This is a genomic window from Streptomyces sp. GQ60 (assembly GCF_059758875.1).
In genome coordinates this window covers 227542-339127 of the sequence record NZ_JCAXEG010000007.1, presented here as the reverse complement: position 1 = coordinate 339127, position 111586 = coordinate 227542, and the positions used below count along the sequence as shown (strand labels likewise).

Genomic DNA, 111586 nt, shown 5'->3' with positions numbered 1-111586 from the left:
GGATTCGCCGGGGGCGTACGTGGCCAGGGACGTCCTGCTCTCCGGGCTGCCGAAGGTGGTCGCGAAGAAGGCGGGCGCGCCCGCGAACTCGGCCGTCGTCATCGACGTGCACGGGGCGCTGGAGTTCATGCGGACCGTACGGGTCGACGCGGAGGGCCGCGGCACCATCGACAAGGCACCCTCGCTGGGGCCCGCGGTGACGCTGACCCTGGACTGGGAGACGTACGTCCGCCTCGCGGCCGGCCGGGTGCGTCCGCACACGGTGGCCGACCGGGTGAAGGTGGAGGGCGACCCGGCACTGGCCGAAGCCATCCTGGCCAACTTCTCCGTGACTCCGTAGACCGGAGAAACCTTGGTGTGGTCCGTGGTGTCGTCCGCTGCCGTACCGGCAGCGGACCGGTTCGATTGGTTTTCCGACGTGGTGGCGCAGCAATTGGTGTCGACGTCGATCAGGAGTGAGCACGCGCGGGACTTCCAGGCGGAGGCCGCCGTGCTGGACCTGGGCTCCGTGCAGGTGTCGAAGTTCGGCTACGCCCCGCTGCGCGCCCGGCGCACGGCGGCGCACGTCCGCAGCAGCGACCCCGAGCAGTACCAGTTGGGGCTGGTGACCAGCGGGTCCATGTGGATCGCGCAGAACCGGAACGAATCGGGGCCGTTCTCGGGGGACCTGGTGCTGTGGGACACCTCGCACCCCTTCGAGTCGGCCGTCCCGGGCACCGAGCCGGTCCGGGCCGTGATCCTCTCGCTCCCCCGCACCGCGCTCCCGCTGCGGTCGGAGCGGGTGGACCGGGTGCTCGCCGAGCGGATCCCCGCCGACCGGGGGATGGGGGCGATCCTCGCGCAGTACATGCGCTCCCTGGCCGCGCACGGGGAGGAGTGCGCGCCCGCCGAGCTGGAACAGCTGGGCTCCGTCGCCCTCGACCTGGCCAGTGCCTGCCTCGCCGGGCAGATCGGGTCCGATGACGAGTTGTCCGAGGAGAGCCGGACCCGGGCGCTGCTGGCCCGGATCGACACCTTCATCGGGCACAACCTCGGTGATCCCGAGCTGACCCCGTCCCAGGTCGCAGCCCGGCACAGCCTTTCGCTGCGCCGGCTCCAGCTCCTGTTCCGGGAGCGCGGGGAGGGCGTCGCGGCCGCCATCCGGCGGCGCCGGCTGCAGCGCTGCCGCGAGGACCTCGCCGACCCGGGGCAGCCGACCGTGCCCGTCCACACCGTGGCCGTGCGCTGGGGATTCACCAACGCCTCGGTGTTCAGCCGCCTGTTCCGCGATACGTACGGGGCCAGTCCCAGCGAGTTCCGCCGCGCCGCGGTGGAGGAGGCCGCGGCGGCGGGAGCGGCCGGTGCCCCGGCCAATGGCACAGTCGGGCCTCCGACCTAGGCCGCTGCGCGCATTGTCAACGGTCCCTGCGCGCAGTGCACACGCGGCCGCGCGGGGCCCTCATAGGCTCGGCACGCGTTGGCCGGAACCCGACTCCGCGGAGCGGACGGACGAATGGGTGGGAAAGGACGGGGGTCTGTCCCACCCGGTCCCGTCCTCCGCGGTACGGGGCCTGCGCGCATGCCGGGCCGGCACCGGACGTCACCGGGCCGGCCGCGGGTCGGCAGGGGTGCCGACGGGGGCGCCGGCCCCGGAGGCGGCCACGGCGGTGGCGGCCGGGACCGGGGCCGACGGGGTGACCGGGGCGACCGGAGCCGCACCCGTCCCCGCACGCTCGCGTTCGCGGGCCAGGGCGCGGCCGCGCAGGCGCAGGATCTGGGCGAGGCCCAGGAGTTCGAGGACGAAGACCGACGAGAACGCGATGCGGTAGTTGTCCCCGGTGGCGTCGAGCAGCAGGCCCACCACCAGCAGGGTCGTCATCGAGGCGATGAATCCGCCCATGTTGGTGATTCCGGAGGCGGTGCCCTGACGTTCCGCCGGGTTGGCGGGCCGGGCGAAGTCGAAGCCGATCATCGACGCCGGTCCGCACGTGCCCAGCACCAGGCAGAGCGCGATCAGCAGCCACATCGGCGCGTGGTCCCCGGGGTAGGCCAGGACCGAGCCCCAGAGCAGGGCGGTGAGGCCGACCGTGCCCAGGGCGAGCGGGATCCGGGAGGACTGCCTCCGGCCGACGATCTGGCCGTAGACCAGGCCGAGCGCCATGTTCGAGGCGACCACCAGCGTGAGCAGCCCGCCCGCGGTGGTCCGCGAGAGCCCCTGGGCCTCGACGAGGAAGGGCATGCCCCACAGCAGCAGGAACACCATCGCCGGGAACTGCGTCGTGAAGTGCACCCACAGGCCGAGCTTCGTGCCCGGCTCCCGCCAGGAGTCGGCGATCTGGCGCCGTACGAATCCCCCCGCGGCGGAGCCTCCCGCGCCGGAGTCGCCCGCCCCGGTGGCCGCCCGCGGCGCGGGCTCGTGTCCCTCCGGGTGGTCGCGCAGGAACAGCACGAGCGGGACCAGGACGACCAGTCCCGCCGCCGCGCTGCCCGCGAACGCGGGCACCCAGCCGACCCCGTGCAGCACGGGGGCCAGGACCAGCGTGGAGATCAGGTTGCCGGCCATCCCGACCAGGCCGGCCAACTGCGCCATCAGCGGGCCCCGGCGAGCCGGGAACCAGCGGGTGCCGAGCCGCAGCACGGAGATGAAGGTCATGGCGTCGCCGCAGCCGAGCAGCGCGCGGGCCGCCAGGGCCATCCCGTAGGAGGGAGAGAGCGCGAAGCCGATCTGGCCGGCGGTGAAGAGCACGGCGCCGAGGGTGAGCACCTTCTTGGTGCCGAGGCGGTCGACCATCAGGCCGACGGGTATCTGCATGCCCGCGTAGACCAGCAGCTGGAGCAGGGAGAAGGCGGACAGCGCCGAGGCGTTCACGTGGAAGCGGTCGGCGGCCTCCAGCCCGGCGACGCCGAGGCTGGTGCGGAAGATGACCGCCACGAAGTAGACGGCGACGCCGATCGACCAGACGAGCACCGCCTTCCGGCCGCCCGGAGGGTCCTTGAAGACCGTCGTCCCGGGGAAGGCCGCGGGGGCGGAGCTCATCGGGCGGACCCCCGCACCAGTTCCCCGACCCGGCTCACGTGGGCCCGTACGGCCGCGGCGGCCGTGTCGGCGTCGCCCGCGCGCAGGGCGTCGAGGATCTCCCGGTGCTCGGCCAGCGTCCGCTCCACCCGCTCGGGGTGCGCGTGCAGCAGGGCCACGCCCATGCGGAGCTGGCGGTCGCGCAGTTGGTCGTAGAGGCGGCAGAGGATCTGGTTGCCGGCACTGCGCACGATCTCCGCGTGGAAGGCCCGGTCGGCGGCGATCATCGCGCCGAGTTCGCCCGCCGCGGCGAGCCGGCGCTGCTCCTCGACCAGTTCCGCGAGCCGCTCCAGCAGCCCGGCCGGGGCGGGTACCGCCCGGCGGACGGTGAACTCCTCCACCAGCAGCCGGGTTTCGATCACATCGGCGATCTCCTGGGCGGAGACCGCGAGGACGAGGGCGCCCTTCTTCGGGTACAGCTTCAGCAGTCCCTCGGTCTCCAGCCGCAGCAGCGCCTCACGCACCGGTGTGCGCGAGACCCCGACGGCGACCGCGAGCTCGCCCTCGGTCAGCAGCACCCCGCCCTCGTAGCGGCGGTCGAGCACGGCCTGCTTGACGTGTCGGTAGACGCGTTCGGCAGCGGTCACGGCGGTACTGGCGGGCGGCATGCGCACAGCATAGATACAAGACAGGTGCAACCCGGGAGCCCGTCCACGATGTGGACCGTCCCCTGTGGACCGTCACGATGTGGACCCTCACCGCACCGTGACGTCCAGCACGAACTCGTCGTACGCGGCCTCGTCCGGATACGGCGGACGGACCTGCGCGAAACGGATCCTGGCCCGGCCCGCCACCCGCCCCCGTACGAGGTACACCCGCTCCACCGTCGCCCCGGGAGGCGGCTCCGGCGGGGCGGCGGCCGGCGGCCCCTCCGACACCGAGACGGCGTCCGTGTCGCCCGTCACCCGCCAGGTCCACACGTAGCCGCGCGCACCGCGCCCGGTGAGCCGCAGCTCGTACGCGTCACCGGGCGCGAGCACCACCTCGCGCACCTCCACGCGGACTCCTCTCCTGTGGAAACGGCCTACGCCGGGCCGATCACCGCCCCCTCGTGCCAGCCGGCGCCGTCGCGCCAGTAGTGCTGGAGCAGGCGGTCGGTGCGCAGGACGATCACCTCCAGGTTGAACCCGAAACTGCCCTGGAGCATCCCGGTGACCGCCAGCGCGTCGTGGCCGAAGACCGCGGAGCGCTGCCAGGCGGCGCCGCCGGCGTTGCCGCGCCACCAGTGCTCGACGCGGCCGCCCGGGCCCGTCACGCACAGCTCGTAGTTCCCGGCGGTGTCCTCGTCGGCCGCCCCGTACTGCGCCTCGATCAGGCAGGGCGCCGAGGTGATGCCGGAGGCGAAGATCTCGCCGGGGCGCCAGACGAACCCGTTCGGGTCGTCGCGCCACCACAACTGCATCCGGCCGTCGGTGCGGGTGGCGACCAGGTCGAGGTGGCGGGCGCGGGTCTGCACCAGGGCCGGGCCGAAGTGGGCGATGCCGGAGGCGAAGCGACCGCCGTCGTTCCAGGTCCAGGGGGCGCCGTTGATCCGCCACCAGTGGTTGAGGCGGCCGTCGGCGGTGCGGACGACCACCTCGAAGTTGCCGGGCGCCCCGTAGTCGCTCTGGATGAAGGCCGGGGTCGAGCCCACCGCCGCGTCGCCGGGGCCGAAGGCGCCGCCGTCGCGCCAGGCGCCGCCGAAGTGCTCGTAGTACCAGTGGCGCAGCCGGCCGCCGGTGGTGACGTGCAGCGACTCCATGTTCCGGTTGTACGTGGTCCCCGTGAAGGCGGGCTGGCCCGAGGCGTCGGAGGCGAAGCTCTGGGCGGGGGTCCAGGCGAAGGGGGCGTCGCCCTCGCGCCACCAGTGGCGCAGGGAGCCGGCCGCTCGGCCTGATCCGCCTGATCCGCCTGATCTGCCTGATCCGCCTGATCCGCCTGATCCGCCTGATCCGCCTGATCTGCCTGATCCGCCTGATCCGCCTGATCCGCCTGCTCCGCCTGATCCGCCGAGGGCCGCCAGCTCGAAGTTGCGGTGGGCGCGGCCGTTGCCGCTCTCGTAGACGTTGCCGGTGTGCAGGCGGCGCTTGCTCCACGGGTCGATGTTGGTGTCCTGGAGCCCGCACTTCGCCCAGTCGTCGATCCGCGCCTCGCCGTACGCGATCCGGCCGTACCCGCCGACGTGGTGGCCGGTGCCCCAGGAGTTCTTGAACAGCCAGCAGCCGGCCGCGTCGTCGTAGCCGGTGATCAGGACGCAGTGGCCGCCCCCCAGGCGGTCGCTGGTGCGGTGGTAGACCCCGGAGCCGAGGCCGAAGAAGTCCTCGTACACGTCGAAGCAGGCGGTCAGCGGGCCCACCGTGTCCAGCCACACCTTCTGCTGCTCCACGTCGCCGAGCCGCACGTGGCCCCCGGTGATGCGGACGGTCCGCCCGGAGCGGTCCCAGCTCGGCGTGTACTCGGTCCGCCAGGCCTCCCGGCGGTCGACCGGGGTACCGGGGGGCGGCGGCGAGTACGGCCAGCAGCCCGGGTCCGCGAGCCCGCCGTTGGTCCGGATCCAGTCGAGGGCGGCCTCGGGGCTGCCCGTCTGCCCGCAGGGGGCCTTCATCCCGTCGTGCAGGTCCCCCTCGGACCGCTCGGCCCATACGTGGTGCTCGATGCGGGCCATCGACTCGACCAGCCCGGCCGCCCCGAACGCCCAGGAGGCGCTGCACGGCCCCTGGTCCTTCACCCGGGTGAGCCAGGGGCGGCCCCACCGGCTGCGCCAGTCCACGGCGGAGGGGCGGGCGGCGGCGGCACCGGCTCCCGTGGCCCCGCCGGTGCCGGTGCCCGTGCCCGCACCGGTGCCCGTGCCGGGGAGCAGCCCGTGCGCCGCCCTGCGCCGGGTGAGGTGCGGATTGCCGCTGACCCGGCCCACGAGGCTCCGCAGGTCCACCGGCGGCGCGGCCGCGGCAGGGGTCAGCTCCGCTGCCGCCGCCGTGCTCGCACCCAGGCCCAGGGCGGGCCTCGGTACCGGATCCCCGTCGGCAAGGTGCTCGCTCACGGACCACCGCGCCCCGCGCGCCGCGAGCAGGGCCCGCAGCTCCCCCGCCGTCTGGACACGCCCCTCCGACTGCTCCGGCATTCCGGCCCCCCAACGCACCGTACGGATCCGAGCCCCGGGAGCGTCCACCTGGGCCGGGGGCGCGTCAAGGGGGTCCGTACGGTCGCGCGGCGGCACACCGGTCGCACGCGGACGCCGCCGCTGGGTGACCGGGGCCGCGGGGGGCGCGTCCCTTCTTGCGAAGATCGACGCCATGACGATCCCGCTCTGCGTGGACCGGATCCTCGGCGACCGTTCCTTCGCCGAGATCGGTGACCCCGTGCTGGCCGCCGCCGACGCGCGGCGCGGCCTGCCGGCCGTGGCGGGCGCCCGCTCGGCCCGGCGGCTGTTCCGGTACTCCTGGGAGCCCGGCGAGACACACTTCGGCGGTCCGGGCATCGAGGCCGCGGACGGAACCCTGGTTCACGCCGGAACCGTCCACCACGGCCAAGGGCTCCAGCCCGGGGGGTCGTTCGTCGTCCGGCGCGAGACGGCCGACGGCCGCCCGCGGTGGGTGTTCCGTACCGACCGGAAAGCCACCGCACTGGACGCCGACGCGGCCACCACCGGCCGCTTCCTCATCGGCACCGGCGACGGCCGCATCCTCGAATGCTCCGCCGCGTAGCGACCCACGTCGGCCGGATCCAGGGGCGGGCCGCCGGTCGGCACGCGGGCGCCCGGCCGGGCGCTGCCGCTCAAGGGCGGGCAGCGCCGGGCCGGGGGGCGGCAGCCGCTACTGGACGGGCAGCGGGACCGGGAGCGGCGGGGCCGGGACCGGGAGCGGGGGCAGGCCCGGGAGGCCGAGGCCGGTGAGCAGGGCGACCAGGGCTGCGACCAGGTCGGTCACCACGTCCGTGGCCTTGGCCTTGGCGTCGGTGGAGCAGCCGCAGGGGCCGGCGGCCTTGGTGAGGCCGTCGACGGAGCCCTTGAGCTTGTCGACGGCACCCGTGGCCAGGTCGAGCGGGCCTGCGGCGGGCTTGGCCTTGGGGGCGGAGACGGGGAGCGCCCCGGGGAGCGCAGGCGCCGCCACCGGGAGCTTCGGGGCGTCGACGGGCAGCTTCGGAGCCTCGACGGGCAGCTTCGGCGCATCCACCGGGAGCTTCGGCGCATCCACGGGCAGCTTCGGCGCATCCACCGGCAGCTTCGGCGGGTCCACCGGGAGGGCGGGAGCGTCCACCGGCGGGAGCGGTACCGGCAGGGCCGGGGCGGCGGGCAGGCTCTTCTTCAGCTCCTCGATCGCGGCGGCGATCTTCTCCTTGAAGGCGGCCAGGTCCGCCTCCGGGATCTTGCCGTCGGGGGACTTCAGGACGGCCGCCAGCAGATCGGTGATGGGTTTGAGCAGCCCGCCGACCCCGCCCAGCGACTGCACCTGCGCGAGCAGGGCCTCGGTACCGGGGATGGCCTTCCCGGCCGGTGCGGCCGCCACGAACGCGGCGGCGGCCTGCGGCTTCGCGGACGACTCCGCGGCCGCCGACGCCAGACCGGGGGACGCGGTCAGCAGGGTCAGGCAGAGGGCGGCGGGGACGGTGTAGCGCGTGATGCGGTGCAACGTAGCTCTCCTGTCGAGGAGCCCCGACATGGGACGTGCCGGGGCGTGCCGTGCAGTGGGACGTGCAGTGGGACGTGACATGGGACGTGTCCCAGCCCACTCACCGACACCCCGTCAGGCCCCGCAACCCGAGCCCCCGCACCGCCCCCGCGGACACGCCGCGCAACCGGCCTACGTACGCCCTTGACCTGCGTCTACGCCGTCACCCTCGGGCGATGCCCCGTCAGGCGGGTCCCTCCCAGCGGATCTCGCCGTCCTGGACCCGGTCCGTGGCGGTCAGCCCGACCCGCGCCGCGACGGCCGCGGACGCGGTGTGGCCGGGGTGGATGTGCGCGACGACGGTGCGCACCCCTGCCTGCGCCCCGAGCCACTCCACCATTGCCCGGGCCGCCTCGACGGCGATGCCGCGGCGCTGCCAGGGCGTACCGACGACCCAGGCGATCTCCGCGGCCTCCCCGGCCACGGTCGCCTGGACCGTGCCGGTCAGGCAGTCCTCGGCGTCGAGCCGGACCACCCAGTTGCACCAGGAGACGGCGGGGTCGGTCGAACCGGCGACCAGTCGCGCGTAGCGCGCACGCAGGGCCGCCTCGGTGAGCGGCTCGCCCCCGATGAAGCCGTGCAGCTCCGGGTCGCCCAGCACGACGGCCATCTCCTCGGCGTGCGAGGCCTCCAGCGGCAGCAGGGTCAGCCGCCCGGTCCGGATGATCACCCCGCCTGCGCCGCCGCGAAGTCGGCCCACGCGGTGGCGGCGACCCGGATGATCGGCCCGTCACTCCGCTTGCTGTCCCGGACGGCGACGGTGCCGACGATGTTGGTGGCCACCTCGACGCACTCAGAATCGGCCTGGTCGTCGCTATAGCTGGACTTCACGAACTCGAACTGGTTCACGGGCTTACGTACCTTTACTGATGGCGTCGATCAGGTTCACGGAGTCATGCGGCGAGAGACTCAGACGGGACACCCGTGCGAAGGCCCGGCTGAACGCCTCGTTGCCTTCCGACCCCTCCACCCAAACCTTAGCCGCGGCCGTCTCGGCGTAAGCGACGTCCAATGCTCCCGGTTCCGCGAACGAAATGATGTTGAACGAGCCCGAGGCTCCGTGGTGCGCTCCCGCCCGAAAGGGCAACACCTGTACGTGGACGTGGGGCAGCCTGGCCATCTCGGCCAGGTGACGGAGCTGCCCGCGCATCACCTCGGGGCTGCCGATCTGCTGGCGCAACGCGGCCTCCCACACCACCGCGTGGAATTCGAGTGGTTGCTCGCCCCACAGCCGCGCTTGGCGCTTGACCCGAGACGTAACCAGCACCTCGATCTCGTCGGGGTGCGACCAGTTGGACGTGACCCCCAGCGCCCTCATGTACTCGGGGGTCTGGAGCAGTCCAGGGACAAGGGCCAGCTGCCACGTACGGATCCGCTTGGCGACCTGCTCCATCGCGATGTACTCGCCCAGCGTGCCGACGAGGTGCATCTGCTGCCACCAGCCCTTGGCCTTGCGCCGCTCCCGGTCCAGCTTGGCCAGCGCCAGCAACCCGGCGACGGCCGACTCGTCCGTCTCCCCGTAGAGCTTGCACAGGGCGACGATGTCCGGGTCCCGGAAGGGAACCCAGCCTCGCTCCATCTTGGCGACCTTGGCCGCCGTGGCGCTCAGCACCTGCGCCGCTTGCGGCTGCGTCAGGCCCGCCGCGTCCCGCAGGCGCAGCAACTCTCCGCCCAGCCGGCGTGCCAGCACCGTGGATACCCGGTTGTCCGTGGGCACTTGATCCACCTCCCTGTACCGGATGCAGTCAACCGCGCCCGGCCCGAACCGCACAACTACTCCTTGGGGATAGATATCTCCGGTAGAGGTTGCACCCATCCACCCGCTCCCCCTACGGTCGGTAACGAACTACTCACCGCACAGAGTCAGTTGGCGGAAGCGCACCGGGCTGTCCACAAGACGGCACCGGCATGCCACCGCCCGTACCGGAGGTGCACAGCCATGGAGCGTCACGACGTACGGAACTACCCGCCCCGCCAGGACTCCGTACCCGCCGCCCGCCGGCACACCGCGTGGCTCGCCGTGGCGTGGGGACGACCCGAGCTGGCGGCGGACGCGGCGCTGCTGACCAGCGAGCTGACCACCAACGCGCTGCTGCACGGCTCCGTGTGGGACCGGTACCTCCGGGTCGAGGTCCGCCTCACCGGAGCAGTGCTCCGCATCGAGGTCACCGATCCGAAGGGAGAGCGCCGGCCCGAACCGCGAGCGGCGGTCGCCGACCACGACCAGTTCGGGCGCGGGCTGCACATCGTCAAAGCCCTCTCGGCGCACTGGGGGTGCACGGACCGGATCGTCGGCAAGACCGTGTGGGCGGAGCTGGCCCACAGCGGAGGGCACAAGACCCCCCGTTAGGGTGATCCACATGGATGGGTGGACGGCGCCGAGTTCCATCGAGCGCGAGCTGTACGAGGCCAAGGCGCGCGGGGACTGGCCGGGGTACCTGGACGCCCTCGCCCAGAGCGAGCTGTTCCTGCCGCAGTCGCGGGCCCAGGTCGACGCCGAGCCCACGAAGGCGCGCTTCCACCCCACCCCCGACCGGCGCTGCCTCGTCGTCCACACCCGTGGCATGCTGCCCGCGCCCGACCCGCACACCGTGTACCTGCCCAGGTCGCTCGCCTGGTTCGCGAACGCCTGGGACTCCGCCGACCCCCCGCACCTCGCCGTGAACCCGGGCTCCCCCGCCGAGGCCTACCTCACGACCACCCCCGCCGACCTCGCCCGCTGGCGCGCCCACTGGGACGCCGCGGCCCCGGTCTGGGGCCTCGCCCCCGGAGCCGTGCACTCCCTGCACGTCGGCGGGCCGCTGCACGGGCCGGCCGCGCACGGGCTGGCCGTCGGAGCCCATCTCGCCGTCACCAACGGGGAGTTCTGGAACGCCCTGGCCTACCACGGCAACGGCTACGCCCGGGAGCGCGAGCGCCTGCGCCGGGACTGGGACGTCACCGACTCCGCGAGCTGGCACGAGGTCCTGCGCGGCCTGCTCTCCGCCGGGATGGTCAGCCCCGTCTGGGAGTTCGCGCTGCGCGTGCGCCGGCTCCTCGCCTCCGACTTCGCCGGTCCCGTGGACGTGGAGCACTGGCGGCACGCCGCGGCCGGCGCCCTGCGCCGCAGCGCCGAACGGGAGGCCGAACCGCGGCTGACCCCCGAGGGCGTCACCCTCGCCGCGCCCCGGCCGACCGCCGAGGTGGAGGGCGAAATCACGGGCGTGCAGCGGCTGATCGGGCGGATCGCCCGCTACGAGCAGCGCTTCCGCGCCGACGGGCTGCTCCCCGAGGACGGCTGGGTCCGCTCCGTCGAGGGCTGGGACCACGGCCGGGCCTCCCAGCTGGCCCGCTGGGGGCTCGCCGCCCGCTACGGCACCCTCGCCGAGGCCGAACGCGGCGTACTGGCCGCCGGGGCCGCGGCGCGCGCGGCCTACCGCTCGTGGGAGGAGTTCTCCGCCGGGTACGCACTGGCGCGGTGCCTGCACTTCGACGAGGAGGAGTTCGGCGAGTGGTACGCGGGCTCCCTGGCCACCCACCTCACCCTGACCACCGACCCGGCGAGCCCCTGGCGCAACATCCCCTGGCGGGCACCCGAAGGAGCCACTTGACGCTGCCCGGTCCGCTGCGCTGAAGGCGACGGCCCTCGGCTCACGGCCGGGATTCCGTGGCGGCCTTGTCGGAGTCGCTGCGCAGGACGCAGAACTCGTTGCCCTCGGGGTCGGCCAGGACCGCCCAGCCCGAGCCGTCGGGGTTCCGGCGGTCGGCGACCAGCACGGCGCCGAGGCCCAGCAGCCGCTCCACCTCCCGCTCTCGCGAGGTCTCGGGGCGCAGGCACAGGTGGATCCGGTTCTTGACCGTCTTGGCCTCGGGCACCTGGTTGAAGTACAGCGCCGGGCCCTCCACCAGCAGTACCTGAGTCTCCCGGTCACCCGGCCTGGCGTCGGGATCCACCGGACGGCCCGTGACGCCGCTCCAGAAGCGCGCCAGCCCGTAGGCATCCGCACAGTCGATCGCCACGTTCTGCACTACTGAAACCATGCGCCCCAGCCTTGCCGATCACCGCTCAGGACGCCACCGGTTCGTGGCGCTCGTCACGGCTCCGCGGGAGCCGGGCGAGGGTGGCCGCGCGGAGCAGCCATTCCACCGGTCCGTACCGGTGCCGGGCCATCAGGTGCTTGCTGAGGACGAGTTGGCAGCCGTACAGGGCCAGCGCGCCGAGTACGACGGCGGTCGCGCCGAGGCGGCCGTAGAGGGCGAGGCCGTAGGCGGTGAAGGCGAGGGCCATGACCAGGGACTGGCTCAGGTAGTTCGTCAGGGCCATCCGGCCGGCGGGGGCGAGGAGCAGCGCCGTGCGCGCACCCCGGGCCGTCTTCATGAAGAGGAGCATTCCGCAGACGTACGCGGCGGCGAGCGCGGGCGCCGTGACCGTGCCAACGACCGGGCCGACGAGGGTCCACCGGGGACCGAGCGCGCCGGAGGCGGCCACGGCCATGAAGAGGCTGCCGGGCAGCCCCACGGCGACGCCGAGCACGCAGACGCGGCGCATCCGGGCCGCGTGCCGTCCGGTGTCAGCGAGGAGGCGGCGCTTGCCGCAGTACAGACCGGTGAGGAAGGCCGCCAGGACGAAGCCGCCCATCAGCGGTACGGCGAGGAGCGCGTCGGGCAGTTGCCCGAGGTTGGCCCGTACGACGGACGCCGCGTCGCCCCGGTAGTCGGCGGTCAGGCCGGCGAAACCGGCGGTGAGCTCGGCGTCCAGGCCGGCCGCCTCGGCGTCCGACACGAACAGCGAGGCCAGCCCCAGGAGGAGCATGAGCCCGCTCGCGCAGCCGTACACGATCCGGGCGGCCCGCAGGGCCGACTGCGGCGAGCAGCTGCGCGCGGCGATCAGGATCAGGCCGAGCAGCGCGTAGGTCATGAGGATGTCGCCGACGTACAGCAGTACGGCGTGCAGGAGGCCCAGGACGAGCAGGCCCAGCGAGCGGCGCAGCAGGCGGGGGACGGCGCTCGCGCCGTCACGTGCGGCGGAGTCCTGCTGGAGGGTGAAGCTGTAGCCGAAGAGGAACGAGAACATCAGGTAGAACTTGCCGGCCACGAAGACCTGCACGGCGCCCTCGACGGTCCGGTCGAGCGGGGAGGTGTCCGGGTCGACGGCGGGTCCGAGGCCGTACGGGCCGGCCATCATCAGCGCGTTGACCAGCAGGATGCCCAGGAGCGCGAACCCGCGCAGGGCGTCGACCTCCGGTATGCGTGTCGGCCGGTCCGTTCGTTCGTGCGCAGCAGCCGTCGTGGGCACCGCTTCCCCCCAGGTGGTCGTGGGCTCTCTTGTGGAGACGGCAGCCCGGTGCCTCAGGGCCGATGGCCCGTCACTCGCGCGCGTACGCCGAGAAGGGGCGCACCCCCGGACCCCGCCGCACGGCGACGACCAGGTCCTCGTGCACGAGCAGGGCCGCCAGCTCGCCCTGCACCCGGTCCACGTCGACTCCGGTGTCCATGCTCTCCTTCTCGTCGCCGGTGGCGGCGTCGAGCACCCGAAGGTCGTCGAGGCCGTTCTTCCGGGAGCCGCGGTCGGCGAGGACGGTCACCCGCCCGCCGGTCACGTCCAGGGCGCGCAGTCCGCCCGCGATGCCCACGTCCCGCAGCCAGACCTGGTTGCCGCTCGCGAGCAGGGGGCGAAGCCGTCGCCCCGCACCCTGACGGCCCGACGGCCGCCGCTCCAGACCGGATCGCGTACCGACGGTCGTGCGCGTTGCCATATGGATCCCCACCCCTGGCTCTGACGGTCGAACCCCGCCAGATCAGGGCACAGTTGATCAACGCCGCCGTCTCCGCGCCAAACCCGCTTGGGGGCGGTCCGGCGCCCCGATTACCGTTCCCCCCATGACTCTTGTGCTGAACGACGCCGTACGAAAGCTCCTCGATGCCCCGCACCCCGCCGTGCTCGTCACCCTCAACCCGGACGGCGGACCGCAGAGTTCGGTGGTGTGGGTGACCCGGGACGGGGACGAGATCCTGATCTCCACCGTGCGCGGCCGCCGCAAGGAGCGCAACATCGCGCGGGACGCCCGGATCGGCCTCACCGTCTTCGACCTGTCCGACACCAACCTCTACGCCGAGATCCGCGGCACCGCCACCGTCACCGAGGACACCGGCCGGGCCGTCGCCGTCCGCCTCGCGGAGGAGTACGAGGGCCCGGGCGCGGGCGAGGCCTACGCGAACGCCCCGGCCGAGGACGTCCGGGTCGTCATACGCCTCGCCCCGGCCAAGGTGATCGGAAGCGCGGCCCGCTGAAGCCCTTGCGCAATCCCCTACGGAAGCCCCGGCCGCAGCGCCGCCCAGGCGTCCACGGCCACCGCCAGGGGGTCGGTCGCCGCGAGGTACGGCCGCGCCGGTTCGGTACAGCCGATCAGGTTCTTGATGCGGCGCAGCCGGAGGATGTCGGGGCGCGGCAGGTCCCGCCAGACCCGTGCCTGCGCAGCCGCCTGCGCCGGGGTCAGCTCGAAGCGGGCCAGCACGTCCCGGCACAGGGCGGCGGGGTCCCGGTCGGGATCCCCGTCCTCGCCGGGCCCGAGGTGTCGGATCAAGTAAGCGTGCACGTAGGGCCGTTCCTCGGGCCGGTCCAACCGGTCGAGGGCGGCCAGCGCGACCCGGGCCCAGCGCAGCCGCACCCCGTCGGGCAGCTCCTCGTTCTGCATCGAGAACGTGGCCAGGGACCGCAGCGTCTCCGAATGCGGCTCCTCCAGCAACGGCGGCCCGGTGGCCAGCCAGTCCTCCAGGTCGGCCAGCGCGTGCCCGTCCGGCGGTACGCACGTCAGCACCTGCCCCCGCGCCAGCAGCGCGACCACGGGCCCCGTGAGGTGCACCTTCGCCACGTGCCCGGCGTCGAAGGACCCGACCGTGCGCCCGTACCGCTCGATCCCCCGCAGCCTGGTCCGCAGCTCGCCGGTCGCGTACACCTGCCCGGCCCGCGCCACTCCCCCGATGCACCGCACCACGCACACTCCGCCCGTGGCATCGGCCGCCTCGACGGCACACACCTGCAACTCCGCGAAGGACACCCCGCCCCACCCCTCTCCCGGCGGGGAGGCTACCTCCGGAAGCCTCCGCGCGCGGTCACTTCCGGCTACGCCGGGCCCGCACGCCGGATGCCTCGTCGTGTCGTGATCCGGGCACGGCACGTCACCGCCAGGTGGGTGTCGACGATCTCGCCGGTCTCCAGGTCGATGCGGCCCTGGAAGTCACCCGCGTTGCGCGTGGCCATGAGCAGGAGCGGCCGCCCGCCCTGCGCGAAGGCGTCGTAGAAGCCGTGCACGTCGCTCGCCTCGTACGTCAGCTCGCGCGGCGGGCGCAGCCGGAACCGCTCCGAGCCGTCGGCCCCGTAGACCACCGCGTTGTCCGACGGGGTGAAGGGTGCGGAGTCCAGCGTCTCCACGACGAGGACCACGCTGTGGCCGTCCTCCCGCCAGGCCAGGACGGAGCGCGGGGGCAGCGCGTACACCTTCTCGACGTCCCCGCCGGGGCCGCTCCAGCGGACGGTGGTGTCGCCGGAGGACCAGCCGGGCACGGTGTCGGCGGGCAGCTCGGCTTCGACGTCCGCGATCGCGTGCAGCACGTCGCCCTCCTCTTTCCCGGCCCGGGGCCTCCGGACCCCTCGTGTTCAGGCCCCCTGGGCCGCTTCCAGGACCAGGCGGATCTCGGTGACCTCGTAGCCGGCCCGGGTGAAGGCCGCGGCCATCGGGGTGTTCACGGTATCCGTGGTGGCGGTGATGCGGTCGGCGGCCTGCGCCGCGTGGAAGCGGGTGATCTCGGCGAGGATCTCGTCGATGAGGCCCCGGCCGCGCTGTTCGGGGACGACGCCGAGGTAGCCGACGTTGCGGTGGTACGGGGTGGCCGAGGGGATCGCCAGGCCCGCGAGGGTGCCGTCCGGCAGGTGGGCCAGGCGCCACCAGGAGCGCTCGCCGGGGCAGTCGGTGTAGAACTCGATGTCGTCGCGCGCCAGTTCCTCGGCGTCGCGCGTGCGGAGCTCGTCCTGCGTGTGCAGGTCCAGGCTGCCCTGCGAGAGGCGGACGAAGGCGTCGAGGAACTCCTCGTCCGTGCCGTCGCGGAAGACGAGGCGGCCGGTGGGCTCGGCGGTCCCGGCGGCCGGGGTCCACTCGAAGCGGAGCCGTTCGATCGCCCGGGTCAGGCCCGAGGCGGTGGCGGCCTCCTGGCGCCAGGCCACCGCGTCGGCCAGGCCGTCCGGGGCGGTGCGCCAGTCGCGCGGGAGCGAGATGTTGTAGACGGGGAGCGCACCGAAGGCCTGGTGCCCGGCGTCGAGCAGCCCGGCGGCGACGGCGGCCGGGTCGGCCACGGAGCTCCGTACCTGAAGGCAGTCGAGGGCGATCGGGCGCTCGCTGTCGGCGCGGCCCCACCACAGGGCGCGGCCGAGGATCTCGCCGTTCCCGTCCTCGGCGAACCAGGTCCACTCGGGGCGCATCTGGTGGGCGGCGAGCTCTTCGCGGATCTTCTCGGGGGTGAGGGCGGGGACGGGGCCGTCGGCCGGGTAGGCGAGGGCGCGGTCCATGTCGGAGGGGTCTGCGGTGGCAGCGCGGAAATGCATTGGCCGATGATCACACCGCCGCGGAATCGCCCACAAGGGCATTTCACCGCGTCGGAGCGAGCGCGTGGCAAGCGGAACCGGGCGAACCGGGACCGGCCCCCCGGGCAAGTGCCAGGGGGCCGGTCCGGGCCGTCGGGACCAGGTGGTCAGACGGCGTGGTGCACCGTCAGGACCAGGTGATCAGGCGGCGGGGGTGCTCCAGGACGGCGGCGATGTCCGCGAGGAAGCGGGAGCCGAGTTCGCCGTCGATGAGGCGGTGGTCGAAGGAAAGCGCCAGGGTGGTGACCTGGCGGGCCTTGACCTTGCCCTTGTGGACCCACGGCTGGAGCTTGATCGCGCCGACCGCGAGGATCGCGGACTCGCCGGGGTTCAGGATGGGCGTACCGGTGTCGACGCCGAAGACGCCCACGTTGGTGATGGTGATGGTGCCGTTCTGCATGTCGGCCGGGGAGGTCTTGCCCTCGCGGGCCGTGGCGACCAGCCCGGACAGGGCCTGCGACAGCTCGCCGAGCGTCTTGGCGTGGGCGTCCTTGATGTTCGGGACGATCAGCCCGCGGGGGGTGGCCGCCGCGATGCCCAGGTTGACGTAGTGCTTGAGCACGATCTCCTGGGCCGCCTCGTCCCAGGACGCGTTGACGTCCGGGTTGCGGCGGATCGCCACGAGGACGGCCTTGGCGATCAGGAGCAGCGGGTTGATCCGCAGACCGGCGAGGTCCGGGTCCTCCTTGAGCTCCTGGACCAGCTTCATCGTGCGGGTCACGTCGAAGGTGATGAACTCCGTGACGTGCGGCGCGGTGAAGGCGGAGCCGACCATGGCCTGGGCGGTGACCTTGCGGACGCCCTTGACCGGGATACGGGTCTCGCGGGCGGTGCCGGGCACCTCGGCCGGGGCCTGTACCGGAGCCGCCTGGGCTGCCGGGGCCGCCGCCGGGGCCACCGGGACCGCGGGAGCCACGGCCTGCGGGGTGACGGCCGCCGCGGCCGCCGCGTGCACGTCCTCGCGGGTCACGACCCCGCCGTCGCCGGTGGGGATCACCGCCGCCAGGTCGATGCCGAGGTCCTTGGCGAGCTTGCGCACCGGCGGCTTCGCCAGCGCCTTGCCCGCGCCGCCCTGGGCGGGGACCACGGGAGCGGCCGGAGCCGCCGGAGCGGCCTGGGCGATGCCCGTGCCGTTCTGCGCGGCGACCGCCGGCTGCGGCGCGGCCTTGCGCGGGCGGCGCTTCGTAGAGGCGGTGGAGACTCCGTAGCCGACCAGGACGGGCTGGCGGGCCGCCGGGGCCTCGGGCTCCGCCGCAGCGGCGACCGGTGCGGCGGCGGGAGCCGCGGCGACGGCCTCGGCCACTGCCGGAGCCTCGCCGCCGGGGGCCGTCTGCACCGAGATGATGACCTGGCCGACGTCGACCGTGACGCCCTCCTCGAAGAGGAGCGCGTGCACGACCCCGTCGAAGGGGATCGGCAGCTCGACGGCCGCCTTCGCCGTCTCCACCTCACAGACGACCTGGCCGTCGGTGACGGTGTCACCGGGCTGGACGTACCACTTGAGGATCTCGGCCTCGGTGAGGCCCTCGCCCACATCGGGCATCTTGAATTCGCGGATCGTCATCGCAGGGCTCTCCTCAGTACGCCAGCGAGCGGTCGACTGCGTCGAGCACCCTGTCCAGGCCCGGCAGGTACTCGTCCTCCAGGCGGGCCGGCGGGTACGGGGCGTGGTAGCCGCCCACGCGCAGCACGGGCGCCTCCAGGTGGTAGAAGCACCGCTCCGTGATGCGAGCGGCGATCTCCGAACCCACCCCGAGGAACACCGGCGCCTCGTGGACCACCACGAGCCGGCGGGTCTTCTCCACCGACGCCTGGATCCCGTCGAAGTCGACCGGGGACATCGAGCGCAGGTCCACGACCTCCACCGACTTGCCCTCCTCGGCGGCGGCCGCGGCGGCCTCCAGGCAGACCTTCACCATGGGGCCGTAGGCCGCCAGGGTGATGTCGGTGCCCGTACGGGCGACCCGCGAGCCGTGCAGCGCGTCGGGGATGGCCTCGGTGTCGACCTCGCCCTTGTCCCAGTAGCGGCGCTTCGGCTCGAAGAAGATCACCGGGTCGTCGCTCAGGATGGCCTGCTGGAGCATCCAGTAGGCGTCGCTCGCGTTGGACGGCGAGACCACCTTCAGGCCCGGGACGTGCGCGAACAGCGTCTCCGGGGACTCCGAGTGGTGCTCGACCGCGCCGATGCCGCCCGCGTAAGGGATGCGGATGACCACGGGCATCTTGATGGTGCCGAGCGAACGCGCGTGCATCTTGGCGAGCTGCGTGACGATCTGGTCGTACGCCGGGAAGACGAACCCGTCGAACTGGATCTCCACGACCGGCCGGTACCCGCGCAGGGCCAGGCCGATCGCGGTGCCGACGATGCCGGACTCGGCGAGCGGGGTGTCGATGACCCGCTCCTCGCCGAAGTCCTTCTGGAGTCCGTCGGTGATGCGGAAGACGCCGCCGAGCTTGCCGACGTCCTCACCCATGATCAGGACCTTGGGGTCCTCTTCCAGGGCCTTGCGCAGGGAGTCGTTGAGCGCCTTGGCAATGGTGAGCTTCTGTACGGCCATGACGGTCACTCCCCGCCTTCGAAGGACGCGAGGTAGGCGGCGAACTGCGCGCGCTCCTCGTCGACGAGCGCGTGCCCGTCCGCGTAGACGTTCTCGAAGATCGCCATCGTGTCGGGGTCGGGCATCGAGCGCACGACCTCGCGCACCCGCTTGCCGAGCGCCTCGCTCTCCACCTCCAGCTGATCGAAGTACGCCTCGTCGGCGCCTCCGGTGGCCAGCAGGTGGGCCTTCAGGCGCAGGATCGGGTCCTTGGCCTCCCAGGCCGCCGTCTCCTCGTCGCGCCGGTACTTCGTCGGGTCGTCGGAGGTCGTGTGCGCACCCATCCGGTACGTGAAGGCCTCCACCAGGGTGGGCCCCTCTCCCCGGCGGGCCCGCTCCAGCGCCCAGCGGGTCACCGCGAGGCAGGCCAGTACGTCGTTGCCGTCCACCCGGACGCCCGGGAAGCCGAAGCCCTGCGCGCGCTGGTAGAGCGGCACGCGCATCTGGCGCTCGGTGGGCTCGGAGATGGCCCACTGGTTGTTCTGGCAGAAGAACACCACGGGCGAGTTGTAGACCGCCGAGAAGGTGAAGGCCTCCGCCACGTCGCCCTGGCTGGACGCGCCGTCGCCGAAGTAGGCGATGACGGCCGAGTCGGCGCCGTCCTTGGCCACGCCCATCGCGTACCCGGTCGCGTGCAGCGTCTGGGAGCCGATGACGATCGTGTACAGGTGGAAGTTGTTGGTGGTCGGGTCCCAGCCACCGTGGTTCACCCCGCGGAACATGCCGAGGAGGTTGGTCGGGTCGACCCCCCGGCACCAGGCCACACCGTGCTCGCGGTACGTCGGGAAGACGTAGTCGTCGTCGCGCAGCGCCCGGCCGGAGCCGATCTGAGCGGCCTCCTGGCCGAGCAGCGAGGCCCACAGGCCCAGCTCGCCCTGGCGCTGGAGGGCGGTCGCCTCGCCGTCGAAGCGGCGGGTCATGACCATGTCGCGGTAGAGACCGCGCAGGTCATCGGTGGTGATGTCGGCGACGAAGGGGGCGAATTCCGCGACGTCGGGATTCTCCGCGACGTCGACGCGCACCCCCTCGGGCGTCAGCAGCTGTACGAGCTGGGGCTCGGCGTCATGCGTCTTCGCGGTGGCAGCGGCGGGCTTGGCGGCGCTTGTTGCGCCGGCCGGCCGCTTGGTGCCGCTGCTGCGTCGCGGCTTGCGCGCGGCAGTGCTCTCCACGGTCACGATTGCTCCTCCGTCGGTCCGGCTCCCGGGTTCTCCGGGGACCAGTGCGGCTCACCTGGATCTCTGCCCGCGCACGGGGTGGGTGCGCTTCGGGTCTGGGATTCAGGCGTGACAGGTGCCCCGGCGAGTGCCCTGCGCAATGCACGTTACCCAGTGCGTCGCATAACTGCGAAACCCCGTTTGACCTGCGATTTTGCTTGGATTTCCAAGTAAATCGGCGGAACCGGGAACAACCACTGGTCACAGCCTTGCAGGGGGCCGGAACAACGGCACGTTATCCCGCGCGACTCCGGCAGGGAAGGGGTGAGTGTGTGAAACTGAGTTCGTGCGCGAAAACGGAAAAATCAAGGTATTCCTCCTGGACGACCACGAAGTGGTGCGTAGGGGTGTTCACGAGCTGTTGTCGATGGAATCGGACATCGAGGTCGTGGGCGAGGCCGGTACGGCCGCCGACGCGCTGGTCCGGATCCCCGCCACCCGCCCCGACGTGGCCGTTCTCGACGTCCGGCTGCCCGACGGCAGCGGGGTGGAGGTGTGCCGCGAGGTGCGCTCCCAGAACGAGGACATCAAGTGCCTGATGCTGACCTCGTTCGCCGACGACGAAGCGCTGTTCGACGCGATCATGGCCGGCGCCTCGGGCTACGTGCTCAAGGCGATCCGCGGGAACGAGCTGCTCAACGCGGTGCGTGACGTGGCGGCCGGCAAGTCCCTGCTGGACCCCGTCGCCACGGCCCGGGTGCTGGAGCGGCTGCGCGACGGCAAGAACGGCAAGGGCGACGACCGGCTCTCCAACCTCACCGACCAGGAACGCAAGATCCTCGACCTGATCGGCGAGGGCCTGACGAACCGCGTGATCGGCGAGCGGCTGCACCTGGCCGAGAAGACGATCAAGAACTACGTCTCCAGCCTCCTGTCCAAGCTGGGCATGGAGCGCCGCTCCCAGGCCGCCGCGTACGTGGCCCGCCTGCAGGCCGAGAAGCGGAACTAGCGGAAATCCGATTCCCCGCATTCGCTACACAGCGTTGCGCCCCGTGGTGCACGATTCCACGGGGCGCGCTGTTTAATTCGGGACCAACGTCCCCGATGTGCGGGGCGGGCTCCTCTTTCCCGGCAGGGTGTCGGTAGCGGACAGTGGAGGGCATGTCCCCAGAGGAACTCCACGCCATCGAACTGCTGCGCCGCGTGCCGTACGGCCGAGCCGCCACCAGCATGCGCGCGCTGCCCTTCCTCGCCGTCGCGCGCCACATCGTGGTGAACGGCACGGTCGTCCTGAGAATGCACGCCGGTTTCGGCTACCACCAAGCCTGCAACGGCAGCGTCGTCTCGTACGGAGCCGACAACTTCAACTCCGGCGAGTCCCAGCTGTGGTCGGTGCAGTTCACCGGCACCGCGAACGTCGTCGAACCCACCACCGCCGAACTGGAGCTGTTCGGACCCGGTCCGCACTTCGTGGACGGCGCGGTCTTCGACCCCGTCTACATGCGGATCGAGCCGCAACTGGTCACCGTCCACACCCTCGCCGGCAATCTGGACCGGCAGTACCAGCACGCGCTCTGACCGACCCGCGCGGGACTTTGGTCCCGCGGAGAACGGCCCGGCGGCCCCTGTCGATGACAGGGGCCGCCGGGCCGTTCTCATGACCTCGGGACTACGGTCGGTCGTCCCCGCCCCGGTCGCCCTCGGGCGTCTTCGACGGGCTCTGCGAGGCGGTCTTCGACGGGCTCGGCGTGGGCGTGGGGGTCGGCGTGGGCGTCGAGGTGAGCGTCGGCGACGGACTGGGCGATGGCGTGTACGAGTAACTCGGCGACGGAGTCTTGCTGCGGGTCGCCGGCGCCGAGTAGGAGTACGAGCTCTCCGGCGCCGACTGGGACGTCGCGGTCTCCGGCGCCGGACTCTCCGGCGCCGTGCCGGCCGAGGAGGATGCGGAACTCGCCGGCGGGGTCACGCCGCCCGTGCCGGGGGACTTGTTGCCGCCGAAGCCGTTGACCGCGTACGCGGCACCGCCCGCGACCGCGAGGACGGCGAGGACCGCGAACAGCCACAGCTTCCAGTTGCCGCCGCCGGAGGAGCGCTCGCCGTACCCGTCGTACCCGCCGGTCCCGCCGTGGCCGTTGCCGCCCCCGCCGGGGTAGGCGGAGCCGTCGTCCGGGTTCAGCGGCGGCACCATCGGCTGCTGGAACTGCGAGGTCGAGGAGTGCGAGCCGTACGGCGGCTGGCCCTGGCCGGGCGTCGCCATCGCCGTGGTCTGCGCCGGGCCGCGGCCGTGCGGCAGCGCCATGGTGACCGGGCCGGTGTTCCAGGTGCCGCTGTTGGGCCCCTGGTCGTGCAGCATCTGCAGGGCGTACTGGACCAGCCCGCGCATCTCCTCGGCGCTCTGGAACCGGTCGTCCGGGTCCTTCGCGAGGGAGCGCATGACGAGCCCGTCGAGCTCCTGCGGGATGTTGCCGCCCTCCGGCAGCTGCGAGGGCGGGATCGGCGCGTCCTGCACGTGCTGGTAGACCACCGAGAGCGGGGTCTCCCCCGTGAACGGGGGACGCAGGGAGAGGAGTTCGTAGAGCAGGCAGCCCGTCGCGTACAGGTCGGAGCGGTGGTCCACGGCCTTGCCGAGGGCCTGCTCGGGCGAGAGGTACTGCGGCGTGCCCATGACCATGCCGGTCTGGGTCATCGTCGACTGCGCGCCGTGCAGGGCGCGCGCGATGCCGAAGTCCATCACCTTGACCGCGCCGGTCTCCGTGATGATCACGTTGGCGGGCTTGATGTCACGGTGCACGATGCCGTGCTGGTGCGAGTACGCGAGCGCTTCGAGCACACCCGAGGTGATGATCAGCGCCTGGTCGGGGCCCGGGGCCTCGGCGCTGATCAGCAGGTCGCGGATGGTGCGGCCCTCGACCAGTTCCATGACGATGTAGGGGACGACGTTCGGGCCGACCCGGTCCTCACCCGAGTCGTACACGGCGACCACGGCATGGTGGTTGAGGCCGGCGACCGACTGCGCCTCGCGCGTGAAGCGGGCCTTGGACACGGGGTCCTCGGCGAGGTCGGGGCGCAGCAGTTTGACGGCGACGGTCCGGCCCAGCCGGACGTCCTCCGCGGCGAAGACCTCGGCCATGCCGCCCCGGCCCAGACGGTGGGTCAGCCGATAGCGGCCGTCACCCACCAGGCCGCCCGCGCCCCAGTGCTCAGGACCATCTGCCATCCCGGCGCCGCTTCCCTCGGGTTCGGGTGCCATCAGTCCTCACCGTCGTCTGTCTCGGCCGCCGCTCAGCGGATGGGTCCTCATCGTGTGCTCCGACGAACGCTACAGCCTCGGAACCGGTCACCGTTCGGACGCGGACCCGCCGTCGGCTGCCTGTGGACCCCCTGTGGCCTTGTGGTCACGGAACGGGAACCTGGCTTGACGTGTGCTTGCCCTCCGGCAGACTGAGGCCGACATGCGCTCAGCCAGAGGCGTAGGGACACATCCCGAGGGGAAGCAACAGTCATGAGCCAGGACGGCACCCAGGGCCAGTACGCGGGCGGCTCTTTGGCCGGTGGCCGTTACCAGCTAAGGGACTTGCTCGGCGAGGGAGGCATGGCCTCCGTTTACCTCGCCTACGACTCGGCGCTCGACCGCCAGGTCGCCATCAAAACGCTGCACAGCGAGCTCGGGCGGGAACAGTCCTTCCGCGAACGTTTCCGCCGTGAAGCGCAGGCTGTAGCAAAACTGTCGCACACCAACATCGTCTCGGTATTCGACACCGGTGAGGGAGTCGTCTCCTTCGCGAACCCCTCGGCGGCCGACGGCGCGGTCATGCCGTACATCGTCATGGAGTACGTCGAGGGGCAGCCGCTCGGCTCCGTCCTGGACGGCGACATCAGGCAGTACGGGGCCATGCCGGCCGACAAGGCGCTGAAGGTGACGGCCGACGTGCTGGCGGCTCTGGAGAGCAGCCACGAGATGGGCCTGGTCCACCGCGACATCAAGCCGGGCAACGTCATGGTGACGCGGCGCGGGGTGGTCAAGGTCATGGACTTCGGCATCGCGCGGGCCATGCAGTCGGGGGTCACCTCGATGACGCAGACCGGCATGGTCGTCGGCACCCCGCAGTACCTCTCCCCCGAGCAGGCCCTCGGGCGGGCCGTGGACGCCCGCTCCGACCTGTACTCGGTGGGCATCATGCTCTTCGAGCTGCTGACCGGACGGGTCCCCTTCGTCGCCGACTCGGCCCTGGGCATGGCGTACGCGCACGTGCAGGAGGAGCCGGTCGCGCCCTCCTCCATCAACCGCTCGGTCACCCCGGCGATGGACGCGCTCGTGGCACGGGCCTTGAAGAAGAACCCGAACGAGCGTTTCCCCACCGCCGCCGCCATGCTCGACGAGGTCGCACGGGTGGCCGGCTCGGGGCACACCGGGGCCCCGGTCATCGTCCCGGGCGCGCACCCGACGAACAGCGGCGCCGGGCTCGGCTCGGCCGTGTTCCCGCCGGTGGACTCCGGTCTGCAGGCCCCGCCGCACTCGGTGCAGCAGCCCTACCAGGCGCCGCACACCCCGGTGCCGTCCGCGTACGCGCCTACGCCGCAGCCGATGGCGCAGCCGGGGCCGCAGTCCGGGGCGTACGGGTACCCGCAGCAGCACCAGCAGGCGCCGACCCCGGCGCCGTACGGGGTGGCGACCCCGCCGCCGTACGCGGTGTCGCCGCAGGCCGGGCAGACCGGTCACGGTGCGGCCGCGGGCGGGCGGAAGAAGAGCGTCCCGGTCCTGGTGGGGGCCGCCGTGGTGGCCCTGGCGGCCATCGGCGGGCTGATCGCCGCGCTGGACCTGGGCGGAGACGACAAGGACAAGGCCGGGCCGAACAGCCCGAGTTCCTCCTCCTCGGCATCCGCCCCGGCGAAGGCCGGGCACAAGGGGCCGGACCTCTCGCGGACGATCGAGGAGTCCAAGTGCAAGGAGCCCCAGAAGCACCACAGCCAGGCCGGCAAGGTGAACGCGCCGGACTTCCGGTACCTGAACCAGGTCTCGGTGAAGGCGTGCATCCGGGCCGGCGGCTGGAAGTACGAGGAGAAGCCGCAGGACGAGGCGGTCTACGGCGAGGGGACCATCGTGCAGCAGACCCCCGAGGGGGGCGACCCGATCGACCCGAGCAACACCACCTTCACCCTGTGGATCTCCACCGGCGACCCGGAGTGATCCGCGCGGTCGTGCCCGCGGGGCGCGACCCGCGGGGGTGAAGCGGAGTTCGGGTCCGGATCCGTGAAGAAGCCGACCTTCTAGGTGGGGCCGCATCCCGAACGGCCCGTACGGGATGCCGGTTTTGTCCGGTTATGTAAATCTGAGTCCGTGACCTACGCCCGCGCGCTGCGCTGGACCGCCGGGGCAGCGTTGGCGACCGCCACGCTGCTGATCACGGCGCCCGCGCACGCCGCGGCCCCCGCCCCCCGCGCGGCCGTGGCCGGGCCCGTGGCGGACGTGGCCGCAACCGTGGCGGACGCGGACGCACCCGTGGCGGACGTGGCGGACCGGGCCTTCGAAGACCTCGCCGGCAGCGCCGCCGGGGCCGGGCGGGAGCGGCCCGGACGGCCGGTGGGCGAGCCCGCCAATCCCGAGACCGTGCTCGCCGCTCGCCCCGTACCCGCACACCCCCGCACCGAGCCGGTACCGCCGGTTCCCGCGACGCCCTCCGAGCCCCCCGTGATCGGCGCGCTCGGCACGGAGCCGAACGAGCGGGCCGCCGACCTGGCCGCGCACATACTGCCGCTCGGAACGGGATTCACCCTGATGGGACTGGGTCTCGGATTCATGGGAATGCGCCTGCGCCGGGGCAGGTAGCTCCCGGGTCCCCCTTGAGGAGTAGGCCCCAGGATGGTTGCGGAGAGCTGCATACTCGGTATACATACTGAGTATGTCGATCCGCCACGGCCTTCTCGCCCTGCTGGAACGGGGCCCCCGGTACGGCTCCCAGCTGCGCACCGAATTCGAGTCCCGCACCGGTTCCACCTGGCCTCTCAATGTCGGGCAGGTCTACACCACGCTCGCCCGGCTGGAGCGCGACGGCCTCGTCGCCCCCGGCGGCGAGGACCCCGCCGGGCACACCCTGTACGCCATCACCGAGACCGGCCGCCACGAACTGCGCGAGTGGTACGAGCGTCCCGTCGACCGGGCCAACCCGCCCCGCGACGAGCTCGCCATCAAGCTCGCCATGGCCGTCGGCGCGCCCGGCGTGGACATCCGCGCCGTCATCCAGGCACAGCGGCACGCCACCGTCCAGGCCATGCAGGACTACACCCGGCTCAAGGCACAGGCGCTCGCCGCCATCGAGAGCGGGCGCTCCGGCGAGCGCGACGACATCGCCTGGCTGCTCGTCCTGGAACAGCTGATCTTCCAGACCGAGGCCGAGGCCCGCTGGCTCGACCACTGCGAGTCCCGGCTCGTACGGCTGGCCGCGCGCGGGGAGCGCGCGCCGGCCGGGGCCGAGCCGCCCGGGGGCCCCGGGGCCCCCGCGGGCTCCGCGGCCACCACCGTCCCGACCACACCCACGACCACCGACCGGTCTCTTTCCCGTACCGCCCGCACGCGGCGGGTCTGAACCACCGCTCCACGTCCCAGGGGGGAACCCTTCATGCCCGACCAGCCCGTATTGCAGCTGGACCAGCTCGTCCGCATCCACGGCAGCGGCGCCACCGAGGTGCACGCCCTGCGCGGGATCGACCTCTCCGTGTACCCCGGCGAACTCGTCGCCGTCATGGGCCCCTCCGGGTCCGGCAAGTCCACGCTGCTGACCCTCGCCGGCGGACTCGACACCCCGAGCAGCGGCAAGGTGATCGTCGAGGGCACCGACATCACCACCGCGACCCGCAAGCAGCTGGCCGCCCTGCGCCGCCGCAGCATCGGGTACGTCTTCCAGGACTACAACCTGATCCCGGCCCTCACCGCGGCCGAGAACGTCTCCCTGCCGCTCGAACTCGACGGGGTCTCCGCCCGCAAGGCCCGCGTCTCGGCCCTCTCGGCACTGGAGGAGATGAACCTCGGCCAGCTCGCCGACCGGTTCCCCGACGAGATGTCCGGCGGCCAGCAGCAGCGCGTGGCCATCGCCCGCGCGCTGGTCGGCGACCGCCGCCTCGTCCTCGCCGACGAGCCCACCGGCGCCCTCGACTCCGAGACCGGGGAATCCGTACTCGCCCTGCTGCGCTCGCGCTGCGACGCCGGTGCCGCAGGGATCCTGGTCACCCACGAGCCGCGCTTCGCCGCATGGGCCGACCGCGTGGTCTTCCTGCGCGACGGCAGCGTCGTCGACGAGACCCTGCGCAGCCAGGCCGACTCCCTGCTCTCCGGGCAGGCGGCCGCTCAGTGATCTCCTCGTACCACTCCTGGATCGCCGCGATCCGGATAGCCCGCCGCGACGCCTGGCGCTCCAAGGGCCGCAGCGCCCTCGTCCTGGCCATGATCGCCCTGCCGATCGTCGGCGTGAGCGCCCTCGACCTCACCGTGCGCAGCTCGGAGCTCTCCCCCGAACAGCGCGTCGGCCGGGTACTCGGCGCCGCCGACGCCAAGGTGACCGACCCCCACATGGGCACGGCCCTCTACCAGAGCCCCGACGCGCAGAGTTACGCCCCGGTCGGCGGATACGAAAAGTTCGAAGGGAGCCCCGGCGGCCGGGACGAAGCCGCCGCCGCGCCCGAGCTCCCGGCCGGCGCCCAGTCCGTCAAGGACAGCAAGTCCTACGCCAAGGTCCGCACCCGGTACGGGATCCTGGAGACCGAGCTCCGCGAGGTGGACCCCGCGAGCCCGCTGGTCAAGGGCCTGTGGACGCTGGAGCGCGGCCGGCTGCCGCAGGCTCCCGGCGAGATCCTCGCCACCGGGGCCTTCCTGGAGGAGTCCGGGTACTACCTCGGCTCCAGCGTGACCCCGCGCGAATCGACCACCTCGTACAAGATCGTCGGCGTCTACGAGCTGCCCGACAACCTGCACAGCGCGCAGCTCCTGGCCCTGCCCGGCACCCTGCTGGCCCCGCTCGACCGGGACCTGAAGGCCGCCGGCGGCTCGGGAACGACCCCCCAGGACGCGTACCTGGTGAAGGTCGGCGGCGAAGGTTTCACGTGGAACATGGTCAAGGAGACCAACGCCAAACAGCACCTCGTCGTCGAATCGCGCGTCGTGCTGCTCGACCCTCCGGCCGACTCCGACGTGCCGCTCTACCAGCAGGAGCCCGGGAACATGTGGCAGCCCGGAGCTGCCATCGGGGCCACCGAACTCGCCATCGTCTCCACCGTCGTGGGCCTCGCCATGCTGGAGATCTGCCTGCTGGCCGGACCCGCCTTCGCGGTCGGCGCCCGGCGCTCGCGCCGCCAGCTCGGCCTGGTCGGCGCCAACGGCGGTGACCGGCGGCACATCCGGGCCATCGTGCTCTCCGGCGGCCTCGTCATCGGCGCCGCGGCGGCCGTCACCGGCACCGCCCTCGGCATCGCCCTCACCGTCGGGCTCCGCCCGGTGCTGGAGGACACGATCGGCCAGCGGTTCGGCCACTTCGACGTCCGCCCGCTGGAACTCCTCGGCATCGGCCTGCTCGCCGTCCTGACCGGGCTGCTGGCCGCCATCGTCCCGGCCGTCAACGCCTCCCGGCAGACCGTGCTGGCCTCCCTCACGGGCCGCCGCGGCGTGCGCCGGGCCAACCGGGTGCTGCCCGTCCTCGGCCTGATCGCCATCGCGGCCGGGGCCGCCATCGCCCTGCTCGGCTCCGTCTCCAAGATGGGCTCCACCGTCGTCGCGGGCGGCAGCGCCATCGCCGAACTCGGCGTCGTCGCCCTCACCCCCACCCTGGTGGGCCTGTTCGGCCGGGCCGGCCGGTGGCTCCCGCTGTCGCCCCGCCTCGCGCTGCGCGACGCCGTCCGCAACCGGGGCCGCACCGCGCCGGCCGTGGCCGCCGTACTGGCCGCCGTCGCCGGCACCGTCGCCGTGGCCACGTACCAGCACAGCAGGGATATCCAGGCGCGGCACGAGTACGTCGCCCAGCTCCCCTACGGTGCCGGGCTGATCGAGACCAACGAGTACACCGCGTTCCGGGACGTGCCCGCGATGCGCGAGACCCTGTCGCAGCAACTCCCGGTGGACGTCCGGGCCGACGTGGACCGGATCACCGTCGGCAAGCCCGGGTGCGCCCCGTACGGGGAGGACCCGGGATGCGGGCGGGCCGAGATCATCATCCCGAAGGAGCAGCGCTGCCCCCTCTACTCGGCCGAGAACGGACCCAGTTCGTTCACCCTGGCCCAGCAGAAGGAGCTGCGCAACGACTGGCGCTGCCAGAACGACCGGTTCGGCATCCAGCACTCCGTGGTCGTCGCCGACGAGAAGCTGCTGTCCGTCCTGGCCGTCGAGGACCCGGGCGCCGCGGCCGCGCTGAAGGCGGGCAAGGCCCTCTCCTTCAAGAAGCAGAACGTGCGCGAGGACAAGGTCACCGTCCGGCTGATCACGGGCCGGGGCGAGCCCGCCCCCGGCTCCGCGCCCGATGAGCCGGCCCCCGGCCAGGACAAGGTCTTCGCCGCGTACCAGGCACCCGAGTCGGTGGAGGGCTACGGCCTGGCCCTGGTGCTGCCGCCCTCGGCCGCGAAGAGCGCCGGCATCGCCACCGTCCCCTTCGGCTCGTACTTCACCCTCGACGGGGCCGCGAGTTCCGAGCAGCGCCAGCGGCTCGACGGCGCCCTGGACAAGCTGGGCCTGGACACGAACGTGCGGATCGAGAAGGGCTACGAGGGCAATGACAGCCTGGTCATGCTCGTCCTGACCGTCTTCGCGGGCCTGGTCACCATCGGCGCGGCCGGCATCGCCACCGGCCTGGCCCAGGCGGACGCCGAGGGCGACTTGAAGACCCTGGCGGCGGTCGGCGCGCCGCCGCGGGTGCGGCGCACGCTCAGCGGCTTCCAGTGCGGGGTGGTCGCCCTGATGGGCGTGCTCCTCGGCTCGGCGGCCGGGATCCTGCCGGCGGTCGGGCTCCGGCTCACCGAGCGGCGGGCCGCGGCCGACCTGGTCCGGTCGGGCATCGAGAACGGCTACGCGGCGGCCTCCGAGGCCATCCCCTACGTCCCGATCGCGGTGCCGTGGACCACGCTGGCCGGTCTGCTGATCGTCGTCCCGGTGGGCGCGGCGCTGCTGGCGGCCCTGGTCACCCGCTCGAGCGGAGCGCTGGCCCGCCGCGAGGTCTGACGCGTCCGGCGCCGACGGGTGCCCAGTTGGTGCCCCCGCGCAGGGTGGATCACGCCCGTGCGGGGGCACACCGTGTGAATACGAAGGTGTGCGAGAGAATGACGGCATGGAGATGCCGAGGAGTGAACGGTCGCAGGACAGCCCCCCGCACGGCCTGATCGTGGGGCAGGACGGGATGCCGGTCGGCGGCGCCGATGACGAGTCGCGCGAGGTCCCGGTGACGGAGATGGTCGAACAGCCCGCCAAGGTCATGCGGATCGGCAGCATGATCAAGCAACTCCTGGAAGAGGTACGCGCCGCACCTCTGGACGAGGCCAGCCGGGTCCGTCTCAAGGACATTCACGCAGCGTCGGTGAAGGAGCTGGAGGACGGCCTGGCTCCCGAGCTGGTCGAGGAACTGGAGCGGCTCTCCCTTCCCTTCACGGAGGAGGCGATCCCCTCCGAGGCGGAACTGCGGATCGCCCAGGCGCAGTTGGTGGGCTGGCTGGAAGGCCTGTTCCACGGCATCCAGACGGCCCTGTTCGCGCAGCAGATGGCGGCGCGGGCCCAGCTCGAACAGATGCGCCGAGCCCTCCCGCCGGGCTCCTCCCACGAGGACGACGAAGACGGCCCCCACGGCGCCATCCGCTCGGGCCCCTACCTCTAACCCACCCCGCCCACACCCCTCCGGGGCCGCCCCCGGGCGGCCCCGCAGCCATGTGCGGAGCCCCGGCCCTTTCAGCCGTCCGGCGTTTGAGGACCGGGGGCCAGGCCTTTCAACCCTCCGGCGCTCGAGAACCGGGGCCAGGCCATTTCAGCCGTCCGGCGTTCGAGGACCGGGGCCCGGCTTTTCAGCCTCCGGCGTTCGAGGACCGGGGCCCGGCCATTTCAGCCGTCCGGCGTATGAGGACCGGGGTCTGGGGCGGAGCCCCAGGGGGTCCGGGCGCAGCCCGGTACCCCTTCCCAGCCCCGCCGGCGTTTGAGGCGCGGGTCAGGGCAGCGCCCTGGGAACGGTGGAAGGGCGGGTAGGGGACTCCGCCCCGCGCAGCGGACCCGCAGCCCCCGCCCCCGCCCCCGGGCGACCGGGTAAGAACCCGGTAAACCCCGCAGCCCCTCCGTCCCCAACCCCCCCTCATACTGAGGGAATGACCTACGACGCCATCGTCCTGGCAGGCGGCGCCGCAAGCCGACTGGGCGGAGCCGACAAACCCGGCCTCCTGGTCGGCGGCCGCCCCCTCCTCGACCGCGTCCTGGACGCCTGCACGGACGCCCGCACCACCGTCGTCGTCGCCGGCCGCAGGCCGACGGCCCGGCCCGTGCACTGGGCCCGGGAGGACCCCCCCGGCGGCGGCCCCCTCGCCGCGCTGGACGCCGGGCTGCGGCACACCACGGCCCCGCTGGTCCTCGTACTCTCCGCCGATCTGCCGTTCCTCGACCGGGAGACGGTCCGCGCCCTGCTCGGGACCCTCGACGCGCCCGAACACCACACCCGGGACGGAGCCCTGCTCCGGGATCCGGGCGGCCGCGACCAGCCCCTGGTCGCCGCGTACCGCGCGGAGCCCCTGCGCAGGGAAATCGCCCTGCTGGCCACCGAACACGGCTCGGTGAACGGCCTCCCGCTGCGCGTCCTCACCGCCGAACTCGACCTCACCCCGGTCACCGCGGCTGCGCCACTCGCCTCCTTCGACTGCGACACCTGGGACGATCTCGCCGCCGCCCGCGCCCGAATCAGAGAGCATGGAACCGTGCTGGAGCAATGGATCACCGCCGTCAAGAACGAGCTGGGCATCGACGTCGCCGTCGACACCAAGACCCTGCTCGACCTCGCCCGTGACGCCGCGCACGGCGTCGCCCGGCCCGCCGCCCCGCTGACGACGTTCCTCGTCGGCTACGCGGCGGCCCACGCCGAAGCCACCGGCGCCGACCCCGCGCAGGCCGTGGCCGAGGCCTCGCGCAAGGCCGCCGAGCTCGCCCTGCGCTGGGCCGCGGAGGGCGAGGCCGCGGAAGCCGCCGGGTCCTCGCAGGCCACCGGCCGCGAAGCGACCGGCCCCGAAGCGACCGGCTCCGGATGACCGCCGACCCCGGCACCGACGCCGACCGCGCCCTGGACCAGGCCCTCGCGCTGGTCAGCCGCGACTCCCGTTCCGAAGCCGCCGGCGGTGGCGGTGGTGGCGGCGGTGGCCACCGCGCCGCGACCTGGCTCCGGGCCCGGGAGACCGCCACCCGCGCCGGTGCGGCCGTCCGCGGCCGCACCCACCGGGTCCCGCTGGCGGCCGCCCTCGGCGAGGTACTGGCCGGGCCCCTCGACGCCCTGAGCGACCTGCCGTCCTTCGACACCTCCGCGATGGACGGCTGGGCCGTCGCCGGGCCCGGCCCCTGGACCATCCGCCCCGGCGAGAGCGCACTGGCCGGGAGCGAGCGCCCCGCGCCCCTCGCGGACGGCGAGGCCGTACGGATCGCCACCGGCGCCCGGATCCCCGCGGACACCACCGCCGTGATCCGCAGCGAGCACTCCCGCGAGGCCGGCACCCTGCTGTACGCCGAACGGCCCGTCGCCACCGGCCAGGACATCCGCCCGCGCGGACAGGAGTGCCGCTCCGGCGACCTGTTGCTGCCGGCGGGCTCGCTGGTGACCCCGGCCGTCCTCGGCCTCGCCGCCGCCGCCGGGTACGACGAGCTCACCACCCGGCCCCGGCCGCGCGTGGAGATCCTGGTGCTCGGCGACGAGCTGCTCACCGAGGGACCTCCGCACGACGGCCTCATCCGCGACGCACTGAGCCCCATGCTGGGCCCCTGGCTGAGCCGGCTCGGCGCCGAGGTCATCGCCGTCCGGCGGCTCGGCGACGACCCGGCGGGCGCCGAAGCACTGCTGGCCGCCGTCACGGGCTCCACCGCCGACGTGGTCATCACCACCGGCGGCACCGCCTCCGGCCCCGTCGACCACGTCCACCCCGTGCTCGCCAAGGCCGGCGCCGAACTGCTCGTCGACGGGGTCGCGGTCCGCCCCGGACACCCGATGCTACTGGCCCGCCTCGGCGACGGCGCCGACACCCGCTACCTGGTGGGCCTGCCCGGCAACCCGCTGGCCGCCGTCTCCGGGCTGCTCACCCTCGCCGATCCGCTGCTGCGCGCCCTCGCCGGACGGCGTCCGCGCCCCCGGTACGTGGTGCCCGTGGAGGGCGACGTACCGGGCCCCCCGCACGACACCCGGCTCGTTCCGGTCCTGCTGACCGAGGACCACGCCGTACCGCTGCGCTACAACGGGCCGGCGATGCTGCGCGGGGTGGCCGCCGCGGATGCGCTGGCCGTCGTACCCGCGAACGGGGCACGATCCGGACAGGAGTTGGAGATCCTCGATCTCCCGTGGGCCTCGGGGGGATGTTTCACGTGAAACTTCACGGATCCGACGCGATGGCACGTGGCGCCGACGAGAAGCTCGTCTCGCGCCGCATCAAACTGCCCAAACGCATCATCGAGAAACCGCTCCGCCAGGTCTCCCGGCGCCTGCTGATGGCGCTGTTCGTGATGGCCCTGACGGTTCTGATCGTGTGGATCGACCGCGAGGGCTACCACGACAACGCCAACGACCAGGTCGACTTCCTCGACTGCGTCTACTACGCGACCGTGACCCTGTCCACGACCGGCTACGGCGACATCGTCCCGTACAGCGACAGCGCGCGGCTGGTCAACGTCCTGCTGATCACCCCGCTGCGCGTGCTGTTCCTGATCATCCTGGTCGGCACGACCCTGGAAGTCCTCACCGAGCGCACCAGGGAAGAGTGGCGGCTCAGCCGCTGGAGGAAGAACTTGCGTGAGCACACGGTCGTCGTAGGCTTCGGCACGAAGGGCCGCTCCGCCCTCCAGACCCTGCTGGCCACCGGCCTCAGCAAGGAGCAGGTCGTCATCGTCGACCCCAGCGCCAAGGTGATCGACATCGCCAACGCGGAGGGGTACACGGGGGTCGTCGGCGATGCCACGCGCTCCGAAGTCCTGCTGCGCGCAGAGATCCAGAAGGCCCGTCAGATCGTCATCGCCACCCAGCGCGACGACACGGCGGTCCTGGTCACCCTGACGGCCCGCCAGCTCAACCGCGGCGCGAAGATCGTGGCGGCGGTCCGGGAAGAGGAGAACGCGCCGCTGCTGCGCCAGTCGGGCGCGGACGCGGTCATCACGAGCGCGAGCGCGGCCGGACGGCTCCTCGGGCTCTCGGTGCTCAGCCCGAGCGCGGGCACGGTCATGGAAGACCTCATCCAGCAGGGCAGCGGGCTCGATCTGATCGAGCGTCCGGTGAACCGCGGGGAAGTCGGCAAGTCGGTCCGGGACACCGACGACCTGGTCGTCAGCGTCCTGCGCGGCCACCGCCTGCTCCCGTACGACGATCCGCACGCGAGCCCCCTCCAGCTCACCGACCGCGTGATCACCATCGTCCGCGCGGCCCCGTCGGCCACCCCGCCGGTGGTGCTGGGTTCGGCGGACTAGGCCGTCCCTTTCGGATCGTGCCGGGTCCGGCACCGGAGGCTACCGCCCGGGCGGTAGCCTCCGGCCATGCATGCGATCACCATCGAACAGCCCGGCGGCCCCGACGTCCTGGTGTGGGCCGACGCACCCGACCCGGTGGCCGGTGACGGCGAGGTACTCGTCGAGGTGGCGGCCGGCGCCGTGAACCGCGCCGACGTCCTGCAACGGCAGGGTTTCTACAACGCGCCGCCCGGCGCCTCGCCCCATCCCGGCCTGGAGTGCTCCGGGCGGATCGCCGCGATCGGGCCCGGGGTGTCCGGCTGGTCGGTCGGCGACGAGGTGTGCGCGCTGCTCTCCGGCGGCGGGTACGCGCAGCGGGTGGCCGTCCCGGCGGGCCAACTGCTGCCGGTACCGGCGGGTGTGGACCTGGTGACGGCGGCGGCCCTGCCGGAAGTCGTCTCCACGGTCTGGTCGAACGTGTTCATGGTGGCCGGTCTGCGCCCGGGCGAGACCCTCCTGGTGCACGGCGGATCGAGCGGCATCGGGACGATGGCGATCCAGCTCGCGAAGGCCGTGGGCGCGCGGGTCGCGGTCACGGCGGGCGGCAAGGAGAAGCTGGCGCGCTGCGCCGAGCTGGGCGCCGACATCCTGATCGACTACCGCGAGCAGGATTTCGTGGAAGAGCTCCGGGCGGCCACGGACGGCGCCGGGGCGGACGTGATCCTGGACATCATGGGCGCGAAGTACCTGACCCGGAACGTGGACGCGCTGGCCGTGAACGGCCGCCTCGCCATCATCGGGCTCCAGGGCGGGGTCAAGGCGGAGCTCAACCTGGCCGCCCTGCTGGCGAAGCGGGCGGCGATCACCGCCACCACGCTCCGGGCGCGGCCCCTGGAGGAGAAGGCCGCGATCGTCGCGGCCGTACGGGAACACGTGTGGCCCCTGGTCGCGGCGGGCCGGATCCACCCGGTCGTACACGCGACGTACCCGATGAGCGAGGCCGCGGAGGCCCACCGCGTCATGGAGTCGAGCACCCACGTGGGCAAACTCCTGCTGACGACCTGAACCATCCAGCCCCGCCGACGTTTGAGGCGCGGGGTCTGGGACGGAGCCCCAGGGGGTCCGGGCGCAGCCCGGTACCCCTTCCAGCCCGCCCGGCGCTTGAGGACCGGGTCCGGGCGGAGCCCGGGGAACGGGCGAAGGGCGGGTAGGGGACTCCGCCCCGCAGGGCAGACCACCCGCACCCGCCCCACCCGCGGAGCTACAGGCTGCGCAGCAGCACCGAAGGCGACTCGACGCAGTCGGCGACGTACCGCAAGAAGCCGCCCGCCGTGCCACCGTCGCAGACGCGGTGGTCGAAGGTCAGCGACAACTGCACGACCTGACGGACCGCCAGCTCCCCCTGGTGCACCCACGGCTTCGGGATGATCCGCCCCACACCGAGCATCGCCGCCTCGGGGTGGTTGATGATCGGCGTGGATCCGTCGACCCCGAACACCCCGTAGTTGTTCAGGGTGAAGGTGCCGCCGGTGAGATCGGCCGGGGCCAGCTTCCCCGCCCGGGCCAGCTCCGTGAGCCGGGCGAACTCGGCCGACAGCGACTCCGCGCTGCGCGTGTGCGCGTCCCGGACCACCGGCACCATCAGGCCCCGCTCCGTCTGCGCGGCGAAGCCCAGGTGCACGGCCGGCAGCCGGACGATCTCGTTCGCCGCCAGGTCCACCGTGGAGTTGAGCTCCGGGTGGCGGGCCAGGGCCGCCGTGCAGATCCGGGCGAGCAGCGCGAGCACCGAGATCTTGGGACCGCCCGCGGCGTTCATCGCAGCCCGGGCCGCCATCAGCTCGGTGGCGTCCGCGTCGACCCAGCAGGTGGCGTCCGGGATCTCGCGCCGGCTGCGCGACAGCTTGTCCGCGACCGCCCCGCGCACCCCCTTGAGGGGGATCCGCGTGGCGCCCTCCGGCGCGGTGGAGGCGGCAACGGGGACGACGGCGGGGGCCGCGGCGGCCGGCGCCTGCGCCGGTGCGCGAAGCGCCGTCTCGACGTCCGCGCGCAGGATCAGGCCCTCGGGGCCCGATCCGCGCAGGGCGCGCAGGTCCACCCCGTTGTCCCGGGCCAGCTTGCGCACCAGCGGGGAGATGACCGGCACCGGCCCGGCGACGACGGCCGGTGCGGTGGCCGCCGGTGCCGTGACCGCCCGTGCCGCGGCGGGTGCCGTGACCGCCGGGACCACGGCCGGAGCCGGACCCCCGGGAGCGGCCCCCGGCGCGGCGGAGCCGGGTCGCACCCGCCTCCGACGCGCCGGACGTGAGTGATCCGTGCCGTAGCCGACCAGCACGTTCCCCGAGCCGGAGGAGGACTCCGCGGGCTCGTCCGCGACATCGGCGGGGTCGGCGGCCGTCCCCACGGCCACGGTGATCAACGGGGCGCCGACGGGCAGTTCGGTCCCCTCCTCGCCGAAGCGGGCGGTGACCACACCGCCGTACGGGCAGGGCACCTCCACCATCGCCTTGGCCGTCTCGACCTCGACGACGGGCTGGTCGATGGCGACGACGTCGCCGACCGCGACCAGCCAGCGGACGATCTCCGCCTCGGTCAGCCCCTCCCCCAGGTCCGGCAGCTTGAACTCCATGACCTGCGGCATCAGTTCTCCCACTGCAGACGGGCCACGGTGTCCAGGATCCGGTCCACGCCGGGCAGGTGGTGCTTCTCCAGCATCGGCGGCGGATACGGGATGTCGAAGCCGGTGACGCGCAGCACGGGCGCCTCCAGGTGGTGGAAGCACCGCTCCGTGACCCGGGCGGCGATCTCCGCGCCCGGTCCGCCGAAGCCGCCGGACTCGTGGACCACCACCGCGCGCCCGGTCCGGCGTACGGAGGCCACGACGGTCTCCTCGTCGAAGGGGACCAGCGAGCGCAGGTCGACGACCTCCAGGTCCCAGCCCTCCTCGCGGGCCGCCTCGGCCGCCTCCATGCACACCGGAAGGGAGGGCCCGTAGGTGATCAGCGTCGCGCTCGTGCCGGTCCGCCGGACGAGCGCCTCGCCGATGCCGGGGACCACCGCGGGGGCGTCGGGCGACCAGTCGGCCTTGGACCAGTACAGCCGCTTCGGCTCCAGGAAGATCACCGGGTCGTCGCTGGCTATCGAGGCGCGCAGCAGTCCGTACGCGTCCTCGACCGTCGCCGGGGTCACGACGGTCAGCCCGGGCGTGGCCACGTAGTACGCCTCGGAGGAGTCGCTGTGGTGCTCCACGCCGCCGATCCCGCCGCCGTACGGCACCCGGATCGTGATCGGGAGCGGCATCGCGCCCCGCGTGCGGTTGCGCATCTTCGCCACGTGCGAGATCAGCTGCTCGAAGGCCGGGTACGCGAACGCGTCGAACTGCATCTCCACGACCGGCCGCAGCCCGTACATGGCCATGCCGACGGCCGCGCCGAGTATTCCGGCCTCGGCGAGCGGGGTGTCCGTGCAGCGGTCCTCGCCGAACTCCTTCGCGAGGCCGTCCGTGATGCGGAAGACCCCGCCGAGCGCCCCGACGTCCTCGCCCATGACGTGGACCGTCGGGTCCTCGGCCATCGCGTCGCGCATGGCCCGGTTCAGGGCCTGTGCCATGGTCGCCGGCTTCGTGGCCGGCGGCTTCACCGCCACCGTGGTCATGATCCGTCCTTCTCTTCCTGCTCGGCCGCGTCCAGCTCGGCACGGAGCATGGCCGCCTGTTCGCGCAGCCGGCCGGTCTGCTCCGCGTAGACGTTTTCGAAGAGGTCCATCGGGTCGAGCACGGGGTCCGCGTTCATCCCGTCGCGGAGCGCCGCCGCCATCTCCTCGGCCGCGTCCTTGGCGGCCTTGATGCCCGCCTCGTCCAGCAGGCCGCGCGAGGTCAGCTCGCGCTCCAGCAGCTCGATCGGGTCGTGCGCCTTCCAGGCCTCGACCTCGGCGTCGCCCCGGTAGCGGGTGGCGTCGTCGGCGTTGGTGTGGGCCTCGATGCGGTACGTGACGGCCTCGATCATGGTGGGTCCGCCGCCGGACCGGGCCCGCCGGACCGCCTCGGACAGCACCTCGTGCATGGCGGCGATGTCGTTGCCGTCGACGAGGCGGCCCGGCATCCCGTACCCCACGGCCTTGTGGGCCAGGGTCGGCGCGGCGGACTGCTTGGCGAGCGGGACGGAGATCGCGAAGCCGTTGTTCTGGACGAGGAAGACGACCGGCGCCTGCCAGACGGCGGCGAAGTTCATGGCCTCGTGGAAATCGCCCTCGCTGGTGCCGCCGTCGCCGACCATGGCGAGCGCGACCACGTCGTCCCCGCGCAGCCGGGCGGCGTGCGCCAGGCCGACCGCGTGCGGCAGCTGGGTGGCGAGGGGAGTCGAGAGGGGGGCTATCCGGTGCTCGCGCGGGTCGTACCCGGTGTGCCAGTCGCCGCGCAGCAGCGTCAGCGCCTGGACGGGATCCAGTCCGCGCGCCACGGCCGCGAGGGTGTCGCGGTAGCTCGGGAACAGCCAGTCCTGCTCCTCCAGGACCATCGCGGCGGCGATCTCGCACGCCTCCTGGCCGACGGTGGAGGGATATACGGCCAGACGGCCCTGCTTGGTCAGGGCGGTGGCCTGGGCGTTGTAGCGGCGGCCGCGCACCAGCTCGGCGTAGCACCGGCGCATCAGCTCGGGGTCGAGCCGGTCGGCGGCCGGTGTGCCCAGCACCCGGTACGGCTCGGGGTCCGGGAGCAGCGGGGCGGCATCCGTACGGGGCCTCCAGGCGGGCGGCGGGGTGGAACGGTGGGACGCACCGGCACCGGGCAGCTCTTGGACCGTCATGGCGGCGTACACCTCCTCGTGGGAAGCGGGGCAGGGAGGGCCCCGGGTGTGAGGCGCCTCACCTACCGATTGTTCGGTTGTCCGGGCAATTTGGCTACAGGCGGCGCCAGGCTGTGGACAAAGTGGCGCCGACGCCCTGGTATGGGTGCAGGACGTCCAGGAGAGGCAGGCATCGGGCGATGACGGATGAACAAATGGCCGGAGCGGGTTCCGGAGCGGGGGGCGCACTCGGGGGCGCGCCCGTACCGCCGGTATCCCCCGGCCCGGCGCCGCCGCCCCGCCCGCTGGACCCGATCGACCGGTCGATCGTGCGGCTGCTCCAGGCGGACGGCCGGGCCTCCATACGTTCCGTCGCCGAGCAGGTCCACGTGTCCCGGGCCAATGCCTACGCCCGGATCAACCGGCTCATCGACGACGGGGTGATCCGGGGGTTCACCGCCCGGGTCAATCACGAACGAGCAGGTCAGGGCGCCTCCGCCTACATCACCCTGAAGATCGTCCAGAACTCCTGGCGCACGGTCCGCGAACAGCTCCGCGAGCTCCCCGGCGCCGCCCACATCGCCCTGGTCAGCGGCGATTTCGACGTCCTGCTCCTGGTCCACACCCCGGACAACCGCACCCTGCGCGAGCTGGTCCTGACCCGCCTCCAGTCCATCCCGGAGGTCCTGTCCACGCGCACCCTGCTGGTCTTCGAAGAAACGGATCTGCTGGCCCGCGACCCGAGCGCGGGCCCCACGATCACCGAGGACTGAGGTCCACCCCGCAGGGCCGCCCAGCCCTTCCGCCGGGGGCGGGCACGCCCCCGGAACCCCTGCCGTCCAGCACCGGAGAGTCCCCGTGATCCCGCCCCGCCTCGCACCCCTGCTCGAGCAGTTCGACTTCGCCCGCGAGCGCCTCACCGCCCGGATGGCGGGCCCCGTCATGGACAGCGGCGACGGCTCGGACACCGAGGTCGGCCCGATGACCGACGAGGAGTACTTCTGGGAGCCCGTCCCGGACTGCTGGTCGGTGCGCGGCCGGCCGGCCGGTCCGGGGCCGCGCGCGACGCTGCTGGCCGGTGCCGGCCCCTGGGGGCGCGACGCCGCGGCCTACCCGCACCCCTGGCCGCCGCCGGTCACCACGATCGCGTGGCGGCTCAGCCACCTCGGCGAGATGATCGCCCTGCGCGCCGACCACGTGGCCGGCAGCCGCTCCCTGACCCGGGAGGTCCACCCGGTTCCGGGTAGTGCCGCGGAGGCGGTCGCCGCCTTCGACGCGGCCGCGGCGGCCTGGCGCGGGGCACTGCTCGGCGTGGACGACGCAGCGCTGGACACGGTCGGGTACTCCAGCTACCCCCACGGCAGCGACCCGGAGGACGTGTTCGTCGACGTCGTGTGGTGGGTCAACCAGGAACTGCTGCACCACGGGGCCGAGATCGCGCTGCTCCGCGACCTGTACCGCGCCCGGCCGCGCCGAGACGGCGGGGCGGGCTGAGACGGCGGGGCGCGCTGTGACCGCGGGCCGCGCTGAGACGACGGCCGGGCCGGGGCGAGGCGGTGGGCCGGGCGCCCCTCAGCGCTGCGTGCGCAGGCCGTCCAGGGCCATGCTGACGACCGCGTCCGCGAGCTGGTCGGGGGTCGTGCCCGGGTGCGGGCGGTACCACTCGACCAGGGAGTTGACCATGCCGAAGAGCAGCCTGGTCGCGAGACGGATGTCCACGTCCGCCCGCAGGTCGCCCTCGGCGGCGGCGGCCTTCAGCAGCTCCGCGACCTGGTGGTCGAACTCGCGGCGGCGCTCCAGGGCCCAGCGCTCGGTGCGGGTGTTGCCCCGGACCCGCAGCAGCAGGGTCACGTAGGGGAGCTCCGAGACGAGGACCTCGACCGTGCGGCGCGTGACGTACTCGACGCGTTCGACCGCGCGGCCCCGTATCGCCCCCGGCTCCGCCAGGACCGTGAAGAGCTCGTCCAGGGCCCGGCTGACGGCGCGGTGGAGCAGCTCCTCCTTGCCGGCGACGTGGTGGTAGATCGAGGACTTCGAGATGCCGGCGGCCTTGGAGAGGTGCTCCATCGAGGTGCCGTCGTAGCCTCGCTCGTTGAAGACCTGGACGGCGACGGACAGGAGGGTCTCGGGCGTGTACGTGTCCCGCTTGGCCGTGGTCATTCGGTGTCCCCCGCCTCGTCGCCGGCGCCGTCTTCGTCCGCGCCGTCCTCGTCCGCGCCCCCGTCTTCGTCCGCCGCGTAGCCCAGCTTGTACAGCGCCAGCGACGGCGCGTACCGGCCTCCGGGACAGCGCTCGTCGAGGTGGTGCAGCAGGTCGTACGCCCAGTCGCGGCCGAGCCGCTCGTGCCATTCGGACGGACCCGCCGGGTAGTTGACGCCGAGCCGCATCGCGGTGTCGATGTCCTCGGCTCCCGCCACCCCGCGCGCGACGGCGTCTGCGGTGAGGTCGATCAGCATCGCGACCGTCCGGGCGACGATCATGCCGGGGACGTCGCCGATGACGGAGACCTTCTTGCCCAGCTTCTGGAACAGGCCGACGGCCTCCGACAGCGTCCGCTCGCTCGTGTCCTCGCTGACGGAGAGCGCGATCCGGGTGGCGCCCCGGTAGTCGAAGGCGAGGTCGAAGTAGACGACGTCGGCGAACTCGATCGCCGTCTTGCCGTCGGCGAGCACGAGCTGCCCCTCGCCCGGGAGCTGGATGTACGGGCCCCCGTGCTCGACGGCGGTGACCGCGATCCCGGCCTCCGCCAGGAGGTCGAGGAGGCCGGCCGCCGGTCCGAGGTCACCGACGACGGTCACCTTCGCGGGCGCGTCCTCGGGGCCGGCCGTGTGCGGGGCCGGGGCCTTCGCGTCCGGGCCGTACGGGTACCAGCCGTGGCCCGACTTGCGGCCGAGGCGGCCCGACTGGACCAGCCGGCGCTGCGCGAGGGAGGGGGTGAACTTGGGGCTGCGGAAGAAGGACTCCCACACCGAGCGGGTGACGGCCTCGTTGACGTCCTGGCCGATCAGGTCGGTCAGCGCGAAGGGACCCATCTTGAAGCCGCCGCTCTCGCGGAGCACGGCGTCGATGGTGGCCGGGTCGGCGCCCTGCTCCTCGTACACCGCGAAGGCCTCGGCGTAGAAGGGCCGGGCGATCCGGTTCACGATGAAGCCCGGAGTGTCGGCGCAGCGCACCGGCGTCTTCCCCCAGCCCAGGACGGTGGCGTACGCGCGGTTGGCGGCGCCCGGGTCCGTCGCGAACCCGGAGACCACCTCGACCAGCGGGAGCAGCGGAGCCGGGTTGAAGAAGTGCAGGCCCAGGAAGCGCCCGGGGTGCGCGAGGCCGGCGGCGAGCTCGGTGACCGAGAGCGAGGAGGTGTTGGTGGCGAGCAGCGCCTCCGGTGAAACCACCTCTTCGAGGGCCGCGAACAGGGCCCGCTTGACGGTGACGTCCTCGACGACCGCCTCCACCACGAGGGCGGCTCCGGCCAGCTCCGGCAGCTCGGCCGCCGACGCGATCCGGCCGATCGCGTCCTCGGCCTCGGCGCGGTCCAGCCGGCCCTTGGCGGCCATCCGCTCGACGCGGTCCTGGACGAATCCGACCGCGTCGGCGGCGAGCACGGCGTTGATGTCGTAGATCAGCACGCGGTGACCTGCGAGAAGGGCGACTTGGGCGATGCCCTGCCCCATGGTGCCGGCGCCGACGACCGCCACTGTGCGGGACCGCTCGATTGCTGTCATGCCCAGATCCTCCCGCACCGACTTGTCCACAGGTCTGCCGGGCCCTCTTGTCCCGACCGATCGTTCGGTTACTCTAACTCCAGTCTGCTCTTGTTCATCCCTTCTTGCCTGCCCCGATCGCCTGATCCCGCCCGGCTCAAAGAGGAGTTGGTCCCTGATGGCCGCCGAGCTCACCGTCCCCCAGCTGTCCGCCAAGCACCGGCCCACCCTGGACCAGGCGCTGGCCACGATCCGCAGCCGCGCCTACTGGTCCCCGCACCCCGAGCACCCCAAGGCGTACGGGGACACCGCACCCGCCGACGGCCTCGCCGCCTTCGAGGCGCTGCGCGGCACCCGGCTCGACCTCGGGCAGCCCGGCACCGACGGCTGGACGGGCGCGGAGACCTCCCCGTACGGCGTGGAGCTCGGCGTCGAGTACCCGCACGTGGACCCGGAGGTGCTGCTGCCCGCGATGCGGGCCGGCATGGGTGCCTGGCGGGATGCCGGACCCGAGGCGCGCGCCCTGGTCTGCATCGAGATCCTGGCCCGCATCTCGGCGCGGACGCACGAGTTCGCCCACGCGGTCATGCACACCAGCGGCCAGGCCTTCATGATGGCGTTCCAGGCGGGCGGCCCGCACGCACAGGACCGCGGCCTGGAGGCGATCGCCTACGCCTACGAGGAGCAGACCCGCGTCCCGGGGCAGGCCGACTGGTCGAAGCCGCAGGGCAAGAAGGACCCGCTGGAGCTCGGCAAGACCTTCACGGCCGTCCCGCGCGGCATCTCCCTGATGATCGGCTGCAACACCTTCCCCACCTGGAACGGCTACCCGGGCATCTTCGCCTCCCTGGCCACGGGCAACCCGGTGCTGGTCAAGCCGCACCCGCGCGCCGTGCTCCCGCTGGCGCTGACCGTCCAGGTGGCCCGCGAGGTCCTCGGCGACGCCGGCTTCGACCCGAACCTGGTCGCGCTGGCCGTGGAGCGTCCGGGCGAGGGCATCGCCAAGGAGCTCGCCGTCCGCCCCGAGATCAAGGTCATCGACTACACCGGCTCCACCGAGTTCGGCGAGTGGCTGGAGACCAACGCCCGCCAGGCGCAGGTCTACACGGAGAAGGCCGGCGTCAACACCGTCGTCCTGGACTCCACCGACAACTACAAGGGGATGCTCTCCAACCTGGCCTTCTCCCTGTCCCTGTACAGCGGCCAGATGTGCACCACCCCGCAGAACCTGCTGATTCCGCGCGACGGCATCGAGACGGACGCCGGGCACAAGTCCTACGACGAGGTCGTCTCCGACCTCGCGGGCGCGGTCGGCGGCCTGCTCGGCGACGACGCGCGGGCCAACGCCCTGCTCGGCGCGCTGGTCAACCCGGACGTCAAGGCCCGCCTGGAGGCCGCGGCCGGGCTCGGCGAGGTCGCACTGGCCTCGCGCGAGGTGGCGAACCCGGACTTCCCGGGCGCGGTCGTGCGCACCCCGGTGATGGTGAAGCTGGACTCGGCCAAGCCCGACGACTCCGCCCCGTACCTGTCGGAGTGCTTCGGCCCGGTCTCCTTCGCGGTGGCGGTCGACTCCACGGCGGACGCCCTCGAACTGCTGCGGCGCACCGTCCGCGAGAAGGGCGCCATGACGGTCGGGGCGTACACCACGTCCGCGGACACCGAGCGGGCCATCGAGGAGGTCTGCCTGGAGGAGTCGGCGCAGCTCTCGCTGAACCTGACGGGCGGGGTCTATGTGAACCAGACCGCGGCCTTCTCCGACTTCCACGGTTCCGGCGGCAACCCGGCGGCGAACGCCGCGCTGTGCGACGGGGCGTTCGTGTCCAACCGCTTCCGCGTGGTGGAGGTCCGCCGCCAGGGCTAGGCCGTCTCTTTCGGCCCGCCCCAGTGGAAGAGGGTCATGGCCACGCTGGTGGCCAGGTTGTAGCTGGAGACCTGCGGCCGCATCGGCAGGGACACCAGGTGATCGGCGCGGGCGCGCAGCTCGGGCGAGATGCCGTGGCGTTCGGAGCCGAAGGCGAGCAGGGCCTCGTCCGGGAGGGTGAGGGCGCGGATGTCCTCGCCCTCCGGGTCGAGGGCGTACAGCGGGCCGGGCGGCAGCGTGCCGAGCTCCACCCGGTCCACGGTGGTGGCGTAGTGCAGGCCCGCGCCGGCCCGGACCACGTTGGGGTGCCAGGGGTCCAGATCGCCCCGGGTGACCACGCCGGTGGCGCCGAAGCCGGCGGCGAGCCGGACGACGGCGCCGACGTTGCCCAGGTTGCGGGGGTTGTCGAGGAGCACGATCGGGGCCGTCCTGGGCCGTGCGTCGAGCCGGGCCCGCCCCTCGTTCCGGTCGGGCCGGACCGCGAGCGCCGCCACCCCGGTGGGGTGCACCCGCGCCAGCAGCCCCTTGAGCGGGGCCCGCCGCACCAGCCGGGCGACGTCCGCCTCCACGTCCTGCGCCAGCTCGCGCGCGAGGCCGCGTACGGCGTCCGGGTCCTCGGCGACGACCAGCCGGACGTCCGCCCCGAAGCGCAGGGCGTGCTTCAGCGCGTGGAACCCGTCGAGGAGGACGAGGTCGTCCCGCTCGACCCCTTCCCGCCACTCCCGTTCGGCATCCCCGGCGTCCCCGTGCTCACTCATACCGCCGACCCTACGGCCCCCGGGCCGACCGTCAGCGCGGCACCGGGCTGGGGAGCGCCGGCTCCGCTTCCGCGTACGGCTCCGGAGTCGGGTCCGGACCGGGCCGCCCTCCCCGGAACCGCCGCGCGGCGACCCGCGCGCCGAGCCAGACCAGGAACCCGGTCGGCAGGAACACCGCGTCGGCGGCGATCATCGCCAGCGAGAAGAACGGCAGGCCCAGCAGCACCGCGATCCCGGCGTGCTCCAGCATCATCAGCGCCAGCAGCACGTTCTTGATCCGCCGGTTGAACAGCGTGAACGGGAAGGCCACCTGGACCGCGACCGTCCCGTAGGACAGCAGCATGACCAGCGTGCCGCTGCTCGCGAGGAAGGCCGAGACGCCGGGCCACGGGGTGAAGTAGTCCAGGTTCAGCGGGTAGTACAGCGCCGTGCCGTCCTGCCACCGCGAACCCTGGATCTTGTACCAGCCGGCCGTCGCGTAGATCAGGCAGACCTCCGCCATGATCACCAGCATCCCGGCGTTGTGCAGCAGGTTGGCCAGGACGTCGAGGACCGCCCGCCCCTCGCCCTCCGGCTCGTAGCGGTCGACCATCCACCACAGCGCGGCGAGCACCCACAGGGCCGCGAAGACCACCAGCCAGCCGGTGCTGAACCCCCCGGTCACGGCCCCGTACGCGAACACCGCGCCGAGCACGCCCCACAGCACCGGCCCCGCCCGGCCGGCCGACGCCGTGCCGAGGCGGCGGGCGCGGCGGGCGTCCAGCGACCAGACCTGCGCGCAGCGGGTCAGGACGAGGTAGATCGCCATCAGGTGGATGACGTTGTCCCCGCCGTCGCCCATGAAGACGCTGCGGTTCTGCAGGGACAGCACGCCGACCGCGAACACCACGGACGTCGCCCGGGTGCGCCAGCCCAGCACCAGCAGGGCGGACGACAGCACGGCCACGGCGTAGACGATCTCGAACCAGAGCGCCGAGTCCGACCACATCAGCACCGTGAACGCGCGGTTCGTGTCGATCAGCCGGCGCGCCAGCTCCCAGCTCCACGGTCCGTCCGGCCCGTACAGCTCGTGGCGGTGGGGGAACTCCCGCAGCAGGAAGAACAGCCAGGTGCCGGCGAAGCCGATGCGGACCACCGCGCTCTGGTACGGCCCCAGCGCCTGCCCGCTGACCCGGGCCAGCGCCCGGCCGGCGGAGGCATTTAGCCCCTTCGCACCGGGGCCCCTCACACCGTCCACCACGGCAGCTCCCGGTAGTACGTCTGGGTGTCGGCCTTCTCGTCGGACCACGCGGGCGCGGGGACCTCCGTCGTCGCCCCGCGCAGCTGGATCCGTACGATGCGGCCCTCCGCGACGCGGCCGGGCCGGCCGTCCTCGCCCGCCGACGCATCGGCCGGGGTGCGCGGGTCCAGCCGGTCCAGGGCGATCCGGCGCAGGTACTGCTCGGAGAGTTCGCCGCGCTCGCCGGTGGACTTGTTGTCCTCGTCGTGCGAGGTGGTGAAGAAGTCCCAGGCCCGGCGGAGCTCGTTCTGCTCGGTGTGGCTCGGCAGCAGGCTGTGCCGGATGGCCGCGCCGTCCTCGGCGGAGAGCCCCCGCCAGTCGCCCGTCACCAGCAGGCCGTCGCCCGTCCGCACTTCCGCGCGCACCTCCACGGCGATGTTCTGCTGGAGCGGGTTGGGGGCGAAGAGCTTCCAGTTCTGTTCGAATTCGGGGTAGATCCAGCCGTCGATCACCCCCGCGTGCCGCTTGCTGACCGTGTTGGACGGGGCCACGTGCAGGAAGACGAGGGCCAGGTGGCAGCAGGCGGCCACCGCCACCGCACCGAGCGCGAGGGCCGTGACGACCCGGTAGGGGGTGGTCAGGCCGGCGATTCCGGGCGCCCTGGGGAGGGGCGGAGCCTCACCTTCCACGGGCTCGCGCTCGTTCGAATCCATCCCGCCCCGATCATCCGGTGTCCACAGGGTTGACCACAGAGGTTGACACCCTACGGGCCCTCGTCCCACCATTGAAGAGCATGAACCGAACGATCGGTCGGTCGGGCGGGACGAGGCGGGAAAAGACCTCTGACAGGGGGCCGTGATGGTGGCAGTGACCCCGGCAGTGACATCGGGGACCGGGGGGCGGGACGCGGGAGGCGACGCGGGGATCGGCGTGACCGCCGACCTCGGCGCGCAGCTCGCGGCGGCGTTCGACGCGGCCGTGGCGGCCGACGAGCGGGTGGAGCCGCGCGACTGGATGCCCGACGAGTACCGCGCCACCCTGGTCCGCCAAATGGCCCAGCACGCCCATTCCGAGATCATCGGCATGCAGCCCGAGGCGAACTGGATCACCCGAGCGCCCTCACTGCGCCGCAAGGCGATCCTGATGGCGAAGGTCCAGGACGAGGCCGGCCACGGCCTGTACCTGTACAGCGCCGCCGAGACGCTGGGCACCAGCCGGGACGAGCTCCTCGACAAGCTCCACGCCGGGAAGCAGAAGTACTCCTCGATCTTCAACTACCCCACGCTGACCTGGGCCGACGTCGGCGCGATCGGCTGGCTCGTGGACGGCGCGGCGATCACCAACCAGGTCCCGATCTGCCGCTGCTCCTACGGGCCGTACGCGCGGGCCATGGTCCGGATCTGCAAGGAGGAGTCCTTCCACCAGCGCCAGGGGTACGAGCTGCTCCTCGCCCTCTCCCGGGGCACCGAGGCCCAGCACGCGATGGCGCAGGACGCCGTCGACCGCTGGTGGTGGCCGTCCCTGATGATGTTCGGCCCGCCCGACGCCGAGTCGGGGCACTCGGCGCAGTCGATGGCCTGGCGCATCAAGCGCCACACCAACGACGACCTGCGCCAGCGCTTCGTGGACATCGCCGTCCCGCAGGCCGAGTCGCTGGGGCTGACCCTGCCCGACCCGGACCTGAAGTGGAACGAGGAGCGCGGGCACCACGACTTCGGAGCCATCGACTGGGCGGAGTTCTGGGAGGTGCTCAAGGGCAACGGCCCGTGCAACGAAGAGCGGATCGGACAGCGCCGCGCGGCGCACGAGGAAGGCGCCTGGGTGCGCGACGCGGCCGCGGCGTATGCGGAGAAGCAGGCGGCGGCCACAGCGGCCGCGGCGGCAAACGGAAGCGAGGCTCGGGTATGACGCAGAACTGGCCCCTGTGGGAGGTGTTCGTCCGCTCGCGGCGCGGCCTCTCGCACACGCACGCGGGCAGCCTGCACGCCCCCGACGCGGAGATGGCCCTGCGCAACGCCCGCGATCTCTACACCCGGCGCGGCGAGGGCATCTCCATCTGGGTGGTGCCCTCCACGGAGATCACCGCCTCCTCCCCGGACGAGCGGGACCCGTTCTTCGCCCCGTCCGCCGACAAGCCGTACCGGCACCCCACCTTCTACGAGATCCCCGAGGGGGTGCAGCACCTGTGACGAGCACCGAGACGAGCACCGAATCCGGGACGGCCGCCGTGGCGGCGGCCCTGGCCCTCGGCGACGACGCGCTGATCCTGTCGCACCGCCTCGCCGAGTGGGCGGGCCACGCGCCCGTCCTGGAGGAGGAGGTCGCGCTCGCCAACATCGCCCTCGACCTGCTCGGCCAGGCCCGCATCCTGCTGTCGACGGCCGGCGACGAGGACGAGCTGGCCTACCTCCGCGAGGAGCGGTCCTTCCGCAACCTCCAGCTGGTCGAGCAGCCGAACGGCGACTTCGCCCACACCATCGCGCGCCAGCTCTACTTCTCGCTCTACCAGCACGAGCTCTACGGCGAACTCGCGCGCGGCGACGGCCCGTTCGCGCCGCTCGCCGCCAAGGCGGTCAAGGAGACCGCCTACCACCGCGACCACGCCGAGCAGTGGACGCTGCGGCTCGGCGACGGGACCGAGGAGAGCCGGCGCCGGATGCGGGCCGGCCTGGACGGGCTGTGGAAGTACACCGGGGAGATGTTCCGTCCGGTGGACGGGCTCGAAGAGATCGACTGGGCCGCCCTGGAAGGCCGTTGGCTGGCCGCGCTGGGCGGCGTACTGGAGCGGGCCGGGCTGGAGTTGCCCCAGGGGCCGCGGCAGGGCGCCTGGGCCGCGGGCGCCGGCCGGCAGGGACTGCACACCGAGTCGTTCGGCCGCCTGCTCGCCGAGATGCAGCACCTGCACCGCAGCCACCCGGGGGCATCGTGGTGACCGGCACCCGTGCCGGCGCCGGTGCGGACGCGAGTGCCGGCACCGGCGCCGGCACCGAGCCGACCCGGCTGGAGGTGGAGCTGGCCGCGCTGGCCGGCTCCGTCCCCGACCCCGAACTGCCCGTGCTCACCCTCGCCGAGCTGGGCGTGATGCGCGGGGTGCGGATGCACGAGGACGGCCACGTGGAGGTCACCCTGACCCCCACCTACACCGGCTGCCCGGCCATCGAGGCCATGTCCGCCGACATCGAGCGGGTCCTGATCGACCACGGCATACCGGAAGTCCGGGTGCGGACCGTGCTGGCCCCCGCCTGGTCCACCGACGACATCAGCGCCGAAGGCCGCCGCAAGCTGGCGGAGTTCGGCATCGCCCCGCCGCGGCCGCACGCCGCCGGCGGACCGGTTCCGCTCACCCTGTCCGTCCGCTGCCCGAACTGCGGATCGACCGACACCGAGCTGCTCAGCCGGTTCTCCTCCACCGCATGCAAGGCGCTGCGCCGCTGCACCGCCTGCCGCGAACCGTTCGACCACTTCAAGGAGCTCTAGATGGCCGTGTCACCGCCGTCGCCCACGCCGGTGGCGCCCGCAGGCCAGGCGGCCACCGCGTCGGCGCGCCCCGCGCGCCACGGCGCGTTCCACACCCTGACGGTGACGGCGGTCGACCGGCTCACCGAGGACTCCGTCGCCCTGACCCTGGCCGTCCCGCCGGAGCTGCGCGCCGAATACCGGCACGCCCCCGGCCAGCACCTCACCCTGCGCCGCGGCGGTTCCGGCGGCCCGGCCGGCACCGCGGAGGTCCGGCGTACGTACTCGATCTGCTCCCCCGCCCCGGCCGCGGACGGGCCCGGTCCCGCCTCGCTGCGGGTCGGGGTGCGGCTGGTGGAGGGCGGGGAGTTCTCCTCCTTCGCCCACAAGGAGATCGCCTCCGGGGACGTCCTGGACGTGATGGTCCCGGCCGGCCGGTTCATCCTGGACCCCGCGGCTGCTCCGGCCGCCGCGCACTACGCCGCGATCGTCGGCGGCAGCGGCATCACCCCGGTGCTGTCGATCGCCGCCACCCTCCTCGCCGCCCGCCCCGACGCCCGGTTCTGCCTGGTGCGCAGCGACCGCAGCGCGGCCTCGACGATGTTCCTGGAGGAGGTCGCCGACCTCAAGGACCGCTATCCCGACCGGTTCCAGCTCGTCACCGTGCTGTCCCGGGAGGAGCAGGAGGCCGGGCTGCCCTCGGGCCGGCTCGGCGAGGAGCGGCTGACGGAGCTGCTGCCCGCCCTGCTGCCGGTCGCGGAGGTGACGGGCTGGTTCCTGTGCGGGCCGTACGGCCTGGTGACGGGAGCGGAGAAGGCGCTGGGCGCGCTCGGTGTCCTCCGCACCCGGGTCCACGAGGAGGTCTTCCACGTCGAAGACACCGCCCCGCCCGCGCGCCCGGCCTCGGCCGACGCCACCCGCGGCCGGGTCACGGCCCGGCTCGACGGCCGTTCGGGCACCTGGCCGGTGCGCGACGGAGAGTCCCTGCTCGACGCGGTGCTCCGGGCCCGCGCGGACGCCCCGTACGCCTGCAAGGGCGGGGTGTGCGGCACCTGCCGGGCCTTCGTCGTATCGGGCGAGGTGCGGATGGACCGCAATTTCGCGCTGGAGGAGCAGGAGACGGAGGCCGGGTTCGTACTGGCCTGCCAGTCGCACCCGGTGTCGGAGGACGTGGAGATCGACTTCGACCGCTGAGCCCCGCCCCATGAGCCCCGCCCCATGAGCTCCTGCCGCTAGAGCTGTGCTTTTTTAGGAACGTGTTCTATCTTGACGCACCGTCAGGCAGAGCGCGATCCGGGCACGCGGGAGGACAGGCAGTGGACTTCACCTTCACCGAGGAGCAGCAGGCCGCCGTCGAGGCGGCCAAGGCCGTGTTCGCGGACGTGGCCCCCGACAGCGTGCCCAGCCCCGCACTCACCCCGCGGGCGGTGGCCGAGGAGTTCGACCGCGAGCTGTGGGCGAAGCTCGCCGACTCCGACCTGCTGAGCCTGGTCCTCACCGAGGAGCACGGCGGCTCCGGACTCGACGCCATCGCCCTGTGCCTGGTCCTGCGCGAGGCGGCGAGGGTACTGGCCCGGGTGCCGCTGCTGGAGCACTGCGCCACCGCCATGGCCGTCCAGGCACACGGCAGCCCCGAGCTGGCCGGCGCCCTGCTGCCCGGCGCCGGACACGGCGGCCTCGTCCTCACCGTCGCCGCGCACGGCCGCACCGGCCACGACCCGGCCGAGCTGGCCGTCACCGCACGGCGGGACGGGGACACCTGGGTCCTGGAGGGGCTCCAGACGGCCGTCGCGTGGGGGCACAGCGCCGACTGGATCGCCGTACCGGCCCACACCGGGGAGGGCGAGGGGGTCCTCGCGTTCGTCCCCCGCGGCGCCGGGGGCCTGTCCCTCGCGGAGCAGTACTCCACCAGCGGGGAGCGGCTGGCCGAGCTCACCCTCGACGGCGTACGGGTCCCGGCCGCGCACCTGATCGAGGCGCCCGGCGCCTGGGACCACCTGCGCCAGCTCCTGGCCACCGGGACCTGCGCGCTCGCGCTCGGCCTCGGCGAGAACGTGCTCGCCATGACCAGCCAGTACACGAGCAAGCGCGAGCAGTTCGGCTTCCCGGTGGCCAGCTTCCAGGCCGTCGCCGTCCAGGCCGCCGACCGCTACATCGACCTGCGCGCCATGGAGGTCACCCTCTGGCAGGCCGCCTGGCGGCTCGACGCCTCCACGGGCGGAGCGGGCGGGCCGCTGCCGAGCGCCGGAGACGTGGCCGTGGCCAAGATCTGGGCCTCCGAGGGCGTACGCCGTGTCGTGCAGACCGCACAGCACCTGCACGGCGGCTTCGGCGCCGACACCGACTACCCGCTGCACCGCTACCACGCCTGGGCCAAACAGCTGGAGCTCCAGCTCGGCCCGGCCGCGGCCCACGAGGAGGCCCTGGGCGACCTGCTGGCCGCCCACCCCCTCGCCTAGCCGCGGACGGGGGCAGCCGTCTCAGACGACGAAGCCCGGGGCGCCCGCGTCGGTGACGACCGGGCGGCCCGCGGCCTCCCAGTCCTGCATGCCGCCGGACACGTTCACGGCGTCGATGTCCTGCCCCCGCAGGTACTGGGCCACCTGGGCGGAGCGTCCGCCGACCCGGCACATCACGTAGACCGGGCTGTCGTCCTCGATCTTCTCGGTCAGCTCACCGATGCGCGCCACGAACTCGCTCATCGGGATGTGCAGCGCACCCTCGGCATGGCCGGCCGCCCATTCGTCGTTCTCGCGAACGTCGAGGACAAAGGCTTCGGAGGGCAGCGCGGCGGCGTCCACCGAGGGAAGCGGTCCGAAGTTCATAGCTGTCGCCTTCTCTCGTCACGGATAGGTGAGCCAACCTATCCGACGGGCCTTCCGCGGCTCACGGAGCGATCAGTGCCGCCAGTTCCGCCTCGCGCTTCGCGACATCGGCGAGGAGCTGCTCCGCGATCTCCTCCAGCAGCCGGTCCGGGTCCTCCGGGGCCATCCGCAGCATCGACCCGATCGCGCTGTCCTCCAGCTCCCGGGCCACCACCGACAGCAGCTCCTTGCGGCGCGAGAGCCACTCCAGGCGCTCGTACAGCTCCTCGCTCTCGCTCAGCCGCACGGCGGCCGGCGCCGGGCCCTCCGCCCACTCCTGGGCCAGCTCGCGCAGGAGCTGCTCCTCGCCGCGCCCGTACGCCGCGTTGACCCGCGCGATGAACTCGTCGCGCCGCTCGCGCTCGGCCTCGTCCTGGGCGAGGTCGGGGTGCGCCTGGCGGACCAGCTCGCGGTAGAGGCGGCGCACCTCCTCCGGCGGGCGCACCCGCTCCGGCGGCCGAACCGCCCGGTCGGTGAGCATCGAGGAGGCGTCGTCGGACATCCCGTCCGAGTCCATCCAGTCGTGGAACAGCTCGTCGACCCCGGGCATGGGCATCACCAGCGAGCGGGCCTCGCGCGCACGGCGCAGGTCCTCCGGATCACCGGTGCTCGCTGCCTTCGCCTCGGCGATCAGGGCGTCCAGCTCGTCGAGGCGCGAGTACATGGGTCCGAGCTTCTGGTGGTGGAGGCGGGAGAAGTTCTCCACCTCCACCCGGAAGGTCTCCACCGCGATCTCGAACTCGATCAGTGCCTGCTCGGCCGCCCGCACGGCGCGCTCCAGGCGCGCCTCGGGCCGCTCGTCGGCAGCGGGGCCGGGGCCGGAGCCGGGCTCGGACGCTTCGGGAACAGTCTGCTCGCTCACCCGGCCAGCCTAAGGCCCCGACGCCCGGGTGTTTCACGTGAAACATCCACCGGTTTCACGTGAAGCATCCCGCCCCCGGCTCGGACGCCCCGCACGCGGACCCCAGCCGCTCAGACCCCGGTCGTCGCCGCGATCCGCCCCGACCGCACGGCCGCCACCAGCACCGCGTGGTCGGCCTCGCTCCGGTCGGCGTAGGCCACGGCGAAGGCGGCGATTGCCTCGTCCAGCTCGTCGCTCTTGCCGCAGTACCCGGCCAGCAGCCGGGGATCAGCGCTGTGCGCGTGGGCCCGTGCCAGCAGGGCTCCGGTCATCCGCCCGTAGTCGTCGAACTGGTCGGCGGCCAGCGCCGCCGGGTCCACGCTGCCCTTGCGGTTGCGGAACTGGCGGACCTGGAAGGGCCGCCCCTCCACCGTCGTCCAGCCCAGCAGGATGTCGGAGACCACCTGCATCCGCTTCTGCCCGGCCACCACCCGGCGGCCCTCGTGCTCCTCCGGCGGGGAGACGAAGCCGAGCCCGGGCAGGTGCGGCAGCAGCGCGGAGGGCCGGGCCTCCTTCACCTGGAGGACCAGTGCCTCACCCCGGTGGTCCAGCAGCAGCACCACGTAGGAGCGGGTACCGACGCTGCCCGTGCCCACCACCCGGAAGGCCACGTCGTGGATCGCGTACCGGGCCAGCAGCGGCAGCCGGTCGCCCTGCAGCGTCTCCAGGTACGGGCCCAGCGCGGCCGCCACGGCCGCCGCCTCCCCGTCCCCGACCCGGCGCAGCACGGGCAGCGCGTCCACGAAGGCCCGGCCCCCGTCGGGTGTGGGCTCGGTGGACTTGGCCGCGAACCGGGCGGAGGTGTTGTTGCGGGCCTTCTCCGAGACCCGTTCCAGCGTGCCCAGCAGGTCACGGGCGTCGGTGTGCGAGACCAGTTCCTCGTCCGCGATGGCGTTCCACGCGTCGAGGGCCGGAAGTTTGGCCAGCAGGCGCATCGTGCGCCGGTAGGCGCCCGCCGCGTCGTGTGCGGCGGCCCGGCAGGTGTCCTCGTCGGCGCCGGCCACCCGGCCGGCCAGGACCAGCGAGGTGGCCAGCCGCTTGAGGTCCCACTCCCACGGGCCGAAGACGGTCTCGTCGAAGTCGTTGAGGTCGATGACCAGCCGGCCGCGCGCGTCCCCGTACAGCCCGAAGTTGGCCGCGTGGGCATCCCCGCAGATCTGCGCGCCGATCCCGGTGACGGGACCGCCCGAGAGGTCGTGCGCCATCAGCCCGGCCGCCCCGCGCAGGAACGTGAAGGGGTTGGCGGCCATCCGGCCGACCCGTATCGGCGTCAGCTCGGGGACCCGTCCGACGTTGGACTCCTCCACCGCGCGTACCGCGTCCGGCCGGTCGGCCGGTGCCTCGAACCGCGCGTGCGCCGCCCGGGGCACCCTCGTGCGCAGCGCCTTGCCCGCCTCCCGGGGAGACCCCGCGGAGTACCGCGGAGCGAACCCCTCGACCACCGGGATCCGTACCGCCGGCTCCGGTTCCACGCCCCGCTGCTGCGCTACCACCGTCATGCGCCCCGCCCCCTGATCGCCATCGGATTTCGGCCCGACCGTACCTAGAGCCCGGCGTCCCTGGCCAGCAGGGCCGCCTGTACCCGGTTCTCGCATTCCAGTTTCGCCAGGATCCGGCTCACGTACGTCTTCACCGTGGCCTCGCTCATGTGCAGCCGCCGCCCCGCGTCCGCGTTCGACAGCCCCTCCCCCAGCAGCGCCAGCACCCCGCGCTCGCGCTCGCTCAGTTCGGCCACCCGGCGCCGTGCCTCCTCGTCACGGCCGGCCGTCCGGCCGGAGGCGAGCTGGTCCACCACCTGCCGGGTCGCCGCCGGGGACAGGTACGCGTCCCCCGCCGCGGCCGCCCGTACGGCCCCGATGAGTTCGCCCGGCGCCGAGTCCTTGAGCAGGAACCCCGCTCCGCCTCCGCTCAGCGCCCGCAGCACGTTCTCCTTCTCCCCGAAGGTGGTCAGGATCAGCGCCCGCACCTCGGGCGCGGCCCGCCCGAGCTCGGCCAGCGCCGTCAGCCCGTCCATCACCGGCATCTGGATGTCGAGCAGCACCACGTCCGGGCCGTGCGCCCGGGCCAGTTCCACCGCCTCGCGGCCGTTCGCCGCCTCGGCGACGACCTCGATGTCCGCCGCCGAGGTCAGGATCATCCTGATCCCGGCCCGGATCAGCGGTTCGTCATCAGCGATCACCACGCGGATCACCTTGGCTGTCACCCCTGCTCCTACTGCTTGGCCTGGTACGCCTGCTTGTCGACGAGCTTGCCGTCCTTGAAGCAGAACCGGAAAACGCTGTCGCTGCCCAGGTCGGAATCGTCGTCCGCCAGAAAGACCACACAGGCCGCGCCCTGCGGACGCGGCGGCCCCTTCCGGTCGAGCCCCTCGGTCAGGATGCTGTCCCCGCTGGGCAGCTGCGAACGTACCGCTTCCTCCGAGTCGCCCACGTGGACGGCGTCGTACTCGTCCTTGCCGAGCATCGCATCGCCCACCGACCCCACCAGCAGCGCCACCGCGGCCCCGATCACGATCAGCAGCACCACCACGGCCGCGACCGCGATCCCGCAGCCCAGCGTCACGCCACCGGCCCGGCCGCTCCCGCTCAGCAGCTTCCGGTCGACCGCGTCCCAGTCCACCGGCCCGGCGCTGCCGCTGCGTTTCCTGGCCTGGATCTGCTGTCCGAAGTCGTCGGCGACCCCGGCCTCCTCGGCCCCCGCCTCCTCGGCCCCGGCCGGCTCCGTCCCGTACGGAAGCACTCCGGCCACCCGGAACCCGCCGCCCTCCACGGCCCCCGCGTAGACCATGCCGCCGACCAGCCGGGCCCGTTCGCGCAGCCCGGTCAGCCCCTGGCCGCCGGACACCACCTCGCCGGCGCCCGGTCCGGCCGCCGGACCGTTGGCGATCTCCACCACCAGGGAGTCGTCCTCGTACCGCAGTTCCACCATGATGGGCGCGCCCGGCGCGTGCTTGTAGGCGTTGGTCAGCGCCTCCTGCGCGATCCGGTACGCCGCGTGGTCGCACGCCGCGACCAGCGGCCTGGGCTGCCCCGCGGTGGTGAGCCGTACGTCCGTCCCCGCGCTCCGCGCCGACTCCACGATCCCGGCGATGCCCGCCACCCCGCGCGCGGCCGGCTGCGCCTCTTCGACCGGCAGCGGCGCCTCCACCCCGTCCCGCAGGATGCCGACGACCTCGCGCAGCTCGTGCATGGCCGCGACCGAGGCCTGGCGCAGCACGCCCACCGCCTCGCGCTGCCGGTCGGTCAGGACCGGATCGACCTCCAGCGCACCGGTGTGCACCGAGATCAGCGCGAGCTGGTGGCCGAGGCTGTCGTGCATGTCCTGGGCGATGCGCTGGCGTTCGCGCAGCCGGGCCTGCCCCGCGACCATCGCCCGCTCCCGCAGCAGCTGGGCGTTGCGCTCCTGGAGGGCGCGCAGCAGCGTATGGCGCTGGGACCAGTAGCGGCTGGCCAGACCGGGCATGACCACCGTGGCCAGGAACATCAGCGCGCTGAAGACGACGATCAGCACCGCGCGGCCCTGCGGCAACTCCTTGACCACGCTGAGGCCGATGGCCAGGGCGAAGGCCGCGGTGAAGGCACCGAGCGCCCGTCCGACGCCGACGATGCGCCGTCCCGCCGACCAGCCCAGGGGGATCGCCACGAGGAAGGCCCCGGGCAGGTAGACGCCCACCGCCGAGCCCGCCACCAGCGTGAACACCGGCAGCCGCCGCCGCAGCAGGGTCAGCACCACCACGACCACGGAACTGGCGAGCATCCGCGCCCCGGAGCCCTTGTCGAGATCCTCGACCCCCAGCCCGAGCAGCACCAGCACCCCGGCCAGCGCCAGATCCCCCGCCAGCATCCGCCGGGTCCAGGGCTCGGGCCCCTTCACCCAGTCCCGTCCCGCACGCACCCTCGCCGTCACATCCACCCGCCCGACCCTAGACACCGCGCCACCACCGGGCTGCCCTCTTTCGTCGCGCCCCCGGCAACGAAAGTCTCCCGGGGGGTCCGAAGCCGGGGCCGGGCGCGGTCCGAAGCCGGGGCCGGGGCCGGGCGCACTCCAGCGCCGGAGCCGGAGCCGGGGCCGGGGCCTTCCATGCCGCCGAGGGTGAGGCCTCCGGCTTCTCCGCTACAGGCGGTCTGCCTCCAAAGGGGAGCACCCCCCTACATCTTTCGAGGCAGCACCGCCGCCGTCGGGCCGCTCCGCCTTGTGAGCCTCGTCTCTCCTACCTAAGGTCCTGCCATGACCAAAGGGAATGGATCACGCGGGGAAACCGGCGGAAAAGAAGATCGGCGGGTGGAAGAGGCGTGCAGCTGCCCGAACTGAGCGCCGAGATCCGCATACCCCTCCGTGTCCTCCAGCTTTACGTACGCATGGGACTGCTCCCCGCTCTTCCCGCGTACGACGAGTCCCATGTCCGCAGAGCCGTATTGGTCAGAACCCTGCTGGACGTCGGCGGCCTTTCGTATTCCTCCGCCCGCCGCGTCGTGCGGAGGATGGACATGTCACCGCCGCCGATCGGTGAACTGTGCGGCACCATCCAGTACGCCCTGTCCTCGCCCGGCTCAGAGGCACAGGACCAGAATTGGGAACGGGCCCGGGAGCGGGTTCAGGCACTGGCCCTGGCACGGAACTGGCGGGTGAGTCCGGAGAATCCGGCATGGCACACCTTGACGCAGACGCTCGTCGCGGTGGAGTGGCTCGGGCAGGGCGACCTGCTGCGCCTCCTGGACACTTATGCGGACGCCTTGGAACCGGTTGTGGCCGCCGAGGTGCGCCTCCTGCACGAACAGCCCGACCCGGAGAGTGCGGCCGCGCACATGGTGACGGGAACCGTCCTCGGGGACGTCGCATTCTCCGCACTACGCCGCCTTATCCACGAGCACGCTTCCTCCCAAGAACGATCCGAATGTCCGTAACAGTAGTGACCGTCCAGTAAGTACCTTAAGGTTGACGCCCCTTCGGTTGACGTGCATCCTGTTTGGTGATCACTGGAGCCCACTCCTTCCGAACAGATGGACCGTAAGGGGATAGGCGACTTCGGGCTACAGCAAGGGCGGGGGATCTTGCGGTACAACCCAGACGTATACGGGATCGATAAAACAAACAACAGAAGAGAAGAGGAGGGATTAGCAAAGAAATTCAAGAACCAGCAGCCGGAACTTCTCGAAGAATATCGAAACACCCTGGTCGAGCATCACAATCCATTAGGCTCGAACCCGGAGGCGTGGGCCACCTGCAGAGAACAGGCCCAATACATTCTCGCCGAATGTCTCCGCGCGCTGGAAGGCGAAGCCGAGGAACCCCTCGACACCCATCTCATCGCCAAGACGCGACGGCTCAGCGGCGCCCGCATCTCGCAGGGAATCGCACCCATCCATTCGGTGCGCGCCGGGGCCCTGCTCTTCCAGGTCGCCACGAGCCACCTCATCCGGATCGCTTCGGGCCAGCCCGAAGACCAGCGCTGCCTGATGAAGATCCTGCCCGTGCTGCAGTCATCGATCACCCAGCGACTGGAAGCCGGCTCCACCGGGCACGACCTCTTCCTGCTCGACGTCGTACGCGATGCCACCCGGCACGGCCGCGACGGCATGGCCCGCGAGATCCACGACCGCATCGGCAGCTCCGCCAGCCTCGCCCTGCGCCAGCTGGAGCTCTACGAGCTCACCCGGCAGCACTCGGGAACGGACACGAGGCTCAAGGCCGTGAAGCAGGCCATCCTGGAGACGCTGTACACCACGCGGGACATCGTGACGGACCTGCGGACCCGGGCGGAAGCCACCCAGTCCCTCTACGTCTCGCTCTCCGCCTTCGTCAACGCCATGGCCATGGAAGACCTGCAGGTCGACATCAACGTGACCGATCCGGGGGACCTCCTGCCGGACGAACTCACCGAAGACCTCTACCTGATGCTGCGCGAATGCCTGCGCAACGCCTTCACCCACTCCCGTTCCTCGCGGATCGACATGGAGGTCCGCGTCGAGGCGGGCCGGGTCGACGCATCGGTGCGGGACGACGGCAAGGGCTTCGACCCACACGCCCACCGACGGGGAAACGGACTGTCCTCCCTGACCGAGCGCACCAAACTGCTGGGCGGCCGGCTCACCATCGACAGCTCTCCGAGGCAGGGAACGGCGATCACGCTGTCCATCCCCTTCGACACGGAGAACCATGCACACGCCACCTGAGCCGCGCCAGGCCGCCGAACCCCTCCGCATCATCGCCGTCGACGATCACTCACTGCTCCGCCGGGCCCTGTGCGAGCTGATCGAATCGGAGGACGACCTCACCGTCGTCGCCGATACGGACACCTCCGAAGGACTGGCCGACCTCGTGGAACGCACCAGACCCCACGTGGTCCTCCTCGACGTGGAAATGCCGGGTCACCACGCGCCCACCGTCGTGCGCGCCCTGACCACCCGCTTCCCCCAACTGCACGTACTGATCCTGACCATGCACGGCGACGCGCAGCTGGTACAGGAACTGCTCGCCCACGGAGCCCGCGGCTACCTGCACAAGAGCGTCCCGCACGAATCACTGCTCGCGGCGTTGCGGAACACCGCCGCCCGCGATCCGCACGTCACGATCGCCCTGCCGAGCAGCGGCGTTCCCACCGTCGGATTCAGCACCTCGCACCAAACCCTCTCACCGCGGGAGCGGGAGGTCCTCACGTTCGTCGCCGCCGCCCTGAGCAACCGGCAGATCGCCGTCCGGCTGCGCATCACCGAGGGCACCGTGAAGCGGCACCTGCGCAACGTATTCGAGAAACTCGGCGCGATATCACGTATCGACGCGGCGAACAAGGCAATAGATGCGCGGCTCATCAGGAGACCGGGACCGGAAGACCGGCCCGGAACCGGAAGGGGATAGCACCAAAAACTGCACAACTGGCCCACCCTCATACCTCTTTGAGAGTATCGGGCTTACTCCCAGCGGGTCTGCCCCGCATTGGGGCGCTCGAATATATTCGAGCCATGTCGACAAAGACGCCCATAATTTCCGACGGAATTGAGCGTTCCACAAGACCGATATCATCTTCGTTCGCGCCCACGAAATGGGTCCGGGTCCTGGTCCTCTGCTTCCAGGAATCCCGGGCAGCGGTGCAGGTAATTTTCCTGATGCGCTTCCTGCTGGCCGCCACGGCCGGCGCCACGTCGTATCTGGCGCTTCCCCCGGCCCTGTTCGGCGGAGCCGCCGTCTGGCTGCTGGCCGCGACGTCCGTCTACCTCTTCAACGGGGTGACGGACGTCGACGAGGACCGGGCCAACGGCTCCACCCGGCCCATCGGACGCGGCGCCCTGTCGCCCGCCGATGCCCGCCGCACCGCCCAGGTGATGGCCGCGCTGGCGCTGACCGGCGGCGCGTGGATCGGCCCGGCGATGCTCACGGCCACCGGGTGCATGCTCCTCCTCGGCTTCGTCTACTCCGCTCCCGGCATCGCCCTCAAGACCAGCACCCCCGGCACCATGGCCACCGTGATCGGAAGCGGCGCCCTCACCTACACCGCCGGGGTGGTGTGCTCCGGGAGCCCGGTCTCACCGTCGCTGATCGCGTTCTGCACCGCGATGTGCCTGTGGATGGGGCTGGTCGGGGCCGTCGCGAAGGACTTCTCCGACGCCGCCGGCGACGCCCGGCACGGCCGCCGCAACTGGACGGTCCTGTGGGGGTACGCGAGGACGGCCGCCGTCGTCTCGCTGAGCGCCGTGACGGTGGGGACGGGGCTGCTGGTCTCCGCCCTCGTCCTGCGCTCGCCCCAGCTGCTGGTGCCCGCCTGCGTCCTGCTGGGCGGGGCACTGGCGCTGGCGGCCGCGGCGCTCACGGGGCGGTCGGACGACTCGCGGTCCCGGCGCAGGCTGCCCTACCGGACCTTCATGGTCACGCAGTACGCGGCGCATCTCGCCGCATTCGCCCAGCCCATCGGCTGAACCGACGACGGGGGATTCACAGTGAGGCACAGTCAGTTCCATCCCGGGGCATCCGGCCGCCCGGACCCGCGACCCGGCGTCGCGGTCGACACCGACTCCGACACCGACTCCGACACCGATGCCGCGATGCGCCACGACGGGTTCGGCATCCGCATCCTCGGTCCGCTGGAGGCGGTCAACGGCGCCTCGGCACACCGCCCGCGCGGCCCCAAGGTACGCAAGCTGCTCGCCCTGCTGGCCGTCCGCGCGGGGGACATCGTCGAGGTGGACACGCTCGTGGAGGAGCTGTGGGACGGATCGCCCCCGCCCACCGCGGTCAGCACGGTCCGTACGCACGTCTACCACCTGCGCCAGGAACTGGGGCGGGAGTTGGGCGACGCCGACGTCCGCCGCGTCATCGCCACCGAGGGCACGGGGTACGCGCTGTGCCTGGCCCCCGGCCGGCTGGACCTGGAGCAGTTCACCCAGCTGTACGGACAGGCCCGTACCGACCTGCGCGCCGGCAACGCCGAAGCCGCCCTGGAGCGCCTGGACACCGCGCTCGGGCTGTGGCGGGGCCGTGCGCTGGCCGATGTGACCCGGGGCCGCGTCTTGACGGGCCACGGCGCCCGCATCGAGGAACTGCGCTCACGCGCCCAGCAGTTGTGGATCGAAGTGATCATGATCCTGGGGCGGCACGGCGAGGTCGTACCGGAGCTGCTCCGGCTGGTCACGGTGGATCCGCTGAACGAATGGCTGCACGCACGCCTCATCGACGCGCTGTACCGGAGCGGGCGGCGGGGCGACGCCCTGCGCGCCTTCCACCACGTACGGAACGTGCTGGCCGAGGAACTGGGCCTGGAGCCCTCCGACGACCTGCGCCGGCTCCAGCACCACATCCTGGCGGGAGGATCGGCCGCGTGAGCATCCGGATCTGGACCGTCCCGACCGCGGACGCCGCGGCCTGCGTGCCGTACGAGGAGGCGTACGCGGTGATGGACTCCCGGGAGCGGCACCGGCTGGCCCGCTTCCGCCGCGCGACCGACCGGCTGCGCTACCTGGCCATCCACCACGTCTACCGCACCCTGCTCGGACAGGAACTCGGCATCCACCCGGCCGAAGTGGACTTCCGCCGGACCTGCGCCCGCTGCCAGAGCCAGGAGCACGGCCGGCCGGTGCCCCACGGACCGGACGGGACCACCCTGTCGGTGAGCCTGTCCCATTCGGCGGCGTACGCGGTCGTCGCGATCGGCGACGACCCGGACGTCCCGGTCGGAGTGGACATCGAGCGGGTACGGCCGCACATGGACTGGAGCCGCATCCCGTGCGTCCAGGGCGTGCGGACGACCCACGGATTCGAGCAGTGGACCCGGGCCGAGGCGCTCGTGAAGGCCGCGGGCACCGGCCTGGAGGCCGACCCGCCCCGCTACACCGGCCACGCCTTCGGGCCCTGGCGCGCCGCGCTCGTCCCCGGCTCGGCCCGGGACTGGTACGTGCGCAGCATCCGCTCCCCCGAGGGGTACGCCGCTTCGGTCGCGTCCGGGAACGCGGACGCGCGGGTCACCGTCACGCAGTGGCGGCCCTGACGGCCCGCGGCCGGAAGCGCGGCAGGCAGAAGGAGGGCGGCCCCCGGGAAGTTCCGGGGGCCGCCCTCCTGTCGTCCGTCCGTCCGCCGTCCGGCTACCGCAGCAGGACGCAGCTGGGGCTGGGTACGGGGAGCGGGGGCGCGGCCGGGGTGAGCCGGCCGGTGGCCGGGTCCAGGCGGAACGCGCTGACCGACTGACCGGCCTGGTTGGCCGTGTAGACGTAGCGGTCGGAGGCGTCGAGGGCCACGTCCCGCGGCCAGCGGCTGCCCGGCGCCTTGGCGGTGACGGGCTGGGACTCGACGAGCGCGAGGGTCCGGCCCGCGTTGCCCACCCGGAACGACTCGACGGTGTCGAGGCCCCGGTCGGCCGTGATCAACAGCCCGCCGTCACGCGTGAGGTGCACGGCGGACGGAGCGTTGCGGGGGTCGATGCCGGGCGGTGCGACGGACGCGTGGGAGACCGGGCGGAGCTCGCCGGTGCCGGCGTCGTAGGTCAGCACGGTGACGGTGTGCCCGAGTTCGTTGGTGACGTAGGCGAGGTCTCCCCGCGGGTGGAAGACCAGGTGCCGCGGGCCGATGCCGCTGCCGAGCCGGACCTTGCCGGCCGGGCGCAGGGCGCCGGTGGCGGAGTCGAAGTCGTAGACGTGGATGTGGTCGTCGCCCTTGTCGGGCACCAGGACCCGGCGGCCCGCCGGATCGAAGGCGATCATGTGCGGATGCGGGCCGCGCTGCTCGTCGGGGTGCGGGCCGCGGCCGTCGTGGCGTACGACGGTCACGGCCTCGCCCAGCGATCCGTCGGCCGCCACGGGCAGGACGGCGAGGTGCCCCGAGTCGTAGTTGGCCGTGAGGAGGAAGCGGCCTTCGGGATGGACGGCGAGGTGTACCGGCGCCGCCCCCGCACTGGAGCGCGGGCTCCCGAGGGGGTGCAGCCGGTCGCCGTCGATGCGGTAGGCGTGGACGGCTCCGGTGGCTCCGTCCGGGAGCTGGCTGACGGCGTAGAGGCGGGCCCGGTCGGGAGAGAGCGTGAGGAACGAGGGGTTCACGATGCCCCGCTGCCAGTTCCTGACGTCGAGGCCGCCGTCGGTACCGACGGCGGCGATCCCGATGCCGGGAAGGCCCGGCAGCCCGTACTCGCCGATCGTGAAGCCGCCGATGTAGGCGCGGCGGGCATCCGGACGGGGCGCTTCGCCCGCGGCGGTGGACATGCCGGTCCAGCCGATCCCCGCGAGGGCACCCGCCCCGGCGAGCGCGAGGAATCCGCGGCGGTCGTAGGAGGAGGAAGAGCGAGGGGAAGAGGGAGAGGGAGAGGGAGAGGGAGGAGAAGCGGAAGCGGCGCGGTTCACAGGTCGGCTCCGAAGATCAGCCCGGGTGCGAGGAGGACGGCGAGCCCTCCGCCGGCCAGCGCCAGCAGGACCTGCCACCCGGTGCGCAGGTCCCTGATCCGGGCACGGCGGCGGGCCAGGGCGAGCACCGCGACCGACGCCGCCCAGGCGGGAAGCGCGATGCGCAGGCTGACTTCGCCGGTGAACAGGAGTCCGGCGCGGGCCGTGATGCACTCGGCCGCCGAGCACCCGGCGGGCAGGACGGACGAGGACCACGGGACCCCGAGCCCCAGGAAGAGCAGCGGGGCCCCCGCGACGAGGCCGGTGGTCCACACGTAGGGCGACAGTCCGGTGCTCCGGCGGGCTCGCCGCCGGGTGATGGCGAAGGCGGCCAGGGCGGGTACCCACCCCGTCAGCACGCCGAAGAGCCCCGCGTGCGCGGCCTCCGCGAGCGCGGCCCAGCCCGCGTCCACCCCCCAGCCGCCCCGGAGCAGTGCCAGGAGGCCGGTGGCGGCGGCGAGTCCCGCCGCGGTGTGTGCCCAGGTCCGTGCGAAGGAGGGGGCGCCGGCCCAGCCGACGAAGACGCCCGCCAGCGAGACCAGGAGCACGGGCGGCCCCGCGGTCACCCCCCAGGGCAGCGGGAACCCGGGCAGGCCGTCGCCCAGGGGCGCTGACCAGCCCCCCCAGTCGCCGAACAGGGCCGCCAGGACGGCGGTGACGCAGGCGGCGACGGCGCCGGCGTGCTGCATCCGGTCGGTCTCGACCCGGGCACGCTCCACCCGGCCGGCCTCCGCCCGGGCACGCTCCACCCGGGCCGCCTCCCCTCCGGCCTCCGCGGCCTCCACGGCCACCCCGGGCTCCCCGCCCCCGGTCAGGACGAGCGCCACGCCCCGGGCCCGGAACGGGGGAGGTCCGGAGACGGGGCGCGGCGCCGCCTGCGGGATCGCCGGGCCGGTGGAAGCCGGCCCGGTCGCGGCCCCGTGGGCAGCCTCGGAGGGAAGTCGGGGGACCGTCCCCTCCGAGGCGGTTCGTGGCGTCGGGCCGAGGGGGCCGGCGGGTATGTCCGCCTCCGGCTCCTCGGAACCCTTCGCAGTCGCCGGGCGCCCGGATGCGGACGCTCCGGCGGGCCGGGCCGTGGTCATCGCCCGGCCTCGGCGGCGTGGGCGGTGCCGGCCGTGTCGGTGCTGTCGGCGCTGTCGGCGGCGCGGGCACCGGCCTCCGGCGCGGGGACCCTACGCTCCTCGGCCGCGGACTCCCGGAAGCCGTAGCGGGACCACCAGCGGGCCAGCGGCGCCGGCGCCCACCACGCCCACTTGCCCATCAGGGCCATGGTGGCGGGCACGAGCAGGCCCCGGACGACCGTGGCATCGATGATCACCGCGATCACCAGGCCGACCCCGATCATCTTCATGAACAGGATGGACGAGGTCGTGAACCCGCCCACCACGACGACGAGCAGCAGCGCGGCACTGGTGATGATCTTCGCGGTGCGCTGGAGCCCGATGGCCATCGACTCGACCGGGTCGCCGCTGACCTCCCACTCCTCGCGCACCCGGGAGAGCAGGAAGACCTCGTAGTCCATGGCCAGACCGAAGGCGATCGCCACGATGAGCACGGGGAAGTTGGCGTCCACGGCACCGATGGGTTCGAAGCCGAGCAGCCCGGAGAGGTGCCCGTCCTGGAAGATCCACTTGATGGCGCCGAAGGTGGCCAGGAGCGACAGCAGGTTCAGGATCACGGATTTCAGCGGGAGCAACAGCGAGCCGAAGGCCAGGAAGAGCACCAGGAAGGACACGACCGCCACGAACAGGGCCATCCACGGAAGACGTCCGCCGATCATGTCGACGATGTCCACGCGGGAGGCCGGCATTCCGGTCACCAGCGTCTTCGCGCCCTCCGGGGCGGCGGTGTCCCGGACCCCGTGCACCAGGTCCACGGCCGGGCGGGACATCGGGTCGGGCGCGTACCGCACCGTCACCCGCGCGTCGTTGCCCGCGAAGGCCGTGGGCGTCGCGGACGTCACGCCCGCGACCCCCTCCAGCCGGTCCGCGTACGCCTCTACGGCGCTGCGGTCGGCCGGGCCGTCGAAGCGGACGACCGAGGTCATGATCCGGCCGGGGTTGGTGTCGAAGTCGGCGGCCAGGGTCTTGCTGACGACCTTCGCGTCCCCGCTCGACGGCAGTACCCACTCGCCCGGCCGGGCCCAGTTGACGCCGAGCAGCGGCGCACCGAGGCCGACCAGGACGGCGACGATCGCCAGCGAGGACAGCAGGGGCCTCCGCATGACCGCGTGCGCGGTGCGGTACCAGCGCCCCTGCGTCAGCGGCTTCGCCGCGCCGCCCCGGCCGCCGGGCAGCGGGATCCGCCACTTGTCGATGCGGTGTCCCGTGTAGCGGAGCAGGGCCGGGAGCAGCGTCAGCGAGCCGACGACCGCGAAGGAGACCACGGCGACGGCCGCGTAGCCCATGGAGGAGAGGAACCGCGACGGGAAGAGGGCCAGGCCCGCGAAGGAGATCGCCACGGCGAGCCCGGAGAAGGCGACCGTGCGCCCGGCCGTGGCCGTCGCGCGCCGGACCGCGGTGTCCACGTCCGCGCCGGCGTGCAGTTCCTCGCGGAAGCGGTTGACCAGGAAGAGGGCGTAGTCGATGGCCAGGCCGAGGCCCAGGATCGTGATGACGTTGATGACGGTGCTGGAGATCTCGGTGAACATCGTCAGCACGCGCAGCACCACGAAGGAGCCGAGTGCCACGAAGGTGCCGACGGCCAGGGGCAGCAGCGCGGCGACCGCGCTGCGGAAGATCAGCACCAGCAGGACGAGCAGGACCGGGATCGAGAGCATCTCGGCCCGGGCGATGTCCGAGCCGGTCAGGGCGTTGACCTGCTCCGTCATCGCGGCCACGCCGCCGAAGCGGGCGGTGACCCCCTCGGCCTCGAACTCTTCCTTGATCTTCGTCAGCGCCTCGACCTGGTGCTGGTCGTTCTCGTCGGCGAACTGCACGGTCGCGTACATGAGGGTGCGGTCCCGCGACACGTAGGCGTCCGCGCCCTGGGCGCCGGGTTCCCAGTAGGAGCTCAGGCGTGCGATGCCCTCGCGCGGGACGCCGTCGAGCGCCGATCGGACGGCGCCGCCGAACTCCTCGGCGGTCCGGCCGGCGACCTTCGACTCGTAGAGGACGATCACGTCGTTGGACTCGCGCCCCAGCGGGCCTTCGAGAACCTTGTCGGCCTCGACCGACTCACTGGCCGGATCGTCGAATCCGGCACCGCCGGTGAACGAGCCGAAGACGCCGGTCCCCCACACGCCTGCGAACAGCGTGAAGGCGACCGCCGCGATCACGACCCATTTGCGACGCCGCGCGGTGAATGCTCCGATGGCGGCAAACAATTTTCTCTCCCTGGCTGGTATCGCTTTTGCTCAGGCTTGCTGAATTGTTTCGACCCCGCGCAGGTTCGGTTCACGACTCTTTCAGAGCCGGGAATTACGCGGAATGCACATTCGGATTGTTCGCTATACCTCTTTCGACACATTCCCGGCCGTGCTCGGCACGGGGACCGCGAGCCGGCCGGTGCGCCGCTGCGCGAGCGAGGCGACCACTCCCACCAGCAGCGACAGTCCGAGACCGATCGCGACCGAGTGGACCGGGTCGTCGCTGATCGCGCCGCCGAAATAGCCCACCCCCACGGAGTACGCGGTCCATATCAGCTCCGCGATCGCGGCCCCGGAGGCGAACCTGCCGAGGGGGTACCCGGCGGCGCCCGCCGCCAGCCCGCCCAGCAGCCGCCCGCTCGGCAGGAAGCGCACGCCGACGACGAACGGAATGCCGCGCCGGCGCACCTGCCCGGACATCCACTCGAAGAGTTCGCCGCGCCGCCCGCGCGCCACGGCGCCCAGGCGCGCCCGGTCCCCGAGGAACCGGCCGCAGCGGTGTATCAGCAGGTCGCCGAGGAGCGCGCTGCCGGCCACGGACAGCACGACCAGGGCGATCGACATCTCCCCGCGCGCCGCGAGCACACCGCTGGTGACCAGCAGGACGTTGTTCGGCAGCAGTGGCGGCAGGGTCGTGAGCGCCAGGATCGCGTACGCCCAGCAGGCCGCGCCCGACAGGTTCCCCGCCAGGCCGGAGGTGACGTCGACCCAGGTCACGAGCGAGTTGATGTCCACGGTCTTCCCTCCATCCCTTCGACCCCGGCCACGAAGGGTCCGGGGCGGCCGGCACTACCTCTTTCGAGGCATGTGCCGGGTCATTGGTGAGTGATGACCCCAGGTCGGCGGGTCACTAGCGTCGGTTCGGCAGCGGACGAACGCGCCTCCACATGAACTGTAACCTAAGGTATCGATAGATTCACTATCACCTATCACCAGCCTAGGCGGGCGCACATGACCGACGTGATGCTGTTCCTCAAGGAGTTCGCCCGGACCCGTCGGGACACGGGAGCCATCGCTCCCAGCAGTCCCTTACTGGCCCGGGCCCTCACCCGCTACGTGATCCCCAGTCCGGGCAGGCCGCGCGCCGTGCTCGAAGTCGGCCCCGGCACGGGCGCCGTGACCAGGTACATCCAGCCGGCGCTGGGCCCCCTCGACACCCTCGAACTGATCGAGCCCAACCCGCGGTTCGCCGACCTGCTGCGGCACACCTACCGGGACGACTCGCGCATAGGCCTGCTGCCGGGCCTGGTCCAGGACCACGAACTCGGCTCGTACGACACGATCGTGTGCGGCCTGCCCTTCGCGAACTTCGAGGCCCCGGTCGTGGCGGACATCCTCGGGCAGCTGCTGGGCTCGCTGAACCCGGGCGGCACGCTGTCCTTCTTCGCGTACGCCGGAATCCCGCCCCTGCGCCGGGCCCTCACCTCGGGCGAGACGCGCGAGCGCACGCTGGGAACCCAGGCGGTACTGGAGCGGGCACTGCGGCGCCACCGGTTCCGCACCGAGACCGTGCTGTGGAACGTGCCGCCCGCCCACGTGCACCACCTGGCCCTGGTGGCACCCGCGCTCGCCTACAGCGCCTGATCCTCCACCCGGGCGGACACGCGTCCGGACGCGTCCTCCTGAGCGATGCGGCGCAGGGCCGACATGGCCGCGTCGCCGAGGAGGGTGCCGAGGACGACGCCCTCCACCTTGCCGTCCGCACTGGGCACCCGGGCAAGGGCGGCCAGCTCGGCGCCGGCCAGGCGTCCGGCCACGGCCGCGTACTCGTCGAGCAGGGACAGCAGGTCGCCCCGGCCCAGGTCGCGGTAGGTCACGACGATCTGGACCAGCGCCTTCCAGCCGGGGTTCTCGGGCTTGACCGCCCAGCCCTGGCGCCGCACCAGCTCCTCGACGGTGCGCTCGGCACCCGCCCAGTCGCCCTCCGGATTCGGGTCGGCCACGGCGCGGGTGACCGCGGACTGGGCGACGCCGAGCATGCCGTGGACCGTGCGGCGGGGCGAGTCGACCTCGGCGAGCACCTCGCGGACGGCGGCGATCGACAGGCCGCCGACCTCCAGCATCGCCCGGATCAGCCTGAGCCGGTGCGCGTGCGCCTCGGAGTAGCTCACCTGGTTGGGGCTCGTCCGCTCGCCGGACGGCAACAGCCCTTCACGGGCGTAGTACTTGACCGTCGCTACCGAAACTCCGGTACTCCGCGCCAGCTCTCCGATACGCATTCCACCAGGATACTGCGTTTCCCCTCCGCGTTTACCCCCCGGCCACAACAACCCGCCCGGAGTCCGCCGCGTCCGCGAATTGCCCAGCTTTTATCGGTCTTGAATTTGCGCACGATCACGCTTCCATGCCGGACTGCGAGGCTCAATCCGTACCCAAACTCCCCCTCTTGGAAGCCAAAGAACCGAGCCGAAGGAATCAGGTATGACCACAGAAGTGGTTCCGGAGCTTCCCTCGGAGCCCGGCGATCTCGCCTACGGGCGCACCGTGGACCGCTCCCTGGTCCACCGGGCCGCCGTCTCCGAGGTCTTCGTGACCGACATCAGGCCCCTGACCCCCATGCGCATACGCACCGCGGTCCAACTGCCCCTGACCCACGGCTACTACAGCGACCACGTGCAGGAGCCGGCCGTCTACGACGCCCTGCTGCTCCTGGAGTCGGGCCGGCAGGCCGCGATCGCCGGATCGCACGCCCACATGGGCCTGTCCCAGGGCACCACGATGATCGTCGACAGCTTCCGCATGGACCTGCACGGCCTCGCGGCGCTGAAGATCGGCTCGAAGCCGGGACGGCTGCACATCGACACCGAGTACTCCGGCAAGGCGAACCGGCGCGGCCGGGTCCGCAAGGGCACGGTCGCCCAGCGGTACTTCATGGACGGTGTCGAGGTCGGCGACCACGAGATGGACGTGCTCTTCCTCAACCCGCACGAGAACGAGGTGCTGCGGCACGCCCAGCGCGGCACCCCGGCGCCCCTGACCTCGGACTACGGCCGCCACGGCCCGGGCGACGACGGCAGCGGACAGCAGCAGCCCGGACAGGTCGGCCGGGGCAACCCCCTCAACGTCGTGCTGTCCGGCGCCGACCACGCGCCGGAGGCGGTCACGGCCCGGGTGACACCCCGCTTCGACAACCGCGCGCTCTTCGACCACGTCTACGACCACCTCCCGGCCATGACCCTCGTCGAGGCCGCCCGCCAGCTCGCCCTGCTCGCCACCGGCGAACCCCTGGCCACGTACGCCGTCGGCTTCGAGGCCCGGTTCGACCGGTTCGCCGAACTGGACGACACCGTCCTGGCCGAAGCGGACCGCCCCGGCCCGGGTGCGCCCGGCACGGTTCCGGTGCGCTTCGTCCAGGCCGGCGAGCAGATCGCCCACGTCACCGTCACCACCGCATCCGGGAGCCACCTGTGAGTACGCGGCGCCTTGCCGTCTGGACCGACTTCGGCGGTGTCCTGACACCTCCGATCTCCCACACGATGGCCGCCTTCTGCGGGGCCCAGAACCTCGACCAGCAGGCGCTCGGGCAGGCCCTCGGAAAGGTCACCGCCCGCTACGGCACGGCCGACCCGATGGAGCCCATCGACACCCCCCTCGTCACCGAGGAGGAGTGGCTCGACGAGATCTCCGCCGTGCTGGCGGCCGATCACGGGATCACCGGACGCAAGCTGACGACCCTGGCCGACACCTGGTTCGACGGCCGCGAGACCAACCACGCGTGGGTGGCCGAGCTGCGGAAGGCGCGCGAGGCCGGCGCCTTCGTCGGAATGATCTCGAACATGGTCCCGACCTGGGACGCCCACTGGCGCCGCATGGTCGACGTGGACGAGCTCTTCGAGGACGTCCTCCTCTCCTTCGAGGTCGGCCACCGCAAGCCCTCGCCCGCCATGTTCGCGCTCGCCGCGGAGCGAGCCGGGGTCCCCGCCGCCGACTGCGTCCTGATCGACGATCTCGGGCACAACGTCGCGGGAGCCGAGGCTGCCGGCTGGACGGCGATCCACTTCACCGACACGAGCACGGCCGCGGAGCGGCTGAGCGCCCTGCTGGCGTCCGCGCAGTCGCCCTCGCAGTCGTCCGCGCAGTCGTCCGCGTAATCGCCCGCGCAGTCCTCCGACCTTCGACAAGGAGCCATACCGTGAGCCGTTCCGTGCTCGTCACCGGCGGGAACAGAGGCATCGGCCTCGCCACCGCACGCGCCTTCGCCGAACAGGGCGACAAGGTCACCGTCACCTACCGCACCGGCGAGCCGCCCGAAGGGTTCTTCGGTGTGCGCTGCGACGTGACGGACCCCGAGTCCGTGCGCCGCGCCGTGGACGAGGCCCGCATCCAGCACGGGCCGATCCAGGTGCTGGTCTCCAACGCCGGCATCACCCGCGACGAGCTGTTCATCGGCATGGCGGCCGAGGACTTCCGCGCCGTCATCGAGACGAACCTGCTCGCGGCGGTGGCCGTCACCAAGGAGGTCCTGCCGGACATGCTCAAGGCCCGCTGGGGCCGGATCGTCCTCGTCGCCTCGGTGAGCGCCCTGTCCGGCGCCCCGGGCCAGACCAACTACGCCGCCTCCAAGGCCGGCCTGATCGGCTTCGGCCGCTCCCTCTCGCGGGAGGTCGGGCGCCGCAAGGTCACCGTCAACGTGGTGACCCCCGGCCTGATCGAGACCGACATGGTCAAGGACGTCACCGGCCCGCGCCGCGAGCACCTGCTCAGCCAGACCTCCCTGTTCCGCGCGGGAGAGCCCGAGGAGGTGGCCGGCGTCGTGAAGTTCCTGGCGAGCGACGACGCCTCGTACGTCACCTCGGCGGTCGTCCCCGTCACCGGCGGCCTCGGCGTCGGCCACTGACCCTCCACACCCGCCACTCCCCCCACGCGGCGCCCCCCACGCGCCATCTCCACCCGTCACATCCATCCGCAGGAAAGGAAACCCATGGCGAACGACAAGGTCCTCGAGATCGCCCACCAGATGGGCCGGATCTTCAACGATCTGGACGCGGAGGCCGCCCACACGCTGGTCGCCCCCGACTTCGTCGACTACGAGGCCCCGCCCGGCACCCCCGGTGGCCCCGACGGCTACCTCGGCACCGCCCGCTGGATGAACTCCGTGTTCTCCGAGGCCGGCTGGGACCACCTCGACTCCTTCGCCGACGGCGACAAGGCCGTGATCCGGGTGCGGTTCACCGGAATCCACACCGGCAACTTCCTCGGCTTCGAGGGCACCGGCAACAAGGTCGACGTCGAGCACATCCACATCTACCGCGTCGGTGACGACGGCCTCGTCCACGAGCACTGGGCCTGCCGCCAGGACCTGTTCCTGCTGGCCCAGATCGGCGCGGTCGAACTGAAGCTGCCGCCCACGGGCACGCAGGCGTAACCCCTTCCCCGCCCCACCACTCAGGTCGCCGAACACCCCACGGGTTCGGCGGCCTGCGTGCATTTCCAGCGACAGCGCGCGACAGACACGACAGACACGACAGAGAGGAACGAAGCCGTGATGAGAGCCGACCGGCCGGCGTGGGCCCTGGTGGCGACCTCGCTGCCCATGTTCATGGTCGCCGTGGACAACCTGGTGGTCACCAACGCCCTCGCCGTGATCGCGGAGGACCTGAACACCAGCCAGACCGGCCTGCAGTGGGTGGTCAACGGCTACATCCTGCCCTTCGCCGGACTCCTGCTCGCCGGCGCCGCACTGGGCGACCGGATCGGCCGGCGGCGCGTCTTCGTCTGGGGCATCGGCGTGTTCACCGCGGCCTCGGCCGCGTGCGCCCTCGCCACCTCGGTGGGCGCCCTGATGGCCGCCCGCGTCCTGCAGGGCGCCGGAGCCGCCGCGATCCTGCCGGTCTCCCTGACCCTCGCGGTCGCCGCGGTCGGCCCGGCCAAGCGCGCCCTGGCGGTCGGCGTGTGGGGCGGGGTCAACGGCATGGGCATCGCCATCGGCCCGATGGCGGGCGGAATGGTGACCCAGGGCCTGGACTGGCACTGGATCTTCTGGCTCAACGTGCCGGTGGGCCTGCTGGCCCTGCCGCTCGCCCTGTGGGCCGTACGCGAGTCGACCGGTGCGGCCCGCCCCCTCGACGTGTGGGGGACCCTGCTCTCGTGCGGCACCGTCGTGGCCGCCGTCTGGTCCATCATCCAGTCCGCCGGAGAGGACGTGTCACCGCTCCGCACGCTCCTCGGCGTCGCGCTGACGGCCGTGCTCGCCGCCGCGTTCGCCTACCGCCAGCGCACCGCCGCGCATCCGCTGATCCCGCTCCACCTCTACCGGGTGCGGCCGTTCATGCTGAGCAACATGCTGGCGATGGCCATGTACTTCGGCGTGTTCGGATCCATCTTCTTCCTCGCCCAGTTCCTCCAGGGTCCGATGGGCTACTCCCCGATCGAAGCGGGGCTGCGCACCCTGCCCTGGACCGTGGCCCCGATGGTGGCCGTACCCGTGGCCAGCGCCCTGCTCGACCGGGTGGGCGGCTGGCGGCTCCAGGCGGCCGGCTGTCTGGCCCAGGCCCTCGCGCTGGCCTGGCTCGGGCTGATCGCCCGGCCCGGGGTGTCCTACGGGGCGATGGTCGGGGCCATGGCGCTCGCCGGCGTGGGCATGGGCCTGGTCTTCGCGGCCAACCCCGCGACGGTGATCGGCTCAGTGGAGGAGCACGAGCACAACCTGGTCTCCGGGGTGAACAACACCATCCGCGAGTTCGGCGGCGCCCTCGGCATCGCCGTGCTCACCCTCGTATACGTACAAGGCGGCCTCCGCAGCGCTGTGCTGACGGGGGCCGCCGTGGTGTTCGCGGGCGCCTTCGCGGGACTGGCTATCGGGCGTACGAAAGCACGGCCCGGGTCCGCGCCAGCACTTTCAGCGCCCCCGAGCACACGGTCAGATCGACCCGAACCGAGCCGTCTTCCCTGACCTCCGCCACCACGCCGCCGACGGTGATCTCCACACCGTCGGCGGTGTCGGGGACCACGACGGGCCGGGTGAACCGGGTGCCGTACTCCTCGAAGACGGCACCCTCGCCCACCCACCCGCGCAGGGCCGTGGCGGCCAGGCCCATGCTGAGCATCCCGTGGGCGATGACCCCCGGCAGCCCCACCAGGGCGGCCCTGGAGTCGGACCAGTGGATGGGATTGTGGTCACCGGAAGCCGCCGCGTACCGGACGAGATCGGCCCGGGTCACGCGGAAGGCACGGGTGGGGAAGACGTCTCCTACGGCGGTCACCGGCCGTCCTCCCCGTGCGCCGGAACGAGGCCCGCGGCGTGCTCTGCGGCGTGCCCCGCGGCGTGCCGGGAAACGAGCGTGGACGTCGTCGTGCACACCAGCGCGTCGCCGTCCGCCTCGCGGACCCGTCCGCGCAGGGTGAGCACGTCGTTGCCGTCGACGGTGGCGGCCGCGAGGACCTCGATCTCGACGACGAGGCGGTCACCCGACCGGATCGGCCGCACCGCCTCGAACCGCTGGTCGCGGTGGAGGACCCGGGAGAAGTCGAAGCCGAGCCCGGGATCGTCGATCACCTGCCGCTCGGCGTGCATGGACAGCACGATGGGGAACGTGGGCGGCGCGTTCCGGCCGTCCCCGGCCTCGGCGCCCACCGCGCGCGAGAACGCGCGGATGATCTCGCGGCCGACCTCGTAGGGCTCGCTCGGCGGGTACGTACGCCCCGCGAAGGACGTGTCGAAGGCAGATGGCATGGGGCCTCTCCTCGGGAAGTGCGGACAGAACCGCGTCCGCGGCGGAACCGCGGACGCCACGACGGCCGGACAGCACAGCGGCGCCCGCGCGAGGGATCGCGGACGCCGCTGTGAGCCGGCCGGACATCAGCGGGGTGAACGCACCACCAGCGCGGCGGCGTTGCCGTCCCACCCCACGGAGGTGACGAGCGCGGTCACCCGCGTGACGGGCGGCCGCGCCCGCCACAGCGCGAGGAGACCGGCGAGCTGCATCGCTCCGCTCGCGCTGTAGGTCTCACCGAGCACGTCGGCGATCCGCACGGTCGCCGCCGGCTCACCGCCCAGCGCGGTCCGCACGCCGCGCCGTTCGACCGCTTCCAGACCGCGCTGGTGCACGGCCCCGAGGGAGACGACGTCGATCTCACCGGGTTCGACCCCGCTGCGCTCCAGCGCGCGCGAGACGGCGTCGGCCAGCCCGTCGGCGTAGGCGCGCGGATCGGGGGTGAACCGCGACTCGCACGCCAGCAGCTCGGCCAGCTCGCCACCGGCCGGCCGGTCGGGCTGGACGGTGAACACCGCCGCGCCCTCCCCGAGCGCGGCGCCCTCCCGCAGCACCCCGGTACGGTGCCAGCCCCAGGCGGCCGGAGCGCTCAGCTCCTCCGCACCGCCGACCAGCAGCCGGTCCGCACGCCCGAGGGTCAGCGCCAGCCGGGCGTGCCGGAAGGCGAGCAGGGAGGCCGTCTGGCCGCCCGCCACCGTGGCGTTGAGGCCGCGCAGTCCGTTGCGGATGGCGATCTGGCCGGTGGTGCTGTTCATCACGGTGTTCGGGAACCGGCCCGGATTGACCAGGTACGGCTTCTCCAGCGTCAGCGTGTCGTAGAGCAGCGTGCTGTGCGTGGACACCGACCCGGTGTTCGTGGCGAGCACCACGCCCGTGCGCGCCCCGTCGACCTCGATCCCCTGGAGCACCTCCTGGCAGGAGACCAGCCCGAACGAGGTCAGGCGGTCCAGGTACTTCGTGCCCTTGCGTCCGAGCTGCTCCTTGACGTCCAGGCCCCGTACCGCGCGGACCGGACGCGGCGGGTACGCCGCCGCGTCCTCGCCGACCGGCTCGTCACGGGACTCGTCGGGGGCCCCGCCGCCGAGCAGCCGCTCGGCCAGCGCGTCCAGCCCCAGACCGGCCGCGGAGACGACGCCCGCCGAAGCCACGTAGAGCGGTTCGACGACGGTCGCCTTCCGCTCCGCGGCAGTGCCGGAAGTCTCGGTCGTGGCGGTCACGAAACCCTCCCCAGGATGGTGATGACGTTGTTCCCGCCGAAGGCGAAGCCGTGGTTCTGCACGATGTTCAGGCGGGCCTCGCGGCCGGTGCCCGGTACGCAGTCGACGCCTTCGCCGAGCTCGGGGTCCGGGTCGGTGACGTGCGCCGTGGGCGGCAGGAAGTCCTGCTCCAGCGCCTTGCAGCAGGCGATCGCGCCGAAGCCGGACGCCGCGCCCATGGTGTGGCCGAGCATCGACTTGATCGAGCTGATCGGCGGGATGCGGTCGCCGAACACCTCGCGCGCCGCCGCCACTTCGGTGGCGTCGTTGGTGGGGGTGCCCGTTCCGTGCGCGCAGATGTAGTCGATCTGCTCCGGTTCCACCCCCGCCGCCTCGTGCGCGGCCCGGATGCCGGACGCGATGCTGGCCGCGTCGGGGTGCACCATGTGGGAGGCGTCGCAGTTCGCCGCGTACCCGAGGACCTCGGCGTACATGCGGGCCCCGCGCCGCCGGGCGTGCTCGTACGTCTCCAGCACCAGCACGGCCCCGCCCTCGCCGGTGACGATGCCGGTGCGGTCCGCGGCGAAGGGCCGCGGAACGTCCTCGGCCATGGCTCCGAGGGCGTAGAACCCGGCGTGCGTCAGCCGGTTGACGGCATCGGCGCCGCCCGCCAGCATCACGTCGGCCTCACCGCTGCGGACCAGGTCGAAGGCGTACCCGAGCGCGTAGTTGGAGGCGGAGCAGGCCGTCGGGATCGTCTGCGTGTCGCCGCTCAACAGCAGCTCGGAGCTGACCGCGTTGGCGATGCGCGAGGCCGGGGTCTGACCGGCCAGCCCGCCGTCGATCGACTCCAGTCCGCCCTGGATCCACTGTTCGGCCAGCACCTGGACGACCGCGGACTCCCCGCTGGTCGTCCCCATGATCGCGCCGGCTCCGGCGGCTTCCAGCTGGCCCTCGTCGATCCCGGCGTCGGCGATGGCCAGCCGGGCGGCCGCGGCGGCCAGCAGGCCGCTGCGGCCCCAGCGCGTCGGGTCGAGCCGCTTGAGGTGGTCGGCGGGCTCGAAATCGAGGACCTCTCCGGCATTGCGGCGCGGGAAGGCACTCGCGTCGAAACTCTCGATCGGCCCGATACCGTTCTCGCCCGCACGGATGGCGGCGGCGAATACATCGGCACCGATACCGACCGGAGACACCGCGCCGAGCCCGGTGATGACGACCCGGCGGTACGTTCCCGCCGCCTTGCCGGCAGTACCCGCGGGTCCTGTCTCAGCCATTCGGGTTCTCCTTGGCGTACCGCTCGACACCGTCGACCAGGAGACGCAGGTTCACGAGTTCACCGAGGTCGGTCTTCGGAATGACCACACCCAATTCCTTCTCGATCCTGGAAACGACGGTGATGAGGGAGAGCGAGTCGCTGTCGTAGTCGTCGATGAAGTGGCCACCATCGGTGAGCTCGCCCTCTTCGAGCTCGAGCTCTTCGTTCACGATCGCGCTGACAGCCGCGTAGTAGTCACTCACGGATGCCACGGTCTGCTGAGTCATGCGCTTGCCTCTCGTCGCCTTCGAACCGTTCGAACAGGACCGTATGCGGGTAGGAATTGACCGAGCAAGCCCCCCACAACCAAAGAGGCAGTACATTCCCCTAAAGTGACAACGGCGGCGCTCCATTCACTTTGTCCGGCATTTGCCCGGGGTTTCATCAAGCGTTTATCGAGATTCCAAACCCCCCTGCCAGAATCACCGGGACGGTGATATCGGGACGGCGGAAGAGGTCGAGATGAGCGGACTGCGCGGTCCACGTTTGGCTTTGATATTTCCAGGCCAGGATGCGTGGCATCCCGGAATGGGGCGGCTCTGGGCCGACTCCCCGAGCTGGTTCCTGGCCGAGCGTGCGAGCGAGGTGTCCGGGTACGACGTGGCCGGGCTGCTGCTGGACCCCGTCGGCGGCGCGGACCGCCCGCCGCGGACGGACGCCGCCCAGATCGCCACGTTCGTACTGGAGATGGTGATCCTCGCCGACCTGCGGCGGGCCCTGCCGGCAGCCGCCCGGCCCCTCGTGTGCGCCGGCCACGGCCTGGGCGAGTACTCCGCGCTCGTGGCCGCCGGCATCATCGGCTTCGACGAGGGCGTACGCCTGGTCGCCGCCCGCGGCAGGGCGATGCACGAGACGGCCGCCGCGGTCCCCGGCACCATGACGGCCGTGCACGGGCTCTCCCCCGAAGCCGTCGAGCGCGTCGCGGAGTCGGTGCGCGAGGCCGGCGGCCGGGTCTGGGCCGCGCACCTCGACTCGGTCCAGCGGACCGTCCTGTCGGGCGACCCGGCCTCCACGGCCCGCTGCCGCACCCTGGCGCGGGACCTGGGCGCCGCCGGGATCGTGCCGGTGCCGCTGGGCGGCGCCTTCCACACCCCGCTGATGGCCGGAGCGGCGGCGGCCCTCACCACCGCCCTCGCCGCCACGGAGTTCCACCGCGGATCCGCGCCCGTCGTGGCCAACGCCGACGCGCGGCCGCACCACGGCCCGGACGGCTGGCCGGGCCTCCTGGAACGCCAGCTGACCGGCCCGGTGCGCTGGGCGGAGTCGGTGCGCACGATGGCCGACGGCCTGTACTGCGACATGTTCGTGGAGATCGGCCCCGGCCGCACGCTCACCGCCCTGGCCCGCCAGACCGCGCCCCGGGTGTCCCGCCTGACCATCTCGGAGCCCGGCCAACTGCCCGCCGTCCCGAGGACCCTCGTACGGAGCGCCGCATGAACCCGACCACGCACCCGACGGCTTCCCCCGACTGGGACGCGATCGTCATCGGCTCGGGCATCGGCGGCCTGGTGTGCGCCGCCTACCTCGCCGTCGGCGGGAAGCGGGTCCTGGTCGCCGAGCAGGGAGCGGTCGCGGGGGGCAACAGCCACGTGTTCCGCAGACGCCGCGCATACGAGTTCGACGTCGGCGTCCACTACCTCGGCGACTGCGGCCCCGACGGCATCCTGCCGGCCATCCTGGACGGTCTCGGGCTGCGCGGCAGGGTCCCGTACGAGGAGATGGACCCCGACGGCTTCGACCGCATCGTGGTCGGGGGGACCACCCTCGACATGCCGGCCGACTGGAAGCGGTACCGCGAGCGGCTCCAGGAGGCCTGCCCCGCGGACGCCGCCGGCATCGACACCTTCCTGGACGTCGTGGCGGGGCTCGGCGCCGAGCGCCGCGACGCGATCGTCTCCGCCGCGGACCTGCCCATGGCGGAGCTGCAACGGCTGGCCCCGCACTCGGTGGCCTGGGGCCGGCGGACACTGGCCGAGCTCTTCGACCACTGCGCCCTGTCCACCCGCGCCCGCACCCTGCTCGCCGCCCAGTCGCCCAATTACGGGATGTCACCGGACGAGGCGACCGTCGCCACGCACGCCACCCTCATCGACCACTACGTCCGCGGCGCCTACTACCCGCAAGGGGGCGGGCAGATGCTCGCCTCGGGGCTGCTCGAAGTGATCCGCGCGCACGGCGGAGCGCTGCGCACCCGCGCCCGGGTCACCCGGATCGCGATCGAGGACGGCCGGACCCGGGGCGTGGAGTTCGCGGACGGGAGCGGCGCCACGGCTCCGGTGGTCGTGTCGAACGCCGACTACCGCCGCACCATGCTCGACCTGGTGGGCGAGGACCGGCTGCCCCGGCGCCTGGCCGCCAAGACCAGGGACGCCCGGATGGCACTGCCCTGGGCCACCGTCTACGTGGCCCTGAACAAGGACGTCGAGCGCCACGCCAACGTGTGGTGGTACCGCGGCGAGGACATCGCCCGCTTCTACGAAGACCTCCGCTCCGGCGCCGCGAACACCACCACCGACTTCCTCTTCATGTCCTTCGCCTCCGGCAAGGACCACGTCGGCCGCCGCATCTGCCCGCCCGGCCACTCCAACTTCCAGCTGATGACCCTCTGCCCGCCCGGCCTCGGCCCGTGGGGCGTCGCCGAAGGCCCGGCCGACGGCGGGAGGTACCGCGAGAACCCGGCGTACCGCAAGGAGAAGGCCCGGCTGACCGAATCCGTCCTGGACGCCGCGGAGGAGGTCCTCGGCCCGTTCCGCGGCCACATCACCCACCTGGAGACGGCGACCCCGCTCACCCAGGAGCGGTACACCCTCTCCACCGGCGGCACCCCCTTCGGCATGGCCCAGTGGGGCGCCACCGGAGCCCGCCCCGACACGGCCACCCTCATCGAGGGCCTGCACATCGCCGGGGCCAACACCCGCTACGGGAACGGCATCACGGGCTCCGCCGTCAGCGGCATCGCCTGCGCCGGCCAGATCCTGGGCCGCCGCCTCATGCACGAGGTGCACGCGGGCACGGTGCTCGGAGATCCCGCACTGCTCCCGGACCGCGGCCCGCACTGGGACCCCCTCTCGGTGTCCCGGGGGGTGCCGTTCCGCTAAATCGTCCCTTTCGGATCCTGCCGGACGACGCGGGTCGGGCAAGATCCGGAAGGGACGGCCCGGGCGCCCTCCCCCGGGCCGGCGCGAGGCCGCGCGCGGACGGCCACCCGAGACGCTCGTCACGCCCGCGCACCCCCGGGCACGACGAAAGAGCCCCCGCTCCGGATCTCTCCGGAGCGGGGGCTCTCTCACTGTGCGCGAGGGGGGATTTGAACCCCCACGTCCCGAAGGACACTGGCACCTGAAGCCAGCGCGTCTGCCGTTCCGCCACTCGCGCAGTGGCTACCAGCGGTTCTTCCCTTGCGGGCCGTTCCCCTGGCGACATCGGAACATTAGCACGTCGGATGGGGTGGATTCACATCGCTTTTCGTGCTCTCCGGGCTCCCGCCGACGACCGCCCCTCCCGTACCCGGCCGCCGGTGCGGGACACTGTCCTCGGGGCCCCCCTACGATCGCTTGTGAGGACCAACACTCATGCGCACGTGACCGATGGGGAACCACCCGAATCCGCCACGCGTGGATACGATCAGTAAGCAGTACAGGGCGACAACGACGGAGGAGGTGCCCCATGGGAGTCCTGAAGCGGTTCGAGCAGCGACTCGAAGGTCTGGTGAACGGCACCTTCGCCAAGGTGTTCAAGTCCGAGGTCCAGCCGGTGGAGATCGCGGGAGCGCTCCAGCGCGAGTGCGACAACAACGCCACCATCTGGAACCGCGAGCGCACCGTCGTCCCCAACGACTTCATCGTGGAGCTGAGCGCGGGCGACTACGAGCGCCTGAGCCCCTACTCCGGCCAGCTCGGCGACGAGCTCGCGGGCCTCGTCCGCGACTACGCCAAGCAGCAGCGCTACAGCTTCATGGGCCCCATCAAGGTCCAGCTGGAGAAGGCGGACGACCTGGACACCGGGCTCTACCGGGTCCGCAGCCGCACGCTCGCCGCCAGCACCTCCCAGTCCCCCGGCCAGCACGGTCCGGGCCCGGGACAGGGCCACCAGGCCCCCCCTGCCCAGCCCGGCGGCTACGGGTACCCGCCGGCCTCCGCGCCGCCGATGCCCGCCGGACCGCCCCCGGGCGGACCCGGTGCGCGCCGGCCGGGCCCCGCAGGACCGGGCGGACCGGCCCCCGTACCCACCGGCGGCGCCGTACGGCGCCACTGGATCGAGATCAACGGCACCCGCCACCAGATCTCGCGCCCTACGCTCGTACTCGGCCGAAGCACCGAAGCCGACGTGCGGATCGACGATCCCGGCGTATCGCGCCGGCACTGTGAGATCCGGACCGGAACGCCCTCGACGATCCAGGATCTCGGGTCCACCAACGGCATCGTGGTGGACGGGCAGCACACCACCCGCGCTACGCTCCGCGACGGTTCGCGGATCGTCGTGGGCAGCACCACCATCATTTACCGGCAAGCCGAAGGGTGAAGCGGGGGCAATGTCAGAGCTGACCCTGACGGTCATGCGGTTGGGTTTCCTGGCCGTTCTGTGGCTGTTCGTCATCGTGGCCGTCCAGGTCATCCGCAGCGATCTCTTCGGTACGAGAGTCACGCAGCGCGGTTCCCGACGCGGCGGGGGCGCTTCCGGCGCCCCGACCCAGCAGGGCCGCCAGCCGGCGGCCCCACCGCAGCAGCGCCAGCGCCGCGGTGCGCCCACCAAACTCGTCGTCTCCGAGGGCACCCTCACGGGCACCACGGTGGCCCTCGCCGGCCAGACGATCACCTTGGGCCGCGCCCACGACTCCACGATCGTGCTGGACGACGACTACGCCTCCAGCAGGCATGCCAGGATCTATCCCGACCGTGACGGCCAGTGGATCGTCGAGGATCTCGGGTCCACCAACGGCACGTATCTCGACCGGACCCGGCTGACCACCCCGACGCCCATTCCGCCGGGCGCCCCGATCCGCATCGGCAAGACCGTCATCGAGCTGCGGAAGTAGTACGAGAATGAGCGAGCGGAGCGAGCGAGCCGCAGCGGCCGGTCCCACCGGGGACACGGACCCGAGCGCGTTCCAGGCCGGAGGGTGGGCAGTGTGGCTCGAGACCGGTTGTACCCCGAGGCGTCGACAGGGCAGGTGCGCATGAGTCTGTCCCTGCGGTTCGCCGCCGGATCGCACAAGGGCATGATCCGCGAGGGCAACGAGGACTCCGGCTACGCCGGTCCCCGTCTCCTCGCGATCGCCGACGGCATGGGCGGCCAGGCCGCCGGTGAAGTCGCCAGCTCCGAGGTGATCTCCGCCCTCGTGCAGCTCGACGACGACGTCCCGGGCTCCGACATGCTCACCGCGCTCAGCACCGCGGTGCAGCGCGCCAACGACCAGTTGCGGGTCATGGTCGAGGAGGACCCCCAGCTCGAGGGCATGGGCACCACGCTCACCGCCCTCCTGTGGACGGGCCAGCGCCTCGGCCTGGTCCACGTCGGCGACTCCCGCGCCTACCTGCTCCGCGACGGCGTCCTCACGCAGATCACCCAGGACCACACCTGGGTGCAGCGCCTCGTCGACGAGGGCCGGATCACCGAAGAGGAAGCCACCACCCACCCGCAGCGCTCCCTGCTGATGAGAGCCCTGGGCAGCGGCGACATCGTCGAGCCCGACCTCTCCATCCGCGAGGTCCGGGTCGGCGACCGCTACCTGATCTGCTCCGACGGGCTCTCCGGCGTGGTCTCCCACCAGACCCTGGAGGAGACCCTCGCCGACTACCACGGCCCCCGCGAGACCGTGGCCTCGCTCATCCAGCTCGCGCTGCGCGGCGGCGGCCCCGACAACATCACCTGCATCGTGGCCGACGTCCTCGACACCGACAGCGGCGACACCCTGGCCGCGCAGGTCAACGACACCCCGGTCGTCGTCGGCGCGGTCGCCGAGAACCAGCACCACCAGCTCTTCGACGGCGGCAACGCCATGCAGACGCCGGCGGGCCGCGCCTCCGGGCTCGGCCGCCAGAGCCCCCCGCCCGCCGGCGCCTTCGGCCCCCCCGGCAGCGGCGAGGCTCCGGGTTACGGCGGTTACGGCGCCCCGGGACAGGGCGGCGGAGCCGACGCGTACGGCAGCTTCGGCGACCCCGACCCGTACGACGGGGACTCCGGGTACGAGGACACGTACGACCACCCGCGCAGGCGCCGCGGCAAAGGGCGCAAGTGGACCACGCGCACGCTGACGCTGCTCGTCGTCCTCGGTGTCATCGGCGGCGGCCTGTACGCCGGCTACCGCTGGACCCAGACGCAGTTCTACGTCGGGGTCAAGGACGAGCACGTCGCGCTCTTCCGCGGGATCAGCCAGAAGCTGGGGCCGATGGAGCTCTCCACGGTGGAGACCGACCGCCCCGACATCGAACTGAAGTACCTGCCGCCCTTCAAGCGCAAGCAGGTCGCGGACACGATCAGCGAAAGCAGCCTCGACTCCGCCCGCACGAAGATCGACGAGCTCGGCACCCAGACCTCCGCCTGCAAGAAGGACGAGGAACGGCGTGCCGCCGAGGCGCAGGGCAACCAAACACCCGGCCCCGAGCTGACTGCCGCCGAGCAGCAGGTCGTCGGCCTGTGCGAGAAGCAGTAGACATACGCGGGCACAGGGGGCCCGCCACACCATGAGCGTTGTCACCAACACGACCACCATCGGCGCCATCGAGCTGCCGAGCCGGCGGAACACCGAGCTCCTGCTGCTCGCCTTCGCCGTGGTCATCCCGATCTTCGCCTACGCCAACGCGGGCCTGTCGATCCACGGGAAGCTGCCCCCGGGCATGCTCACCTACGGGCTCGGCCTCGGCGTCCTGGCGGGCATCGCCCACGTCGTCGTACGGCGCTACGCCAAGTACGCCGACCCGCTGCTGCTGCCGATCGCCACGCTCCTCAACGGGCTCGGCCTCGTCCTGATCTGGCGCCTCGACCAGTCCGAGCGGCTGCAGAACCTGGCGAAGCGCCAGTTCGGCGCCTTCTCCGAGTCCGCGCCCCGGCAGATGATGTACACGGCGCTCGCCATCGCCCTGTTCGCCGTCGTACTGCTGGTCCTCAAGGACCACCGCGTGCTCCAGCGGTTCACGTACATCTCCATGGCCGCCTCGCTCGTGCTGCTGATCCTGCCCGTGATCCCGGGTCTGGGAGCCGACGTCTTCGGCGCCAAGATCTGGATCAGCGTCGGCGGGTTCTCCATCCAGCCCGGCGAGTTCGCGAAGATCGTCATCGCCGTCTTCTTCGCCGGCTACCTCATGGTCAAGCGCGACGCCCTGGCGCTCGCCAGCCGCCGCTTCATGGGCCTCTACCTGCCGCGCGGCCGCGACCTCGGCCCGATCCTGATGATCTGGGCGATGAGCCTGCTCGTCCTGGTCTTCGAGAACGACCTCGGCACCTCGCTGCTCTTCTTCGGCATGTTCGTGATCATGCTGTACGTGGCCACCGAGCGGACGAGCTGGATCGTCATCGGCCTGCTCATGAGCGTGGGCGGGGCCACCGTGGTCGGCGCCACCGCCAGCCACGTCAAGGCCCGCGTCACCGCCTGGCTCGACCCCTTCGCCTGCTACCAGGACTCCGGCGCCTGCGAGCAGGTCGGCCAGTCGATCATGAGCTTCGGCTCCGGCGGGGTCCTCGGCACCGGCTGGGGACAGGGCAACTCCGACCTCATCGGCTTCGCCGCCAACTCCGACTTCATCTTCTCCACCGTCGGCGAAGAGCTCGGGCTCGCCGGGGTCATGGCCTTCCTCCTGCTCTACGGCCTGATCATCGAGCGGGGCGTGCGCACCGCCCTCGCCGCCCGCGACCCCTTCGGCAAGCTCTTCGCGATCGGCCTCTCCGGCGCCTTCGCGCTCCAGATCTTCGTGGTCGCCGGCGGGGTCATGGGCCTCATCCCCCTGACCGGCATGACCATGCCCTTCCTCGCGTCCGGCGGCTCGTCCGTCCTCGCGAACTGGATCCTCATCGCCATCCTCATCCGGATCAGCGACACCGCACGCCGCCCCGCCCCGGCCCCGGCACCGTCCCCCGACTCCGAGATGACCCAGGTGGTCCGCCCGTCATGAACAAGCCCCTGCGCCGCATCTCGATCTTCTGCGGGCTGCTCGTCCTGGCACTGCTCGTGCGGACCAACTGGATCCAGTACGTCAAGGCCGAGGAACTGAGCACCCGCAAGGAGAACCGCCGGGTCCAGATCGCCCAGTACGCCACCGAACGCGGCAACATCATCGTCGAGGGCAAGGCGATCACCCGCTCCGACGTCACCGACGGCAGCGACTACAAGTACAAGCGGGGCTACCTCGACGGGCCGCTCTGGGCCCCGGTGACCGGCTACGCCTCGCAGGCCTTCGGCTCCACGCAGTTGGAGTCCATCGAGGACGGCATCCTCACCGGCAACGACGACCGGCTCTTCTTCGACCGCACCATCGGCATGTTCACCGGCGAGAAGAAGCAGGGCGGCAACGTCGTCACCACGCTCAACGCCGCCGCCCAGCAGGCCGCGTTCGACAAGCTCGGCACCAAGAAGGGCGCGGTCGCGGCGATCGACCCGCGCACCGGCGCGATCCTCGCCCTGGTCAGCACCCCCTCGTACGACCCCACGTCCTTCGCGGGCAACTCGAAGACCGACGAGAAGGCCTGGGTCGAGCTCAAGGACAGCGAGGACAAGAGGCTGGTCAACCGCGCCCTGCGCGAGACCTACCCGCCCGGCTCCACCTTCAAGGTGGTCACCGCCGCCGCGGCCCTGGAGAACGGCGTCGTCACGGACGTCAACGCGCCGACCGACACCGAGGACCCTTACATCCTTCCGGGCACCAAGACCGAGATGGTCAACCACGCCCCGAACTGCGGCAAGGCCACCCTCAACTACGCCATGCAGGTCTCCTGCAACTCCGTCTTCGCCAACCTGGGCAACAAGGTGGGGCGGGACAACATGGTGAAGACCGCCGAGAAGTTCGGCTTCAACAACGACAAGATCGACACCCCGGTCCGCGCCTTCGCCAGCGTCTACGACAAGACCATGGGCAAGGACGGCAACGCCCTCAGCTCCATCGGCCAGTTCAACACCGCGGCCACCCCGCTGCAGATGGCCATGGTCACCGCCGCCATCGCCAACAACGGCAAGCTGATGAAGCCGTACATGGTCAAGCAGCTGGAATCGCCCAACGTCGACGTCATCGAGAAGCACGAGCCGCAGGAAATGAGCCGGCCCCTCTCCGCCGAGAACGCGAAGAAGGTCCGGGACATGATGGTCAACGTCGTCGAGAACGGCACCGGCAAGACCGCCAGGATCAAGGACACCAAGGTCGGCGGCAAGACCGGCACCGCCCAGCACGGCGAGGGCAACAAGAAGCGCCCGTACGCCTGGTTCATCTCCTACGTGGAGAACCCGGACGGCAGCTCGCCGGTCGCCGTCGCCGTCGTCATCGAGGACAGCGGCGCGGACCGCGAGGACATCAGCGGCGCAGGTCTCGCGGCCCCCGTTGCCAAGGCCGTCATGGAAGCAGTACTCAAGAGCAACAAGGGGTAACGGGCGGGGCACGAGGCCACGCGAGAGCGCACAAGGGGCACGAAAATGTGATCCGGGTCACCGTTCCCGCCCGGATCGGAGCGTACGGTACCGGTCCGGTATCAGCCTGTGGTCACGAACCGATCACCGGCGATCGGCCGGTAGCCTTTGCGCGAACAGCACACCGCCGGACCACACACCGGTGCGGTCGGGACTGACGGAGAGGGCTGCACGTTATGGAAGAGCCGCGTCGCCTCGGCGGCCGGTACGAGCTGAGCCACGTGCTCGGCCGTGGTGGCATGGCCGAGGTCTACCTCGCCCACGACACCCGGCTCGGCCGTACCGTCGCCGTCAAGACCCTGCGCGCCGATCTCGCCCGCGATCCGTCCTTCCAGGCCAGGTTCCGGCGCGAGGCCCAGTCGGCCGCATCGCTCAACCACCCGGCGATCGTCGCCGTGTACGACACCGGCGAGGACTACGTCGACAACATCTCCATCCCGTACATCGTGATGGAGTACGTCGACGGCTCGACCCTGCGCGAACTCCTGCACTCCGGCCGCAAGCTGCTGCCCGAGCGCACCCTGGAGATGTGCATCGGCATCCTCCAGGCGCTGGAGTACTCGCACCGCGCCGGCATCGTGCACCGCGACATCAAGCCCGCCAACGTCATGCTGACCCGCTCCGGCCAGGTCAAGGTCATGGACTTCGGCATCGCCCGCGCGATGGGCGACTCCGGCATGACCATGACGCAGACCGCCGCCGTCATCGGCACCGCCCAGTACCTCTCCCCGGAGCAGGCCAGGGGCGAGCAGGTCGACGCGCGCTCCGACCTCTACTCGGCCGGCTGCCTGCTGTACGAGCTCCTCGCCGTCCGGCCGCCGTTCATCGGCGACTCCCCGGTCGCCGTCGCCTACCAGCACGTACGGGAAGAGCCCCAGCCCCCGTCGAACTTCGACTCCGAGATCACGCCCGAGATGGACGCGATCGTGTTGAAGGCGCTGGTCAAGGACGCCGACTACCGCTACCAGTCCGCCGACGAGATGCGCGCCGACATCGAGGCCTGCCTCGACGGCCAGCCCGTCGCGGCCACCGCCTCCATGGGCGCCGCCGGCTACGGCTACCCCGACCAGGGGCAGGGCTACGGACACCAGGGCTACGACCAGCCCACCACCGCCCTGCGCACCGCCGACCCGAACCAGACCTCCATGCTCCCGCCGATGCCCCCGGGCGACGGCGGATACGGGTATGGGGACCAGGGCGGCTACGACCAGGGCGGCCACGGCCGGCGTCAGCAGAAGAAGAGCAAGGCCTCCACGATCCTGCTGGTCACGGCCGGCATCCTCGTCCTGGTCGGCGCGATCCTCATCGGACGGGCCCTCTTCGACACCACCGCCGACAACCGGCCCGCGGTCCCCAAGCTCATCGGCGAAACCTTCGAGCAGGCCAAGGCCAACGGGGACAACGTCGGTCTCGTCGTCCAGCAGGACGGGGAGATGCCCTGCGAGGCCGCCCCCAAGGGCAGCGTCTGCGAGCAGAACCCCGCCGAGGGCGTCAAGGTCGACAAGAACTCCGTCGTCAAGGTGAAGGTCTCCACGGGAGCGCCCAAGGTCCTCGTTCCGAACGTCATCAACCTGGCGGTCGCCGACGCGGAGAAGGCGCTCACGGAGAAGGGCTTCCAGATCCAGAAGAAGACGGTCGAGTCCGAGCGGCCCGCCGGCACCGTCATCGAGCAGAACCCGAAGAGCGGCGAGGCCGAGAAGGGCTCGACGATCGAGCTGACGGTGGCCAAGGAAGTCTCCAAGGTGACCGTCCCGGACCTCACCGGCAAGAGCCAGGGCGACGCTTCGAAGGCCCTGCAGGCCCTCAAGCTGAAGCTCGGCAGCATCACCGAGGTGGACGCGCCCCCGGGCACGGCCCCCAAGACGGTCGTCAGCCAGGACCCCGGCATCAACAGCTCGGTCGACGTCGGCTCGACGGTCAACATCTCCGTCGCCAAGCCGGTCCAGCAGATCCAGGTCCCGAACCTGGCGGGCAGGACGATCAACGAGGCCCGCGCGCTGCTCGCCTCCAAGAACCTCGCCTTCGGAGCCGTGCTGTCGGGCTCCTCCGACGGCAAGGCGAGGATCCTGACCTCGAACCCCGGGGTCGGCACCACGGTCCAGCCCGGCGCGGTGATCGACGTGACCACGATGGAAGACGGCCAGCAGAACGGCGGCAACAACGGCGGCGGCTTCTTCGGAGGCCTCGGCAACTAGCCGGCGGCGCACGCACGACAACGGGTCCGGCCCCTCTCCACGAGAGGGGCCGGACCCATTTTGTCCAACGGCTACCAGGCTCTGACAGGTGCAGGACGGACGCTCGGTCGCCGTCCAGTGCGAGAACTTCGCACCCTTCCGGCACGTGCTCAGCGGTGAGATGCAGAAGTTCCTCGGCTCCTCGAAGGTCCTCCACCAGGCCGATGTGGCCCTCTACGTGGCCACCTGCGCCTTCACGCGCGAGTCCCTGGCCATCGCCCGCCCGGGGAGGCGTGACAACCGTCCACAGGGGCCTTCTGGAGGCCTGGAGCGCCGGGGTACGGCTCCAGGCGCTGCGCTGAATTCGAAAGCGACAGGCTGTCGCTTTCAAACGGGAGTCGTCCACACCCTCAGCGCAGCTCCGCCGGAAGGCTCCGCTTCGCGTCGACCTTCTCCGTGCGGACCAGCTCGCCCCACACGATGTAGCGGTACTTCGAGGTGTACACGGGCGTGCAGGTCGTCAGGGTGATGTAGCGGCCCGGCGCCGTGCGGCCCGACTCCTTGGGGACCGGGCTGATCGAGTCCACGTTGTACCTCGAAGTCTGGCTCAGTTCGGCGAAGACCTTGTACACGTACCAGGTGTCGCGGGTCTCGAAGACGACCGCGTCGCCGTTCTTCAGCTTGTCGATGTTGTGGAACTTGGCCCCGTGCCCGTCGCGATGGGCCGCCAGCGCGAAATTGCCCGCCGGGTCCCACGGCAGCGCCGACTTGACCGGTTCCGTGTAGTAGCCGGCGACGCCGTCGTTCAGGACCTCCGAGCCGGTGCCCCGCTTGACCAGCACCTCGCCGTTCTTCATCGCCGGCACGTGCAGGAAGCCGATCCCGCCCTGGGTGTCCAGCACGCCGGGCGCCGCCGCCGCCTCCTGCGCGGGCGCCGCCCTGTCCCACTGCTCGCGCACCGCGTCGCCGCGTGCGGAGGCGTCCCGGTCCGCCAGGACGTTCGTCCACCACAGCGAGTACGCCACGAACAGCCCGAGCACGAGGCCCACCGTGATCAGGAGCTCGCCCAGCAGGCTCAGGAACCCCGCGAAGGCGCTGCGGCTCGGGGACGGTGCGGCGGCACGTGACACTGCGGATCCTCTACGGGCTGGTCAGCTCGGGCGGAGCACCCTGGCTGCGGGGGCGTTCTGCGGTCATCCTGCCCCATACGATCAGCCGGTAGGTGCTGGTGAACTCCGGGGTGCACGTGGTCAGCGTGATGTACCGGCCCGGGGAGGTGAACCCCGATCCGACGGGCACCGGCTTGATGACCGACACGTTCGACGGCGGGGTCTGCGCGAGCTGCGAGCTCATCTCGTACGTGTAGTACGCGTCGCGCGTCTCCACCACGATCTTGTCCCCCGGCACCAGCCGGTTGATGTAGCGGAACGGTTCGCCGTGCGTGTTCCGGTGGCCCGCCAGGGCGAAGTTGCCCTGGGGATCGGCCGGCATCCCGGTCGCGAGCGGCGCCTCGGCGTAGTGGCCGACCATCCCCTTGTCGAGGACCTTCGCCTTGTTCGTCCCCTCCGCGACCGGCACCTTCACGTCCAGCTTCGGGATGTACAGGATCGCGAAGCCCTGGCCCGGCTCGAAGGCCGCGACGGGCGGCGCGGCCGCGCCGACCGGCTCGCGGTCCCAGTTCTGGAGCAGGGAGCCGGCGGCGTCGTCGGCCGTCCGGCCCGCCAGGAAGTTCGTGTACCAGAGCTGGTAGCCGACGAAGAGCAGCATCACCAGGCCCAGCGTGATGAACAGCTCCCCGGCGAGCCTGCTGAGGACCACGACCGGCCCGCCCGAGGCGGGCCGCCTGCGCCGCCGGCCACGGCCCCGCGTCCGCGTACGCTTCGCTGCCTCCTGCGCTGCCCTGCGTCGCGCTGCCCGGCCCTCGGTGGGCGCGGACGGCGCGAGGGCCGTCACGCGACGGCCTTGCCCACCACCGGGGCGAGCCCCACCGAGCGCTCCACCGCGCCCGCGTCACCGCAGCGCACCAGCCAGTTCGCGAGCATCCGGTGGCCCCACTCGGTCAGCACGGACTCGGGGTGGAACTGCACGCCCTCGACGTCGTGCTCCCGGTGGCGCAGACCCATGATGATCCCGTCCTCGGTCCGCGCCGTGACCTCCAGTGTGTCCGGGAGGGTCGGCGGCTCGGCCGCGAGGGAGTGGTACCGGGTCGCGGTGAAGGGCGAGGGCAGGCCTTCGAAGACGCCGAGGCCCTCGTGGACCACCGGCGAGGTCTTGCCGTGCAGCAGTTCCGGAGCCCGGCCGACGACGCCTCCGTAGGCGACGGCCATCGACTGCATGCCGAGGCAGACGCCGAAGACCGGTACGCCCGTGTCCGCGCAGTGGCGGACCATGTCCACGCAGACGCCGGCCTCTTCCGGCGTGCCGGGGCCCGGGGACAGCAGCACGCCGTCGAAGCCGTCCTGGGCGTGGGCGAGCTCGACCTCGTCGTTGCGCAGCACCTCGCACTCGGCGCCGAGCTGGTAGAGGTACTGGACCAGGTTGAAGACAAAGCTGTCGTAGTTGTCGACAACCAGAATGCGCGCGCTCACGGAGTCGCTCCCGATCCCTCGTCCACCGTCACATCGTTGAACGGAAGCAGCGGCTCGGCCCACGGGAAGACGTACTGGAACAGCACGAACACCACCGCGAGCACCAGCACGAGGGAGATCATCACGCGTACCCACGCGTTACCCGGCAAATGCCGCCAGATCCAGCCGTACATGCCGCCTGTGTCCTTTTCGTCCACGATCGTTCAACGCACCGCAGGGGCGGTACGTCCACAGCCTAAAGGCACCCGCCCGGCGCGGAGGGTCACCTTGCCAAACCCTCCGGCCCGCCCTGCGCGAGGGTCCGCATACCGGTCAGTTCGGCCCAGACCACGAGCCGGTGGCTGTGGCCCCATTCCGGGTCGCAGGTGGTCAGCGTCAGGTACTTGCCCGGCCCGGTGAAGGGCGAGCGGCTCGGCACCGGGTCGACCACGCCGACCTCCGTGGGGAGCGTGCGCAGCGGCTCCGCACGGACGGTGTACGTGTACCAGCCGGTGGCGTCCTTGAGGATCACCAGGTCGCCGGGGCGCAGCTTGGGGATGTCCTTGAAGGGGTCGCCGTAGGTGCGCCGGTGGCCGGCCACCGCGAAGTTCCCGGTCCCGCCGAGCGCGGCCGTGCCGGCGTAGTGGCCCAGGCCCTTCTTCAGCAGCTCCGTGCCCGTGCCCTCCAGGACCGGCTTGTTCCAGCCGGGGCCGAAGCGCGGGACGTACATCTCGGCGAAGGCCCGGCCCGGCGGGTACGCGGCGGGCTGCGGGGCGGCCGGGTCTGGCGACGGAGCGGGAGCCGGCTGCGGGGCGGCCGCGGGCGCCGCGGACCAGCGGTCGCGCATGCGGGCCATCTCCCCGTCCATGGCCTGGTCGGCCTTGACCCCGGTCCACAGCAGGACGTAGGCCACGAAGAGCACGATGAGCGAGCCCGCGGTCAGGCACACCTCGCTGAACGTCCGTACCAGCAGGCGCAGTACGGCGTCACGGGGTGGCGGACTCCAGCGGCTTCGCATAGTGGAGGTCCACTGTGCCGGAGTAGCCCGGCAGTGTCAGCGCCTTGTGCTCGTCCACTTTCCAGCCGAGCCCGTACGCGTTCACGTACAGCTGGTAGTTCTGCAGCGCCGGGGAAGCGGCGAGGGCCTTCTTCAGCGCACCGGGGTCGCCGACCGCCGACACCTTGTACGGGGGCGAGTACACCCGGCCCTGGAGGATCAGGGTGTTCCCCACGCAGCGCACGGCGCTGGTGGAGATCAGGCGCTGGTCCATGACCTGGATGCCCTCGGCGCCGCCCTGCCAGAGGGCGTTGACCACCGCCTGGAGGTCCTGCTGGTGGATCACCAGGTCGTTGGGCTGCGGCTCGGGCACGTTGGGGATGCGGGCGGTGGCGTTCGGGGGCGCGTCGTTGAGGGTGACCGTCACGGCCTTGCCGGCGATCTCCTCGGTGCCGGAGGCGGCGCGCAGGGCGGCCAGCCTGGCGTCCTCGGCCTTGCTGCTCCCGTTGTCGCGGCCGGCGAGTGCGTCGACCTGGTCGCGTGCGGTGGCGGTGCTCTTCTCCAGCTCCAGGTTGCTCTGGCTGCGCTCCTGGATCAGGTCGGACAGCTTGAGGAGCGAGGCGTCCGTCCGGATGTTCGTACCCTTGGAGGTGTTGAAGCTGGTGACGAAGATCAAGCCGGCCAGGGCGAAGACGGCGGCCGTGAGCAGCCGGACCGGTCTGGCACGGCGACGGGGACCCGCGGAGGAGTCGTCGGAATTGCTCAACGTACCCTTCTCCTTCAACGCCACAGGTCCACTACGCTAACGGACGCCCGGGGCAGGCAAGGTCCCCAGCCCATCGACAGGAGAGCCCCTCGTGCCGAAGTCACGTATCCGCAAGAAGGACGACTACACGCCGCCCCCCTCGCGGACGCCGCAGTCGATCAAGCTGACGAACCGCAACTGGGTCGCCCCGGTCATGCTGGCGTTCTTCTTGGTCGGCCTGGCATGGATCGTCGTTTTTTATCTCTCCGAGACCCAGCTTCCGATCGAAGCCCTCGGAAATTGGAACATTGTGGTCGGATTCGGCTTCATTGCGGCAGGATTCGGCGTCTCCACGCAGTGGAAGTAGCCAGGCTTCGCAAGCTCTCCCCATGAGTTATCCACAGCGTCATCCACACCTGAGGAAAAGACAGAAGATCTGTGGATAACTCTGTGGAGAGTTGACGCCGGTGTGATCAGGTGAGTACGGAAAGTTCAGCCGTCCGGATCGCGATCAGGGCTGTGGCCAGCAGGAACACCGCCACACAGGTGCCCCACTGGACGAATTTGCGATTCCGCGCGCCCATGTCCTTTGTGGGCCACAGGAAGCCCGAGGCGACCAGCACACCGGTGACGAGGCCACCGATGTGGGCCTGCCAGGACACGTTCAGCCCCGGTACGAAGGTCAGTACCAGCATGAACACCGCCATGGTGATCAGCGGACGCATTTCGTACCGCATCCGGCGGAACAGCACCACGGTGGCACCGAGCAGGCCGAAGACGGCTCCGGAGGCACCGAGGGTCGCGACGTTCGGCTCGGTGAGCAGGTAGACCACGGCGCTGCCGCCCAGGGCCGACAGCAGGTATACGGCGAGGTAGCGGGCCCGGCCCAGGGCCTGCTCCAGGGGTCCGCCGATGAACCACAGGGCGAGCATGTTGCCGAGGACGTGCCACAGCGCGGTGTGCAGGAACGTCGAGGTCAGCAGCCGGTAGTACTCGCCCGTGGAGACGCCTTCGAGCGGCCAGCCCACCTGCTCCCGGTAACGTCCGAGCAGTTCCACCTGGATCACCAGGCCGGGAAAGATCTGGGCCGCGAGGAACACGGCCACGTTGATCCCGATCAGGATCTTGGTGACCAGGTACGGATCGGCGGCGACCACCCCGCCCGCGATCGTCCGCGGAGCGTTGGAGGCGGGCCCGTGGCCCGTTCCCGAGCCTCCTCGGACGCATTCGGGGCACTGGAAGCCGACCGAGGCGCTGACCATGCACTCGGGGCAGATCGGCCGCTCACAGCGCGTACAGCTGATCCCGGTCTCGCGGTCCGGGTGCCGGTAGCAGCCCGGAAGACGGTCGGTGTCCATCGGTCCCCTCGGTCGGCGGCGAGGCGGCGGGTCCGCCGCGCCCGTCCGGTACGTATCGAGGACGGACGGGCGGGGCCGAAAGGTTCCCCTGCGGTCAGCGCTTCTCGATGACCACGGAGTGGATGATCACGTCGTCGAGGGGGCGCTCGGTGCGTGAGTTCGTGGGACCTGCCGCGATGGTGTCGACGATCTTCTGGCTGTCCTTGTTGCTGATCTCGCCGAAGATGGTGTGCTTGCGCGTCAGCCAGGCGGTGGGGGCGACGGTGATGAAGAACTGCGAGCCGTTGGTGCCCGGGCCGGCGTTCGCCATCGCGAGCAGGTAGGGCTTGGTGAAGGCCAGATCGGGGTGGAACTCGTCGGCGAACTGGTAGCCGGGGCCGCCGGTGCCGTTGCCCAGCGGGTCGCCGCCCTGGATCATGAACCCACTGATGACGCGGTGGAAGACGGTGCCGTCGTAGAGCGGGTCCGTGGTCTTCTGGCCGTCCGAGGGACGCGTCCACTCGCGCTCGCCGGTGGCGAGTTCGACGAAGTTCCGCACGGTCTTCGGAGCGAAGTTCGGCAGAAGCTCGATCTCGATGTCGCCGTGGTTGGTCTTCAGGGTGGCGTAGAGCTTCTCGGCCACGGATCTGCCTTCCCTCGTCATCACTGTCGGTTTCAGATCCTCGCACGGAGGGCTGCACAGGGCGGAAATCGTCCACCCGTATGCCCTGTCGCGCATGCCGGGCGGCGCTATGGGAGGCATGATCCGACAAAGGGTGGAAAGGTGAACTGTGTCCGCCACCGAGGAGGAGGATCCTGTGACCCGCAAGGAAAGCGTGCGCCTGGCAGCATCAAGTGCCAGGGATACGGCGCGGCACGCAGCGGAAGTGGTGGCGCCGTACGCGGAATCCGCCAAGCACGCTGCGGTCCATTACGCCCACGAAGCGAACGAACGGCTCGCACCGAAGGTGTCGCACGCGGCCGGCGAGGCTGCCAAGCAAGCCCGCTCGACGTACTGCTGCCACGTCCAGCCCCGGATCAAGTCGGTGCGCGCCCATGTGCCGCCGAATGTGGACCGGGCGGCGTCCAATGCCGTGAAGCAGACCCGCCTGGCGGCCCAGCACGCGGTGGAGTACACGCAGCCGCGGCTGGAGAGCGCCCTCGCGGCGGCCCAGCCGATGGCCGAGGAGGCCGCGTCCCGGTCGACGGCGGCGCTGGCGGCGCTGCGCGGCCAGGTTTCCGCCAAGGAGGTGCAGAAGCTCGTACGGCGCCACGAGCGGCGGGCGCGCTGCGGCCGGTGGTTCAAGGGCGCAGCGGTGGCCGGTGTCCTGGCCGCCGGGGCCTACGCCGCGTGGAGGTGGTGGGACCAGCAGTCGAACCCGGACTGGCTCGTGGAGCCGCCGGCCGCCACCGAGCTGTCCGCGCGTGAGGAGGCCCAGGGCCCCTTCGACGAGGAGCTGGCGGCGAAGGAGCGCGAGACCGGGACGTCGGATTTCGTGTCCGGCCTGGAAGCTGAGGCCGAGGCCGCGCAGGAGCGGATCGACGCGGAGGACGCGAAGCGCAAGCACCGCTGACGAACGGCAAGCACCGCTGACGAACGGCGCTCACGAAAAGAGTCATGAGAGTGGGGCCCGGATCCCTTCCAGGATCCGGGCCCCACTCTCATGCGCGTTCCCCCACTAGCTGGGGAGGGTGAGCTTCATCCCCGGGTGGATCATGTCGGGGTTCGAGCCGATGACGCCCCTGTTCATGGCGTAGAGCTCGCGCCAGCGGCCCTCGTTGCCGAGCTCGCGGCGGGCGATCGCGGAGAGCGAGTCGCCCGAGCGGACGGTGTACGTGCGCTGCGGCTTGGGTGCGGGCTTCGACGTCGCCGCGGGCATCGGCGCCGCCGGCACCGCCTTGTGCGCGGCGGAAGCCGGCGTGGGCGTGTGCGGGGCGGGCCGTGCGACGGGGGGCGCCGTCGGCGCCGGCGCGGCCTTGGGCGCCGCCGCCGCCATCCGCTCGGCGGCCGCCTTGGTCGCCGCCGCCGGGTCGGCGTACTTGGTCCCGGTGTCGGCGGGCATCGCGGACGGGGGCGGCGGAGCCGCCGCGCCCTGCTGCTGCACCTGCTCAGCCGCCTTCTCGGCGGCCTTCTCGGCTTGTTCCTTCTTCTTGTCGGACCTCATGAAGTCGAACAGTCCCATGTGCGTACGCCTCCGGCATGGTGGTGCCCCCCTGGGCTTGAGTGACCTGTTCCCACTCTCTGCCAGAAGGCGTCGGACGGCCCCGCGACTGAGCCATCCGGTCGATACGGGCCGCTCCTGGCGGGCCCGGCGGGCTGTCGGGGCCGCTACTGGCGGGCCCGGCGGGCCGGCCTCGGGCTCTCCGACGGGGTCTCCAGGTCGCCCTTGACCAGGAGGTTGAGTACGCGCAGCACGGCCTCGCGGTCCGCGTCCGAGAGGGAGGCGAGGGCGTCCGCGTGCACCTGGTCGACGATGCGGCTGCTCTCCTGCGCCAGGGCGGCGCCCTGCTCGGTGACGACGATGACGCGGGCCCGGCGGTCCGTGCGGGACTGCCGCCGCTCGGCCAGCCCGGCCTTCTCCAGGGCATCGACGGTGACGACCATCGTCGTCTTGTCCATGCCCCCGATCTCGGCGAGCTGGATCTGGGTCCGCTCTTCCCCCAGCGCGTGCACGAGCACGCAGTGCATCCGTGCCGTGAGCCCGATCCGGTCGAGTGCCGCCGCCATCCGGGTGCGCAGGACGTGGCTGGTGTGGTCCAGGAGGAAGGAGAGGTCCGGCTCGTTCTGGGCGGGGGCCATGGCTGTCATGCCCACCAGTCTAGCAATTCAGTCCCCAATAGATCGTCTGCAACGGAACTATCTGATACGGTCTTACCACGTCAGCCCGCCGCTCACCGACTGGGGACACCGATGTCTGCCACCTCCGCTCCCGCCGCCCCTCCCACCACTCCCACCGGGTCGGCCGCGCCCGATTCCGCCGCGGCCGCCGCTCCCCGCGGGCTGCGCTCCCGGTGGACCGCCCTCGGGGTGCTGTCCACCGGAGTCCTGATGACCGTCCTCGACGGCAGCATCGTCACCGTCGCGATGCCGGCCATCCAGAACGACCTCGGCTTCACCCCCGCCGGACTCAGCTGGGTCGTGAACGCCTACCTGATCGCCTTCGGCAGCCTGCTGCTCCTCGCCGGCCGGCTCGGCGACCTCATCGGCCGCAAGCGGATGTTCCTGGCCGGGACCGCCGTCTTCACCGGAGCCTCCCTGCTCGCCGGATTCGCCGGCTCGCCCGAAGTACTGATCGCCGCCCGGTTCCTGCAGGGACTCGGCAGCGCCATGGCCGCGGCCGTCAGCCTGGGCATCCTGATCACGCTGTTCACCGAACCGCGCGAGCGGGCCAAGGCCATCGCCGTCTTCTCCTTCACCGGTGCGGCCGGAGCCTCCCTGGGACAGGTGCTCGGCGGGGTCCTGACCGATGCCCTCGACTGGCACTGGATCTTCTTCATCAACCTGCCCATCGGGCTCGCCGCCCTCGCGCTGGCCCTGCCCGCCCTCCCCGCCGATCGAGGAGTGGGCCTGCGCGCCGGAGCCGACGTCATCGGCGCCCTCCTGGTCACGGCCGGCCTGATGCTCGGGATCTTCACGGTCGTCGAGGTGGAGCGCTACGGCTGGCTCTCCGCGCACACCCTCGGCCTCGGCGCGCTCTCGATCGCCCTGCTCGCCGGCTTCACCGCACGCCAGGCCAAGACCCGCACCCCGCTGGTACCGCTGCGGATCTTCCGCTCCCGGACCGTGGTCGGCGCGAACCTCGTCCAGATGCTGATGGTGGCCGCGCTCTTCTCCTTCCAGGTCCTGGTCGCCCTGTACCTCCAGAACGTGCTCGGCTACGGGGCCGCCGAGACCGGCCTGGCGATGCTCCCGGCGGCCGTGGTCATCGGCGGGGTCTCCCTCTTCGCCTCGGCCCCGCTCAACGCCCGCTTCGGCGAACGGAGCATCCTCCTGGCCGGACTCGCCCTCCTCGTCGTCGCCCTCGGCCTGCTGACCCGGCTCCCGGTCCGCGCCGACTACGTCACCGACCTGCTCCCCGTGATGCTGCTGGCCGCCGGCTTCGGCCTGGCCCTGCCCGCCCTCACCGCGCTCGGCATGTCCGGCGCCGACGCGCAGGACGCCGGCCTCGCCTCGGGGCTGTTCAACACCACCCAGCAGATCGGCATGGCCCTCGGTGTCGCCGTCCTCTCCACCCTGGCGGCCGCCCGTACCGACTCCCTGCTCTCCACCGGCCTCGACCGCGCCGAAGCCCTGACGTCCGGCTACCACCTGGCCTTCGGCATCGGGGCCGGGCTGATGCTGACGGCGCTCGTGGTGGCCGCGACCCTGCTGCGGACCGGCCGGCGCCGGTGACTCCCGCCCGATGTTTCACGTGAAACATCGGGACAGGACGAGGTCGGGCTGACCGACGGGACTGTGGATACGGCTGTGGGCCGCTCCGTACACCGGAGCGGCCCACAGCCGTATCACCAGCCGTTTCGTCGGCCGCTTCACCACAAGCCCGGGTCGGGGCCCTACTTCACGAAGAGGCCGTTGAGCGAGCCGTAGTCGACCGCGCCGTCGAGCGCCCCGTACGTCCCCTGCTCCAGCACCTCCACCGCCGCGGCGCGGGCCGCCGTGTACGCCGCCTGGGCCACGCCGGTCCCGACACTGACCCGGCGCACCCCGGCCTTCGCCAGCTCGGCGACGGACGGACCGCCCGGCCCGGCCATGACGTTGACCGGCAGCGGGCCCCGCGCGATCTCGCTCAGGACGTCCAGGTCCAGCAGCCCCGGCACGAAGATCCCGTCGGCCCCGGCGGCGGCGTACGCCTCCACCCGCGCCAGTACGTCCGCGAGGCGGCCGGACTCCTCGCCGATCCCGAACAGGAAGACATCGGTACGGGCGTTGATCACCAGCTCGGGCAGCCCGGCCGCGGTGGCCGCCGCACGGGCGGCGCGGATCCGTTCGGCCTGCTCCGAGGCGGTGTGGAGCGTACCGTCGGCCGGCTTCGAGTCCTCCAGGTTGATCCCGACGGCGCCCACCGCCACCACCTCGCGCACGGTGGCCGCGACGTCCTCGTAGCCGCCCTCGATGTCCACGGTCACCGGGACGTCCACGGCCGCCACGATCCGCGCGGCCGCCGCCAGCATCTCCGGCCCCGTCGCGTGCTGCCCGTCCCCGCGCCCGATCGACCAGGCCACACCGCCGCTGGTGGTGGCGATGGCCGGCGCCCCGGCCGACTCGATCACCGCCGCGCTGCCCGCGTCCCAGGCATTGGGGAGAACGAGCAGAGACTCGCCCAACGCGCGCAGCCGCAGCGCCTTCTCGGTGGTCTTCGCTTCCACGGTCATGCGAACGCTCCTCAGCCAGACGGTTTTTAAGTGCTCGTCACATCGATCCCACGGTAGAGGAATCCTCCCGGAGAGTGCGCTGGTCACCCGGCTTTTCGCTGTTACGCGGCCATGACAGGAAGCCCACGTTCCGATCGATCGAGATCCGTAGATTTCACATCAGCAGCCCCGCAGACTGACCGGACGAAACCCCGACAGCGACACCGCGGCATGCGACTCTCCGCCCCCTCCCAGACCATGTTCCAAGGAGTCGTTATGCGTACCGCCCTCCGCACCTCGATCGTCACCGCCGCCCTCGCCGGAGCGCTCCTCGCGCCCACCGCGCAGGCCGCGACGGCCGTGACGCCGGTGTCGACGGTGTCGGCGGTGTCGGCGGTGTCGGCGGTGTCGGCAGTATCAGCGAACCCCTCGGGCAACGACCGCTACGACGGTGAGATCGTCCCGCTGGGTAAGGGCCGGATCGCGGTGCTGCGCACGAGTCCGAGGGCCCCGAGGTCTGGATCCGCGCCGTCTCCCCCGACTGGAAGCCGGGCGACGGCTGGGCCGGCCGCGTCCTGGCGAAGCTCGACGTCACCCACCCCGTCGCCGTGCTCGACGACGTCCAGTACAAGCTCACGAACAACGGCGGGGGATTCGACATCCGCGTGCTGAGCGAGGGTGCCTCGACCTTCCAGCTGATGCCCAAGGCCCGGCCGGCCGCCAAGCCCTCCACCAAGCCCGCCAACGCCGCGAAGCCGCAGACCGTCGTCGTCCCCAAGGGCCCGGTCGCTGCGGGCGCCGAGCTCGACGAGCCCGCCGACAACACGAACACCGCCACCGCGGCCGCCGGCGCCGCCCTCGTCGCGATGTTCGCCGGCCTGGGCACCGCCCTGCTGGTCCGCGCCCGTGACGACCTCGTCACCGACTGACCGGCGCCGGACGGCGGCGGCCGCCCGGGCGCCGGTCCGGGCGCATGCCCTCACACGCCGCCGTCCGCCCCGTCGAGGAACAGGGCGCTGAGGACGTCCAGAATCCATTCCCCGCTGGTGACCGTGGCCCCGTCCCGGGTCACCGGATGTACGAGCATGCCCGTGGCCGCCAGTACCGCCAGGGCCGCCTCCTGCGCCCCGAGGGCCGGAGCCAGCCGTGCGTACAGCCGGTGCAGCCTGGCCGCGTCCCGCGCGATGATCTTCCCCTCGAAGTGCCAGTCGGGAGCGTCTTCCCGCACCTGCTCGAGGAGCCCGAGCTCTACGGGAACCCTGAGCGGGTCCCAGGCATCCGCGTGCGCATGGAGCCAGGCCACGACGGCTGCCAGACCGTCGTGGCCGGTGGCGGTCACCCCGGCCGTGACCACGGGCGCCGTGGCGGGGAGCGGCAACGCCTCCCCGATCCGCGCAAGGCTGGTGTCGACGGGGTTGAGACCGAGGACGCCGTAGAAGAGCGCACGGGTCATCGCCGCCGGCCCGTTCCCCGCGATGGCGCTGAACGGCTTGAGTTCCCATCGGGGATCGGAGACCGCCCGTTGACCGTCGTCCTCGAACCGGTTGACCGCGTAGGTGCTCATGTGTGCTCGGGGAGTCAGGGGGTTCTTCTGCGCTCCCTCCGCCGCGGCACGCGTCGCACGCCAGACCAGGTTGTAGATCTCACCGAGGGACCGGTGTTCGGCGACCTTGTAGGCGGTGTCGCCGAGACGGGCACCGTGGTTCTCCGGAACCGGAGGCAGGTTCAGCTCCTCGAGCCGGTTGGTGAAGTAGCGGAGCGCCTCCTCCGCGATGAGCTCTCGCGCGCACTCCAGCAGCTCGTCGTGCTGCGCCGCGCTCATGAGGGCCGGAGTCAGGGCGCTGGCGAGCTCGGCGTCGAGCTCCTCGGCCGCCCTTCCCGGGCTCGTGCCGAAGGGGACGTAGTACCGCGCCCTCAGCGGGTAGAACTCGCCGGTGAGTTCGGGCTCGGCAACGGCGTCCAGATCTCCTCCGGCCTCCCGCAGCGCGTGCTCGAAACCCTCCGGGGACCAGACGAACGCCTCGGCAGGGCTCGTGGGATGAATCTTCAGCAGCCCGGCCCCGAGCAGCGATCCCAGTAACTCGGAAGCCGCACCCATGTCCGGGTACAGCGGCTCGGGCCACTCCGCGATATCGGCGATCGGCGAGGTCGAGGAGGCGTACCTCAGCAGTGCCAGGGTGGCGACCATGTCCTTGACCGGGGCGGGGAGCGGTCGCGTGCGCTCGGCGGGAAAGGCGGTCTCGTAGCGCCGCGCGACGACCTCCCTCTGGGCTTCGGCCCACGCGGCGCCGGTGTCGTGGAGGACCTCCTGTTGCCGCGTCGTGGCTCTGCCGGCCTCCCTCTTCTCCTTGCGAGCCGGATCGAGGACCACGCGCACCGCGGAGAGCAGCCACTCCGTGCACTCCACACAGGCGGAATCCCCGCCGGCGCACACCTGCTGGAAGGCGGTCCGCGACGTGAGGCTCAGCGGCCCCGCGCAGTCGGGACACGTCCGCCCCGGGACCACGGCGCGCACACCGGCCGCCGCGACGGCGTAGATCTGGTGCCCCCACCCGTCGGTGTCGATGTCCCTGGCCTTCTCGCACCACACGGGTGTACCGAACTCCGGGGAGAAGCCCGCCAAGGCCCAATAGCGTTCACCGATGACGACGAGGTCGGGGTCGGCCCCGGGGTTCGGGACGATGCCCGGAACGAGCTTGCCAAGATCTTCAAGAACCGACCGCAGGTCGGGAAGGTCGTTCACGCCGCCACTGTAGGGCGGGGCCGCCACGGCGCGGGGTGGAATGGACTGTTCTGCCCACCAAGGCCCCGGGCGGGCCCCGGGCGGGCCCCGGGCGGGCCCCGTCTCCCCCGCCGTGCCCCACTGCGTCCCGCCAGGACGGCAAAAGACCCCCTTGCTCTACGTTTCCGCAGATCAAGGGGGTCTTACGAGTGTGGAGCCTAGGAGATTCGAACTCCTGACATCTGCCTTGCAAAGGCAGCGCTCTACCAACTGAGCTAAGGCCCCGTACGCGGGCACGGCAGTCCTTCGGAGAGGGGGTGACCGTTCCGAAGGACAGAGTACCGGGTGTACCCCCTCATCCCGCAAAATGATAGGGACTCCCGCCCCGCGACCACTCTCCGTAAGATGCTCGCGAGGTTCGCACCAGCGAAGGGGAGTAGTAAGAGTGGACGCAGTACAGCAAGAGGCGACCGCCAGAGCCAGGGAACTCCAGCGGAGTTGGTACGGGGAGCCCTTGGGCGCGCTCTTCCGCCGGCTCATAGATGACCTCGGTTTGAACCAGGCCCGCCTCGCTGCCGTCCTCGGGCTGTCGGCGCCGATGCTGTCCCAGCTGATGAGCGGTCAGCGGGCCAAGATCGGCAACCCCGCGGTGGTCCAGCGGGTCCAGGCTCTCCAGGACCTCGCCGGCCAGGTGGCCGACGGGAGCGTCAGCGCGGGAGAGGCGACCGACCGCATGGACGAGATCAAGAAGACCCAGGGAGGTTCCGTCCTCAGCAACAGCACCAGCCAGGCCGCCACCGGTTCCGGCGCACCCACCGTCAAGCGCGTCGTACGCGAGATCCAGTCGCTGCTGCGCTCGGTCTCCGCGGCCGGCGACATCATCGACGCGGCGGACACCCTCGCCCCGACCCACCCGGAACTGGCAGAGTTCCTCCGGGTGTACGGAGCGGGCCGCACCTCCGACGCCGTCGCGCACTACGAATCGCACCAGAACTGACACGCGACGCACGCGACGGACAGAGCTGACGACGGGGGACGGGCGCAGCAATGGGTGAGATCTTCGCCGGCCGGTACGAACTGATCGACCCGATCGGGCGTGGCGGCGCCGGCGCCGTATGGCGTGCCTGGGACCACCGGCGCCGCCGGTACGTCGCAGCGAAAGTCCTCCTGCAGAGCGATGCCCACACCCTGCTGCGGTTCGTCCGCGAGCAGGCGCTGCGGATCGATCACCCGCACGTGCTGGCCCCGGCCAGTTGGGCGGCGGACGACGACAAGGTCCTCTTCACCATGGACCTCGTCGCCGGAGGTTCGCTCGCCCATGTGATCGGGGACTACGGGGCCCTGCCGCCCCGGTTCGTGTGCACGCTGCTCGACCAGCTCCTGTCGGGGCTGGCGGCGGTGCATGCGGAGGGTGTCGTCCACCGCGACATCAAACCGGCCAACATCCTCATGGAGGCCACTGGAACCGGGCGGCCGCACCTGCGGCTGTCCGACTTCGGCATCGCCATGCGCAAGGGCGAGCCCCGGCTGACCGAGACCGCCTACGTGGTCGGCACGCCGGGCTATCTCGCGCCCGAACAACTCCTCGGCTCCGAACCCGACTTCACCGCCGACCTGTTCGCCGTCGGACTGGTCGGCCTCTACCTCCTCAAGGGCGCCAAGCCCGACTCCCAGGCCCTCGCGGAGCAGTTCTTCACCCACGGCACCCCCGGCGCCCCGGAGGGCGTTCCCGCGCCGCTGTGGGACGTCCTGGCCGCGCTGCTGCAGCCGGACCCCCGGAGCAGGTTCCAGACGGCCACCGGGGCGCGCAGGGCCCTCGCCGAGGCCGTGGAGCTGCTGCCGCCGCCCGGCCCGGACGGAGATCCGCTCGGAGTGGTCGAGGTATTCGACCAACTGGGCCCGGTTCCCGCCGGTTTCACACCCCAAGAGCCCCGGGGGCCCCAGGAACCCCGACCGCCCCGGCCGGCCACGAACGCGGATACCGACGCGCGGCAAACCGGGCACCGGGCCGCACACGAAGCCCGGTACCAAGCCCAGTACCAAGCTCCGTACGAGACCCCGCCCACGGCCCCCCACGCGGCCCCGGCCGTCACCGTGCCCGCGACACCCGACGACGCCCGGACCCCCGCCACCACTCCCCTCGGTGTCTTCGGGCCCTCCGAGACGGGCAGCTTCCACCTCCCGCCGCCCCTCCTCGCCGCCACCCCGGCGCCGGATGCGCCGCAAACGCCTCAGCCGACGCCGACGGCCCCCTACGCGCATCCGTACCAACAGCCCGCGCACGCGCCCGCCGGACCCCGCACGAGCACGCTCGCGCCGCCGCCCCCGAAGGTCACCGCCGGGATCCTGCTCGCCGCCGTGCTGTGCTTCGCCGTCGGGATCTGGGCACTGACCCAGCTCTAGTGCCTGTCCTAGGCGGCCCGCCGCCGGGACAGCAGGATCCAGCCGCCCAGGACGAGCAGCAGCACCGTCCCCGTGCCGAAGCCGGCACCCGCGACCACCCGCATCACCGACCGGTTCGCGGCGGCGGCATCGGCCTCCACCGCCGTGGTGCCCTCCTTGGCGGCGGTGCGGTCCCCGGCCCCCACCCCGAACCCGCCCGCCGCGAGGTCCTCCGCGTACGCCGGAGCCTTGCCCGGCGCTCCGATGATCTGCGTGCGCAGGGTCAGCGGGACGGGCACCGCTTCCTTGGTGAACTCCCCGACCTTCCCGGCCATGGTCACCGCGACGTAGTACCAGCCGGCCACCCGGACCGACCCGACCTTCCGGTCGGAGGCGAAGCGGTTCGCGTAGGCCACCGGCGGGGTCCGCGGCAGCGTGAGCCCCGCCTGCTTACCGTCGTACGAGGCGTCCTCGCCGTCGATCAGCGACCGGTACGGGCTGTACAGCGAGACGGAGAGGCCGGGCGAGGCGTATCCGGAGTCCTTCGTCAGCTGGCCGGCGGAGAGTTCGGCCGCGAGGCCCAACTGCTGTCCCCAGTCGAGCGGCACCCGGTAGTAGAGGGTCTGGCCGGGGCGCACTTCGTCGCTCCAGACGCCGCTGTCCAGGGCCCGCGCGTCGTTGAAGCCGGTCCCGCCGGTGCGCGGCGCCGCATCGCTGCCGGGCAGGGTCGGGGAGGCGGAGGGCCAGACGCTGGGAGCGGCGGCGGGCGCGTTGCTGCCGCCGAGCTCCGGCTCGCGCTGGACCCGCAGCTCCAGGGGCCAGGCCGCCTGGTCCCCGTCCTTGGCCGTCTCGCGCGTGACCTTGACGTAGTAGGTGCCGCCGCCCTGACAGGCGGCGTCCTCCTGCCTGACCCGGGCGCCCACGGCGCTGACGGGGACGGGGTCGTAGCCGAAGCCCGCCCGTCCGGGGCTGCCCATGCAGGAGCGGTTCTCGATGGTGAGGACGTCCACTTCCAGGACGTCGCCGTAGCCCACCTTGGCGCCGCCCGGGGGCTGGAGCACGCCGGAGACGTACACGGTCGAGCGGTCGTCGAGGTTGAGCCGGTAGTACCGCTCCCCCGGAGCCATCGAATCCTTGTAGACCGAGCCGGCCTTCAGCTCCGGGGCGCCGGCCGTGGACGGCTTCCCCTCGACCGCCTGGGCCCCGTCGGCGCCCCGGTAGGCGGGGACCGGCTGCGGGGTCCCCGCCGCGACCGCGGCCCCCGGCAGCGCCGCGAGCAGCCCGAGGGCGGCCAGCGCCGCCGCCGTGGTCGTCCGTACCCGACGTACCCCACCCATCACACGCACCCACCCCGAGTTTGCCAACGCAAGCAACTTCTTTGCATATTGCAACATTTCGTCACAGAGCAGCACAAAGCCCCGACCGCAGCGGCAGTCGGGGCTCTGGGATCAACCTCGGGTCTCACACACCGGAACCAGAAGGCACGGAGTCAGTTGCCTCCGTCCACAGGTCCTGCTCTGCGCGGTCCGCCTGGATCTGGCGGTACACGAGGAGCCCGCCGATGGCGGCCAGTGCGACCAGGAGCAGCTTCTTCACCGCGCGACCTCGTCTTTCGTTGACGTAGGGGACTTCTGGCGCCCAACAATACACACCGACCGATACCGATCGGTGATCTGCCGACCCATCAACTGATCCACCAACTGGCCCAACGGCGAAGACCCCCAGGCCATGGGCCTGGGGGTCTTCGACACTGTGGGGCTAACAGGATTTGAACCTGTGGCCTCATCCTTATCAGGGATGCGCTCTAACCAACTGAGCTATAGCCCCATCCGCGCTGCGCGCTGACTTCTGAAGGTTAGCGCACAGACCCGGTGACTCCAAAATCGATGGCGGCGGCCCGTCTGCGCAGGTCATCCGCCCCGTCTTCGGAGGCCTACTCGTCCTCGGCGAGCGTCAGCTCCACACCGCCGACGAAGCCCGCCGACAGGTTGTAGATGAACGCGCCCAGGGTCGCCAGCGCCGTCATGAGCACCACGTCGATGACCGAGATCACCGTCGTGAACATCAGGACGCGCGGCAGCGACAGGAAGGTCTGGAGGTCGAAGCCGTTGCTCTCGTTCGAGCCGGTCGCCTCACTGATCGTGCCGCCGACGCTGGAGAAGATGCCCATGGCGTCCATGACCATCCACAGCACCACCGACGCGACGATCGTGCACACGCCCAGCGCGATCGACAGCAGGAAGCTGACCTTCATCACCGACCACGGGTCGGCCTTGGCCACCCGGAGCCGCGCCTTGCGCGTCCTGGGCGCCATACGGGCGCCCGTGCGCGGCTTGCGCTGCGCACCGGGATCACCCGCCCCGCGCGGCGCCCCGGGGCCCGGGGGCACCGAGTACGCCTGCGGCGGGTGGTACGGCGGCTGAGGGCCGGCCCCCGCCTGAGTCTGATGCGCCTGAGGTGCCTGAGGCGGCTGCGGTCCTCGGGTGTCCGTCACGGTTCCCCCCTGGGAGTCCGCGGCGGGGCCACGGGCACCGTTCGCTCCAGTGTTGGCCGGTCCGGCGCCCGTGGCTCCGCTCACGCTTACTCCTCGTGCTCCCCGGCCGAGGGCTCCGTGCCCCCGGCGGCCTCGACGGCCTGTCCTTCGACGGCCGCCTCGGTCCCGATCTCGTTCTCGATGTCGTCGACCTCGTCAGCTTCCTGACCGGCCTCCGCGTTGCGGGCGATGCCGACGACGGCATCGCGCTTGCCCAGGTTGATCAGCTGGACGCCCATGGTGTCACGGCCGGTCTCCCGTACTTCGTTGACGCGCGTACGAATCACACCACCGCTGAGCGTGATGGCGAGGATTTCGTCCGTTTCATCCACCACGAGCGCCCCGACGAGCGAGCCGCGGTCCTCCACGATCTTCGCGGCCTTGATGCCCAGGCCACCACGGCCCTGGACGCGGTACTCGTCCACCGGCGTCCGCTTGGCGTAGCCGCCGTCGGTCGCGGTGAAGACGAACGTACCCGGCCGGACCACGCTCATGGACAGCAGTTCGTCCCCTCCGCGGAAACTCATGCCCTTCACGCCCGAGGTGGCGCGGCCCATCGGGCGCAGCGCGTCGTCGGTCGCCGTGAAGCGGATCGACTGCGCCTTCTTGCTGATGAGCAGCAGGTCGTCCTCGGCGGACACCAGCTCGGCGCCGATCAGCTCGTCGTCGCTGCCGTCCTCGGTCTCCCGGAGGTTGATCGCGATGACGCCACCCGAACGGGGAGAGTCGTAGTCCTTGAGCGCCGTCTTCTTCACCAGGCCGCCCTTGGTGGCCAGGATCAGGTACGGGGCGATCTCGTAGTCGCGGATCGCGAGGATCTGGGCGATCTTCTCGTCCGGCTGGAAGGCCAGCAGGTTCGCCACGTGCTGCCCGCGGGCGTCGCGGCCGGCGTCCGGCAGCTCGTACGCCTTGGAGCGGTAGACGCGGCCCTTGTTCGTGAAGAACAGCAGCCAGTGGTGCGTGGTGGACACGAAGAAGTGGTCGACGAGGTCGTCCTGCTTCAGCTTCGTGCCGCGCACGCCCTTGCCGCCGCGCTTCTGCGAGCGGTAGTCCTCGGTCTTGGTGCGCTTGACGTACCCGCCGTGGGTGATCGTGACGACGATGTCCTCTTCGGCGATCAGGTCCTCCATGGACATGTCGCCGTCGAAGGGCACCAGCTTGGAACGCCGGTCGTCGCCGAACTTCTCGACGATGGCGGCCAGTTCCTCGCTGACGATCTGGCGCTGGCGCTCCTCGGAGGCCAGGATCGCGTTGTACTCGTTGATCTTGGCCTGGAGCTCGTCGTGCTCGGCGACGATCTTCTGCCGCTCCAGGGCCGCGAGGCGGCGGAGCTGCATCTCCAGGATCGCGTTCGCCTGGATCTCGTCGATCGACAGCAGGCCCATCAGGCCCTCGCGGGCGATCTCGACCGTGTTGCTGCGCCGGATCAGCGCGATGACCTCGTCGATCGCGTCCAGCGCCTTGAGCAGACCGCGCAGGATGTGGGCGCGCTCCTCCGCCTTGCGCAGGCGGAACTTCGTGCGCCGGACGATGACCTCGATCTGGTGCGTCACCCAGTGGCGGATGAAGGCGTCGATCGACAGCGTGCGCGGCACGCCGTCCACCAGCGCCAGCATGTTCGCGCCGAAGTTCGTCTGCAGGTCGGTGTGCTTGTAGAGGTTGTTCAGCACGACCTTGGCGACGGCGTCGCGCTTGAGGACGATCACCAGGCGCTGGCCGGTCCGGGACGAGGTCTCGTCGCGGACGTCGGCGATGCCGCCGACCTTGCCGTCCTTCACCAGGTCGGCGATCTTCTGCGCCAGGTTGTCGGGGTTGGTCTGGTACGGAAGCTCCGTGACCACCAGGCACTGGCGGTTCTGGATCTCCTCGACCTCGACCACCGCGCGCATCGTGATGGAGCCGCGCCCGGTCCGGTACGCCTCCTCGATGCCCTTGCGGCCCACGACCAGGGCGCCCGACGGGAAGTCCGGGCCCTTGATCCGCTCGATGAGCGCGTCCTGGAGCTCCTCGTGCGAGGCCTCCGGGTGCTCCAGCGCCCACTGGGCGCCGGCCGCGACCTCGCGCAGGTTGTGCGGCGGGATGTTGGTGGCCATGCCGACCGCGATGCCGGCGGAGCCGTTGATCAGCAGGTTCGGGAACCGCGCCGGCAGGACCGTGGGCTCCTGGTTGCGGCCGTCGTAGTTGTCCGTGAAGTCGACGGTCTCCTCGTCGATGTCCCGGAGCATCTCCATGGCCAGCGGCATGAGCTTGCACTCGGTGTAGCGCATCGCGGCCGCCGGGTCGTTGCCCGGAGAACCGAAGTTGCCGTTGGAGTCCACGAGCGGCATGCGCAGCGACCACGGCTGGGCCAGGCGGACCAGGGCGTCGTAGATCGAGGAGTCGCCGTGCGGGTGGTACGTACCCATGACGTCGCCGACGACGCGGGCGCACTTGTAGAAGCCCTTCTCGGGCCGGTAGCCGCCGTCGTACATCGCGTACAGCACAC

The 111586-nt window shown here is 72.0% G+C and carries 109 protein-coding genes, 3 tRNA genes and 1 pseudogene (2 of these 113 running past the window's edge); 53 read left to right on the top strand and 60 right to left on the bottom strand.

Translation table 11 applies throughout. The features are described from left to right. Together AC6CKD_RS20380 and AC6CKD_RS20375 are read left to right on the top strand one after the other, a co-directional pair. Window positions 1-340 carry the final stretch of a maleylpyruvate isomerase family mycothiol-dependent enzyme gene (locus AC6CKD_RS20380; RefSeq protein WP_498328858.1) on the top strand. It extends 491 nt beyond the left edge of the window, so the window shows 340 of its 831 coding nt (coding positions 492-831); the start codon falls outside the window, past its left edge; its stop codon occupies window positions 338-340. A 15-nt stretch (window positions 341-355) separates the two neighbouring features. Continuing rightward, entirely contained in the window at window positions 356-1378 is a 1023-nt protein-coding gene (locus tag AC6CKD_RS20375) for an AraC family transcriptional regulator (protein ID WP_498328857.1), read from the top strand. A 201-nt stretch (window positions 1379-1579) separates the two neighbouring features. Here the strand turns inward: AC6CKD_RS20375 and AC6CKD_RS20370 are convergent, their stop codons facing one another. From AC6CKD_RS20370 to AC6CKD_RS20355, 4 genes are all read right to left on the bottom strand, one after another. Next, the gene (locus AC6CKD_RS20370; protein ID WP_498328856.1) at window positions 1580-3016 is read right to left on the bottom strand and encodes an MFS transporter; all 1437 of its coding nucleotides are present in this window, start codon (window positions 3014-3016) and stop codon (window positions 1580-1582) included. Then, entirely contained in the window at window positions 3013-3663 is a 651-nt protein-coding gene (locus tag AC6CKD_RS20365) for a GntR family transcriptional regulator (RefSeq protein ID WP_498328855.1), read from the bottom strand. The genes AC6CKD_RS20370 and AC6CKD_RS20365 overlap by 4 nt, the downstream gene beginning before the upstream one ends. An 87-nt stretch (window positions 3664-3750) precedes the next feature. Then, window positions 3751-4053 carry a protease inhibitor I42 family protein gene (locus tag AC6CKD_RS20360; protein WP_498328854.1) on the bottom strand — a complete coding sequence of 101 codons (303 nt, stop codon included), beginning with the start codon at window positions 4051-4053 and terminating at the stop codon, window positions 3751-3753. Between the two features lie 26 nt (window positions 4054-4079). Beyond that, the gene (locus tag AC6CKD_RS20355; RefSeq protein ID WP_498328853.1) at window positions 4080-6155 is read right to left on the bottom strand and encodes a C1 family peptidase; all 2076 of its coding nucleotides are present in this window, start codon (window positions 6153-6155) and stop codon (window positions 4080-4082) included. Window positions 6156-6327: 172 nt separating this feature from the next. On the opposite strand from AC6CKD_RS20355, the gene AC6CKD_RS20350 reads away from it, so the two are divergent. Beyond that, window positions 6328-6738 carry a hypothetical protein gene (locus AC6CKD_RS20350; protein ID WP_498328852.1) on the top strand — a complete coding sequence of 137 codons (411 nt, stop codon included), beginning with the start codon at window positions 6328-6330 and terminating at the stop codon, window positions 6736-6738. A 108-nt stretch (window positions 6739-6846) separates the two neighbouring features. Here the strand turns inward: AC6CKD_RS20350 and AC6CKD_RS20345 are convergent, their stop codons facing one another. The 4 genes from AC6CKD_RS20345 to AC6CKD_RS20330 all read right to left on the bottom strand — a co-directional run bounded on the left by AC6CKD_RS20345 (window position 6847) and on the right by AC6CKD_RS20330 (window position 9418). After that, window positions 6847-7662, bottom strand: a complete 816-nt coding sequence (locus tag AC6CKD_RS20345; protein WP_498328851.1) for a hypothetical protein — start codon at window positions 7660-7662, stop codon at window positions 6847-6849. 223 nt (window positions 7663-7885) lie between these two features. Then, the gene (locus AC6CKD_RS20340) at window positions 7886-8371 is read right to left on the bottom strand and encodes a GNAT family N-acetyltransferase (protein WP_498328850.1); all 486 of its coding nucleotides are present in this window, start codon (window positions 8369-8371) and stop codon (window positions 7886-7888) included. After that, a complete protein-coding gene (locus AC6CKD_RS20335) occupies window positions 8368-8550 on the bottom strand; it encodes a DUF397 domain-containing protein (RefSeq protein WP_498328849.1) in 183 nt (60 codons plus the stop codon). Before AC6CKD_RS20335 ends, AC6CKD_RS20340 begins: the two co-directional genes overlap by 4 nt. A gap of 4 nt (window positions 8551-8554) precedes the next feature. Continuing rightward, window positions 8555-9418, bottom strand: coding sequence for a helix-turn-helix domain-containing protein (locus tag AC6CKD_RS20330; protein WP_498328848.1), 864 nt, complete (start codon window positions 9416-9418; stop codon window positions 8555-8557). A gap of 222 nt (window positions 9419-9640) precedes the next feature. Here AC6CKD_RS20330 and AC6CKD_RS20325 point away from each other — a divergent pair, with 222 nt between their 5' ends. Next, window positions 9641-10051, top strand: a complete 411-nt coding sequence (locus AC6CKD_RS20325) for an ATP-binding protein (protein ID WP_498328847.1) — start codon at window positions 9641-9643, stop codon at window positions 10049-10051. A 10-nt stretch (window positions 10052-10061) separates the two neighbouring features. Next, window positions 10062-11291: a DUF1266 domain-containing protein gene (locus AC6CKD_RS20320; RefSeq protein ID WP_498328846.1), complete on the top strand. Its 1230-nt coding sequence runs from the start codon at window positions 10062-10064 to the stop codon at window positions 11289-11291. 40 nt (window positions 11292-11331) lie between these two features. Here the strand turns inward: AC6CKD_RS20320 and AC6CKD_RS20315 are convergent, their stop codons facing one another. The 3 genes from AC6CKD_RS20315 to AC6CKD_RS20305 form a co-directional block, all read right to left on the bottom strand. Further along, window positions 11332-11721, bottom strand: coding sequence for a VOC family protein (locus AC6CKD_RS20315; RefSeq protein ID WP_498328845.1), 390 nt, complete (start codon window positions 11719-11721; stop codon window positions 11332-11334). A 25-nt stretch (window positions 11722-11746) separates the two neighbouring features. After that, window positions 11747-12976, bottom strand: coding sequence for a DUF418 domain-containing protein (locus AC6CKD_RS20310; protein WP_498328844.1), 1230 nt, complete (start codon window positions 12974-12976; stop codon window positions 11747-11749). Window positions 12977-13046: 70 nt separating this feature from the next. Beyond that, window positions 13047-13436, bottom strand: coding sequence for a hypothetical protein (locus AC6CKD_RS20305; RefSeq protein WP_498328843.1), 390 nt, complete (start codon window positions 13434-13436; stop codon window positions 13047-13049). A gap of 124 nt (window positions 13437-13560) precedes the next feature. On the opposite strand from AC6CKD_RS20305, the gene AC6CKD_RS20300 reads away from it, so the two are divergent. Beyond that, the gene (locus tag AC6CKD_RS20300; RefSeq protein WP_498328842.1) at window positions 13561-13971 is read left to right on the top strand and encodes a PPOX class F420-dependent oxidoreductase; all 411 of its coding nucleotides are present in this window, start codon (window positions 13561-13563) and stop codon (window positions 13969-13971) included. 17 nt (window positions 13972-13988) lie between these two features. On the opposite strand, the gene AC6CKD_RS20295 is transcribed toward AC6CKD_RS20300, so the two are convergent. The 6 genes from AC6CKD_RS20295 to pdhA (AC6CKD_RS20270) all read right to left on the bottom strand — a co-directional run bounded on the left by AC6CKD_RS20295 (window position 13989) and on the right by pdhA (AC6CKD_RS20270) (window position 20090). After that, the gene (locus tag AC6CKD_RS20295; RefSeq protein ID WP_498328841.1) at window positions 13989-14738 is read right to left on the bottom strand and encodes a hypothetical protein; all 750 of its coding nucleotides are present in this window, start codon (window positions 14736-14738) and stop codon (window positions 13989-13991) included. Window positions 14739-14803: 65 nt separating this feature from the next. Further along, the gene (locus AC6CKD_RS20290) at window positions 14804-15292 is read right to left on the bottom strand and encodes a hypothetical protein (protein ID WP_498328840.1); all 489 of its coding nucleotides are present in this window, start codon (window positions 15290-15292) and stop codon (window positions 14804-14806) included. Between the two features lie 45 nt (window positions 15293-15337). After that, a complete protein-coding gene (locus AC6CKD_RS20285; RefSeq protein ID WP_498328839.1) occupies window positions 15338-16279 on the bottom strand; it encodes a GNAT family N-acetyltransferase in 942 nt (313 codons plus the stop codon). A gap of 166 nt (window positions 16280-16445) precedes the next feature. Then, window positions 16446-17882, bottom strand: a complete 1437-nt coding sequence (locus AC6CKD_RS20280; RefSeq protein WP_498328838.1) for a dihydrolipoamide acetyltransferase family protein — start codon at window positions 17880-17882, stop codon at window positions 16446-16448. A gap of 13 nt (window positions 17883-17895) precedes the next feature. Next, window positions 17896-18876, bottom strand: a complete 981-nt coding sequence (locus AC6CKD_RS20275) for an alpha-ketoacid dehydrogenase subunit beta (RefSeq protein ID WP_388501272.1) — start codon at window positions 18874-18876, stop codon at window positions 17896-17898. Between the two features lie 5 nt (window positions 18877-18881). Further along, window positions 18882-20090 carry a pyruvate dehydrogenase (acetyl-transferring) E1 component subunit alpha gene (pdhA, locus tag AC6CKD_RS20270; RefSeq protein ID WP_498328837.1) on the bottom strand — a complete coding sequence of 403 codons (1209 nt, stop codon included), beginning with the start codon at window positions 20088-20090 and terminating at the stop codon, window positions 18882-18884. 325 nt (window positions 20091-20415) lie between these two features. Here pdhA (AC6CKD_RS20270) and AC6CKD_RS20265 point away from each other — a divergent pair, with 325 nt between their 5' ends. Together AC6CKD_RS20265 and AC6CKD_RS20260 are read left to right on the top strand one after the other, a co-directional pair. Beyond that, window positions 20416-21078, top strand: coding sequence for a response regulator (locus AC6CKD_RS20265; protein ID WP_498328836.1), 663 nt, complete (start codon window positions 20416-20418; stop codon window positions 21076-21078). Window positions 21079-21230: 152 nt separating this feature from the next. After that, on the top strand, window positions 21231-21647 hold the full coding sequence (locus AC6CKD_RS20260; RefSeq protein WP_498328835.1) for a pyridoxamine 5'-phosphate oxidase family protein: 417 nt from the start codon (window positions 21231-21233) through the stop codon (window positions 21645-21647). A gap of 91 nt (window positions 21648-21738) precedes the next feature. Here AC6CKD_RS20260 and AC6CKD_RS20255 read toward each other — a convergent pair whose 3' ends face one another. Then, window positions 21739-23286, bottom strand: coding sequence for a protein kinase domain-containing protein (locus tag AC6CKD_RS20255; protein WP_498328834.1), 1548 nt, complete (start codon window positions 23284-23286; stop codon window positions 21739-21741). Window positions 23287-23571: 285 nt separating this feature from the next. Here AC6CKD_RS20255 and AC6CKD_RS20250 point away from each other — a divergent pair, with 285 nt between their 5' ends. From AC6CKD_RS20250 to AC6CKD_RS20205, 10 genes are all read left to right on the top strand, one after another. Continuing rightward, window positions 23572-25257, top strand: coding sequence for a Stk1 family PASTA domain-containing Ser/Thr kinase (locus tag AC6CKD_RS20250; protein ID WP_498328833.1), 1686 nt, complete (start codon window positions 23572-23574; stop codon window positions 25255-25257). 150 nt (window positions 25258-25407) lie between these two features. Then, window positions 25408-25896, top strand: coding sequence for a hypothetical protein (locus tag AC6CKD_RS20245; protein ID WP_498328832.1), 489 nt, complete (start codon window positions 25408-25410; stop codon window positions 25894-25896). Window positions 25897-25969: 73 nt separating this feature from the next. Continuing rightward, window positions 25970-26653: a PadR family transcriptional regulator gene (locus AC6CKD_RS20240; protein WP_498328831.1), complete on the top strand. Its 684-nt coding sequence runs from the start codon at window positions 25970-25972 to the stop codon at window positions 26651-26653. 33 nt (window positions 26654-26686) lie between these two features. Continuing rightward, complete coding sequence (locus tag AC6CKD_RS20235) at window positions 26687-27418, top strand: ABC transporter ATP-binding protein (RefSeq protein ID WP_498328830.1); 732 nt, start codon at window positions 26687-26689, stop codon at window positions 27416-27418. Further along, a complete protein-coding gene (locus AC6CKD_RS20230) occupies window positions 27415-30264 on the top strand; it encodes an FtsX-like permease family protein (RefSeq protein ID WP_498328829.1) in 2850 nt (949 codons plus the stop codon). The genes AC6CKD_RS20235 and AC6CKD_RS20230 overlap by 4 nt, the downstream gene beginning before the upstream one ends. Window positions 30265-30370: 106 nt before the next feature. Then, window positions 30371-30910, top strand: a complete 540-nt coding sequence (locus AC6CKD_RS20225) for a bacterial proteasome activator family protein (RefSeq protein WP_243330999.1) — start codon at window positions 30371-30373, stop codon at window positions 30908-30910. Window positions 30911-31388: 478 nt separating this feature from the next. Further along, window positions 31389-32315, top strand: a complete 927-nt coding sequence (locus AC6CKD_RS20220) for an NTP transferase domain-containing protein (protein ID WP_498328828.1) — start codon at window positions 31389-31391, stop codon at window positions 32313-32315. Continuing rightward, window positions 32312-33634, top strand: a complete 1323-nt coding sequence (locus AC6CKD_RS20215; protein WP_498328827.1) for a molybdopterin molybdotransferase MoeA — start codon at window positions 32312-32314, stop codon at window positions 33632-33634. Before AC6CKD_RS20220 ends, AC6CKD_RS20215 begins: the two co-directional genes overlap by 4 nt. Window positions 33635-33654: 20 nt before the next feature. Continuing rightward, the gene (locus AC6CKD_RS20210; protein WP_498328826.1) at window positions 33655-34722 is read left to right on the top strand and encodes a potassium channel family protein; all 1068 of its coding nucleotides are present in this window, start codon (window positions 33655-33657) and stop codon (window positions 34720-34722) included. Window positions 34723-34788: 66 nt separating this feature from the next. After that, window positions 34789-35766, top strand: coding sequence for an NAD(P)H-quinone oxidoreductase (locus tag AC6CKD_RS20205; RefSeq protein ID WP_498328825.1), 978 nt, complete (start codon window positions 34789-34791; stop codon window positions 35764-35766). A 196-nt stretch (window positions 35767-35962) separates the two neighbouring features. Here AC6CKD_RS20205 and AC6CKD_RS20200 read toward each other — a convergent pair whose 3' ends face one another. Genes AC6CKD_RS20200 through pdhA (AC6CKD_RS20190) form a run of 3 tightly spaced genes read right to left on the bottom strand, consistent with a single transcriptional unit; the run spans window position 35963 to window position 39500 of the window. Continuing rightward, entirely contained in the window at window positions 35963-37339 is a 1377-nt protein-coding gene (locus tag AC6CKD_RS20200) for a dihydrolipoamide acetyltransferase family protein (RefSeq protein WP_498328824.1), read from the bottom strand. Further along, a complete protein-coding gene (locus AC6CKD_RS20195; protein ID WP_498328823.1) occupies window positions 37339-38352 on the bottom strand; it encodes an alpha-ketoacid dehydrogenase subunit beta in 1014 nt (337 codons plus the stop codon). Before AC6CKD_RS20195 ends, AC6CKD_RS20200 begins: the two co-directional genes overlap by 1 nt. Next, window positions 38349-39500, bottom strand: coding sequence for a pyruvate dehydrogenase (acetyl-transferring) E1 component subunit alpha (gene pdhA, locus AC6CKD_RS20190; RefSeq protein ID WP_498328822.1), 1152 nt, complete (start codon window positions 39498-39500; stop codon window positions 38349-38351). The genes AC6CKD_RS20195 and pdhA (AC6CKD_RS20190) overlap by 4 nt, the downstream gene beginning before the upstream one ends. Before the next feature lie 179 nt (window positions 39501-39679). Between pdhA (AC6CKD_RS20190) and AC6CKD_RS20185 the strand changes: the two genes are divergently transcribed. Then, the gene (locus tag AC6CKD_RS20185) at window positions 39680-40252 is read left to right on the top strand and encodes an Lrp/AsnC family transcriptional regulator (RefSeq protein WP_498328821.1); all 573 of its coding nucleotides are present in this window, start codon (window positions 39680-39682) and stop codon (window positions 40250-40252) included. Between the two features lie 85 nt (window positions 40253-40337). After that, entirely contained in the window at window positions 40338-40973 is a 636-nt protein-coding gene (locus tag AC6CKD_RS20180; RefSeq protein ID WP_498328820.1) for a DinB family protein, read from the top strand. 78 nt (window positions 40974-41051) lie between these two features. On the opposite strand, the gene AC6CKD_RS20175 is transcribed toward AC6CKD_RS20180, so the two are convergent. Next, window positions 41052-41639 (bottom strand): TetR/AcrR family transcriptional regulator, encoded by a 588-nt coding sequence (locus AC6CKD_RS20175; RefSeq protein WP_498328819.1) that lies wholly within the window; start codon window positions 41637-41639, stop codon window positions 41052-41054. Next, complete coding sequence (locus tag AC6CKD_RS20170; protein ID WP_498328818.1) at window positions 41636-43198, bottom strand: 3-hydroxyacyl-CoA dehydrogenase; 1563 nt, start codon at window positions 43196-43198, stop codon at window positions 41636-41638. Before AC6CKD_RS20170 ends, AC6CKD_RS20175 begins: the two co-directional genes overlap by 4 nt. 157 nt (window positions 43199-43355) lie before the next feature. Between AC6CKD_RS20170 and paaN the strand changes: the two genes are divergently transcribed. After that, entirely contained in the window at window positions 43356-45038 is a 1683-nt protein-coding gene (gene paaN, locus AC6CKD_RS20165) for a phenylacetic acid degradation protein PaaN (RefSeq protein ID WP_498328817.1), read from the top strand. Here paaN and AC6CKD_RS20160 read toward each other — a convergent pair. The 3 genes from AC6CKD_RS20160 to AC6CKD_RS20150 are packed head-to-tail and all read right to left on the bottom strand — an operon-like array spanning window position 45035 to window position 47728. Then, a complete protein-coding gene (locus tag AC6CKD_RS20160; protein WP_498328816.1) occupies window positions 45035-45796 on the bottom strand; it encodes a TrmH family RNA methyltransferase in 762 nt (253 codons plus the stop codon). The two genes, paaN and AC6CKD_RS20160, sit on opposite strands and share 4 nt — an antisense overlap. A gap of 31 nt (window positions 45797-45827) precedes the next feature. Continuing rightward, window positions 45828-47033 (bottom strand): HTTM domain-containing protein, encoded by a 1206-nt coding sequence (locus AC6CKD_RS20155; protein ID WP_498328815.1) that lies wholly within the window; start codon window positions 47031-47033, stop codon window positions 45828-45830. Beyond that, complete coding sequence (locus tag AC6CKD_RS20150; RefSeq protein ID WP_498328814.1) at window positions 47021-47728, bottom strand: DUF5819 family protein; 708 nt, start codon at window positions 47726-47728, stop codon at window positions 47021-47023. Before AC6CKD_RS20150 ends, AC6CKD_RS20155 begins: the two co-directional genes overlap by 13 nt. A 145-nt stretch (window positions 47729-47873) precedes the next feature. Here AC6CKD_RS20150 and paaA point away from each other — a divergent pair, with 145 nt between their 5' ends. From paaA to AC6CKD_RS20120, 6 genes are all read left to right on the top strand, one after another. Further along, a complete protein-coding gene (gene paaA / locus AC6CKD_RS20145) occupies window positions 47874-48923 on the top strand; it encodes a 1,2-phenylacetyl-CoA epoxidase subunit PaaA (RefSeq protein ID WP_498328813.1) in 1050 nt (349 codons plus the stop codon). After that, window positions 48920-49204, top strand: coding sequence for a 1,2-phenylacetyl-CoA epoxidase subunit PaaB (gene paaB / locus AC6CKD_RS20140; RefSeq protein WP_243331024.1), 285 nt, complete (start codon window positions 48920-48922; stop codon window positions 49202-49204). Before paaA ends, paaB begins: the two co-directional genes overlap by 4 nt. Further along, on the top strand, window positions 49201-49947 hold the full coding sequence (paaC, locus tag AC6CKD_RS20135; RefSeq protein ID WP_498328812.1) for a 1,2-phenylacetyl-CoA epoxidase subunit PaaC: 747 nt from the start codon (window positions 49201-49203) through the stop codon (window positions 49945-49947). Before paaB ends, paaC begins: the two co-directional genes overlap by 4 nt. A 68-nt stretch (window positions 49948-50015) precedes the next feature. Further along, window positions 50016-50492, top strand: a complete 477-nt coding sequence (gene paaD / locus AC6CKD_RS20130) for a 1,2-phenylacetyl-CoA epoxidase subunit PaaD (RefSeq protein WP_498328946.1) — start codon at window positions 50016-50018, stop codon at window positions 50490-50492. Further along, complete coding sequence (locus AC6CKD_RS20125; protein ID WP_498328811.1) at window positions 50493-51665, top strand: 2Fe-2S iron-sulfur cluster-binding protein; 1173 nt, start codon at window positions 50493-50495, stop codon at window positions 51663-51665. A 122-nt stretch (window positions 51666-51787) separates the two neighbouring features. Continuing rightward, on the top strand, window positions 51788-52930 hold the full coding sequence (locus tag AC6CKD_RS20120; protein ID WP_498328810.1) for an acyl-CoA dehydrogenase family protein: 1143 nt from the start codon (window positions 51788-51790) through the stop codon (window positions 52928-52930). Between the two features lie 21 nt (window positions 52931-52951). Here AC6CKD_RS20120 and AC6CKD_RS20115 read toward each other — a convergent pair whose 3' ends face one another. The 5 genes from AC6CKD_RS20115 to AC6CKD_RS20095 all read right to left on the bottom strand — a co-directional run bounded on the left by AC6CKD_RS20115 (window position 52952) and on the right by AC6CKD_RS20095 (window position 58148). Then, window positions 52952-53296 carry a rhodanese-like domain-containing protein gene (locus AC6CKD_RS20115; protein ID WP_498328809.1) on the bottom strand — a complete coding sequence of 115 codons (345 nt, stop codon included), beginning with the start codon at window positions 53294-53296 and terminating at the stop codon, window positions 52952-52954. Window positions 53297-53357: 61 nt separating this feature from the next. Then, complete coding sequence (locus AC6CKD_RS20110) at window positions 53358-54197, bottom strand: J domain-containing protein (RefSeq protein WP_498328808.1); 840 nt, start codon at window positions 54195-54197, stop codon at window positions 53358-53360. A 110-nt stretch (window positions 54198-54307) separates the two neighbouring features. After that, window positions 54308-55735 (bottom strand): DUF2252 domain-containing protein, encoded by a 1428-nt coding sequence (locus tag AC6CKD_RS20105; protein ID WP_498328807.1) that lies wholly within the window; start codon window positions 55733-55735, stop codon window positions 54308-54310. 44 nt (window positions 55736-55779) lie between these two features. Beyond that, a complete protein-coding gene (locus tag AC6CKD_RS20100; RefSeq protein WP_498328945.1) occupies window positions 55780-56427 on the bottom strand; it encodes a response regulator in 648 nt (215 codons plus the stop codon). A 20-nt stretch (window positions 56428-56447) separates the two neighbouring features. Beyond that, complete coding sequence (locus tag AC6CKD_RS20095; protein ID WP_498328806.1) at window positions 56448-58148, bottom strand: sensor histidine kinase; 1701 nt, start codon at window positions 58146-58148, stop codon at window positions 56448-56450. A gap of 380 nt (window positions 58149-58528) precedes the next feature. On the opposite strand from AC6CKD_RS20095, the gene AC6CKD_RS20090 reads away from it, so the two are divergent. The 6 genes from AC6CKD_RS20090 to AC6CKD_RS20065 all read left to right on the top strand — a co-directional run bounded on the left by AC6CKD_RS20090 (window position 58529) and on the right by AC6CKD_RS20065 (window position 63711). Further along, on the top strand, window positions 58529-59140 hold the full coding sequence (locus AC6CKD_RS20090) for a MerR family transcriptional regulator (protein ID WP_498328805.1): 612 nt from the start codon (window positions 58529-58531) through the stop codon (window positions 59138-59140). Window positions 59141-59287: 147 nt separating this feature from the next. Beyond that, window positions 59288-60409, top strand: coding sequence for a sensor histidine kinase (locus tag AC6CKD_RS20085; protein ID WP_498328804.1), 1122 nt, complete (start codon window positions 59288-59290; stop codon window positions 60407-60409). Further along, window positions 60393-61091 (top strand): response regulator, encoded by a 699-nt coding sequence (locus AC6CKD_RS20080; protein ID WP_498328803.1) that lies wholly within the window; start codon window positions 60393-60395, stop codon window positions 61089-61091. The genes AC6CKD_RS20085 and AC6CKD_RS20080 overlap by 17 nt, the downstream gene beginning before the upstream one ends. A gap of 230 nt (window positions 61092-61321) precedes the next feature. Continuing rightward, a complete protein-coding gene (locus tag AC6CKD_RS20075; RefSeq protein WP_498328802.1) occupies window positions 61322-62146 on the top strand; it encodes a UbiA family prenyltransferase in 825 nt (274 codons plus the stop codon). Between the two features lie 21 nt (window positions 62147-62167). Beyond that, window positions 62168-63049, top strand: coding sequence for an AfsR/SARP family transcriptional regulator (locus AC6CKD_RS20070; protein WP_498328801.1), 882 nt, complete (start codon window positions 62168-62170; stop codon window positions 63047-63049). Beyond that, entirely contained in the window at window positions 63046-63711 is a 666-nt protein-coding gene (locus tag AC6CKD_RS20065) for a 4'-phosphopantetheinyl transferase family protein (protein ID WP_498328800.1), read from the top strand. Before AC6CKD_RS20070 ends, AC6CKD_RS20065 begins: the two co-directional genes overlap by 4 nt. A gap of 94 nt (window positions 63712-63805) precedes the next feature. Here AC6CKD_RS20065 and AC6CKD_RS20060 read toward each other — a convergent pair whose 3' ends face one another. The 4 genes from AC6CKD_RS20060 to AC6CKD_RS20045 all read right to left on the bottom strand — a co-directional run bounded on the left by AC6CKD_RS20060 (window position 63806) and on the right by AC6CKD_RS20045 (window position 69194). Further along, on the bottom strand, window positions 63806-64915 hold the full coding sequence (locus AC6CKD_RS20060; RefSeq protein ID WP_498328799.1) for a lactonase family protein: 1110 nt from the start codon (window positions 64913-64915) through the stop codon (window positions 63806-63808). Between the two features lie 134 nt (window positions 64916-65049). After that, window positions 65050-65919 carry a hypothetical protein gene (locus tag AC6CKD_RS20055; protein ID WP_498328798.1) on the bottom strand — a complete coding sequence of 290 codons (870 nt, stop codon included), beginning with the start codon at window positions 65917-65919 and terminating at the stop codon, window positions 65050-65052. Between the two features lie 251 nt (window positions 65920-66170). Continuing rightward, window positions 66171-68417, bottom strand: coding sequence for an MMPL family transporter (locus tag AC6CKD_RS20050; protein WP_498328797.1), 2247 nt, complete (start codon window positions 68415-68417; stop codon window positions 66171-66173). Between the two features lie 123 nt (window positions 68418-68540). Beyond that, window positions 68541-69194, bottom strand: a complete 654-nt coding sequence (locus tag AC6CKD_RS20045; RefSeq protein ID WP_498328796.1) for a DedA family protein — start codon at window positions 69192-69194, stop codon at window positions 68541-68543. 216 nt (window positions 69195-69410) lie between these two features. On the opposite strand from AC6CKD_RS20045, the gene AC6CKD_RS20040 reads away from it, so the two are divergent. After that, the gene (locus AC6CKD_RS20040) at window positions 69411-70043 is read left to right on the top strand and encodes a class I SAM-dependent methyltransferase (protein WP_498328795.1); all 633 of its coding nucleotides are present in this window, start codon (window positions 69411-69413) and stop codon (window positions 70041-70043) included. Here the strand turns inward: AC6CKD_RS20040 and AC6CKD_RS20035 are convergent. Next, complete coding sequence (locus tag AC6CKD_RS20035) at window positions 70031-70678, bottom strand: MerR family transcriptional regulator (RefSeq protein ID WP_498328794.1); 648 nt, start codon at window positions 70676-70678, stop codon at window positions 70031-70033. The genes AC6CKD_RS20040 and AC6CKD_RS20035 overlap by 13 nt on opposite strands. A 202-nt stretch (window positions 70679-70880) precedes the next feature. Between AC6CKD_RS20035 and AC6CKD_RS20030 the strand changes: the two genes are divergently transcribed. The 5 genes from AC6CKD_RS20030 to AC6CKD_RS20010 all read left to right on the top strand — a co-directional run bounded on the left by AC6CKD_RS20030 (window position 70881) and on the right by AC6CKD_RS20010 (window position 75351). Then, window positions 70881-71870 (top strand): AfsA-related hotdog domain-containing protein, encoded by a 990-nt coding sequence (locus tag AC6CKD_RS20030; RefSeq protein WP_498328793.1) that lies wholly within the window; start codon window positions 70881-70883, stop codon window positions 71868-71870. Beyond that, window positions 71867-72550 (top strand): HAD family hydrolase, encoded by a 684-nt coding sequence (locus tag AC6CKD_RS20025; RefSeq protein ID WP_498328792.1) that lies wholly within the window; start codon window positions 71867-71869, stop codon window positions 72548-72550. The genes AC6CKD_RS20030 and AC6CKD_RS20025 overlap by 4 nt, the downstream gene beginning before the upstream one ends. A 41-nt stretch (window positions 72551-72591) precedes the next feature. Further along, complete coding sequence (fabG, locus tag AC6CKD_RS20020; protein WP_498328791.1) at window positions 72592-73296, top strand: 3-oxoacyl-ACP reductase FabG; 705 nt, start codon at window positions 72592-72594, stop codon at window positions 73294-73296. 84 nt (window positions 73297-73380) lie between these two features. Further along, window positions 73381-73824 carry an ester cyclase gene (locus AC6CKD_RS20015; protein WP_478685229.1) on the top strand — a complete coding sequence of 148 codons (444 nt, stop codon included), beginning with the start codon at window positions 73381-73383 and terminating at the stop codon, window positions 73822-73824. A 120-nt stretch (window positions 73825-73944) separates the two neighbouring features. Beyond that, window positions 73945-75351, top strand: a complete 1407-nt coding sequence (locus AC6CKD_RS20010) for an MFS transporter (RefSeq protein WP_498328944.1) — start codon at window positions 73945-73947, stop codon at window positions 75349-75351. Here AC6CKD_RS20010 and AC6CKD_RS20005 read toward each other — a convergent pair. The 5 genes from AC6CKD_RS20005 to AC6CKD_RS19985 form a co-directional block, all read right to left on the bottom strand. Continuing rightward, window positions 75254-75661, bottom strand: coding sequence for a MaoC/PaaZ C-terminal domain-containing protein (locus AC6CKD_RS20005; protein ID WP_498328790.1), 408 nt, complete (start codon window positions 75659-75661; stop codon window positions 75254-75256). The genes AC6CKD_RS20010 and AC6CKD_RS20005 overlap by 98 nt on opposite strands. After that, window positions 75658-76131 (bottom strand): FAS1-like dehydratase domain-containing protein, encoded by a 474-nt coding sequence (locus tag AC6CKD_RS20000; protein ID WP_498328789.1) that lies wholly within the window; start codon window positions 76129-76131, stop codon window positions 75658-75660. Before AC6CKD_RS20000 ends, AC6CKD_RS20005 begins: the two co-directional genes overlap by 4 nt. Window positions 76132-76257: 126 nt before the next feature. Next, entirely contained in the window at window positions 76258-77388 is a 1131-nt protein-coding gene (locus AC6CKD_RS19995; RefSeq protein ID WP_498328788.1) for a beta-ketoacyl synthase N-terminal-like domain-containing protein, read from the bottom strand. Further along, window positions 77385-78641, bottom strand: coding sequence for a beta-ketoacyl-[acyl-carrier-protein] synthase family protein (locus AC6CKD_RS19990; protein ID WP_498328787.1), 1257 nt, complete (start codon window positions 78639-78641; stop codon window positions 77385-77387). The genes AC6CKD_RS19995 and AC6CKD_RS19990 overlap by 4 nt, the downstream gene beginning before the upstream one ends. Next, complete coding sequence (locus AC6CKD_RS19985) at window positions 78634-78885, bottom strand: acyl carrier protein (protein ID WP_498328786.1); 252 nt, start codon at window positions 78883-78885, stop codon at window positions 78634-78636. The genes AC6CKD_RS19990 and AC6CKD_RS19985 overlap by 8 nt, the downstream gene beginning before the upstream one ends. Before the next feature lie 259 nt (window positions 78886-79144). Between AC6CKD_RS19985 and AC6CKD_RS19980 the strand changes: the two genes are divergently transcribed. Both AC6CKD_RS19980 and AC6CKD_RS19975 read left to right on the top strand, forming a co-directional pair. Continuing rightward, complete coding sequence (locus AC6CKD_RS19980; RefSeq protein WP_498328785.1) at window positions 79145-80119, top strand: ACP S-malonyltransferase; 975 nt, start codon at window positions 79145-79147, stop codon at window positions 80117-80119. After that, entirely contained in the window at window positions 80116-81780 is a 1665-nt protein-coding gene (locus AC6CKD_RS19975; RefSeq protein WP_498328784.1) for a phytoene desaturase family protein, read from the top strand. The genes AC6CKD_RS19980 and AC6CKD_RS19975 overlap by 4 nt, the downstream gene beginning before the upstream one ends. Window positions 81781-81974: 194 nt before the next feature. On the opposite strand, the gene AC6CKD_RS19970 is transcribed toward AC6CKD_RS19975, so the two are convergent. After that, a tRNA-Leu gene (locus AC6CKD_RS19970) sits at window positions 81975-82057 on the bottom strand. Window positions 82058-82348: 291 nt separating this feature from the next. Here AC6CKD_RS19970 and AC6CKD_RS19965 point away from each other — a divergent pair. From AC6CKD_RS19965 to pknB, 6 genes are all read left to right on the top strand, one after another. After that, window positions 82349-83203 carry an FHA domain-containing protein gene (locus tag AC6CKD_RS19965; RefSeq protein ID WP_498328783.1) on the top strand — a complete coding sequence of 285 codons (855 nt, stop codon included), beginning with the start codon at window positions 82349-82351 and terminating at the stop codon, window positions 83201-83203. A gap of 10 nt (window positions 83204-83213) precedes the next feature. Further along, window positions 83214-83717: an FHA domain-containing protein FhaB/FipA gene (locus AC6CKD_RS19960; RefSeq protein ID WP_243331039.1), complete on the top strand. Its 504-nt coding sequence runs from the start codon at window positions 83214-83216 to the stop codon at window positions 83715-83717. A 141-nt stretch (window positions 83718-83858) separates the two neighbouring features. After that, window positions 83859-85334: a PP2C family protein-serine/threonine phosphatase gene (locus AC6CKD_RS19955; protein ID WP_498328782.1), complete on the top strand. Its 1476-nt coding sequence runs from the start codon at window positions 83859-83861 to the stop codon at window positions 85332-85334. A 31-nt stretch (window positions 85335-85365) separates the two neighbouring features. Beyond that, window positions 85366-86790 carry an FtsW/RodA/SpoVE family cell cycle protein gene (locus tag AC6CKD_RS19950; protein ID WP_498328781.1) on the top strand — a complete coding sequence of 475 codons (1425 nt, stop codon included), beginning with the start codon at window positions 85366-85368 and terminating at the stop codon, window positions 86788-86790. Beyond that, on the top strand, window positions 86787-88253 hold the full coding sequence (locus tag AC6CKD_RS19945; protein WP_498328780.1) for a peptidoglycan D,D-transpeptidase FtsI family protein: 1467 nt from the start codon (window positions 86787-86789) through the stop codon (window positions 88251-88253). Before AC6CKD_RS19950 ends, AC6CKD_RS19945 begins: the two co-directional genes overlap by 4 nt. A 215-nt stretch (window positions 88254-88468) precedes the next feature. After that, window positions 88469-90487, top strand: a complete 2019-nt coding sequence (gene pknB / locus AC6CKD_RS19940; protein ID WP_498328779.1) for a Stk1 family PASTA domain-containing Ser/Thr kinase — start codon at window positions 88469-88471, stop codon at window positions 90485-90487. Window positions 90488-90876: 389 nt separating this feature from the next. On the opposite strand, the gene AC6CKD_RS19935 is transcribed toward pknB, so the two are convergent. From AC6CKD_RS19935 to AC6CKD_RS19910, 6 genes and pseudogenes are all read right to left on the bottom strand, one after another. Continuing rightward, window positions 90877-91596 carry a class E sortase gene (locus tag AC6CKD_RS19935; protein WP_498328778.1) on the bottom strand — a complete coding sequence of 240 codons (720 nt, stop codon included), beginning with the start codon at window positions 91594-91596 and terminating at the stop codon, window positions 90877-90879. A gap of 10 nt (window positions 91597-91606) precedes the next feature. Beyond that, window positions 91607-92434, bottom strand: a pseudogene (locus AC6CKD_RS19930) (class E sortase); the annotation flags it as partial. Next, window positions 92416-93054, bottom strand: coding sequence for an aminodeoxychorismate/anthranilate synthase component II (locus tag AC6CKD_RS19925; protein WP_254382122.1), 639 nt, complete (start codon window positions 93052-93054; stop codon window positions 92416-92418). The gene AC6CKD_RS19925 and the pseudogene AC6CKD_RS19930, both read right to left, overlap by 19 nt. After that, window positions 93051-93251: a hypothetical protein gene (locus AC6CKD_RS19920; RefSeq protein ID WP_254382427.1), complete on the bottom strand. Its 201-nt coding sequence runs from the start codon at window positions 93249-93251 to the stop codon at window positions 93051-93053. Before AC6CKD_RS19920 ends, AC6CKD_RS19925 begins: the two co-directional genes overlap by 4 nt. Window positions 93252-93316: 65 nt before the next feature. Further along, window positions 93317-94051, bottom strand: coding sequence for a class E sortase (locus AC6CKD_RS19915; protein WP_498328777.1), 735 nt, complete (start codon window positions 94049-94051; stop codon window positions 93317-93319). Next, entirely contained in the window at window positions 94020-94796 is a 777-nt protein-coding gene (locus tag AC6CKD_RS19910; protein WP_498328776.1) for a DUF881 domain-containing protein, read from the bottom strand. Before AC6CKD_RS19910 ends, AC6CKD_RS19915 begins: the two co-directional genes overlap by 32 nt. 91 nt (window positions 94797-94887) lie before the next feature. On the opposite strand from AC6CKD_RS19910, the gene crgA reads away from it, so the two are divergent. Next, on the top strand, window positions 94888-95142 hold the full coding sequence (gene crgA / locus AC6CKD_RS19905; protein WP_243331050.1) for a cell division protein CrgA: 255 nt from the start codon (window positions 94888-94890) through the stop codon (window positions 95140-95142). A gap of 106 nt (window positions 95143-95248) precedes the next feature. On the opposite strand, the gene AC6CKD_RS19900 is transcribed toward crgA, so the two are convergent. Next, window positions 95249-96133 carry a rhomboid family intramembrane serine protease gene (locus AC6CKD_RS19900; RefSeq protein WP_498328775.1) on the bottom strand — a complete coding sequence of 295 codons (885 nt, stop codon included), beginning with the start codon at window positions 96131-96133 and terminating at the stop codon, window positions 95249-95251. Window positions 96134-96227: 94 nt separating this feature from the next. Further along, window positions 96228-96755 carry a peptidylprolyl isomerase gene (locus AC6CKD_RS19895; protein ID WP_498328774.1) on the bottom strand — a complete coding sequence of 176 codons (528 nt, stop codon included), beginning with the start codon at window positions 96753-96755 and terminating at the stop codon, window positions 96228-96230. Window positions 96756-96930: 175 nt separating this feature from the next. Here AC6CKD_RS19895 and AC6CKD_RS19890 point away from each other — a divergent pair, with 175 nt between their 5' ends. Then, window positions 96931-97686, top strand: a complete 756-nt coding sequence (locus AC6CKD_RS19890) for a DUF5324 family protein (protein WP_498328773.1) — start codon at window positions 96931-96933, stop codon at window positions 97684-97686. Between the two features lie 105 nt (window positions 97687-97791). Here AC6CKD_RS19890 and AC6CKD_RS19885 read toward each other — a convergent pair whose 3' ends face one another. Next, complete coding sequence (locus AC6CKD_RS19885; protein WP_498328772.1) at window positions 97792-98295, bottom strand: LysM peptidoglycan-binding domain-containing protein; 504 nt, start codon at window positions 98293-98295, stop codon at window positions 97792-97794. 146 nt (window positions 98296-98441) lie between these two features. Continuing rightward, on the bottom strand, window positions 98442-98921 hold the full coding sequence (locus tag AC6CKD_RS19880; RefSeq protein ID WP_498328771.1) for a MarR family winged helix-turn-helix transcriptional regulator: 480 nt from the start codon (window positions 98919-98921) through the stop codon (window positions 98442-98444). 102 nt (window positions 98922-99023) lie between these two features. Between AC6CKD_RS19880 and AC6CKD_RS19875 the strand changes: the two genes are divergently transcribed. Further along, window positions 99024-100505 (top strand): MFS transporter, encoded by a 1482-nt coding sequence (locus AC6CKD_RS19875; RefSeq protein WP_498328770.1) that lies wholly within the window; start codon window positions 99024-99026, stop codon window positions 100503-100505. A gap of 161 nt (window positions 100506-100666) precedes the next feature. On the opposite strand, the gene AC6CKD_RS19870 is transcribed toward AC6CKD_RS19875, so the two are convergent. Next, window positions 100667-101485, bottom strand: a complete 819-nt coding sequence (locus AC6CKD_RS19870; protein ID WP_498328769.1) for an isocitrate lyase/PEP mutase family protein — start codon at window positions 101483-101485, stop codon at window positions 100667-100669. 587 nt (window positions 101486-102072) lie between these two features. On the opposite strand from AC6CKD_RS19870, the gene AC6CKD_RS19865 reads away from it, so the two are divergent. Continuing rightward, complete coding sequence (locus tag AC6CKD_RS19865; protein WP_498328768.1) at window positions 102073-102393, top strand: hypothetical protein; 321 nt, start codon at window positions 102073-102075, stop codon at window positions 102391-102393. 50 nt (window positions 102394-102443) lie between these two features. Here the strand turns inward: AC6CKD_RS19865 and AC6CKD_RS19860 are convergent, their stop codons facing one another. Together AC6CKD_RS19860 and AC6CKD_RS19855 are read right to left on the bottom strand one after the other, a co-directional pair. Then, a complete protein-coding gene (locus AC6CKD_RS19860; protein WP_498328767.1) occupies window positions 102444-104207 on the bottom strand; it encodes a hypothetical protein in 1764 nt (587 codons plus the stop codon). Window positions 104208-104398: 191 nt separating this feature from the next. Then, a tRNA-Ala gene (locus tag AC6CKD_RS19855) sits at window positions 104399-104471 on the bottom strand. A gap of 160 nt (window positions 104472-104631) precedes the next feature. Here AC6CKD_RS19855 and AC6CKD_RS19850 point away from each other — a divergent pair. Further along, window positions 104632-105183: a helix-turn-helix domain-containing protein gene (locus tag AC6CKD_RS19850; protein WP_478685196.1), complete on the top strand. Its 552-nt coding sequence runs from the start codon at window positions 104632-104634 to the stop codon at window positions 105181-105183. A gap of 50 nt (window positions 105184-105233) precedes the next feature. Further along, window positions 105234-106589 (top strand): serine/threonine-protein kinase, encoded by a 1356-nt coding sequence (locus AC6CKD_RS19845; RefSeq protein ID WP_498328766.1) that lies wholly within the window; start codon window positions 105234-105236, stop codon window positions 106587-106589. Window positions 106590-106597: 8 nt separating this feature from the next. Here AC6CKD_RS19845 and AC6CKD_RS19840 read toward each other — a convergent pair whose 3' ends face one another. The 5 genes from AC6CKD_RS19840 to gyrA form a co-directional block, all read right to left on the bottom strand. Next, window positions 106598-107905 (bottom strand): hypothetical protein, encoded by a 1308-nt coding sequence (locus AC6CKD_RS19840; protein WP_498328765.1) that lies wholly within the window; start codon window positions 107903-107905, stop codon window positions 106598-106600. A 124-nt stretch (window positions 107906-108029) separates the two neighbouring features. Continuing rightward, window positions 108030-108164 carry a DLW-39 family protein gene (locus AC6CKD_RS19835; RefSeq protein WP_208809277.1) on the bottom strand — a complete coding sequence of 45 codons (135 nt, stop codon included), beginning with the start codon at window positions 108162-108164 and terminating at the stop codon, window positions 108030-108032. Between the two features lie 157 nt (window positions 108165-108321). Then, window positions 108322-108395 (bottom strand) — tRNA-Ile (locus AC6CKD_RS19830). Between the two features lie 106 nt (window positions 108396-108501). After that, entirely contained in the window at window positions 108502-109146 is a 645-nt protein-coding gene (locus AC6CKD_RS19825; RefSeq protein WP_498328764.1) for a DUF3566 domain-containing protein, read from the bottom strand. A gap of 2 nt (window positions 109147-109148) precedes the next feature. Next, on the bottom strand, window positions 109149-111586 hold the 3' portion of the coding sequence (gene gyrA, locus AC6CKD_RS19820; RefSeq protein ID WP_498328763.1) for a DNA gyrase subunit A. It continues 178 nt past the right edge of the window; only the last 2438 of its 2616 coding nucleotides appear in the window; its start codon lies off the right edge, out of view; it ends in the stop codon at window positions 109149-109151.

What these genes read in the sequence shown, in the direction of transcription:
- AC6CKD_RS20370 (WP_498328856.1), bottom strand. Translation starts at nt 3,016, where the DNA reads ATGAGCTCCGCCCCCGCGGCCTTCCCCGGGACGACGGTCTTCAAGGAC.
- AC6CKD_RS20365 (WP_498328855.1), bottom strand. Translation starts at nt 3,663, where the DNA reads ATGCCGCCCGCCAGTACCGCCGTGACCGCTGCCGAACGCGTCTACCGA.
- AC6CKD_RS20355 (WP_498328853.1), bottom strand. Translation starts at nt 6,155, where the DNA reads ATGCCGGAGCAGTCGGAGGGGCGTGTCCAGACGGCGGGGGAGCTGCGG.
- AC6CKD_RS20350 (WP_498328852.1), top strand. Translation starts at nt 6,328, where the DNA reads ATGACGATCCCGCTCTGCGTGGACCGGATCCTCGGCGACCGTTCCTTC.
- AC6CKD_RS20325 (WP_498328847.1), top strand. Translation starts at nt 9,641, where the DNA reads ATGGAGCGTCACGACGTACGGAACTACCCGCCCCGCCAGGACTCCGTA.
- AC6CKD_RS20320 (WP_498328846.1), top strand. Translation starts at nt 10,062, where the DNA reads ATGGATGGGTGGACGGCGCCGAGTTCCATCGAGCGCGAGCTGTACGAG.
- AC6CKD_RS20315 (WP_498328845.1), bottom strand. Translation starts at nt 11,721, where the DNA reads ATGGTTTCAGTAGTGCAGAACGTGGCGATCGACTGTGCGGATGCCTAC.
- AC6CKD_RS20305 (WP_498328843.1), bottom strand. Translation starts at nt 13,436, where the DNA reads ATGGCAACGCGCACGACCGTCGGTACGCGATCCGGTCTGGAGCGGCGG.
- AC6CKD_RS20300 (WP_498328842.1), top strand. Translation starts at nt 13,561, where the DNA reads ATGACTCTTGTGCTGAACGACGCCGTACGAAAGCTCCTCGATGCCCCG.
- AC6CKD_RS20285 (WP_498328839.1), bottom strand. Translation starts at nt 16,279, where the DNA reads ATGCATTTCCGCGCTGCCACCGCAGACCCCTCCGACATGGACCGCGCC.
- AC6CKD_RS20280 (WP_498328838.1), bottom strand. Translation starts at nt 17,882, where the DNA reads ATGACGATCCGCGAATTCAAGATGCCCGATGTGGGCGAGGGCCTCACC.
- AC6CKD_RS20275 (WP_388501272.1), bottom strand. Translation starts at nt 18,876, where the DNA reads ATGGCCGTACAGAAGCTCACCATTGCCAAGGCGCTCAACGACTCCCTG.
- AC6CKD_RS20260 (WP_498328835.1), top strand. Translation starts at nt 21,231, where the DNA reads ATGTCCCCAGAGGAACTCCACGCCATCGAACTGCTGCGCCGCGTGCCG.
- AC6CKD_RS20255 (WP_498328834.1), bottom strand. Translation starts at nt 23,286, where the DNA reads ATGGCAGATGGTCCTGAGCACTGGGGCGCGGGCGGCCTGGTGGGTGAC.
- AC6CKD_RS20250 (WP_498328833.1), top strand. Translation starts at nt 23,572, where the DNA reads ATGAGCCAGGACGGCACCCAGGGCCAGTACGCGGGCGGCTCTTTGGCC.
- AC6CKD_RS20240 (WP_498328831.1), top strand. Translation starts at nt 25,970, where the DNA reads ATGTCGATCCGCCACGGCCTTCTCGCCCTGCTGGAACGGGGCCCCCGG.
- AC6CKD_RS20235 (WP_498328830.1), top strand. Translation starts at nt 26,687, where the DNA reads ATGCCCGACCAGCCCGTATTGCAGCTGGACCAGCTCGTCCGCATCCAC.
- AC6CKD_RS20225 (WP_243330999.1), top strand. Translation starts at nt 30,371, where the DNA reads ATGGAGATGCCGAGGAGTGAACGGTCGCAGGACAGCCCCCCGCACGGC.
- AC6CKD_RS20220 (WP_498328828.1), top strand. Translation starts at nt 31,389, where the DNA reads ATGACCTACGACGCCATCGTCCTGGCAGGCGGCGCCGCAAGCCGACTG.
- AC6CKD_RS20215 (WP_498328827.1), top strand. Translation starts at nt 32,312, where the DNA reads ATGACCGCCGACCCCGGCACCGACGCCGACCGCGCCCTGGACCAGGCC.
- AC6CKD_RS20210 (WP_498328826.1), top strand. Translation starts at nt 33,655, where the DNA reads ATGGCACGTGGCGCCGACGAGAAGCTCGTCTCGCGCCGCATCAAACTG.
- AC6CKD_RS20205 (WP_498328825.1), top strand. Translation starts at nt 34,789, where the DNA reads ATGCATGCGATCACCATCGAACAGCCCGGCGGCCCCGACGTCCTGGTG.
- AC6CKD_RS20200 (WP_498328824.1), bottom strand. Translation starts at nt 37,339, where the DNA reads ATGCCGCAGGTCATGGAGTTCAAGCTGCCGGACCTGGGGGAGGGGCTG.
- AC6CKD_RS20195 (WP_498328823.1), bottom strand. Translation starts at nt 38,352, where the DNA reads ATGACCACGGTGGCGGTGAAGCCGCCGGCCACGAAGCCGGCGACCATG.
- pdhA (WP_498328822.1), bottom strand. Translation starts at nt 39,500, where the DNA reads ATGACGGTCCAAGAGCTGCCCGGTGCCGGTGCGTCCCACCGTTCCACC.
- AC6CKD_RS20185 (WP_498328821.1), top strand. Translation starts at nt 39,680, where the DNA reads ATGACGGATGAACAAATGGCCGGAGCGGGTTCCGGAGCGGGGGGCGCA.
- AC6CKD_RS20175 (WP_498328819.1), bottom strand. Translation starts at nt 41,639, where the DNA reads ATGACCACGGCCAAGCGGGACACGTACACGCCCGAGACCCTCCTGTCC.
- AC6CKD_RS20170 (WP_498328818.1), bottom strand. Translation starts at nt 43,198, where the DNA reads ATGACAGCAATCGAGCGGTCCCGCACAGTGGCGGTCGTCGGCGCCGGC.
- paaN (WP_498328817.1), top strand. Translation starts at nt 43,356, where the DNA reads ATGGCCGCCGAGCTCACCGTCCCCCAGCTGTCCGCCAAGCACCGGCCC.
- AC6CKD_RS20160 (WP_498328816.1), bottom strand. Translation starts at nt 45,796, where the DNA reads ATGAGTGAGCACGGGGACGCCGGGGATGCCGAACGGGAGTGGCGGGAA.
- AC6CKD_RS20150 (WP_498328814.1), bottom strand. Translation starts at nt 47,728, where the DNA reads ATGGATTCGAACGAGCGCGAGCCCGTGGAAGGTGAGGCTCCGCCCCTC.
- paaA (WP_498328813.1), top strand. Translation starts at nt 47,874, where the DNA reads ATGGTGGCAGTGACCCCGGCAGTGACATCGGGGACCGGGGGGCGGGAC.
- paaB (WP_243331024.1), top strand. Translation starts at nt 48,920, where the DNA reads ATGACGCAGAACTGGCCCCTGTGGGAGGTGTTCGTCCGCTCGCGGCGC.
- AC6CKD_RS20125 (WP_498328811.1), top strand. Translation starts at nt 50,493, where the DNA reads ATGGCCGTGTCACCGCCGTCGCCCACGCCGGTGGCGCCCGCAGGCCAG.
- AC6CKD_RS20115 (WP_498328809.1), bottom strand. Translation starts at nt 53,296, where the DNA reads ATGAACTTCGGACCGCTTCCCTCGGTGGACGCCGCCGCGCTGCCCTCC.
- AC6CKD_RS20105 (WP_498328807.1), bottom strand. Translation starts at nt 55,735, where the DNA reads ATGACGGTGGTAGCGCAGCAGCGGGGCGTGGAACCGGAGCCGGCGGTA.
- AC6CKD_RS20080 (WP_498328803.1), top strand. Translation starts at nt 60,393, where the DNA reads ATGCACACGCCACCTGAGCCGCGCCAGGCCGCCGAACCCCTCCGCATC.
- AC6CKD_RS20060 (WP_498328799.1), bottom strand. Translation starts at nt 64,915, where the DNA reads ATGTCCACCGCCGCGGGCGAAGCGCCCCGTCCGGATGCCCGCCGCGCC.
- AC6CKD_RS20040 (WP_498328795.1), top strand. Translation starts at nt 69,411, where the DNA reads ATGACCGACGTGATGCTGTTCCTCAAGGAGTTCGCCCGGACCCGTCGG.
- AC6CKD_RS20035 (WP_498328794.1), bottom strand. Translation starts at nt 70,678, where the DNA reads ATGCGTATCGGAGAGCTGGCGCGGAGTACCGGAGTTTCGGTAGCGACG.
- AC6CKD_RS20030 (WP_498328793.1), top strand. Translation starts at nt 70,881, where the DNA reads ATGACCACAGAAGTGGTTCCGGAGCTTCCCTCGGAGCCCGGCGATCTC.
- AC6CKD_RS20015 (WP_478685229.1), top strand. Translation starts at nt 73,381, where the DNA reads ATGGCGAACGACAAGGTCCTCGAGATCGCCCACCAGATGGGCCGGATC.
- AC6CKD_RS20010 (WP_498328944.1), top strand. Translation starts at nt 73,945, where the DNA reads ATGAGAGCCGACCGGCCGGCGTGGGCCCTGGTGGCGACCTCGCTGCCC.
- AC6CKD_RS20000 (WP_498328789.1), bottom strand. Translation starts at nt 76,131, where the DNA reads ATGCCATCTGCCTTCGACACGTCCTTCGCGGGGCGTACGTACCCGCCG.
- AC6CKD_RS19990 (WP_498328787.1), bottom strand. Translation starts at nt 78,641, where the DNA reads ATGGCTGAGACAGGACCCGCGGGTACTGCCGGCAAGGCGGCGGGAACG.
- AC6CKD_RS19980 (WP_498328785.1), top strand. Translation starts at nt 79,145, where the DNA reads ATGAGCGGACTGCGCGGTCCACGTTTGGCTTTGATATTTCCAGGCCAG.
- AC6CKD_RS19975 (WP_498328784.1), top strand. Translation starts at nt 80,116, where the DNA reads ATGAACCCGACCACGCACCCGACGGCTTCCCCCGACTGGGACGCGATC.
- AC6CKD_RS19965 (WP_498328783.1), top strand. Translation starts at nt 82,349, where the DNA reads ATGGGAGTCCTGAAGCGGTTCGAGCAGCGACTCGAAGGTCTGGTGAAC.
- AC6CKD_RS19960 (WP_243331039.1), top strand. Translation starts at nt 83,214, where the DNA reads ATGTCAGAGCTGACCCTGACGGTCATGCGGTTGGGTTTCCTGGCCGTT.
- AC6CKD_RS19955 (WP_498328782.1), top strand. Translation starts at nt 83,859, where the DNA reads ATGAGTCTGTCCCTGCGGTTCGCCGCCGGATCGCACAAGGGCATGATC.
- AC6CKD_RS19950 (WP_498328781.1), top strand. Translation starts at nt 85,366, where the DNA reads ATGAGCGTTGTCACCAACACGACCACCATCGGCGCCATCGAGCTGCCG.
- AC6CKD_RS19945 (WP_498328780.1), top strand. Translation starts at nt 86,787, where the DNA reads ATGAACAAGCCCCTGCGCCGCATCTCGATCTTCTGCGGGCTGCTCGTC.
- pknB (WP_498328779.1), top strand. Translation starts at nt 88,469, where the DNA reads ATGGAAGAGCCGCGTCGCCTCGGCGGCCGGTACGAGCTGAGCCACGTG.
- AC6CKD_RS19915 (WP_498328777.1), bottom strand. Translation starts at nt 94,051, where the DNA reads ATGCGAAGCCGCTGGAGTCCGCCACCCCGTGACGCCGTACTGCGCCTG.
- AC6CKD_RS19900 (WP_498328775.1), bottom strand. Translation starts at nt 96,133, where the DNA reads ATGGACACCGACCGTCTTCCGGGCTGCTACCGGCACCCGGACCGCGAG.
- AC6CKD_RS19885 (WP_498328772.1), bottom strand. Translation starts at nt 98,295, where the DNA reads ATGGGACTGTTCGACTTCATGAGGTCCGACAAGAAGAAGGAACAAGCC.
- AC6CKD_RS19880 (WP_498328771.1), bottom strand. Translation starts at nt 98,921, where the DNA reads ATGACAGCCATGGCCCCCGCCCAGAACGAGCCGGACCTCTCCTTCCTC.
- AC6CKD_RS19875 (WP_498328770.1), top strand. Translation starts at nt 99,024, where the DNA reads ATGTCTGCCACCTCCGCTCCCGCCGCCCCTCCCACCACTCCCACCGGG.
- AC6CKD_RS19870 (WP_498328769.1), bottom strand. Translation starts at nt 101,485, where the DNA reads ATGACCGTGGAAGCGAAGACCACCGAGAAGGCGCTGCGGCTGCGCGCG.
- AC6CKD_RS19845 (WP_498328766.1), top strand. Translation starts at nt 105,234, where the DNA reads ATGGGTGAGATCTTCGCCGGCCGGTACGAACTGATCGACCCGATCGGG.
- AC6CKD_RS19840 (WP_498328765.1), bottom strand. Translation starts at nt 107,905, where the DNA reads ATGGGTGGGGTACGTCGGGTACGGACGACCACGGCGGCGGCGCTGGCC.